Raw genomic sequence first — 92452 nt, 5'->3', positions numbered from 1 at the left:
GTTTCGGTGGTCATAGCGTTAGGGAAACGCCCGGTTACATTCCGAACCCGGAAGCTAAGCCTTTCAGCGCCGATGGTACTGCAGGGGGGACCCTGTGGGAGAGTAGGACACCGCCGAACAATTCTTATGGACCCCCGGTCCCGGCCTGAGCGCTGGGGCCGGGGGTCTTTTTGTTTTCCCGCCGGTGCGCAGTCTTCCCTCGAGTACGAGAAACTGGCACTACAGCAGTACGAACCAAGGAGTCACGTCGATGTCCAACTCGTCCGAGGGCCGCTCGGATCGGCCCGAGCGCAGGGATCGGAACACCGGCGCCGGCGACCGGCGCGGATTCCGCAGCGGTGGACCGCGCCGAAACGACGAGCGCGGTGGTTTCCGCAGGGACGACCGGCCCCGCTACGACCGGCCGCGGGACGACGGGCGTGATGACCGCCGAGGTGACGACGGCCGCCGCGATGGCCGTCGTGATGATCGGTCGCGTGAGGATCGTCCGCGTTACGACGGTCCGCGTCGTGACGATGAGCGTGGTGGGTTCCGTCGTGACGAGCGTCGGGATGAGCGTCCGCGTTACGACCGTCCGCGTCGTGACGATGAGCGTGGTGGGTTCCGTCGTGACGACCGTCGCGACGAGCGCCCGCGTTACGACCGTCCCCGTGATGACCGTCGTGACGAGCGTCGGGATGAGCGTCCGCGTTACGACCGTCCGCGCCGTGACGATGAGCGTGGTGGGTTCCGTCGCGATGACCGTCGCGACGAGCGCCCGCGCGATGACCGCCGGGACGAGCGTTCCCGCGCGCCCCGGCGTGATGACGAGCGCGGCGGGCGCGGCGGCTACGGGCGCGGGGATGACCGGGGGCGTGAGCGGCGGCCCTATTCGCCGGGGCGTGGGCGCTTTGAGGACCGTGGCCGGGACGAGTCGCGCGAGGAGCGCGAGCCCGTCAAACGGCTGCCGATCCCGGACGACGTGACCGGCCAGGAGATCGACAAGAGTATCCGGCAGGAGTTGCAGAGCCTGCCGAAGACGCTCGCCGAGGACGTGGCGCGGAACCTGGTCATGGTTGCCCGGCTGCTCGACAGCGATCCGGAGCAGGCCTACGCCTTCGCGAAGGTCGCGTTCCGTCTCGCGTCGAGGGTGGCGGCTGTCCGTGAGGCCCTTGGTTTCGCGGCGTACTCGACCGCGCGGTACTCCGAGGCGCTTGCCGAGTTCCGGGCCGCACGCCGGATGACCGGTTCTGCGGAGCTGTGGCCGGTCATGGCGGACTGCGAGCGTGGCCTTGGGCGTCCGGAGCGGGCGCTGGCCATGGCCGGTGAGCCGGAGGTACAGAAGCTTGACCGGGCGGGCCAGGTCGAGATGCGACTGGTCGCCGCGGGCGCGCGGCGCGACATGGGGCAGGCGGACGCCGCCGTCGTCACGCTGCAGAGCCCCGAGCTGGCGTCGAACGCGGTGCACCCTTGGACGGCCCGGCTACGCTACGCGTACGCCGACGCCCTGCTCGCCGTCGGCCGTGAGGACGAGGCCCGGGAGTGGTTCGGCAAGGCGCTGGAGGCCGACCAGAGCGGCACCACGGATGCCTCGGACCGGCTCGCGGAGCTGGACGGCGTCGAGTTCGTGGATGCCCTCGACCTGGAGGCCGACGAGGCCGACGAGGCTGACGAGGCCGACGAGGCTGACGAGGTGAACGAGACGGACGCGGCGGACGAGACCGGCGAGCCGCAGGACACCGCTCCCGCTGAGCCCGAAGCCAAGCAGCCCGAAGCCAAGCAGCCCGAAGCCAAGGAGCCCGAAGCCAAGGAGCCCGAAGCCAAGGAGGCCGAGCCGGAGGCGGAATCCGCACCGGAGGCGGAATCCGCACCGGAAGCCAAGTCCGAGGACCCGGCCCCGAAGCCCCAGGCCGAGCCGAAGCCGGAAACCGCCCCTGAGCCGGGCCCGTCGTCCTTCCTGGACGATCCGTTCAAGGAGCCCGGCGAGCAGGCCTGAGCCAGCCGCGTCCGTGCATGTGAAGGGCGCCCCCGCATCGTGCGGGGGCGCCCTTCCCGTATGCCGTCGGTTCAGCCGAGGTCGAGGCTACGCAGCACCAGCCCCGAGGCAGGTTTCGGACCGAACGAGGTCGACTTGTGCGGCATCATGACGCCCTGCCGGGCCAGTTCCAACACGGTCGACTCCGGCACCGGGTGCATCAACACCGCTGTGCCGCCCAACCGTTCGGCCTGCCGGACCGCTGCTGCCGCGTCGTGTACGTAGCCGATGTGCTCGGGGGCGTCGGGTACCCGCCAGAGGCGGTCGACCAGGACGCTGTGCAGCACGGTGGCATCCAGGCGGCGCCACGCCTCGGGACGGTCACGTGGCACCGACTCGTCGATGACCCGCTCGTCGGGCCGGGTGAGCAGGTGGAACGAGCCGTCGCCCGCGAGGAGATAGGTGTTCCCGTCGCTCGCCTTGGTGGCCGCCAGCGCGTCCAGAGCGGCCGGCAGCGGGCCGCCGACCGTCTCGATGTGGAACACGTCCCGTGCCGCCGCCAGGGCCTGCGGGACCGGCATGTGCTGCAGTACCCGGTGGATGGCGCGCACTCGCAGCGGATAGCGCGTGGTGTCCACCAGGAGGACCAGGCCGCGGTCCCACGGCCCGGGTGCGGCGGCCCTTCGCTGTTCGTCGCGGAGTCGTAGATACGTCGCCCAGCGGTGGTGTCCGTCAGCGATCAGCGCCTGCCGGGGTGCGAGATCGGCGTCGATGGCGGCGATCTGGTGGGGATCGGTGATGGCCCACAGCCGGTGCCGGGTGCCGTCCTCCGTCGTCGTGGTCAGCAGCGGTGGCTGCTGCGCCGTGCTCTCCACGATGCGGGCGGTCGTGCTGCCGCCGTGGCTGCCCGATCCGTCGTAGTCGCCGCCGCCATCGCCGCGGTAGGCGAGGAGCAGCGGCTCCAGGTTGGCACCGGTGGCCCGCATCAGCCCGGCTCGGTCGGCCACCGGCTCGGGCATCACGTCCTCGTGCGGCAGGACGACGTGCTCGTCCGGGGTGGTGAGGTGCAGCGCGCCGATCAGGCCGCGTTGCAGGCCGGAGACGTCGCTGTACTGCTCGTAGACGTACAGTGCGGGTTCCGGGTCGGGGGCGAGCACACCCTCTTCCAACCAGTGCCGCAGGGTGCGGGCGGCCTGTGCGTGGCGGTCGGCGGGGTCCCCGGACTGCGGGAGGATCAGCCGGACGATGTTGTGCGGGTCGGCGGTCTCCAGCTGATGCAGTCCGTCCGGCCGGACCACGACGTCGTACGGTGGCGAGGTGACCGCGGACAGACTGCCGACCCGATCGGGGACGTAGCGAAGACCGCGGAACGGCGCGAGCCGTAGACCGCGCGGTGGCGCGGATGGTCCTGGAGTGCTCATTCGAGCATGCTATGTGCCCGATGGCGGTGTGCGATCACCGGTTGGGAAGATGCGTCAGATGCGTGGACGGTAGCGTGCACGCGGCGTGGCGATACGAGGGAGCGACGAGCGATGAACGGGCAGACCCTGCGGACCCGGCCGGACGGCAGCGAGCGGCCGCTGCACACGGCCTACGACACGGCGCTGCTGGATCTCGACGGGGTGGTGTACGCGGGCGGGAGCGCCATCGATCACGCCGTGGAGTCGCTGGGGACCGCGCGTGCGGCCGGTGTGCACCTCGCGTACGTCACCAACAACGCGCTGCGTACGCCTGCCGCGGTCGCCGAGCATCTGACGGAGTTGGGCGTCCCGGCGCAGCCCGAGGACGTGATCACTTCGGCCCAGGCGGTGGCCCGGCTGATCGCCGAAGAGGTACCGCCTGGAGCGAAGGTGCTGGCCGTGGGCGGCGAGGGCCTGCGGGCCGCGCTGCGCGAGCGCGGGCTGGAGCCGGTGGACTCGGCCGACGACGATCCGGCCGCGGTGGTACAGGGGTATGGCGGTCCCGAGCTGACCTGGGGGCGGTTGGCGGAGGCCTCGCTCGCGGTGGGGCGTGGGGTGCCGTGGTACGCGTCCAACACGGATCTGACGATTCCGAGCGCACGCGGCATCCTGCCCGGCAACGGCGCGGCGGTGGCGGTGGTACGCATCGCCACCGGCGGGGAGCCGCGGGTGGCGGGCAAGCCGCAGCCGCCGATGCATCGGGAAACGATTCTGCGAACCGGTGCGAAGCGGCCGCTGGTCGTCGGGGACCGGCTGGACACGGACATCGAGGGCGCGTACGTCGGCGGGGTGGACTCGCTGCTCGTACTGACCGGTGTGACGACCCCCACGCAGCTCGTCGCGGCCGAGCCGAAGCACCGGCCGACGTACCTGGCCGCGGACCTGCGCGGGCTGCTCACAGCGCACCCGGATGTCGAGGCGGAGCAGGGCGGGAACGGCTTCCGGTGCGGTGGTTGGACCGTGTCAGCGGATGCCGAGCGGCTGCGGATCGACGGCGCGGGGGACCCGTACGACGGGTTGCGGGCGCTGTGTGCGACGGCCTGGACGGCGGCGGGCGAGTCGGCCTGCGAGCTGGACGCGGGCAAGGCGCTGGGGCAGTTGGGGCTGTGACGGGGGCTGCGCCGGTGGATTCCGCCGGACGGCTACAGGAGTGTGCGCAGGCGCAGCAGGTCCAGTAGGCCCGCCTCCAGCTTGACGCGGCCGGTCGCCCATGCCTTGGCGAAGTGCAGATCGCCGTTGACCAGCGCCACCAGGTCGTCGCCCGCCATGGTCAGTCGGATCTGGGCGCGTTCGGGCGGCGGGCCGGACAGGGTGACCACATCCCGGATGTGGCCGTCCGCGAGACGTCCCACAAAGGTGATGTCGAGATCGGTGATCCGGCAGCTCAACGACCGGTCGAGGGCGGCGGCGTTGCGTACGTCGCCCTCGGCCTGCGCGAGGTTCTCCGACAACCGGTCGAGTGCGCTGCGGCACTCCTCGATGGTCGCCATCGGTGGGGCTGCTCCTGTTTCGCTGGTGCGGTGTGTCTGTAGGGACGTTGATCGTGTGCGTTGCGGGTGGCGCGGGTGTGTACCGGCGACCGTACACCTGCGCAAGGGGTGATCCGTCGGCGTCTGCGGCTTCTGGGGAGGTTGCACGCGCTTTCCAGGGGGTTTACAGGGGCTTCTGCCCGACGGAGGCAGGGTGGCACGCGGTAGCGTCATGACCATCGGCGTCAATGGTGAGGCGAGGAGTGAGGGCATTGCGTGACGCGCTGCGCACCTGTCTGCAGATCGCGGAAGGGCTGACCGAGGCCACGCGACGGCGGGCGGCGGAAGCGGCTCGGGAACTTCTGGAACAAGCCGGCATAGACGTGGACGCGCTCCAGAAGAACATCGGCGAGAGGATTCCGCCGGAGGTACAGACACTCGCGGACGAACTCATCGCCTCAGGCCGTGCCAATCGCGACATGCTGCTGGGCCTCATCAGGGAAGAGGTCGACAAGACGATGGGGCGGGTCAGCCGCCTCGCCGACGAGGTGACCAAGGTCGGCGTGATCCTGGAGGCGCTGGAGCGCCGGGTACGGAACCTGGAGCGCCCCGAGGAGGCGCCCAAGCAGCCGAGCGGCCCGAGCGAGCCCGGTACGCCGCGTGAGCGGGTCCAGGTGGACGCGGAGGCCGCGGCGCCTCCGGCGACGCGGCCCGCGGGCGCGGGGGCGCCCGCGGCGAAGAAGGCGACGAAGGAGGCCGCGGCCAAGCGTCCGGCGGCCAAGAAGGCCCCTACGGCCAAGAAGGTCCCCGCAGCGGCCAAGAAGGCCACGAGCACGCCGAGCCGCCTCGCGGAGACGACCGCCGCCCCGACGACGGCGAGGAAGACGGCCAAGAAGGCGACGCCGAGCGCCACGAAGAAGACGGCGGCCAAGAAGGCGCCAGCGGAAGCGCCGGCCGCGAAGAAGACCGCCGCGAAGAAGACCGCGGCCAAGAAGACGACAACCGTCGCCAAGACCAAGACAACACCTGTCGCCAAGACAACACCTGTCGCCAAGACGACACCCGCCGCCAAGACGACAGCCGGAGCCAAGAAGACGTCCTCGGCCGCGAAGCGGACAGGCTCCGCCGCGAAGCGGACAGGCTCCGCGGCGAAGAAGGCAGCTCCCGGCAAGGGGTCCGCGCCGTCCGAGGCCCAGCCGCAGGGGAAGCCGGGGCCGGGAGATGACTGAGCAGCCGTCGCTCCCGGAGGCTGCCGAGGCGGAGGCTGTGGCAGCGCACGCCGTCGAGGCGGAGGCGGACGTGCCCGAAGCGGCGGAGTCGGCCGCCGTAGCCGAGGAGGAAGCGCCTGGCGGGCCCGTACCGCTGGGGATCACGCTGCAGCCCACCGGGAACGCGGAGGTGGACGCGTTGCTCGATCGGCTGGGCGATGCCGACGACCTGCCCACCGAGGGGCATATCGAGGTGTTCGAGGATGTTCACCGAGGACTACGGGACACCCTCACCGCACTTGATACCCGGCCGGGCCCGCCCGGTCCGAACCAGAGACACGACGACAGGAGCTGAACCGAGCGTGGCAGGACAGGCAAGACGGCGCCTCGACGCGGAGCTGGTGCGCCGCGGTCTCGCGCGCTCGCGCGAGCACGCCGCCCAGTTGATCGCCGCTGGGAGGGTGACCGTAGGTGGCGGTACCGCCACCAAGTCCGCCACTCAGGTGGAGACCAGCGCCGCGCTGGTCGTCGCCAAGGACGACAGCGACCCTGACTACGTCTCCCGTGGCGGGCACAAACTCGCGGGCGCGCTGGCCGCGTTCACGCCGCAGGGGCTGAGTGTCGAGGGCCGTCGCTGCCTTGACGCGGGCGCGTCGACCGGCGGCTTCACCGATGTGCTGCTGCGCGCCGGTGCGGCGCACGTTGTCGCCGTGGACGTCGGCTACGGTCAACTGGCCTGGTCGTTGCAGAGCGATGACCGTGTCACCGTCAAGGACCGTACGAACGTACGCGAGTTGACGTTGGAGTCGATCGACGGCGAGCCGGTGGATGTGATCGTCGGTGACCTGTCGTTCATCCCGCTCGGGCTCGTGCTGCCCGCGCTGGTGCGCTGTGCCGCGCCCGACGCGGACCTGGTGCTGATGGTCAAGCCGCAGTTCGAGGTGGGCAAGGAGCGGCTGGGCAGCGGTGGCGTGGTACGGAGTCCGCAACTGCGGGCCGAGGCGGTGCGGGGGGTGGCCGCGCAGGCGGCCGGGCTGGGGCTGGGCGTGCTCGGGGTGGCCGCCAGCCCGCTGCCGGGACCGTCCGGCAATGTCGAATATTTTCTGTGGCTGCGCGCCGGGGCGCCAGAAGTCGACCCGGCGGATGTGGATCGAGCCGTAGCGGAGGGGCCTCGTTGAGCGGATCGAATACGTCGGGCGAACGCACCGTCTTCCTGTTGGCGCACACCGGCCGTCCGGCGGCCGTGCGCAGCGCCGAGCGCGTTGTGCAGGGGTTGCTGCGCTGCGGGATAGGCGTACGGATCCTCGCTGAGGAAGCCGTCGATCTACCGCTGCCGCCGTCGGTTGACGTGGTGGAGTCCTGTCAGGACGCCGTGGACGGCTGTGAGCTGCTCGTCGTCCTGGGCGGTGATGGAACGCTGCTGCGCGGTGCGGAGTTCGCGCGGGCGTCCGGTGTGCCGATGCTCGGGGTGAACCTCGGCCGGGTGGGTTTTCTGGCCGAGGCCGAGCGCGATGACCTCGACAAGGTCGTGGACCGGGTGGTCACCCGGGCGTACGAGGTCGAGGAACGGATGACGCTGGACGTTCTGGTCCGGGAGAACGGCAACGTGGTGCACACCGACTGGGCGCTCAACGAGGCGTCGGTCGAGAAGGCGGCACGGGAGCGGATGCTGGAGGTCGTCACGGAGGTGGACGGGCGGCCGGTGACCGGTTTCGGTGGCGACGGCGTGGTGTGTGCGACGCCTACCGGTTCGACCGCTTACGCGTTCTCCGCGGGGGGGCCGGTGGTCTGGCCGGAGGTGGAGGCTCTGCTGATGGTGCCGATCAGCGCGCACGCGTTGTTCGCCAAGCCGTTGGTCACCTCGCCTCGTTCCGTGCTCGCCGTCGAGGTCCAGCCCAAGACGCCGCACGGCGTCTTGTGGTGTGACGGGCGGCGCACCGTGCCGTTGCCCGCCGGGGCGCGGGTTGAGGTGCGGCGTGGTGCCGTGCCTGTGCGGCTTGCGCGGTTGCACCATGCTTCGTTCACTGATCGGTTGGTTGCGAAGTTCGCGCTGCCTGTTGCGGGTTGGCGGGGTGCGCCCCACTAGTACGGGTGCGTTCGTGGTTGCGGTAGGTCTCATGCTCGCCCACCCGCCCGCCCGTTAGCGCGGTCGTCTCGGCACGGCCTTCGCCCAGGGTCCGTTCTGGGGCGGGGGCGCGCCGGGGTGTCCCCGCAGCGACCCCACGAAGCACGGCCACTGTGCGGTCAAGCTGGAGTGAGGAGACACCCCCGACGCACCCCCGACGCACCCCCGACCCCGAACCGACCGTGCGCAACGGCACGCTCGCGGGTTGGGGCAACGGGGGGAGGGTGGGCGTGACCCACACGTGACCGCGCAGAGCGTTATCGTCATGGCGTGCTGGAGGAGATGCGGATACGGTCCCTGGGCGTCATCGATGACGCCGTGGTCGAGTTGTCGCCGGGTTTCACGGCGGTGACCGGCGAGACGGGCGCAGGCAAGACCATGGTCGTCACCAGCCTCGGTCTGCTGCTTGGCGGGCGGGCCGATGCCGCGCTGGTGCGGATCGGTGCGAAGGCGGCCGTCGTCGAGGGCCGGATCACGGTCGGCGCGGACTCACCTGCTGCGGTGCGGGCCGAGGAGGCCGGGGCCGAGCTGGATGACGGCGTGTTGCTGGTGAGCCGGACCATTTCGGCGGAGGGCCGCTCGCGGGCGCATGTCGGCGGCCGTTCGGTGCCCGCCGCGCTGCTCGGCGAGCTGGCCGACGATCTGGTGGCGGTGCACGGCCAGACCGACCAGCAGGGTCTGCTGCGTCCCGCCCGGCAGCGGGCGGCGCTGGACCGGTACGCGGGGCAAGCGGTCGCCGTACCGCTGGCGAAGTACGCGTCCGCCCACCGTCGGCTGCGAGACGTCAGTGCCGAGTTGGACACGCTGACCACCAAGGCGCGGGAGCGGGCGCAGGAGGCGGATCTGCTGCGCTTCGGACTGGACGAGATCGCCGCCGCCGAGCCGCTTCCCGGCGAGGACGTCGAACTGGCCGCGGAGGCCGAACGGTTGGGCCACGCCGAGGCGCTGGCGTCGGCGGCCTCGGCCGCGCACACCGCGCTGGCCGGCAATCCGGAGGACCCCGAGGGCGTGGACGCCGCCACGCTGGTGGCCGGGGCGAGTCGCGCTCTGGAGTCCGTCCGGGCGCATGACCCGGCGCTTGCCGCGCTGGCTGACCGGCTTGGCGAGATCGGGATCCTGCTCTCCGATGTGGCGGGCGAACTCGCAGGATACGCGGACAATCTGGACGCGGATCCGCGTCGGCTGGCGGCGGTTGAGGAACGGCGTTCGACGCTGGCCCACTTGACCCGCAAGTACGGCGAGGACATCGCCTCGGTCCTGGCCTGGGCCGAGCAGGGGTCGACTCGGCTGGCCGAGTTGGACGGCGACGACGACCGGATCGAGACGCTGACCGCGGAACGGGACGCCCTGCGCGCCGAACTCGGTGAGCTGGCACAGGCGTTGACGGACGCGCGGACGACCGCGGCCGAACGGTTCGCCCAGGCGGTGACGGCCGAGCTCGCCGAGCTCGCGATGCCGCATGCCCGTATCACGGTGGAGATCCACCAGGCCGATGACCCCGAGGGCATCGAGGTCGGCGGCCGGACGGTGGCCTTCGGCGCGAGCGGCGCCGACGAGGTGGAGTTGCACCTCGCCCCGCACCCCGGCGCACCGGCGCGGCCGATCGCCAAGGGTGCCTCCGGTGGTGAGCTGTCACGGGTGATGCTCGCCGTCGAGGTGGTGTTCGCGGGTTCCAACCCGGTGCCGACGTATCTGTTCGACGAGGTGGACGCGGGCGTCGGCGGCAAGGCGGCGGTGGAGGTCGGACGGCGGCTGGCCCGGCTGGCGAGGACCGCGCAGGTCATCGTGGTCACGCACCTGCCGCAGGTGGCGGCCTTCGCCGACCGCCAGCTGCTGGTGGAGAAGACCAATGACGGTTCGGTCACGCGTAGCGGAGTCAGGGTGCTGGACGGTGAGGAGCGGGTGCGCGAACTGTCGCGCATGCTGGCCGGGTTGGAGGATTCCGACACCGCCCGCGCCCACGCGGAGGAACTACTGGAGGCGGCGCGTGCCGCGCGCTGACGCTCGACCTGCGTGCGGTGCGTTTCGGCCGGCGGCACCGCGGTATCCGTCAGCGGTCTCCGGCCGCGGGCACCGCAACCCGCCCAGGACCCGCCTGACGGACGCCCCGCGCGCCGGGCGCGGTTCCGGTTCGGGGCGGGGGCCACGTACCACCCGGGGCGTGGCGGTGTGCACCGCCACGCCACTCGTGCCTACGCGAAGCGATCGCGGGTGATGGCCGACAATGGCGGTGGCCCGTCCTTTGCCAGGGCGGGCCGAGACCGCTGGGGGTGGTCGTGAAGCAGTCAGCGGAGGGGGAGGGGCCCATGGCGTTCAGCTCGGGTCGGGTGCCGGGCGCTCTCGTGGCAGCGGGCGCCGCGCGGGCCGGATACGCATTGTTGCGGGCCGAACCACCCGGTGGGGCTGCCCGTTGGGAGCGGAAGAACCACGCGGGCCGCACCGTGGATCTCCATGGCGGGCTGGCGGCCGCCGCCGGTGTGGCGCTGGCCGCCGCGGTGACCCGTGGGCTGCCCGGGCGTACTCGCACCGCCGCGGTGCTCGCCACGGTCGCCGCGACGGCCTGCGGGGCGTACGACGACCAGGCGGGATCGGCCGACGAGCGGGGTCTCGGTGCGCATCTGCGCGCCCTCGCGGACGGCCGGGTCACCTCGGGCGCGGTCAAGCTGCTCGGGATCGGCGCGGCGGGCCTGGCCGCGGGGGCGCTGATCGGCAGACGGCCGGTGGACGCGGTGCTGGCCGGGGTGGTGATCGCGGGCAGCGCGCATCTGGTCAACCTGCTGGATGTGGCGCCGGGCCGGGCCGCCAAGGCCGTACTCGCCGCCGGTGCGCCCGGTCTGCTGCGCGGCGGTCCGGCGGGCGCCCTGGCCGCGGCGCCGGTCGCCGCCGCGGCGGCGGTGCTCGCCGACGACCTCGGTGAACGGACCATGCTCGGCGACGCGGGCGCCCATGCGCTGGGCGCGGCGCTCGGTGTCTCGATCGTGACGGCGAACGGCCGTACCGGCCGGGCACTGCACGCGGCGGTGCTGGTCGCGCTGGCGGCTGTCGGTGACAAGGTGAGTCACAGCGACGCGCTGTGGACTGCCCCCGGAATACGGGCAGTTGACGCCTGGGGGCGTCTTCCGCGCTGAGCGCATCCTTCACCATTTGGACGTCGGCTGGCAGTACACCCACTCGTATGGGTGATCCCGTACCATCGCGTACCCCCACCGGCGGGGGAGTGGCCCTCGCACTGTCGGCCCCTGCTGGCATCCTGGAACCTCAAGACCACGAACCCGAACACCGATCCACCCGTCCGCACAGGAACATCCATATCCGAACGGGTGTGCGCACGCTGTCATTCCGTACGTTCAACCGTCGAAGAACGCCGCCGACCCAGGAGTCGTACCCCGCGTGATCAGCACTCAGACCCCGCCGTACGGGCCGTTGCACGCCGTGCAAGTGCTCGGCACGACGGCCGGTGCGCATGTGAGCTCGCTCTCCGGCGGGCTGGTGGCGCGCGGGGTCGACGTGACGGTGTGCGGGCCCGCCGACGCGGTGGAGGCGTACGGGTTCGCCGGGACCGGTGTCCGGTTCACCCCGGTGGAGATCGGCGGCAAGCCCGGCCCGCGCGCGGACGCATTGGCCGTCGCCGCGCTGCGGGCAGCCTGCGCGCACGCTGATGTCGTCCACGCGCACGGGCTGTACGCCGGACTGCTGGCCTCGCTGGCGGTTCCCGCGCCCCGGCGTCCGGCACTGGTGGTCAGCTGGCATGGCTCCGAGCCCGCGTCGGGGACCCGCGCGGGTCTGCTGCGACTGCTGGAGCGGCGGGTGGCCCGGGCCGCCACCGTGGTGCTCGGCACCTCGTCCGAACTCGTCGACCAGGTACGGAAGTTGGGTGCCCGGGATGCCCGGCTGGCGCCGGTGGCGCTGCCCGGGCCGCGTATCGACCCCGAACGGCCCGGGGCCGACCCGGAGTGCGCCCGGCAGAAGAGGCGGGCCGAACTGGGCGCGCTGGGGCGGCCGTTGCTGCTCGCGGTCGGCCGTCTGGAACCGCGCAAAGGGTACGACCTGCTGCTGGACGCCGCCCGCTACTGGCGGTCCCTGGAACCGCCGCCGCTGGTCGCCATCGCGGGCGAGGGCAGCTGCCGGCCGATGCTGCAGCGCCGGATCGACGCGGAGGACCTGCCGGTCCGGCTGCTGGGGCGGCGTGATGACATCGCCGAACTCCTCGCGGCGGCGGACGTGGTGGTGCTGTCCAGCCGCTGGGAGTCCCGCCCGCTCATCGCCGAGGAGGCGCTGCACGCCGGGGTGCCGTTGGTCGCCACGGCGGTCGGCGGGATCCCCGAACTCGTCGGTGACGCCGCCGCACTCGTGCCGTACGGGGACTCGCGGGCCTTCGCCCAGGTGGTGACGGGTCTGCTGGCCGACCCGGACCGCCGGGCGCGCCTCGCGGCCGAGGGGCGGACCCAGGCGGCGACCTGGCCCAGCGAGGATGACACCGTCGCCCAAGTCCTCAGCGTCTATGACGAGTTGAGGGCGGACTAGCCGGGGTTGTTCGGTCGCCGGGTCGCGGTGGGTTCGGACCGCCGGTCCGCGCCGTGGTGGTTGCTCGCCGTCGCGGCGGCAGAAAAGCTGTCGAAGGCCAGTCCCCGACACCCTGGGGCGTTGGGTGCCCGCCCCTGAGAAGGCCCCGCCGTCGGGGCGGCGGCGGGCGGGCCGTGGCGGCTTTGCCGCCGCGACGGTGGGCGCCGTGGAGATCCTTTGCCGCTGCGATGGCGAGTAGGCCGTGAGAGCTTTGCTTCCGCCGCGGCACAAACGGTCGGGGGCAAGTCCCCCGGGGCGTTGGGTGCCCGCCCCCGATCAGGCCCCGCCCCCGCGACGGTGGGTGGGCTGTGGAGATCCCTTGCCGCTGTGACGGCGGGTAAGCCGTGAAATCTTTTGCCGCAGCGACGGCGAGAACCCCCGTGGTGCGGGCCGGCGGTCCCGAACTCACCGCAACGGACAGATGACAACGAATCGACCGGAATCCGACGGAAGCCATCAGATCGGCACTCCCGGGGGGCTGGGGGCTTGCCCCCGAGAAGACCCGCCGCAGTGGTGAGCAGCCACCACGGCGCGGACCGCCGGTGCCGAGCTGACCGCAACGAGCTGACCGGAACGAACCGACCGCAACGAACCGACCACAAGCCGACGGAAGCCCACCGGACCGGCACCCCCCGCGGGGGCTCAGGCTGAAACGGTCCAGGACCGTTTCAGCCGCCGTATGCGCCGGAGGCGGTAAGCCGCAGTGCCGTGTCGATCAGCGGCACGTGGCTGAACGCCTGCGGGAAGTTCCCCACCTGCCGTTGGAGCCTGGGGTCCCACTCCTCCGCGAGCAGCCCGAGGTCATTGCGGAGCGAGAGCAGCTTCTCGAACAGCTGCCGCGCCTCGTCGACCCGGCCGATCATGGCCAGATCGTCCGCGAGCCAGAAGGAGCAGGCGAGGAACGCACCCTCATCACCGGGCAGACCGTCCACACCCTTGTGCGCACCCTCCGTCGGGTAGCGCAGCACGAAGCCGCCTTCGACGGTCAGCTCCTTCTGGATCGCCTCGATCGTGCCGATGACGCGCTTGTCGTCCGGCGGCAGGAAGCCGACCTGCGGGATCAGCAGCAAGGAGGCGTCCAGCTCCTTGGAGCCGTACGACTGGGTGAAGGTGTTGCGGTCCTTGTCGTACCCCTTCTCGCACACATCGCGGTGGATCTCGTCGCGCAGCTCGCGCCAGCGCTCCAGCGGCCCGTCGACCTCGCCCGACTCGATGAGCTTGACCGTGCGGTCCACCGCGACCCAGGCCATCACCTTGGAGTGCACGAAGTGGCGGCGCGGCCCGCGCACCTCCCAGATGCCCTCGTCCTTCTCCTGCCAGTGGTCCTCCAGGTACCGGATCAGCTTCAGCTGGAGCAGGCTCGCGTAGTCGTTGCGCGCCAGGCCGGTCATCAGGGCCAGGTGCAGGGCCTCGCTGACCTCGCCGTAGACGTCGAGCTGGAGCTGGCGTACCGCGCCGTTGCCGACGCGAACCGGCCGCGAGCCCTCGTAGCCGGGCAGCCAGGTCAGCTCGGTCTCGCCCAACTCCCGCTCGCCCGCGATCCCGTACATGATCTGCAGGTTCTCCGGGTCGCCGGCCACCGCGCGCAGCAGCCACTCGCGCCAGGCGCGGGCTTCCTCCCGGTAGCCGGTGCGCAGCAGCGATGACAGGGTGATCGCCGCGTCCCGTAGCCAGGTGAAGCGGTAGTCCCAGTTCCGGACGCCGCCGATGTCCTCCGGCAGCGAGGTGGTGGGCGCGGCGACGATGCCGCCGGTCGGGCCGTAGGTCAGCGCCTTCAGCGTGATCAGCGAGCGGACGACGGCGTCCCGGTACGGGCCGTGGTACGTGCAGTGGTCGACCCAGTCGCGCCAGAACTGCTCGGTGGCCTCCAGTGAGGCTTCCGGGTCGGGCATCGCGGGCGGCTGGTGGTGCGAGGGCTGCCAGCTGATGGCGAACGCGATCCGCTCGCCGGGGGAGACGGTGAAGTCGCCGAAGGTCGTCAAGTCCTTGCCGTAGGTGGGGCATTCGGTGTCCAGCCAGACCGAGTCGGGACCTGCCACCGCGACGGTGCGGCCCTCGGGGGCCTGCGGGTCGTCGACCCGGTGCACCCACGGCACCACCGCGCCGTAGGAGAAGCGCATCCGCAGCGCCGAGCGCATCGGCACCCGGCCGCTGACGCCTTCGACGATCCGGATCAGCTGTGGGGCGCCGTCACGCGGCGGCATGAAGTCGATGACCCGGACCGTGCCGCGCGAGGTGTCCCACTCCGACTCCAGTACCAGCGAGTCACCGCGGTAGCGGCGGCGCGTCGCGGCGGGCGGCTCGGTGTCCAGCGGGTAGGCCGGGCCGAGCCGCCAGTAGCCGTGCTCATCGGCGCCGAGCAGCCCCGCGAAGACCGCGGGGGAGTCGAAGCGGGGCAGGCACAGCCAGTCGGCCGTACCGTCCCGGCAGACCAGGGCGGCGGTCTGCATGTCGCCGATGAGTGCGTAGTCCTCGATGCGCCCGGCCACGTACATCTCCAGTCGAACAGCTTGAACCGTCCCGAGGGACGTTCGAATTCCAGGGTCTGGCGTATTCGACGAACCTGGCTACGGTGCCCCCTTGCTCCGTGATGTTCCCCTTTGCTGGATATACGCATGGGGCGGCGCCACGGTTCGGGAGCGGGCGGGGATGATGCCGTGCCGGCCGGCTCGCTATGGCCCCTACTGCGCCGAACCCGACGGCAGAAGAGAGTGTCCGAGCAGAATACGACGTGAAAGCGGGGGCGCGGGCGTCTCTCTGCGACAGATTTCGGCCGGTCGGGTGAGCCGTGCGCCCAGCGCGACAGGGCGACTGCTCGCGGTGAACAACACCCCGGGTCCGCGGTGAGCCGGGGGCCCCGCACGGCGGCGCGTGCCGGTGCACCCCCGGTCCCCGGGGGCGGCTCCCGCGCCGTCGAGCACGGTCGGGCCCAGCCGCTGATACGCTGGTAGCCCGTGGGCCGGTGGGCTGAACCACTGAACCGCCCCGACGGTTCCACCCCACACCGAAGCCGTCGGACCCTCACCTCGCGACCACGGGAGCCCCCTCTTGGCACTGCCTCATTCTGGCAAAAACCAGACGACCAAGCACATCTTCGTCACCGGGGGTGTGGCCTCGTCGCTCGGCAAGGGCCTGACGGCCTCCAGCCTCGGCGCGCTGCTCAAGGCCCGCGGTCTGCGGGTCACCATGCAGAAGCTCGACCCGTACCTGAACGTCGATCCCGGAACGATGAACCCGTTCCAGCACGGCGAGGTGTTCGTCACCAACGACGGCGCCGAGACCGACCTCGACATCGGCCACTACGAGCGCTTCCTCGATGTCGACCTCGACGGCTCGGCCAACGTCACCACCGGCCAGGTCTACTCCTCGGTGATCGCCAAGGAGCGGCGCGGCGAGTACCTCGGTGACACGGTGCAGGTGATTCCCCACATCACCAATGAGATCAAGGCCCGGATCCGCCGGATGGCGACCGACGACGTCGACGTCGTGATCACCGAGGTCGGCGGCACGGTCGGCGACATCGAGTCGCTGCCGTTCCTGGAGTCGGTGCGCCAGGTCCGCCACGAGGTCGGCCGGGACAACGTCTTCTTCGTGCACGTCTCCCTGCTGCCGTACATCGGCCCGTCCGGCGAGCTGAAGACCAAGCCGACGCAGCACTCGGTCGCGGCGCTGCGCAATATCGGTATCCAGCCGGACGCGATCGTGCTGCGCGCCGACCGCGAGGTGCCCACCGCCATCAAGCGCAAGATCTCGCTGATGTGCGACGTTGACGAGGACGCGGTGGTCGCCGCGATCGACGCCAAGTCGATCTACGACATCCCCAAGGTGCTGCACGGCGAGGGCCTGGACGCCTATGTGGTGCGCCGCCTGGACCTGCCGTTCCGCGATGTGGACTGGACCCAGTGGGACGACCTGCTGGACCGGGTGCACAACCCGGCCCATGAGGTCACGGTCGCGCTGGTCGGCAAGTACATCGATCTGCCGGACGCCTATCTGTCGGTGACCGAGGCGCTGCGCGCGGGCGGGTTCGCCAACAACACCCGTGTGAAGATCAAGTGGGTCACCTCGGACGACTGCCGTACCGCGGCCGGTGCCGAGCAGCAGCTGGCCGGCGTCGACGCGGTCTGCGTGCCGGGCGGTTTCGGTGACCGCGGTGTCGAGGGCAAGGTCGCGGCCATCGCCTTCGCCCGGGAGAACCGGATCCCGCTGCTGGGGCTGTGCCTTGGTCTGCAGTGCGTGGTCATCGAGGCCGCGCGCAACCTCGCCGGTATCGCGGACGCCAACTCCACCGAGTTCGACGCGGCCACCGCGCACCCGGTGATCTCCACGATGGCCGAGCAGCTGGACATCGTCGAGGGCAAGGGCGACCTGGGCGGCACCATGCGACTGGGCATCTACCCGGCGAAGCTGGCCGAGGGCTCCATCGTGCGCGAGGTGTACGGCGGCGAGCCGTACGTGGAGGAGCGGCACCGCCACCGCTACGAGGTCAACAACTCCTACCGCGCGGAGCTGGAGAAGAAGGCCGGGTTGCTGTTCTCCGGCACCTCCCCGGACAACAAGCTGGTGGAGTACGTCGAGTACCCGCGTGAGGTCCACCCGTACCTGGTCGCCACCCAGGCGCACCCGGAGCTGAAGTCGCGTCCGACCCGCCCGCACCCGCTGTTCGCGGGGCTGGTCGCGGCCGCGGTCCGCCGTCAGCAGGGCGGCGACGCCGTTGCCGAGCCGGTGGAGGAGCAGGCCAAGGCCGAGGCCTGAGCCTGGCCGACACCGCCAGCCATAGTGTGCCGGGGTGATCGCGCGAGCGCGTGATCACCCCGGCACCGCCGTTCCACCCCTCACTGCCGCGGAGGAACCGAAGACCCATGCAGGACCCCGTAATCCACGACATCCCCGAGGAATGGCCGGTTTCGGCCACCGAGACGCCGTTCACCGGCAAGGTGACCGGTGTGCGCAGCGACGTGGTGGTCATGCCGGACGGCACCACCGCTCGCCGCGACTACCAGACGCACCCCGGCTCCGTGGCCGTCGTCGCGCTCGACGACGACGGCAAGGTGCTGGTGCTGCGGCAGTACCGGCATCCGGTGCGGCAGCTGCTGTGGGAGGTCCCGGCCGGGCTGCTGGACGTGCCCGGTGAGCATCCGCTGCACGCCGCGCAGCGCGAGCTGTACGAGGAGGCGCACGTCAAGGCCGCGGACTGGCGGGTGCTGGTCGACATCTACAGCACCCCCGGCGGGTCCAACGAGGCGATCCGGATCTTCCTCGCCCGCGAGTTGGCGGATGCCGAGGGGGAGCGGTTCGCGGTCTCCGCGGAGGAGGCCGAGTTCGAGTACGCGCGGGTGCCGCTGGATGAGCTGGTCCGCGGGGTCATCGCCGGTGAACTGCACAACTCCTGCCTGGCGGTGGGCGTGCTCGCCCTGCGGGCGGTGCTGAACGGCGACGGCGTGGACGCCCTCCGCCCGGCGGACGCCCCGTGGCCCGCCCGGCCGTTCAGCGGGTAACGGCCCGAGGGGCTGCCTCCTCTGCGGCCTGAGGGCCGAGCTCCGCACGACATGATCACCCTTACGTGACACCTCGTGTGAACGCGTCTGATCCGATGGGGTGATCATCAGAGCGGGTTGTGACGCCCGCCCCGCGGCCGGGCTCGTATCCTCCTGTGTACGCGGTGGCGTAGTGCCGCCGCGTACCACGCAGGGACGGGAGTGGGCCCGTGACGGATCGCGCGCTGACCGTACGGACTGCCGCCTGCGCGTTGCCCGCGGCGCCGCCCTACTTCCTCGGGCGCCGCCGTGAACTGCGGGAACTTCGCGCCGACATCGACCGCCCGGGGCTTGCCGCGCTGCGCGGCAAGGACCACGGCGGGTGCCGGGTGCTGCTGGTCGCGGGGCGCCCGGGCTCCGGCCGGACCGCCCTCGCCATCCGGCTCGCCCGTGAGGTGGCGGACCGGTACCCCGGCGGTCAGTACTTCGTACGGCTGACCGGCGTTGACGGCGAGCCGGTGCCGTCCGCGCAGATCGCGCGCGCGGTGCTACGGGCGTTGGGCGAGACCGGTGCCGAGGCGGACGGCGGGGCGGAGGCCGAGGATCCGGTCGCCGCACTGCGTAGCGCGCTCGCGGGGCGGCGGGTTCTGGTCGTACTGGATGACACCGCCACGGCCGACCAGGTGCTGCCGCTGCTGCCGCCGGGACCCGGCGGCCTGGTGATCGCCACCTCTCAGGGGCCGCTCGCCGCGATCCCCGATGTGCGGCCGTGCACATTGGGCGGACTCAACACCGCCGCGTCGGTGGAACTGCTCTCCGCGGTCGTCGGTTCGACGCGGGTCACCTGCGATCCCACGGCGGCCGAAGCGCTGGCCGAGGAGTGCTGGGGCAACCCCACCGCGCTGCGCCTGATGGCCGGATGGCTGGCGGCGCGGCCGGGGATGTCGGTGACCGACACCATCCAGGCACTGCGCGCGATCCCGGTGAGCAGCGCCATGTCCGCACCGGTCGCCCGGGCCTTTCGGCTGGTGCACGACGGGTTGACGCAGCCCGTCGCCCGGCTGCTGCGACTTCTGGCGCTGGCGCCGGACGGTGTGCTGGACGCGCATACCGCCTCCGCGCTGGCGGGCTGCCCGCTGAGCGCCGCCCAGGCGGCGCTGCGGGAACTGCTTGGCTATGGGCTGCTGCACCCGGAAGGCACGGCCGGCCTGGAGGGCGCGGCCGACGCGGATACGGAGTACCGCGTTCCAGGCTGCCTGCACGCGCTGCTGCGTGAACAGCTCGACGTAGCGGAACGCCCCGCACAGGTGCGGCTGGCCACCGCCCGGATGCTGGAGCGCACCGTGCGGCGGCTCCAGTCCTGCCGGGCCGCCGCCGAGCCGGCCGGTTCGGCCGCCCGCCGGAAGATCGAGGAGCTGCCCCGACCGCTGCGGTTCGGTTCGCCCGGACTGGCCGCCGGTTGGCTGCGGGGGCGGCTGCCGGTGCTGCTGGCCGCCGCTCGGGTCGCGGTCGCCGAGGGTGAACTCGACACGCTGGCACAGCGGTTGATCGCCGCGCTGGTGCGGGCGCTGGACGCGCACCGGGGCGACACGGAGGCCCTGCCGGAGCTGTACGAGCTGCACGGCCTGCTGCTCGAAGTCGCCGAGCGGCGTGCGCTGCCGCGGCAGCAGGCGGCCGCGTTGATCAACCTCGCCGATCTGGACACCGCGGCCGGACGGACGAAGGAGGCGCTGGAGCGCTACCGCACCGCGCTCGACGCGGCCCGCTCGGGAGACGACGGCCTCGCGGCGGGTCGCGCGCTGGAGGCATTGGGCGACAGCTATCTGGAACTCGACGATCCGCAGCGCGCGGCGGACTGGTACGGCCGGGCGCTCGCGCTGCGCCAGACCCGGGGTGAGTTCGTCGAGCAGGCCCGGCTGCACGCCCGGCTGGCCGAACTGCACACCCGCACCGGCCAGTACCCGGCCGCGCTGCGCGAGTGGCGGGCGGCCGGGGCCGTGCACCGCAGGCTGCGCGACCTGTCCGGCTACGCCATGGCACTGAGCGAGGCGGCTCGGGTCCACGAGTGCGCCGGGCAGTGCGAGGAGTCGCTCCGTACCTATCGGGACGCCCTGCACTGGGCGCGGCAGGCGGCGGACGTTCCGGTGGAGGGTGCGGTGCTGCTGCGGATGGCCGACACCCTGGAGCGGGCCGGCGATCCGGCGGGGGCGCGGTTGCAGCGGAGTGCCGCGGAGGACCTGCTGCGCCATGGGCTGGGGCGCGGCCCGCGGCATGACGCGGATCTGCCGCTGTGAGGCGCGCATGAGAGTACCCGTCCGTAATCGGACCGCCACACCTACGAATCTGCCAATGCCTTCGGCGAAAATAGTCACTTTGTAAGGCTAGACAGCGCGTCTTCCTTCATTAGACTTTAGCCAGCCGCGGGCAACGCGGTCAGGTCCGGCGTGTGATGTTTTAGCGCACCATGTCCGGACAGGCATCTGCATCTCTTCTGAGCCAAGGACCGTGATCGACGTGAAGGTCGGTATCCCCCGCGAGGTCAAGAACAACGAGTTCCGGGTCGCCATCACCCCGGCCGGCGTGCACGAGCTCGTGCGCAACGGGCACCAGGTCTTCGTGGAGCAGGGCGCCGGCAACGGCTCCTCCATCACGGACGACGAGTACGTCGCGGCCGGTGCGCAGATCCTCGGCACCGCCGACGAGGTCTGGGGCATCGCCGACCTGCTGCTGAAGGTCAAGGAGCCGGTCGCGGAGGAGTACCACCGCCTCCGCAAGGACCAGACCCTCTTCACCTACCTGCACCTGGCCGCCTCCCGCGAGTGCACCGACGCCCTGCTGGAGTCCGGTACGACGGCCATCGCGTACGAGACCGTCGAGCTGGCCAACCGCGCGCTGCCGCTGCTCGCCCCGATGTCCGAGGTCGCGGGCCGGCTCGCCCCGCAGGTCGGCGCGTACCACCTGATGCGCTCGGCGGGCGGCCGCGGTGTGCTGCCCAGCGGTGTGCCCGGTGTGAGCGCGGCCAAGGCCGTGGTCATCGGCGCCGGTGTCTCCGGCTGGAACGCCACCCAGATCGCCGTCGGCATGGGCTTCCACGTGACCCTGCTGGACAAGGACATCAACAAGCTGCGCGAGGCGGACAAGATCTTCGGCACCAAGGTGCAGACGATCGTCTCCAACGCCTTCGAGCTGGAGAAGGCCGTCCTGGAGGCCGACCTGGTCATCGGCGCGGTCCTGATCCCGGGCGCCAAGGCCCCGAAGCTGGTCACCAACGAGCTGGTCTCGCGGATGAAGCCGGGCTCCGTACTTGTCGACATCGCGATCGACCAGGGCGGCTGCTTCGAGGACTCGCGTCCCACCACGCACGCCGAGCCGACCTTCCAGGTGCACGACTCGGTCTTCTACTGCGTGGCCAACATGCCGGGTTCGGTGCCCAACACCTCCACCTACGCGCTGACCAACGCCACGCTGCCGTACATCGTGGAGCTGGCCAACCGCGGCTGGCGTGAGGCGCTGCGCCGTGACGCGGCGCTGGCCAAGGGCCTCAACACCCACGAGGGCCAGGTCGTTTACCCCTCCGTCGCCGAGGCGCACGGACTGGAGTCGGTCGAGCTCAGCACGCTGCTCGGCTGACCGTGTCCTCCGGGGCGCAACCCGGGTTCGCAGTAACGGTCAGTTGGCGCGCAGGTCGCGTCAACTGACATCAAAACCATGTCACCGGCCGGGTCTTGTCCAACAAGACCCGGCCGGTCCGCTTCCCGTGGACTTTGTGGCGATGGTTTCATTGATAGCGTAACTGGCCCGGAACATAACTGTTTTACCGTTTCGCACACCCGTGAATCATCCCGGTTGCGCTCCTTACGCCCTTGACATCGGGGTGTTCGGTTGCCGACACATCGTGCCGTGTCCGGTGGATTGTGTTGCTGCGAACCGCCGACACGCCATAGAGTCGCCAACCGTCGGCATGGTGTCACGCTGACCTATTGAGAAGTTTCCTGGTCACCAAGGAGGTAAGACGACTTGTGAATGAGTCGACATTTGCTCCCGGGGGTGGTCAACCAGGAATGACCGTTCAGGGTCCGAGCCCGGCTGGACTTGGAGCCGTTGGTTCCGTTGCCGTCCGCACCTTCGAGGCACGCCGGACCGATTCGAGCACGGAGACGCAAGCTACACACGCCATGTCGTCATACGAGGAAGACCTGCAGGACGGTCAGTTCTACGACCCGGACGCGGAATACGAGCCGGACCCCGAGTACGCGGCCACGCTCGCCCCGGACGCGGCCCGGCAGCGCCGCGAGCGCGTCGGCCCCACCGGGCGCCCGCTGCCCTACTTCCCCATCCCCGGCCCGCTCACCGAGCACGGACCGGCCCAGATCATCGCGATGTGCAACCAGAAGGGCGGGGTCGGCAAGACCACCTCGACCATCAACCTGGGTGCCGCGCTCGCCGAGTACGGACGCCGGGTCCTGCTCGTCGACTTCGACCCGCAGGGCGCGCTCTCCGTCGGCCTCGGCGTCAACCCCATGGAGCTCGACCTCACGGTCTACAACCTGCTCATGGAACGCGGTATGGCCGCCGACGAGGTGCTGCTGAAGACCGCCGTGCCCGGTATGGACCTGCTGCCCAGCAATATCGATTTGTCAGCCGCTGAAGTGCAGTTGGTGTCAGAGGTCGCCCGTGAGTCGACCCTGCAGCGCGCGCTCAAGCCGCTGATGTCCGACTACGACTACGTCATCATCGACTGCCAGCCGTCCCTCGGACTGCTGACCGTCAACGCGCTCACCGCCGCCCACCGGGTGATCGTTCCGCTGGAGTGCGAGTTCTTCGCACTGCGCGGTGTCGCGCTGCTCACCGAGACCATCGAGAAGGTCCGCGAGCGCCTCAACCCCGAGCTGGACCTCGACGGCATCCTCGCCACGATGTACGACTCGCGCACCGTGCACAGCCGCGAGGTGCTGGCCCGCGTCGTCGAGGCCTTCGACGACCACGTCTTCCACACCGTCATCGGTCGCACCGTCCGCTTCCCGGAGACCACGGTGGCCGGCGAGCCGATCACGACCTACGCCTCCAACTCCGTTGGCGCGGCCGCGTACCGACAGCTCGCCAGGGAGGTGCTCGCCCGGTGCCACGCCGAGTGAGTCTGCCCGGAGCCGACGAACTGTTCCGCACCACCGGGGGGATGGCGCTGCAGTCGTCAACGCCCCGGCAGCACAGCAACGGTGACGCGCCCACACCCCCGCCGGGCGACCGGCTGCGGCCGGTACCGGCAGCCGACGAGGACGGTACCGCTACCGCGCGCCGTGCGGACGGGGACGCGCCGGACGGCGACGACACGGCCGGACTGACGGACCGCGACCGCCGGGAGACCGCCGCGAAGTCCACGGCGGCCGAACACGCCCGCTCCGAACCGGCCGAGGCGCCGAACCAGACCACCCCGGCGCAGCGCCGCCCACCGCAGGAGCACCCGGCGCAGGAACGGCGACAGCGGCGAGGTGCGCCCAACCGCCGTCCCAGTGGCCGGGAACGCCACGACGAGAAGATCACGGTCTATGTCTCCGCCGAGGAGTTGATGGACCTCGAACACGCCCGGCTGGTGCTGCGCGGTGAGCACGGTCTCGCCGTCGACCGCGGCCGCATCGTGCGCGAGGCGGTCGCCGTGGTGCTGGCCGACCTCGAATCGCGTGGCGACGCGAGCATCCTCGTACGCCGCCTGCGAGGACGCTGACCCGGCGGACGGTACCGTCTTCAACATTGCTGCGCCCGGTGAGCGAGCCGAAGGGCGCGCCGATGCCGACAGCGACGAGGCCAAGCGACGAGGCCAAGCGACGAAGGAGCGCCGTGTCGAGGAGTGTCGGCATCGGGTACAAGCGCCCGGAGGCGGGCGAGCCCGAACAACGCGGACCCGCCCGCCGCCCGTTGGGCCGAGGAGCGGCCCACCAGGCCCCGAAGGAGGGCGAGTCCGGTCTGGCGACAGCGCTGGCCGAAGCGGACGGTGCCGAGCCGATCACGCCGGTGGAGACCGGTCGCGGGGCGGACACCGTGCCGCAGCAGACGAGAGCGGCCGATCCGGCACCGGTCGGCAGCACGGAACCGGACACACCTGGCGCACCGGCCTCCCAGGGGGAGGCCGGGCCCATCGCGAACGGTGCGGCGGAGACCGAACCGGCCGTCGGCGACGGCCGGTTCACCGTCCGGCTGGCGAACTTCGAGGGACCCTTCGACCTGCTCCTCCAGCTGATCTCCAAGCACAAGCTGGACGTCACCGAGGTCGCGCTGTCCAAGGTCACCGACGAGTTCATCGCGTATATCCGCGCGATGGGCGCCGACTGGGACCTGGACCAGGCCACCGAGTTCCTGGTGGTCGCGGCCACCTTGCTGGACCTCAAGGCGGCGCGGCTGCTGCCCGCGGCCGAGGTCGAGGACGAAGCGGACCTGGCGCTGCTGGAAGCGCGCGACCTGCTGTTCGCGCGGCTGCTGCAGTACCGCGCGTACAAGCGGATCGCGGAGATCTTCGCCGAACGGCTCGACGCCGAGGCGCTGCGCTACCCCCGTACCGTCGGCCTTGAGCCGCAGCACGCCGAACTGCTCCCCGAAGTGGCCATCAGCATCGGCCCGGAGGGCTTCGCCAAGCTGGCCGTCAAGGCGATGCAGCCCAAGCCGCGGCCGACGGTGTACGTCGAGCACATCCACGCGCCGCTGGTCAGCGTGCGCGAGCAGGCGGACATCGTCATCGCCCGACTGCGCGAGCTGGGCGCCGCGTCCTTCCAGGAGCTGACCGCCGACGCCACCGACACCCTGACCGTCGTCGCCCGCTTCCTCGCGCTGCTGGAGCTCTACCGGGAGAAGGCGGTCGCCCTGGATCAGGAGCAGGCCCTGGGCGCCCTCCAGGTCCGCTGGACCGGCGTCGAGGGGACCGGGCAGCCGCTGGTCACCGACGAGTTCGACCAGGAAGCGGGGGTACGGAAGGATGGTTCGGATGATGGACGCTGACCAGGCCGCCGAGGCCCGCCCGTCGCCCCCCGCCACCCTCAAGGGAGGCGCTGCGCGCCGCAGCGTTCCCGCGGGACCGCCGTCCGTGGCCGACCTCGCCGTGAAGCCCGCGCTCGAGGCGGTGCTGATGGTCGTGGACGAGCCCGCCACCGAGGAGCACCTCGCGAAGGTGCTCGACCGGCCGCGCCGCGAGGTCGCCGACGCGCTGCGGGAGCTGTCCGACGAGTACGCACGCGATCGACGCGGCTTCGAACTGCGGCTGGTCGCGGGCGGTTGGCGGTTCTACACCCGGCCGGAGTTCGCGCCCGCGGTGGAGAAGTTCGTCCTCGACGGCCAGCAGGCCCGGCTCACCCAGGCCGCCCTGGAGACCCTCGCGGTGGTCGCGTACCGCCAGCCGGTCAGCCGTTCACGGGTCTCCGCGGTGCGCGGGGTGAACTGCGACGGCGTGATGCGCACCCTCCTGCAGCGGGGTCTGGTGGAGGAGGCTGGGACGGAACCCGAAACAGGTGCGATCCTGTACAGGACGACGAACTACTTCCTGGAGCGGATGGGCCTTCGCGGCCTGGACGAGCTGCCCGAGCTCGCGCCGTTCCTCCCGGAGGCGGACGCCGTCGAGGCGGAGTCCCAGGAAGGGGTTCCGTCGTTCGACCCGGACGCACCCGACACGACCTCGACTACGGAACATTGATGCGAAGCAGCGGCAGGAACAGCGGAAACCGGAACTACCGCGGGGCGGGCAACGAGCGCGACGACAAGAGCAAGCGCGCCGGACGCCCCCGCCCCGAGGAGCGCCGCTACGACGTGGGCGGATCCGGTTCCGCCGGATCCGGCAAGCAGGGCAAGCCGGGCGCCGGGCGCGGCGCGCAGGGCGGCAAGCCCACCGGCGGCCCGGGCGGCACCCGGGGCCGCAAGTCCGCCCCGGCCCGGCCGCGTGAGTACGACGCCCAGATCGAGGAGCGCAACCGCGCCCGCCACGACAGGCCGCAGCTGAAGCTGCCCAAGACCTTCCCCGGCGCCGAGCAGGAGGGCGAGCGGCTGCAGAAGGTGCTGGCCCGCGCCGGTATGGGCTCGCGCCGGGCCTGCGAGGAGCTGATCGAGCAGCGCCGGGTGGAGGTCAACGGCAAGATCGTGACCGAGCAGGGGCTGCGGGTCGACCCCGACAAGGACGAGGTCAAGGTCGACGGTCTGACCGTCGCCACCCAGGCGTACCTGTTCTTCGCCCTCAACAAGCCCGCCGGTGTGGTCTCCACGATGGAGGACCCGGACGGCCGCCAGTGCCTGGGCGACTACGTCACCAACCGGGAGACCCGGCTGTTCCACGTCGGCCGGCTGGACACCGAGACCGAGGGCATCATCCTGCTCACCAACCACGGTGAGCTGGCCAACCGCCTCACCCACCCGCGCTACGGCGTCACCAAGACCTACCTGGCCGCCATCCAGGGGCCGCTCCCGCGCGACCTGGGCAAGCGGCTGAAGAACGGTATCGAGCTGGAGGACGGCTACGCCCGCGCCGACAGCTTCAAGGTGGTGGAGAACACCGGCAAGAACTACCTGGTCGAGGTCGCCCTGCACGAGGGGCGCAAGCACATCGTGCGCCGGATGCTCGCCGAGGCGGGCTTCCCGGTCGACAAGCTGGTGCGCACCCGCTTCGGCCCGATCGCGCTCGGCGACCAGAAGTCCGGCTGGCTGCGGCGGCTGACCAACACCGAGGTCGGCATGCTGATGAACGAGGTGGGCCTGTAAGGCTCGGCCCGTACCGCGGGGCGGGTCGCGGCGGCGGAAAGAACTCCGCCGCCGCAGCGGGCAACCGCGGCGCGGACCGGCGGTCCTCCGGCGAGCCCGAACGGATGTCCGCCCGAGCCGGTCAGGCTAGGACCACAGCTTGAGGCCCAGCGCCCGGCCCCGCGCGTCCCGTTCGACCTCCAGCATTCCGGCGACGGCCGTGCGGTTGATCCGGCCGTAGACGTGCGGGAAGGGGACCGAGGGCGATGCGCCCGGCGCAGGCGCGGGCTCCGCCGGTTCCCAACGCACCGGGGAGTCCAGCGCGTCCTCGTCGATCAGCAGCACCATCAGCGGGCCGACCGCGTCCCGGTAGAACGCGTCGGCGACCGCGAGTGCCGTGGACTCGTCGGGCGAGCAGTGCACGAAGCCGTCCTCGGCGAGGGTCCGCGGCGCGTACGGCCGCTCCGGGACGCGCAGCCAGTCGTCCAGCGTGACCACATGGAAGATCATGCGCAACGTTCTACCGGACGCGGGGCCCGAAGCCCGAATGCCCCAGCTGATCGCCGACCCAAGCGAGACCCAAGGGTGACAGCCGGGGGACGGCGCAGTGGGACCGCCGCCGTCCCCCGGCACGGCGCAGTGGAAAAATGACGACCATGCGTACCGCCGCCGTCATCGGCACCGGATTGATCGGCACTTCCGCCGCCCTCGCCCTGTCTCAGCGCGGGGTCACCGTCCACCTGAAGGACCACGACCCCGATGCCGCCCGTACCGCCGCCGCGCTCGGCGCCGGCACCACCGACGAGCCGCAGGGGCCGGTCGACCTCGCGATCATCGCCGTACCCCCGGCATACGTCGCCGCGACGCTCGCGGAGGCGCAGCGCGCCGGGGCGGCCCGCGGCTATCTCGACGTGGCCAGCGTCAAGGGTGGCCCGCGCCGCGATCTGGAGGCGCTCGGCTGCGATCTGTCCCAGTACATCGGGACGCATCCGATGGCGGGCCGCGAGCGGTCGGGACCGCTCGCGGCGACCGCGGACCTCTTCGAGGGCCGTCCCTGGGTGCTCACGCCGACCCCGGCCACCGACACCGAGGTGCTCAACCTGGCCCTGGAACTGGTCGCGCTGTGCCGTGCCGTACCGGTCGTGATGGACGCCGACGCGCACGACCGCGCCGTCGCGCTGGTCTCCCACACCCCGCAGCTGCTGTCCAGCATGGTCGCGGCCCGGCTTGAGCACGCCGACGATTCCGCGGTGCGGCTGTGCGGCCAGGGCATCCGCGATGTGACCCGGATCGCCGCGTCCGAGCCCGCGATGTGGATCGACATCCTGTCCGCCAACCCTGGTCCGGTCGCCGACATCCTCGCCGAGGTCGCCACCGACCTCGGCGAGACGGTCGAGGCGCTGCGTTCCCTGCAGTCGGCGGACGAGGCCAAGCGGCGGGACGGCACGGCCGGGATCGAGCGGGTGCTGCGGCGCGGAAACGCCGGACGGGAGCGGGTGCCGGGCAAGCACGGCGCGGCGCCCGCGGTGTACGAGGCCGTGGTGGTGCTCATCGGCGACCAGCCCGGCGAGCTGGCCCGGGTCTTCGCCGACGCGGGCGCCGCCGGGGTCAACATCGAGGACGTGCGGATGGAGCACTCCACCGGTCAGCAGGCGGGCCTGCTGCAGCTGATGGTGGAGCCGAAGGCGGTGCCGGTGCTCACCGCCGCGCTCCGGGAGCGCGGCTGGTCGATCAGGCAGTAGTCCTGCCTCCGTGCTCCGGGGACGGGACCCCTGGCCCGGCCGGTAACCTTGTGTGGGTTACCTGGAGAACCAGGGAACCGCACATCGTTCCAGCCCGTGCCCGAGGAAGGTCCCCCAGCTGTGGAAAATCCGGTGATCGTCGCCATCGACGGCCCTTCCGGCACGGGCAAGTCGAGCACGTCGAAGGCGGTCGCGGCCAAGCTGGGGCTGAGCTACCTGGACACCGGCGCCCAGTACCGGGCGATGACCTGGTGGATGCTGAGCAACGGCATAGACGTGAACGACGCGACCGAGGTCGCCACCGCCGCCGGCAAGCCGGCCATCGTCTCCGGCACCGACCCGTCCGCCCCGACCATCACCGTCGACGGCGCGGACGCCGCGGGGCCGATCCGCAGCCAGGAGGTCACCGCGGCGGTCAGCGCGGTCAGCGCGGTGCCCGAGGTACGCAGCCGCCTGGTGGAGCTGCAGCGCTCGGCCGCCGCCTCGGCCTCGGTGGGCATCGTCGTCGAGGGCCGGGACATCGGCACCACGGTGCTGCCCGACGCGACGTTGAAGATCTTCCTGACCGCGTCCGCCGAGGCGCGGGCGGCCCGCCGCAACGGCGAGCTGACGGGCCCGGCGGCGGCCGACCTCGCCGCCACCCAGGCCGCGCTGGCCAAGCGGGACGCGGCCGACTCCGGCCGCAAGACCTCGCCGCTGGCCAAGGCGGACGACGCGATCGAGGTCGACACCACGGAGCTCACCCTCGACCAGGTCATCGAGTGCATCGTCACCCTGATCGAGGAGAAGCGAGCGGCTCGGTGACGCCCACGCACGGCACGACGCCCGGTCCGTACGGTGCGGCCGTCGGCCGCCGGATCGGCATCGGCCTGATGAACAGCGGCTGGCGGCCCCGGGTGCTCGGCGCCTGGCGGGTGCCCGCCAGCGGCCCGGTCATCCTCGCGGGCAACCACGCCCACAACATCGACGGCCCGATGCTGATCGGAACCGCACCGCGACCGGTGCACTTCCTGGTCAAGCAGGAGGCGTTCATCGGTCCGCTCGACCCGTTCCTGCGGGCCATCGGACAGCTCCCGGTGGACCGCGGTCGCGCCGACCGGGGCGCGATCACGGCAGCCCTCGGGGTGCTGGAGCGCGGCGGTGTGCTCGGGATCTTCCCCGAAGGCACGCGTGGCGCCGGTGACTTCGCGGAACTGCGGTCCGGGCTGGCGTACTTCGCGGTGCGCACCGGGGCGCCGGTGGTGCCGGTGGCGGTGCTCGGCAGCGCCCGCGCCGGACGGCTGATTCCGGCTCTGCCGCCACTGCGCAGCCGGATCGACGTCGTGTTCGGCGACCCGTTCGATCCGACCGACGGCAGCGGGCGCCGTACCCGGAGCGTGCTGGACGCCGCCACCGCCCGCATCCAGAAGCAGCTGACCGCGCATCTGGAATACGCCAGGCGCGCCACCGGGCGCGGCTGAAGAACCACATACTTTTGCTGACGGACGACGAGGAAGACTTCATGGACACTGCACACGAGTACGGCGAGCACGGCGCGCTCGGCGACGCCGAGTACGCCGAGTTCATGGAGCTCGCGGCAGAGGAGGGATTCGACCTCGACGAGGTGGCGGACGACCTCGCCTCGGCGGGGCACGGGCCGCTGCCGGTTCTCGCCGTGGTCGGCCGCCCCAACGTGGGCAAGTCGACGCTGGTCAACCGGATCATCGGCCGCCGTGAAGCGGTGGTGGAGGACCGCCCGGGCGTCACCCGGGACCGGGTCACCTACGAGGCGAACTGGAACGGCCGCCGCTTCAAGATCGTCGACACCGGCGGTTGGGAGCAGGACGTCCTCGGCATCGACGCCTCGGTCGCCGCACAGGCCGAGTTCGCCATCGAGGCCGCCGACGCGGTGGTCTTCGTCGTCGACTCCACGGTGGGCGCGACGGACACCGACGAGGCCGTCGTCAAGCTGCTGCGCCGGGCGGGCAAGCCCGTCGTGCTGTGCGCCAACAAGGTCGATGGCCCCTCGGGAGAGGCGGACGCGGCCATGCTGTGGTCGCTCGGCCTCGGCGAGCCCTTCCCGGTCTCCTCGCTGCACGGCCGCGGCACGGGCGATCTGCTGGACGCGGTGCTGGAGGCGCTGCCGGAGGCACCGGCGCAGACCTTCGGCGAGGGCGTCGGCGGGCCGCGCCGGGTGGCGCTCATCGGTCGGCCCAACGTCGGCAAGTCGTCCCTGCTGAACAAGGTGGCGGGCGAGGAGCGCGTGGTCGTCAACGAGCTCGCGGGCACCACCCGGGACCCGGTCGACGAGCTGATCCAACTCGGCGGAAAGACCTGGAAGTTCGTGGACACCGCGGGCATCCGCCGCCGGGTGCACCTCACCGAGGGCGCCGACTACTACGCGTCGCTGCGCACCGCCGCCGCCCTGGAGAAGGCCGAGGTCGCGGTCATCCTGATCGACGCCAGCGAGACGCTGTCCGTCCAGGACACCCGGATCATCTCGATGGCCGTGGACGCCGGCCGGGCCTGTGTGATCGCGTACAACAAGTGGGACCTGCTCGACGAGGAGCGCCGGTACTACCTGGAGCGGGAGATCGAGCAGGATCTGGTGCAGGTCCAGTGGGCGCCGCGGGTGAACGTTTCGGCGACCAGCGGCCGCCACATGGAGAAGCTGGTCCCGGCGATCGAGACCGCGCTCGCGGGCTGGGAGACCCGGGTCCCCACCGGCCGTCTGAACGCCTTCCTCGGCGAGCTGGTCGCCGCCCATCCGCACCCGATCCGCGGCGGAAAGCAGCCCCGCATCCTGTTCGGGACGCAGGCCGGCACCAGGCCGCCGCGGTTCGTACTGTTCGCCTCCGGCTTCCTGGAGGCGGGCTACCGCCGCTTCATCGAGCGCCGGTTGCGTGAGGAGTTCGGGTTCGAGGGCACACCGGTCCAGGTCTCGGTACGGGTGCGCGAGAAGCGCGGGCGCAAGAAGTAGCCGTTGTCAGGGATGCGCTGGCGCCGTTCAGCGCCCGCGCATCCGGTTGTCGTACGGAGCGATGGCACCGGCCGGATTGGACTGCCCCGGCGGCAGGGCGGCGGGCAGCTGGCCGCGGTAGAGGCCGTACGACTGGGCGACCGCCCGCTGCTCGTGCTGTGGCCAGGGGCGACCGTCGCCGAACTGCAGCTCTTCCTCGCCGGTGCGGTCGCCCGGCAGTGCGCGGAACATACGCCGGTACTCGGAGTACAGCGCGTCGTAGATCGGTGTGCCCGAACTCGTGACGGAATCGTGCGGGGAGCGCATCGGCGGGATCTGGCTCTGATACGGGACCCGGGAGAAGGTGTCATAGGTGTGCACGTATGTACCAACGATTCCCGTACGTCCGAGATGCGGGCTATACGGGGCGAAATGACCCTTCCTTGGGTAAAAGTCGCACGACGAAGGCCGGAGCACCCCGTTCGGGGGCGCTCCGGCCTTCGTCGTGATCGGCTGGTTCAGGTGCCGGCGAGCGGCATCGTGCCGCCGACCAGCTGACCGACCATCGCCGCCCGGTCCAGTGCGTCGCGCAGCAGGTCCTCGCGCGGCTGGCGGCCGATGGTCCCGGCCGGTGCCGCGTAGACGAACACCTTGTTGGTGCGGTTGGCCGCGCTGCGCCATCCCTCGCTGACCGGCAGCGGCTGGTGCGCCTGCCACCAGGCGGAGGCGTTCGCGTTGTTCGAGCTGCCCTGGAGGACGGCGTGCAGCTTGCCCATCGCCATCAGTACCGACCAGCCGCTCAGTTCGGGGGGCGGCATTTCCAGGTTGGTGACCGGATGGAACCCCGCCTCCTGGAGCAGGAGCAGGAACTCGTCCTGGGATGAGCTGCCCGGGCGGCCGACCGGGCTGGTGGGCTCGACCACCAGTGCCGGGTGCAGGTTGTCCTGGCAGAGCACCAGGCCGCAGGTGATGCCCAGTACGGCGGCCTGCTCCTGCGTGGGCGGCTGGACGGCGGCGGTGGGAGGCTGGCCGCCGGGGGAGACGGGTGGCTGCTCACCGGCGGAGCTGTCGCCGGTGATACTGCGCACGGCGACCTGCAGTTGCTCCTCGGAGACCGGGACGACCTGCGACGGAATGCACCTGGCATGCGCGAAGGCGAGCACCGCGGTCTCCTCGCCGACGAACAGCACCGTGCTGGTGCGTTCCTGGGCGGTGTTGCCGGGGGTGCGGCAGGAGGTGCAGTCGTACGGGCCGGGTGCGTTCTCGCCTGACGCCAGGCGGGCGGCCTCCTCATCGCCGATCTCGGCGCGTACCTCGTCGCTGACATCGAGCATGGGCGGCACGGGGTGACTCCTCGGGGGTTCGTTCGGTGCGAGCCCGGAGTTTCCCGGCTCGCAGTGACAACGGGCGACCTGTGGCAGGGGTCACGCGCGGACCGGCGCGGGTTCAACTAGTCGTATGCGTAGGGTGATCTGCTTCCCGGAATCCCTTACTCCGTGTATATCTTGTGACGTTGTACATGCTTGTGAACGCGTGAAGAAGCTCACAGGAAAGCTTGGTTCCGGCGACGCGTATCAGAGTAAACCGGAGTCAAAGGGGCGGAAAATCAAGACACTTACCGCCGGTAACCCGCAACTGGCCTGGGCAGAACGGGCATTGGTTGATATCGGCGGCTTGTGCTCCCTAGATTCGGCGGCCGTGTGCACAGAGCACCGCCCGGGCAGTCCGCACGGAGGATGACGGCGCGTCAGCGCGGTCAGCGGACGGGCGGGACGAGCACGGGGCGCAGATGCGCCCGGTGGACGTCCCGTTGGCACGACAGGGGGAGCCCGGGTCCGTTGAGAAGGGGATTCATGTCCGGACATCCGGAGCGCCGTCAGCACGCAGCAGCGTCCACCACCGCGATGGGAATGCGCCGCAGGGCGCGGGCCGCCGTGTTCGCGGGAGCGGCTGTCGTGGTGCCCCTGACCGCCGTCGCGGTCGGCACGGGGCAGGCGCAAGCCGCCGACGCTGGTGTGTGGGACCGCATCGCGAGCTGCGAGAGCGGTGGAAACTGGCACATCAACACCGGCAACGGGTACTACGGGGGCCTTCAGTTCAGCGCCAGCACATGGGCTGCCTACGGCGGTACGAACTACGCGCCGACCGCCAGCGAAGCCAGCCGTTCCGCGCAGATCGCGGTCGCCAACCGCGTTCAGGCGGCCCAGGGTTGGGGTGCCTGGCCGGTCTGCTCGGGTCAGGCCGGAGCCTCGGGCAGCGCGCCCGCCGAGTCGGCGCCGCAGACCGGCACGAGCCACAAGACGTACAAGGCGGCCCCCACCGAGCGGCGCCACGAAAGCCAGAACACCACCAGGTCGAGCGCCCGCACCGGCGGCTCGGGCCACGGCAACTACACGGTGGCGTCCGGTGACACCCTCAGCGGCATCGCGGCCGCGCACGGCACCACGTGGCAGCGCCTGTACGACGCCAACAAGCAGGTGATCGGTGACAACCCGAACCTGATCCTCCCGGGCGAGCGCCTCAAGGTCTGACCCGCTCGCGGTGCCACGGGGTCTCGTACGACCGGCCGGTCCGCACCATGGTGGTCGCTCGCCCGTCGCGGCGAGTGGTCCCAGGGTGCGGACCGGCCGTAGTCGAAGGAGATCCGCCGTCTGTACAGCGCTGGAGGCAGCGTGGCCCTCCCGCGAAGGTCACCGTTCCACGGTGTAGTTCGTAGACGATGCGTGTCACGGGGAGCAGGTTCGCCGGTAGCCGCTGTCCCGCGCCCGGTTCGTCCAGCAGCAGCACCTGTGGTCCGGCGGCCGGCGCGCGGCCCGATTCGACCCGGCGCAGCATCCCGGTCGGCAGCCGGCGGCGCTGCTCCGCGGGCGGCGGCCGTGGCGGCTGGTCCTCGCAGGGTGCGGATATGCGCCGCGACTGCTTCACCGTTCCGCAACTGCCGTACCGGCCCTGATCACTGGGGCGGTCGAGTCGTCGATCGACTCGGTCAGCGGGAGGGTCGCCTCCACACCGCTGACCGCCTCCGGATGGTGCGGGTCGAAGATTCCACCGAACGGCCACAGCCCCAGGGACCATCGACGCCGACCAGCGTTCCGTACCGGTGCGTCTTCCAGACGTTGTAGCGGAACGGCAGCGTGGAGGCGCCCAGCGGGAACGAGCCATTCGAGGAGATGGTGTTGAGCGTGGTGAACCCGTCGGCGGCCAGGTAGTCGGCGTACCGGCGGGGCATGCATGAACCCCGAGCCGGTGCATCACCAGGAACGTGGTGTGGAAACCGGCGAACAGCGTCCAGAAGTGAATCGTGCCGATGCGCTCAGTCCAGCATCTTGCCGGTGAACTTCGGCCACCAGAAGTAGAAGCCGCCGAACGCCGCGAAAGCCATCGTGCCGAAGACCACGTAGTGGAAGTGTGCCATCACGAAAGAGACCGATCTGCGGTGGCATGATCTCGTCGGCGAAACCCGCGATGGTCGGCGTCGCGAGCAGCAGCAGCATGATCGTGCTATCGCCGACCCTTCGACCGCCGGGTGCGTAGCGGCTCGGAGATCGCCTCGATGGCCTGTGTCCCCATGCGGTCCCGTAGCGGTCAGGTACGCGGGAAACCGGCCATCAGATCTTCCGTCAGCCTGCCGGGCAGGGGCCGGGGCACCGCCTTTGCGCCCCTTCCGATGGCGTGATCCGCACCTGACCGTGGCCGGGGCGGCGGCCCGGCGGTAGCGTGCGGTCCATCCAGGAATGTCGCTCCATCCAGGAATGTCCGGGCCGCCGAGCCGTGCCCCGGAGCGCCCCAAGGAGGAAGTCGCATGACGGTCTATCAGACACCTGGTACCCCCGGCAGTTCGGTCACCTTCCGTTCCCGGTACGAGAACTGGATTGGCGGAGAGTGGACCGCTCCGGTCGACGGCCGCTACTTCGAAAACCCGACTCCGGTCACCGGAGAGGTCTTCACCGAGGTGGCCCGTTCCACGGCTGCGGACATCGAACTCGCCTTGGACGCCGCCCACTCGGCGGCCCCCGCGTGGGCCCGTACCGCACCGGCCGAGCGCGCCGCCGTGCTCAACAGGATCGCCGACCGGATCGAGGAGCACCTGACCCAGCTGGCCGTCGCCGAGGTGTGGGACAACGGCAAGCCGATCCGCGAGGCACTCGCCGCCGATCTACCGCTGGCCGCGGACCACTTCCGGTACTTCGCGAGCGCGATCCGGGCCCAGGAGGGGTCGATCGCACAGCTCGACGACGACACCGTCGCGTACCACTTCCATGAACCGCTGGGCGTGGTCGGCCAGATCATCCCGTGGAACTTCCCGATCCTGATGGCCGTGTGGAAACTGGCGCCGGCGCTCGCGGCGGGCAACACCGTCGTCCTCAAGCCCGCAGAGCAGACCCCGGCCTCGGTGCTGGTCCTGGTCGATCTGATCCAGGACCTGTTGCCGCCGGGCGTGGTCAACATCGTCAACGGCTTCGGTGTGGAGGCGGGCAAGCCGCTGGCGGCCAACTCCCGGGTCGCCAAGGTGGCGTTCACCGGTGAGACCACCACCGGCCGCTTGATCATGCAGTACGCGAGCCAGAACATCATCCCGGTCACGCTGGAACTGGGCGGCAAGAGCCCCAACATCTTCTTCGACGATGTGGCGGCCCAGCCGGATGAGTTCTACGACAAGGCGCTCGAAGGATTCACCATGTTCGCCCTCAACCAGGGCGAGGTGTGCACCTGTCCGTCCCGGGCGCTGATCCAGTCGACCATCTACGACAGCTTCCTCAGCGACTGCCTGGAGCGGACCCGCTCCCTCCGTCAGGGCAACCCGCTGGACACCGACACCATGGTCGGCGCCCAGGCCAGCAACGACCAACTGGAGAAGATCCTCTCCTACATCGACATCGGCACCGCCGAGGGCGCCAAACTCCTCATCGGCGGCGAGCGGGTCGACCTCGGCGGGCCGCTCTCCGGCGGCTACTACATGGCACCCACGATCTTCGAGGGCCAGAACAACATGCGGATCTTCCAGGAGGAGATCTTCGGCCCGGTCGTCTCGGTCACCCCCTTCGAGGGCTTCGACGACGCCATCTCGCTGGCCAACGACACGCTGTACGGCCTCGGCGCGGGCGTGTGGACCCGGGACGGCAACACCGCCTACCGCGCGGGCCGCGCCATCCAGGCCGGCCGGGTGTGGACCAACTGCTACCACGCCTACCCCGCCCATGCGGCGTTCGGCGGCTACAAGAACTCCGGCATCGGCCGAGAGGGCCACAAGATGATGCTCGACCACTACCAGCAGACCAAGAACCTGCTGGTGAGCTACTCACCGCAGGGGCTCGGGCTGTTCTGAGCGCCCGAAAAGGGGCGCCTGGCCTGGCTTTCGTCGGTCAGGCGCCTGTCGCCGACGAGGTGTCCGGACAGTGTGCCGGGGATGTCGTCGTCGTTCGGGTCAGCATCGCTCACCGTCTGTCCAGCACGGCCCTGGCCCTGAGCGGGCCCAGGGCCGTGGCGTGGTGGTCTCAGCGGTGGGCAGTGACGTAGTAGAGCTCCAACTCCTCCCACATCAGGGGGACCGGTTCGCTGGCGACCGTGAGGCCCTTCTCGCGCAACAGAGCCTCGACCTGGGCCAGTGCGCCGTCGGCGTTGTTCACCTCCAGCAGGACGTTCTGCACCTTCGCCCAGTCCGCGTCGTCAATCCCGCGGAGCACTTCCAGCTCCGCGCCCTCGACGTCGATCTTGAGCAGGTCGATGGAGGTGACCCCCGGGTGCTGCTCCGCCAGGAAGCGGGACAGCCGGTCCACCTTGACCGTGATCGTCGTGGCCTGAAACAGGTCGGTGGCCGCCTCCTCGCCCAGGCGTTCGCCCATCAGGCGCTTCTGCAGGGCCTTCTCCTCCGGGTGCAGGGTTGAGTTGCCGGGCATCGCCGGGTAGTAGGTGAAGGTGGCCTCACGGGCCTCGGAGCCGACGGCGTACGGGTACACCGTGACATCGCCGACCTGGTGCAGCTCCAGATTCTGCCGCAGCGCCTGGTAGTTCTCCGGCGCGGGTTCGAAGGCGATGATCCGGGCTGCCGGATACTTCTGCTTCATGTACAGGGAGAACAGCCCGATGTTCGCCCCCACGTCGATGGTGAAGGGCGCTTCGGGGAGCCCGGGCTGATCGTAGTTGTTGTCCTTGAATATCTCCTGGTAGATGAAACGGGCTTCGAACTCCCCGCTGGCGTAGCAGGAGAATCCCTCTTCCATTTCGATGAGGTGCAGGCCCATGAGCACTGGACTCCTTCCGCTGGGTTCGGAGCGTTGGCCGGCCACCGGCCCGCCCCGGCAGCGATATTTCCACGTGAATAGTGGAGCCCCGCTCGTGCCCCGCTTGAATCATGGCTGTGTATTCCTGAAATGAGCGGTCTCCGGTAAATCTTCAGGAGACCGCGTGGGTCTTTCTGTGGCAGCATCCCGAGCCATGAGAATCCTTTTTCCTGCCGCCCCCGGATACGGCTTGCTGCTGCCAGTTATTCCGTTGGCCTGGGCTGCTCGGGCAGCCGGGCACGAGGTCCTGCTCGCTACCACGGCCTATGTGACCAAGGCCGCCGCAGAGTCGGGGCTCCCGACGGTGGATGTCTTTCCGGTCCGCGATGTCGGCGCGGACCTGCTGCTCGGCTCGAAGGGACAGGCCCCAGGGATCGAGGAACCGGGAGACGGACTGCCGCCTGGATACTGGGAGCTGGCTCGCGCGATGCGGCCCTTCGACCTCTTCGCGCTCGCCATGACCGACGGCACTGTCGAGGCAGGCCGCAGCTTCGGCGCGGACCTCGTGGCGTACCCGTCCGACCACGCCGCGGGAATGCTGGCCGCCGCCGCACTGGGCGTGCCCGCCCTTGAGGTCGGCAACCGCATCTCGTGGTCGATGCGGGACGAAGGCGTCAGGGAGAGCGGCGCGCGGAACCACCGCACCGGGGTCATCCCCGACGACTCCCCGATCATCGCCGGGCTGCGGGAGCGGCTGGGTATCGGAGACCGCCGGCCCGATCTGATCGCCAGGATCGACCCGCGTCCGCCGAGCCTCGGCGGCCTGAGGGCAGACGCACCCGACCCCGCGGGCGGCGCTCCCTGGTGGCCGATGCGCTACATCCCGTACAACGGGGGTGCGCTCGTGCCCGACTGGGTGCTGCGCCGTCCGGAGCGGCCGAGGATCTGCCTGACCCTCGGCACCGTCATCCCGCTGATGTCCGACGGCAGCAAGCTCTCGCTGCTTATGCAGGCGCTGGGCGAACTGGATGCCGAGGTGGTCCTTGCGGACCATTCGACGGAAATCTCGGCTTTGGGGGTGTTGCCCGAGAACGTACGACTGGGCGGATACCTTCCGCTGTCGGCCTTCCTGGGCACCTGCTCCCTGATCGTGCACCACGGTGGCTCTGGCACCACGGCGGCCGCGCTGCACTACGGCGTTCCGCAGTTGATCCTGCCCGAGGGCGCCGACAACCCCCTGGTGGCGCAGCGGGTGGTCGACCGCAAAGCCGGTCTTTCGCTGCCTTTCGCCGACATCGACCTGACCACGGTGCGAGAGCTGGTTCACCGCCTGCTCGGCGAGCCCGCGTACGCGGAGGCGGCACGGGCGGTCAGCGCGGAGATGGAGACCCAGCCCACCCCGGCGTCCGTCATCGACCGGCTCACGCGACAACTGTCCCTTCGCTAGGCGTCGTCAAGCTCGGATCAGCACTTGGGAGCTCCACTTGTTCTCCACAACGGCAGACTTCAGCAGTTGGTTCGCCGATCGCTGTCGGGCGCACGACTACCGCGTGTCCCGTGTCGCGCTCGACCGCCTCGACGGTTGGCGGTTCGAGCGGGGGACCGGGAACCTGGTCCACCGCAGCGGTCGCTTCTTCTCCGTCGAAGGTCTGGACGTCCGGGACGCGGGCCGTGAGGTCGACGCCTGGCAGCAGCCGATCATCGTCCAGCCCGAATACGGGATCCTCGGGATCCTGGTAAAGAGGTTCCACGGCGTCCCGCACTTCCTGCTCCAGGCCAAGATGGAACCGGGCAACGTCAACCTGGTGCAGCTCTCGCCCACAGTGCAGGCAACGAAGAGCAACTACACCCGAGTGCACGGGGGCAAGCCGGTTCCCTACCTGGAGCACTTCATCGCCCCGCACCGCGGGCGTGTGCTGCACGACGCGCTCCAGTCTGAGCAGGCCTCCTGGTTCCTGGGCAAGCGCAACCGCAATATGGTCATCGAGGTCGACCAGGACGTCGAACTGCTCGACGACTTCTGCTGGTTGAGCGTCTCCCAGATCAGTGAGCTGCTCGCGGTCGACAACCTGGTCAACATGGACACCCGAACCGTGCTCTCCGGTGCGACCCCGTTCCGGCTGACCGGCTCCGCACACGGGGGTGCCACTTTCCGCGACGCGCTCAACCGTTCGTGGCGGCCCGGTGCGGCCGCTCACCGCGACACGGCTGAGCTGCTGAGCTGGTTCACGGACGCGAAGTGCCGGTCCTCGCTGACGCGGCAGCGCATACCCCTGGCCCAGGTGCGCGGCTGGTCGCGAGCCGACGAGGTCATCGCCCATGACGAGGGCAAACACTTCACCGTGGTGGGCGTCGACGTCAGCGCCAGCAGCCGCGAAGTGGCCAGTTGGTCGCAGGTGATGCTCCAGCCCCGCAGCGAGGGCGTCATCGCCTTCCTGGCCAAGGCCATTGGGGGCGTGATGCACCTGCTGGTGCAGGCCAGGACCGAGACCGGGGCCCGAGACGTGATCGAGCTGGCGCCGACGATCCACTGCCAGCCGGGCAACTATCCGCTCAACGGCGCCCGTCCGAGGTACCTGGATGAGGTGATCGCGGCGCCGAGGGAACGGATCCGCTTCGAGTCGGTTCACTCCGAGGAGGGCGGCCGCTTCTACCACGCGCAGAACCGGTACATGCTGGTCGAAGCCGACGACGACTTCCCGACCGACATCCCGGAGAGCTACGCATGGATGACGTTTCGTCAGTTGACCGAGTTCGTGCGCTACGGCAACTACATCAATGTGGAGGCCAGAAGCCTGTTGACCTTCCTCAACTTTGCTGACCTGGGTGCTCCGGTGTTGCAGGGCGCGGCTTAGCGATATGGCGCGAGGGGGCGTGCCCGAATGGCAGGCCCCGTTCGCGTTGGCGGCCGCACACGAAGCGCCCGCCTGGGGTCTCCAGCCGGGCGCTCCGTGTGCGGCCGATCAGACCCGGGCCTTCAGCGGCTCCCACCAGGCGCGGTGGTCGCGGTACCAGCGCACCGTGGCGGCCAGGCCCTCCTCGAAGGGCACGCGCGGGATGTAGCCGAGCTCTTCGTGGATCTTGGTCCAGTCGACCGAGTACCGGCGGTCGTGTCCCTTGCGGTCCTCGACGTAGACGACGCTGCTTTCCCAGTCGACAGCGAGAGCCTCCAGCAGCAGGCGGGTGATCTCGTTGTTGGAGAGTTCCGCACCGCCGCCGATGTTGTACACCTCGCCGGCACGCCCGCGGGTGCGCACGAGTTCGATGCCTTGGACGTGGTCGTCGATGTGCAGCCAGTCGCGGACGTTGCCGCCGTCGCCGTACAGCGGCACCCTTCTGCCTTCCAGCAGGTGCGTGGTGAAGAGCGGGATGAGCTTCTCGGGGAACTGGTGGTGACCGTAATTGTTGGAGCAGCGGGTCACCCGGACGTCCAGGCCGTGGGTGCGGTGGTAGGCGAGCGCGACCAGGTCGCTGGACGCCTTCGACGAGGAGTACGGGGAGTTGGGCCGCAGGGGATCAGTCTCGGGCCAGGAGCCCACCTCGATCGAGCCGTAGACCTCGTCGGTCGAGATGTGCACGAACCGCTCGATGTTCGCCCGGTTCGCGGCATCGACCAGGGTGTGCGTGCCCAGCACGTTGGTCCGCACGAACTCCGTACCGCCGTCGATCGAACGGTCCACGTGGGACTCGGCCGCGAAGTGGACCACCTGGTCGTGTACAGCCATCAGCCGTGCGACCGTCTGAGCGTCGCAGACGTCGCCCTGGACGAACGAGAAGTGGGGATGCGAACGCACCTCGTCCAGGTTGGCGAGGTTGCCCGCGTAGGTCAGCTTGTCCAGCACCGTGACGGAAACATCACCCGGCCCCTCGGGGCCCAGCAGCGTCCGGACATAGTGGGAGCCGATGAAGCCGGCGCCGCCGGTCACCAGGAGGCGGGTCGTCATGACGAGATCTGCACCTTGCTGTGGTCACCGAGCACGAGCCGGTGGGCGGACGGGTTACGTGGGGCCGGCGTCACATGCACGTCGCGGCCGATGAGCGAGGCCTCGACGCGGCGCACGCCGGTAAGCGTCGAGTCCCGAAGGACGATGGAGTACTCGACCTCGCTGTCCTCGATGCGGCAACCCTCGGAGATCGAGGTGAAGGGCCCGACGTACGAGCCGCTGATCATGGCACCGGCTCCGATGACCGCGGGTCCGACGATGCGGCTGCCGCTGACCCGCGCGCCCTCCTCGATCCGGACCCGGCCGATGATCTCGCTGCTGCCGTCGACCGTCCCGGCCGTGCTCGGCTCGATTGTCTCCAAGACCGAGCGGTTGACCTCCAGCATGTCGGTGACGTTGCCAGTGTCCTTCCAGTAGCCCGAGACCGTGGTTGAGCGGACGTCCCGCCCCTGGTCGATGAGCCACTGGATGGCGTGGGTGATCTCCAACTCGCCGCGTCCGGAGGGCCGGATGGCACGCACGGCCTCGTGGATGGCCGGGGCGAAGAGGTAGACGCCCACCAGGGCGAGGTCGCTCTTGGGATGTTCCGGCTTCTCCACCAGTGAGGCCACCCGGCCGTCCGCATCGAGCTCCGCCACGCCGAACGCCCGGGGGTCGAGCACCTGGGTCAGCAGGATACGGGCGTGCGGCCGCTCCTCGCGGAACTCGTTCACCAGGCCGGTGATGCCGCCGACGATGAAGTTGTCACCGAGGTACATCACGAAGTCGTCGTCGCCGAGGAACTCCCGTGCGATGAGGACCGCGTGCGCCAGACCCAGCGGCGCTTCCTGCTGTATGTAGGTCACGTTGAGGCCGAAGCGGGAGCCGTCTTGGACCGCCTCGCGGATCTCGTCGGCTGTGTCTCCCACGACGACGCCGACCTCGGTGATGCCGGCTTCGGCGATCGCCTCCAAGCCGTAGAAAAGAACGGGTTTGTTGGCCACCGGCACCAGCTGTTTGGCCGATGTGTGGGTGATGGGACGCAGACGGGTCCCGGACCCGCCAGACAGTACGAGTGCCTTCATGTATGAGCCTCCAGAGCAGACGACACCGGTCTTCCCTCCGCCCTGCAGCGTGGTGGCCGCCGCTGCAGGGGGAGTCGAGCCGTGGCGGAGGGGCACCGGAACCCTGGGGACAAGGACCTGCCGGGGCGCGTGTTCAAGCCGGGTTCAAGGCGGTCAACCCAGACTCGCTGATCCGGGACCGGGCCGCCCGTTGGCCCCTTCACCCCGAGATCAGCGGAGGCCTTACCCACATGCACGTCACGGCGACATTCACGGACATCTACGTGGCCGTCTCACAGTTCTACGGCAGGCAGGTCCAGCTGCTCGACAGCAGCCGATTCGAAGAGTACGCCCAAACCTTTACCGCCGACGGGGAGTTCCAGCACACCCCCGGGATTCCGCCAGCACGCACCCATGCCGGGATCGTTGAGGAACTGCGCCGGTTCAACACCCGGTTCGACAACGATCCGGTGCAGCGGCGGCACATTTTCAGCATGCTCAATCTGAGCGCGTGGAAGGACGGCGCCATCGACGCCACCTTCTATGCGCTGGTCCTTACCACCCGTCCAGGCGTGAAGCAGCCTGTTGTCGGCCCGAGTTGTCTGGTGCGCGACGTTCTCGTGATCGAGGACGGCGAAGTGAAGAACCGCTCCCGCCAGGTGGAGCACGACCACATGTTCAGTCTCGTCTGATATCGACGCGGAACCGCTGTCTCACCTGGAAAGGAATCGCATGACTGGCAAACCGGTCGCTCTTATCACCGGATCGTCGTCCGGAATCGGCGCCGCCATCGCCCGCCGCATGTCCGACGAGGGCATGGCGGTCGTGGTCAACTCGGTGCGCAGTGTCGAGGCGGGAGAGGCGCTCGCCGCGTCGCTGCCGGACGCCAGGTTCGTCCGCGCGGACGTCTCCGACGAGGCTCAAGCCCACCAGCTCGTGGAGAAGGCCGTCGCGGCGTACGGACGGCTGGACCTGCTGGTCAACAACGTCGGCGTCACCCGACCGATACCACACGCGGACCTCACCGCCGCGTCGGGCGACGTCTGGCGGGAGATCCTCGGCCTCAACGTCATCGGCACCTGGCAGACGACGGTCGCGGCTGTGCCGTGGCTGCGCAAGTCGCCCGGCGGCGGCCACGTCGTCAACGTCTCTTCGATCGCCGGCACCCGTCCGGCCGGCAGCTCCATTCCGTACGCGGTGAGCAAGGCCGCGGTGGACCACATGACTCGGCTGCTCGCCGGGGCGCTTGGCCCGGACATCCGGGTCAACGCGGTCGCGCCCGGTCTGATCGACACTCCGTGGACCAAGGGTTTCACCGAGATCCGAGCCCGGGTCGAGGCCACCACCCCGCTGCGTCGGGTCGGCACGCCCGAGGACGTGGCCGAGGCCGTGGCCGGGCTGCAGCGCGCCGGCTACACCACCGGCGAGGTCGTTCTCGTCGACGGTGGCGCCCACTTGCTGATCTGAGCTGGAAGGGATTACCTCGATGAAGCTTGGCGTGAACCTGACCTATCAGGGTGCGTCAGAACTGGCCGTCGCCGCGGAGCGATTCGGCTACGACGTCGCCTTCGCCCCGGAGGGCTACCGGTCGGATGCGGCCAGCGTGCTCGGCATGGTCGCCGGACGGACCGACCGGATCGGGTTGGCCTCGGGCGTGATGCAGATCCCCGCCCGCCCACCAGGGTTGGCGGCGCTGACCGCGGCGACGCTCAACTCGCTCTCCGCCGGCCGGTTCCGGCTGGGCCTCGGGGTATCCAACCCGGACGTCTCCGACGGCTGGTACGGGGTTCCCTTCGACCGGCCGCTGGAGCGCACCCGCGAGTACGTCGAGATCGTGCGGATGGCGCTTTCCGGAGAGCCGGTGGTCTATGCGGGCGAGCACTACCAGCTGCCGTCCTCCGGCTCGGCAGGAGGCGCCCCGCTCCACGTCATCACCGAGCCGGCGGGCGCCCTCGTGCCCGTCTACCTGGGTGCGGTGGGGCCGCGCAACCTCCAGTTGGCGGGTGAGATAGCCGACGGCTGGATCGGCGTCTTCGCCGCGCCCGAGCAGGTCGCCGAGTCGGTCGAGCGGATCGCCGCCGGGCGTGCCCTGCGCGGCTCCACCATGGCCGGTTTCGAGGTGATCCCGTGCCTGGCCACCTCGGTGGGCGAGAGCGTCGAAGGCTGTGTCGACCTGTTGCGTGCCCACTACGCCCATCTGATGGGCATCGGTGACCCGGCGCGGAACTTCTACTGCAAGCTGGCCGCCCGACTCGGCTGGCCGCAGGACGCGCAAGAGGTGAGCCTGCGGGTCCGGGCCGGTGACCGGGCGGGGGCGGCCGCGGCGGTCCCCACGGACTTCGTCGACCAGACGTCGCTGGTCGGCCCGGTTGACCGGATCGCCGAGCGTATGGCGGCCTATGCCGAGGCCGGTGTGACCACACTGAGCATCATGATCTCGGCGGTGGCCACCGACCTGACGGGCCGGCTGGCCATCCTGGAGCAGGCCATGGCGGCGTTGGAGAAGTCCGGAGCCGGCAGCTGACCACACAACCAGCGAACGGCGTGCCGAGGACATCGTCCTCGGCACGCCGTTTCGCGTTCCGGCCGGTCGGCGTTACCAGGCCACCGGGAGGCGACGTGGGCCGCGGATCAGCGCCGTCTCCTCGCGCCATACGATGTCGGCTTGCCGCACACCGAGGTGCAGCTCGGGGAACTCGCGCAGGAGCGTCCCGAGAGCGGTCCGGATCTCCGTCCTGGCCAGCTGGGCACCGAGGCAGAAGTGCGGGCCGTACCCGAAGGCCAGGTGCGGATTGTGGCTCCGGTCGAGGTCGAGCAGCTGCGGATTGGTGAACACCGCACCGTCGAAGTTGGCCGAGACCATCGCCGGGAATACCGCCTCCCCCTTGCGCACGGTGGTATCGCCCAGCTCCACGTCCTCAGTGGCGATCCTTGGCAGTGACTCGCTGCCGCCCAGCGGCACGTGCCGCAGCAGCTCCTCCACAGCGGTGTCAAGCCGCTCCGGACGCTCCACCAGTCCAGACCAGATTCCTTCGGTGAGCAGCGTGTAGACGAAGTTGGCGATGGCATTGGCCGTGGTCTCGTGACCGGCGGCCAGGATGGTGACGCCGAGGCTGACCAGTTCCTCCTCGGTCAGACGTCCCTCGTCCTCGTCACGGGCTGCGATGAGTTGGGAGAGCAGGTCGTCCTGCGGCTTGGCGCGGTGGCGGGCAACGTGCTCGGTGAGGTAGGCGGTGAGCGAGACCGCGGCCTGCCGGACCTCCTCGGCCGCCACGCCCGTGCCGCTGAAGAGCAGCTCCGAGAAGCGCTCGAAGAGGTGTCGGTCGGCAGCCGGTACGCCGAGCATCTCGCAGATCACCGTGATCGGCAGCGGCATCGAGAACGACTCGACCAGGTCAACGTGCGGGCCGGCCGCGCGCATGCCCGCGACCAGTTCACCGGCCAACTCCTCGATGCGGGGCCGCCACAGCTCCACGTTGCGGCGGGAGAACGCCCCCGAGACCAGTCGCCGCAGCCGGGAGTGTTCCGGCGGGTCGAGGGAAAGGATGTCTCCGCCTGGGTTGAGCCACTCCTTGGTCCGCGGGATATCGGCCTGTACCGTGGCGGCCCGGGAGAACCGGGGGTCTCCGAGCACGGTCCTGACCTCGGTCTGCCTGGTCACCAGCCAGCCCTCACCGCCGTACGGCAGTGCCACCCGTTGCACCGGGCACTTGGCTCGCAGCTCCGCGAACTCCGTTGGAACCTCCAGCTGGCGGCCGTCCGGGAACGGGTAGGTCATCGCCTGGTCTGGCTTCGTCACGAGTACTCCTCCCTACTGTTGTGGCCTCGGCCGTGGTGGACGGTCAGGCGGCTGCCGGAGCGACGGCCCGCTGCTTCTTACGCGGGGCGGAGAAGCGGCGCATCAGCGGCCGTTCGACCCCGAGGAACAAGAGCACGCCCAGCAGCTGGGTGACCGCGAACAGCACCACCACGATGAGCACACCCGTGCCCACCCCGAACTGCTTCCCCTCGCCGACCATGTGCCGGGCCAGCGCCAGCAGTGGGAAGTGCACCAGATAGGCGGCGTAGGAGGAATTGCCCAGCAGCACGACGAACCTGTTGCTCAGCCAACTCGGCTTGTCCGCCAGGTCGCGGGCCGCGATGCCGGCGACGATCAGGCAGAGGCCGATCGTGAGCAGGCCGCTGATCCGGAAGGTCTCGGGGAGCTGGAACATCAGCGCGGTCAGTCCGGCGGAGAGCGCCACCCCCCACCACACCATGAACCGCGGCAGGCGCCCGGTCTGCAGGATTCGGGCGAGGAAGACGCCGAGGAGGAACTCGGGCATCCGGGCGAGCGGGAAGAAGTCGGTGAAGTAGTCCTGGTTCCAGGACATGTTCTGACCCGGCGCCAGCGGACCGGTGAGGAAGTAGTGCGTGGCGGTGGGAATCGCGACGATCACCACGGCGCATCCCGCGAACCAGGCCCAGAGCCGGTTGTCGGCGATGCGCAGGATCGGGCGGATGAGCAGGGGCAGCGCCAGGTAGAACACGACCTCGACGGAGACGGACCAGTTCACGCCGTACACGCTGAAGACGTAGGGCATCTTGGGCGTCCAGTCCTGCACCAAGAAGAGGTTGGCGATCGCCGGGCCCGGCCTGGTCTGGTCCAGCGAACCGAGAAGCGACATCGGCCCCACGAACAGCAGCATCAGCAGGGTGCTGCCCCAGACGATCACGTGTCCGGGGTAGATCTTGACGACGCGTCGCCGCCAGAACCGGAGCACCGTGCTCTGCCACGGCTCACCCCAGGTGAGCACGAATCCGCTGAGCACGAAGAAGGTGGACAGCGCCGCTGTGCCGTAGGGGAGGTACGTGCCCGCCTGGTTGATCGAGTTGGTCGCGAAGAAATAGCCAGCGCCGAGGGCGTGGGTGACGAATACGGCAACGAACAGGATGGCGCGATAGCCGGTCAGCGACGGAAGCTGACGGATCGGTGGAGAAGTGTTGGCCATGTTCCGGCTCCTCGGACAGTGCGGGAGTGGGCCTCCCGACGCGGGACGGGGCCGAAAGTAAGAGCGCGCACTAGGGCCTGACTTGAGTTCCGCAGCCATAGATCCCCGGACTCCGGCTGCCGATCTTGCCCTGCGCTGACGGTCCGCGTTACAGTTTCAGTGAGCCCCGTATGGGCCTACGTATGGAGGTAGCGGCTACTCAGCCACCACGGAGATCGGCACGTCCGTCTCTCGCAGCTTTGTCAGCCCCTGAAGCGGGGGTTACTGCGCCCACTCCACCGCGTAGGCATGCGGGTATTTTTGTGCCGATTTCCTGTGCCGCCGCCCTCCTTTCCGGAAGCGAATCCGAAAGGAAGTGCATGAGCAAGGAGCAAGCCGAGAACTGGTCCGGCTTCGACGTCAACGCTTTCCAGCGCCGGGTCATCGCCGAGTTCCGCGCGAACAACGGCAAGATGACGGGGATGTTCGAGGGCTGGTCGTTGGCCGTGCTGACGACCATCGGTGCCAAGACCGGGCTGCCCCGGGAGAACCCCCTCGGATACCTGGAGTTCGACGGGAAGGGCGTCGTCGTCGCCTCCGCGAACGGCTCCGACCGCCATCCCGCCTGGTACCACAACATCCGTAAGAACCCCATCGTGACGGTCGAGACCGGCGAGGACACCTACCGGGCCATCGCCGCCATCCCACAAGGCGCCGAGCGTGACAGGCTCTTCGAGCGGGTGGTGGCCGAGGCGCCCGGATACGGCGACTACCAGGCCAAGACCACCCGTGAGATCCCGGTCGTCGTGCTGCACCGGATCGACGCCAAGCCCGGTCAGGAGCGGGTGAAGGGCATGGGTGACTGGATCGTCGAGGTGCACGACTGGCTGCGCAAGGAGCTCGATGCGCTACGTGCCCAGATGGACAAGGTGATCGACGGCACCGCGGAGACCATTGAGCGGACGCCGCCGGACCTCGCCCAGCAGATGCGCACCCACTGCCTCACCTTCTGCGGAGCGCTACGTCGGCACCACACCGGTGAGGACATGGCCGTCTTCCCGTCGCTGGCCGAGCAGTTCCCCGCACTCGCTCCGGCGCTCGCTCAACTCGGCGAGCAGCACAAGGTGGTGGCGCAGCTTCAGGACTCGATCCAGGCGCTCGTCGAGGGCTTCGTCCCAGGGGAGTCCGACCCGGTGCGGCTGCGCGCCGAGCTCGAGCAACTGGCCGGCCAGCTGGAGTCCCACTTCGAGTTCGAAGAGCAAACCGTGGTGACGGCACTGAACGCCACGGCCGAGGCGCCGCCGTTCGCCTGATCCCGCACGGTGGAGGGTGCCGGTCACGGTTGGCGGCCGACCGCCCTCCACCGTCCCCCGTTCGTGAGCGCTTGAGCTGTCCTCTAGTGCCCGCTGCCAGCCTCCCCACCGGGAAGCCGCAGCAGATCGGCGCGGCCATCAACTGCGGCCGTGCGTTCGATCGCCGCGCCCCGGAGGAGAGGAAAACGATGAGCAGCATCCCCGGCGGTGGCCAGCACCGCACGCCGACCGCGAGGGGCGGGCAGCCGGAACTGCGGCGCACCGAGCACCTCAGGTACTCGATGGCGTCGGCCCAGACCCTCTACGAGCTGGCTGCCGACGTCACGCGCTGGCCCGCCATCTTCGGGCCGAGCGTCTACGCCCAGCACCTGGGACGCGGCCAGAGCACCGAGCGGTTCCGGCTGTGGGCCCAGGTGAACGGCGAGGTGAAGTCCTGGGTCTCCCGGCGCGAACTCGACCCTGACGCGCTGTGGATCCGCTTCGACCAGGAGGAGAGTGCCTCTCCCATCGCGAGCATGGGCGGCGAGTGGCACTTCCGGCCGTTGCCCGACGGCGGGACCGAGATCGTGCTGCTCCACGAGTTCACCGCCGTCGACGACGCCCCGGAGACGATCAGCTGGATCACCTCGGCACTTGACCGCAACAGCGCGGTGGAGCTTGAGGCACTCACGCGCATCGCCGAACTGGGACACCCGATCGACGAGTTGGTTTTCTCCTTCACGGACACGGTGGCCCTGAAGAGGTCGGCCGCCGAGGTCTACGACTTCCTCCACCGCTCGGACCTGTGGCCGCAGCGGCTGCCGCACGTGCAGCGCGTGGTGCTGAAGGAGGACGAGCCCAACATCCAGGACATGGTGATGGAGACGGTCACTGCGGACGGCTCCACGCACAGCACCCACTCGGTGCGGGTGTGCGTGCCCGGGCAGCTGATCGTCTACAAGCAGCTGATGCCGCCGAGGCTGCTCTTCGGCCACAGCGGACGATGGGAGCTGGCTGGGGCGGGCGACGAGGTGCTCGTGACTGCGGAGCACACCGTCGCGATCAATCCGGTGGCCGTTGCTGAGGTGTTGGGAGCCGGGAAGACGCTCGCCGACGCACGGGAGTACATCCGCACCGCGTTGGGCCGCAACAGCCGCAGCACGCTCGCCCACGCCGGGAAGCCGGCTCATGAGTGAGAGCAGCGCGGTCCCGCGGGGCGGCTCCTGGGACAGCGCCTTCGCTGAGGTGGCGCGGGTCTTCCATGGCCACTTCGCCGCCGGTGAGGAGATAGGCGCCGCCGTGTGCGTCTACCACCGCGGCAGGCCTGTGGTGGACCTCTGGGGCGGCTTCGCCGATCCCGATCGGACCGACCCGTGGCGGCCGTCGTCCCTGGGAGTGCTTGCCTCGCCGACCAAGGCCTTGGTCTCCAGTGCGGCGCTGCTCCTGGTGGACCGCGGCGTACTGGAGCTGGACCGGCCGATCGCCGACCACTGGCCGGAGTTCGCCGCGCACGGCAAGGAGAAGATCACGCTGCGGATGGTGATGAGCCACCGCTCCGGCGTGGTCTGCCTGGACCACGACCCGATCACCGCGGACTACATGCACCGGCACACTCCGATCGCCGAGGCCCTCGCCGTGGCGCGGCCGGAGTGGGAGCCGGACACCGCGCACGGCTACCACGCCGTGACCTACGGGTACCTGGTCAGTGAACTGGTCCGCAGGCGAACCGGCCGTACGGTCGGCGCGTTCTTCGCCGACGAGATCGCCACGCCGCTGGGCCTCGACTGCTACATCGGCCTTCCTGACCTGGGCGCGGTACACCTGGCCACCATGATCCAGTCCAAGGCCGAGGACGTGATGTCGGGGGGTGACCCCGGCGATGCCATCGCGATGCTGGTCGAGCTCGGCAACCCCGGCTCGCTCACTCACCGCTCGACGGTCGCCAGCATGGCCCTCTACCCGGAACCGGACCTGGTGGCGGAGGACCCCTCCTACGGAGGCTGGGCCAGTGCCCAGTCCCTGGCCCGGCTGTATGCCGCGCTTCTCGGTGAGGTAGACGGCTTCCGGCTGGTCAGCCCGGAGACCTCCGCGCAGATCGGCCGGGTGCACGCGCAGGGCCCGTGCCGCATCACCATGATGTCCACCGCCTGGGGGCTGGGGTTCATGCTGCCCGACAGTCCGACCTTCCCGGCCTCAGCCGGGCTGACCACCGCGTTCGGCTTCGACGGCGCCAACGGCACGTTCACCTTCGCCGATCCGCGGTACGACCTCGCCTTCGCCTACGTCCAGAACTCCGGCTCCCGGGAACTGGGCAGCATCGACGACCGCGCCTACCGGCTGGTCCAAGCCGTCTACTCGAGCGTCGAGCGGCGCTCACCTAAGGAGCAATCATGACCGCGACCCCACCGGTGGCCCTGGTGACCGGCGCCACCAGCGGAATCGGACTGGAGATCACCCGGCGCCTGGCCCGGGACGGTGCTCGGGTCTACCTGTGCGCCCGACGTGAGGAGGTCCTGGCACAGACCGTCAAGTCCCTTCAGGACGAGGGTCTCGACGTCGACGGGCAGGCCTGCGACGTGACCTCGCGCGAGGACGTCCGCTCGTACGTCCGGGCCGCCATGGAGCGGTTCGGGCCGGTGGACATCCTGGTGAACAACGCGGGCCGTTCCGGCGGCGGGATCACCAAGGAGATCCCTGACGAGCTGTGGCTGGACGTGATCAACACCAATCTGAACAGCGTCTTCCTGGTGACCAAGGAGGTTCTCAACAACGGCGGCATACTGGACCGCGGTTGGGGACGGATCATCAACATCGCCTCCACGGGCGGCAAGCAGGGGGTCGTTAACGGTGCCCCGTACTCGGCCGCCAAGCACGGCGTGGTGGGGTTCAGCAAAGCACTCGGCCTGGAGCTGGCAAAGACAGGTGTGACAGTGAACGCGGTGTGCCCGGGCTTCGTCGAGACGCCGATGGCCGAGCGAGTGCGAGAGGTCTACTCCGGACTGTGGAAGGTCTCGGCCGACGAGGTGCACGAGCGGGTGAGCGCCCGGGTGCCGATCGGCCGCTACGTCGTGCCCGAGGAGGTGGCCGCAATGGTGGCCTATCTGGTTGGCCCTGGCAGTGACGCGGTGACCGCCCAAGCGCTGAACGTCTGCGGCGGCTTGGGCAACTACTGACCGGCCGTTAGCGAAGGGGCGTTCCACCGGTTCTGGTCCGGGGAACGCCCCTTCGCCGTGGGGGCAGCGGGTCAACGACCCCGGTCGGCCAGGGAGGCCAGGGTGAGATCCAGCTGTTCCTCGTTGTCGGTCCGGTGGGTGGCCACCCCTGGAGTGATCCGGCGGCAGAGGCCACCGAGGACCTTGCCAGGACCCACCTCCACCAGGCGACCCGCGCCTTCGGCCGCCAACCGCAGCGCCGTGCCGGTCCAGTTGACCCGCCCGGTGAGCTGACGGCGCAGGCAGGCGCGAGCCTCGGCTCCGTCGGTCACCGGCGCCGCGCTGAAGCTGGAGACCACCGGGATCACCGGATCGCGGAACTCCACCTCCTCCAAGGCCGCGGCGAACTCGTCCTCGATGCCGCCGAGGAGCGTGCAGTGCGCAGCGCCGCCGATCTCCAACACCACGACGCGGTCGGCGCCCGCCTGCCAGACCAGTTCGGCGAGCGCGTCCACCCCAGCCGTCTGGCCGGAGATCACCACCTGGGTGAAGTCGTTGTGGTTGGCCACCTCCACGACCTCCCCGGAAGCGGCGGCGGCCTTGGCGCACATCTCCTCCACGGTCGCCAGGTCGAGGCCGACCACCGCCGCCATCTTGCCCGGCACCCGCTCGTTGGCCGACATCATCAGCTCACCGCGTAGCCTGACGAGCCGGAGGGCGTCGGTCCAGTCGAGGACGTCAGCGCAGACCAGGGCGCTGAACTCGCCGAGGCTGTGCCCGGCCGCGAGGTCCGGGACTATGCCGTGCGCGCGCAGCACCTCCAGCGCCACCACGCTGGTCAACACCACGGCGGGCTGGGTGACCGGCATCTGCCGCAGCTCCTGGGCCGGGCCCTGCCAGCAGAGTCGGGACAACTCGAACCCGAGCAACTCGTCGGCGCGGTGGTAGTACGCCTGGGTCAGTTTCGGCCAACGCCGTATCAGATCGAGCCCCATGCCGACTCGTTGCGAGCCTTGACCGGGGAAGAGGAAGGCGGTCCTGTCCATTGCAGACACTCACTCTCGGCTGGTGGCAAGGATTCACAGTTTCCCGAGGCGGGCTACACCACGGCTTGAACCCCGCTTCAGCCCGCGACAGGGCCGCTCAAGCCGTTCTCCGGCCCGGTCTGCGACCGTGCGGCCACCGCCCTGTGGCGGTCGATTCGGAGGAGGAGAAGCGGCATGCAGAAGAAGGCGCTGACCCGTCGGGGTTTCCTCGGCCTAGGGGCAGCTGTGGGCGGCGCGGCGGTGGTCGGTGCCGCGGCGACCCCGACATGGGCGGCAGAACACCACCGGCAGACGCAGTGGCCGACCACCCTGAATCTGCCCGACGGCCTCCACCCGGACGCCTTGGCGATCGGCAGGCTCCCCTTCGCCTTTTTCGGTTCGCTGCTCACCGCCGCGATCTACCGGGCCAACCTCGCCACCGGCCAGGGGGAGTTCATCTTCCAGGGCCTCGGCTCGGGCCACAACGCGATCGGGCTCGGTCTGGACCGCTTCGGGCGGCTGTTCATCGGAGGCGGCTGGGGACGGACCATCACCGTCATGGACGGCCTGACCGGGGCCGTTCTCAAGACGTACGAGGGGCTGGGGACCGCCAGCACCTGCGTCAACCTCGCAACCGTCACGCCGGAGGCGGCGTGGTTCACCGACGGTTTCAACGGGGTGCTGTTCGGCGTGCCGTTCGGCCCGGGTGGCACACTGCCCGAGCAGGACGGGATCGTCACGCTGCCGTTGACCGGCGAGTGGCAGCAGAGCCAGAACCACTGGCAGATCACTGGGGCCGGGATCGCGGCGAGCCCCGACGGCCGGGCCCTGCTGGTCATCAACCAGTACGTCGACGGCGGCACCCTGTTCCGGGTCGACCCCCGGACCGGCGACGCCCGCCGGGTCCCCGTCGGCGGTGCGAAGTTCCCCACCACCAATGGGATCGCCGTCAGCGACCGCACGATGTACGCGCCGTCCCAGACGGACCTCGCGGTTGTCCGGCTCTCTCCGGACGGCGCCAGCGGCGACCTTGTCCGCCGTATCACCGACCCGCGTTTCGACACGCCGAGCGCAGTCGCGCCCTACCGCGACCGGCTGTACCTGACCAACTCGCGGTTCCCGCTTCCGCCGACGCCGACCACGGCGTACAACGCGGTCGCCGTCCCCCGGCCCGAGTAGCCCAGGAGGGAGCCCGGCCCCGGCCGGGCTCCTCGTCTCTCCCGGAAAGCACCGCCCCGAGAAAGGGATCGCATGGCCGACGACGGCATCCAACTGATCAATCTGGCTGAGGGGTTCTGGTGCTACACCGACGACGAGGCCACCGCACGCTTCGGCTACCGGGAGATCTTCGAGGACGACAGCTACTGCTTCGACCTCTCGCAAGCGCCCGTCGTGGTCGACGTCGGAGCGGGCATCGGACTGTTCAGCCTCTTCGTCAAGCGCAGGTATCCGCAGGCGCGGGTGATCGCCTTCGAGCCGGTGCCGGGCAACGTCCGGCTGCTGCGGCGCAACCTGGCGCTGCACGGCTTCGCGGACGACGTCGTGGTCCGCCAGTCCTGCATGGGTGCGCAGCCGGCCGCTGCTGCGGGCTTCACGCACGTCCCGAGGCTCGCTGGGAACTCCACCCTCCATCCCGAGGAACTGGTCGCGCAGCAGCGGCTGATGGCGCGCCACGTGGGTGAGGAAAAGGCGGCAGCGCTCTTCGCGACCGCGCGCATCACCGTCGAGGTGGAACCATTCTCGCAGGCCCTCGGCCGGATCGCCCCGACCGGCCGGATCGACCTGGTGAAGGTCGACGTCGAGGGGGCCGAGCTGGATGTCCTCCACGGCATCGCCGAGGACGACTGGCCCAGGATCGGCGCACTGCTGATCGAGGTGGGCGGCGAACGGGACGCCGTGGAACGGCTCCTGCGGGAGCGCGGACTGAGCGTCCGCAGCGCCCGCGCTCCCTACATGTGGCCGGAACTCGGTATCTACAACGTCAGCGCGCGACGCTGATCACGGTGCTGGGCGGTGAGCGCCTCCAGCCTCCGGACCACCTCGTCCGGGCTCGGCATGGAACGCATCTGTGCGTGCAACTGCTCCGCGCCGGCCCGGAACGCGGGCTCTGAAACCAGCCGCTCCACTCCCTGCCGTAGTGACTCGACGGTGAGCTCCTTCGGTTCGAGCATGAGCCCGGCGCCGCTGTCCGCGACGTACTGCGCGGTGCTCACCTCGCCCCACATCGCCAACGGCGTGACCAGCTGCGGCACCCGGTGCGCTACGGCCGCGGCGAAGGTCCCGCCTCCGCCGTGGTGAATCAGGGCCGAGCAGTTGGGCAACAGGTAGTTCAGCGGCACGTACTCCACGAGCCGTACGTTCTCCGGTACCTCGCGCACGGTGGCCAACTGCTCTGCGTGAAGCGTCGCCACCAGCTCGATGTCCAGCCCGGACAGAGCGGCGACGATGTCCGCGAAGGAGACCCCGGCCTCGCGGAAGAGCTGTCGGCCACGGCCCCCCATGCCCAGTGACAGGCACACCCGGGGGCGCTCCGGTCGCTTGTGCGCCCAGGCGGGGGGAGTCCGATTGCCGTTGTAGGGGACCCGCCGGATCGGCTCGTACGAGAGGTCAATCGGCAGCCGAAGCGGCGCTGGTGCGGTGTCGATGGACCACTGGCCGAGCACCAGCTCCTCGCGGTAGGCGAGACCGTACGGCTCCAGCATCGGCCGCATCAAGGCGGTCACCGGGTCCTCCTCCAGCCCGGCGTTCTGCTGCGCCAGCCGCTCGCGCGACCGCGCGTGCAGCCAGCCGATGTTGTCCTGGCCCCACAGAAACCGCGCCTGCGCGGCTCCGGTGACCGTGGCGGCCACGGCGGCCGGCACGCAGAAGGGATCCCACAGCACCAGATCCGGCAGCCAGGTCTGACAGAAGTCCACGAGATCTTCCAGCATCGGCGAGAACCCGGCCAGCATCCGGGTCATGCCGGCCCACTTGTGGACCCAGCCGTCGTCGTGCGCGGCATCCACCGACAGGAAGTCGGTGAGTGTGTCCAGCTTCTCGAAGTTGTCGTTCCACTCAATGACCTCGGTGAGTGCCGCGCCGACCGGGACCGGGGCAAGCCCGGCCTCGGTCACCAGATGCGCCGCACCGGGATGGATGGCGACGCGCACCTCGTGTCCGGCGTTCTGCAACGCCCAGGCCAACGGGACTATGGGATGCACATGCGCCGTCGCAGGGAAAGCGCAGAATAGGACACGCATCGAATAAGTTTCCTCTCGCCGGCACAGTTCCGGAGACAAACCGTGCCTGAGCTGGTTGGAAAAATACTCGAAAGGCGAACAGGAACCACTCGACCGTCAACTGCGAATCACTTGAGAGGGAATGACTCGCTATCATTTCCCGTACCGCACGCGGTGATTCTCTGGCAGCATCGGTACGAAGTCTCTCACCAGCCATCGGCCAACAGTCAAGGAATGCGTCATGCATGTGCGCGAGCTCGCCGTACCGGGAAGTTACGAATTCACCCCGGAGCTCTTTCCCGACAGGCGTGGGGTGTTCGTGTCACCGATGCAGGGCTCCCTCTTCCGGTCCCGCATCGGCCACGAATTCCACGTGGCCCAGACCAACCTCAGCCATTCGTCCCGCGGGGTGCTGCGTGGCATTCACTTCACCACGGCACCGCCCGGACAGGCCAAGTACGTCTACTGCGCCCATGGGCGGGCGCTCGACTTCGTCGTGGACATACGCGTCGGCTCGCCCACGTTCGGTAAGTGGGACTGCGTCGAGCTCGACGCCCAATCGTTCCGCGCCGTCTACCTGCCGATCGGGGTCGGTCACACCTTCCTGGCGCTGGAGGACGACACCATGATGTCCTACCTGATGTCGACCAGCTACGTACCGGAGCTGGAGCAGGCGATCGACCCGTTCGACCCCACGCTCGCCCTGCCCTGGCCAAAGGAGATCGAGTTCATCGTCTCCGACCGGGACCGCGTCGCGATGAGCCTGAACGAGGCTCTGGAAAAGGGACTGCTCCCGAAATACGAGGAGTGCGTTGACCAGCAGGTGGGGGCATGACGCCGCCCCGGCCCAGGCGAGTGGCGGTGCTGGGCGGCACCGGCTCGGTGGGCAGGCACGTCTGCGCCACCTTCGCTGCGCAGGGCCACGAGGTGATCGTTGTCGCCCGCAAGCCGGCGCCGCACGCGGCGCCGTACCGCTTCGTGCCGCTCGACCTGGTCGCGACCGGCGGCGCCGAGCTGGCAGCGTTCCTCACCCGCCAGGGCATCGACACGGTTGTCGACGCCTTCACCGGTTGGGGCCCGACCGACGCGGAGATGCGACTGCTGAACGTCCGGCCCGTCGAACACGTCGTCGACGCACTGCGCCGGCTGCCGAACCGTCCGCGTCTGGTGCACGTCGGCACGCTGCACGAGTACGGTCCGGTGCCCGAGGGGAGTGCGATCCACGAGGAGTTGCCGCCCGCGCCGGACAGCCTTTACGCGCGCGTGAAGCTCGCCGCCTCCGAGACGGTGCTCGATGCCGCAGGGCCGGACGGGGTCGATGGTGTGGTCGTCCGGCTGGCCAACACCCTTGGCCCGTACCCCGCCGCGGAGACGTTTCTGGGCTCGCTGGCCCGGCGCCTGCACGACACCGACCTGTCCGCCGGGATCGAGCTGACCATCTCCGACGCGCGACGGGACTACGTCGACGTCCGGGACGCGGCAGAGGCGATCGTGCGCGCGGCGCTGCTCCCCGAGGCGCCGCACCTGCTGAACATCGGCAGTGGCACCGCCGTCGGTGTCCGAACCCTGGTAGGGGAGTTGCTGCGGGCGGCTGGCCTCCCCGCTGACACCGTCAGGGAGACCGGCGGTGTGGTGCACAGCCACGGCGGTGACTGGACCAGAGCCGACATATCCCTGGCCACCTCGGTGCTGGGCTGGCGGCCACGGTTCACCGTGGCCGAGTCCATGACGGCGATGTGGGACAGCCTCGGTGCGTGACGCGCTCGACCGACAGGGACAGGGCCCTCGCTGGTGAGCGAGGGCCCTGTCCCTGTCGCGGACAGCTCAGGCGCAGCAGGTCAGCGATCCGCCGTGGTAGTCCATCATCTCGCCGAAGATGACGCCCATCTCCTTGAGCAGGACACCGAAGTCGAATTCGGCCTCCGGGGCGCGTCGCTCGGCGTAGGCGCGATGCAGGTTGGCCACCAGCCGCTCCGGCTCACCGAGCTCCGCGAACTGGCCGAGCCCGGCCTCGCGTGCCACCGCAAGCGGTGCCAGGCCCGCGGCGATCCCTTCTGCGGCCAGCTGCTGCACCCACCGCAGGTACGCTTCCGCCACATCGAAGACCTCGGGCCCCGCCACCGGGCCGTGCCCGGTCACCACGGTCGTGGCACCGAGGCCGCGCAGCTGCTGGATCGCGTTCAGCGAACCGGAGATCGAGCCGAGCGGTACGAACGGAGTGAACCCGGACATCACGATGTCGCCGGTAAACAGCACTTTCCGCTCCGGAATCCAGACAACGGTGTCGTTGGCGGTGTGCGCCAGCCCGAAGTGCAGGAGTTCAGCGGTCAACTCACCGACATGCAGCGTCAACCGGTCCTGGTAGGTGACCGTGGGCAACCTCACCTCGACGTCGCCCCACGCCACATCCGGCCAGAGCTCGGTCAGGTGCAGCCCGGCCCGGGCCATCTCGTGACGGGCGTTGACGTGGGCGATCACGGTGGCCTCGGGGAAGAGGAAGTTCCCGAAGGTGTGGTCACCGTGGGAGTGCGTGTTGACCAGGGCGAACGGAGCCGGACGGCCGCCGGCGAGCACCTGCTGGCGAAGACGGCGGGTACGCGCCTCCGTCGCGGCGGTGTCGATCACTGCGACCGATGCGCCGGATGCGACGAGACCGGCGTTGTTGACACACCAACCGCCTTCCGGCTGGAGGTAGGCGAAGACATCGGCGGCCACCTCCTGCAGAACTGGCTCTTTGGTTGCTGAGGACACGAAAGCCTCCTTGACGTAACGGGGGGGACCGGCACTAACGGCCACGCGGTTCAGGCCAGGTCGTAGGCGGCGAGCGGCAGATCCGGGACGTTCGACAGCACCGCCTGGTGGAGTCGTTGCAACCGACTGGAGGGTTCGACGCCGAGCTCGCCGATCAAGATCTGCCGGAGGTTGCGGAAGACCTGCAGCGCCCGCCAAGGCGCGCCCGAGCGCTGCAGCGCGATCATCAACATGGCGCAGAAGTTCTCGTGCATCGGGCACTGGGCGACGAGCATCCGCAGCTCGGGGATCAGCATGGCGTGCCTGCCCAACTGCAAGTCGGCGATGATCCGCAGCTCCTGGGCCCGCATCCGGGCCTCCTCCATGCCCATCGCCTCCATCTCCAGGACCTGTCCGGCAGGCACGTCCATCAGAGCCGACCCGCTCCACAACTCCAGTGCGCGGCCCAGCTGGCGGGAGGCGGTCTCCGCGTCCCCGGCTGCAAGGGCGGCGTCGCCCTCGACCGTCAGCCGCTCGAACTCACGCAGGTCGTACGCGCTCGGTGTGATGGCCAGTTGGTAGCCGTTGAAGTGGGTGACCAGTAGATCCTTCGCGCTCAGCTGGCATCCAGCCGGGAGGGACCTGGCGATGAGCTTGCGCAGTTGCAGGATGTAGGTCTGGAGCGTCGTGGTACCGCTGCGCGGCACCTTGTCGCCCCAGATCTCCTCCATAAGCGTCGACACCGGCACGACTCGCCCGCAGCGCAGGGCCAACAGGGTGAGGACCTGCTTCGGCTTACCCGCGGTGGGGACGATGGACTGGTCGCCGATCCGGACTCTGACCGGCCCCAACACGTGGATTTCCATCGTCTGCTCGTCCGGCGCACTGACAGGCTGCGGCGCCACTGCGTTCTGAATAATTTCAATTCCCCCTAGGAAGCCGCTGCAGGGTGCACACAGCGGATCGATTCCATTGCTATTCAGATGTGATGTCTGGAGCTGTCCAAGCGGCCGTATGGTCCCCTTCCCCGCGCGCACCGTTCTCGGCGGGACCATGTCCTCGACTGGCTGGCGCCACCAACGCTCAGACTGTGAGGGGCACCTTGAGGCTCACTTGAATGCTTTCCTAGCGCGCCCCAGGCGCCACCAGCTCAAGCGGAGTTCTAGCTCGCTGCGAACAGCCGGGCGCACCATCGGCGTTGAAGCCGAGCCCAGGAGGCCAGAGATGCCCGAACTTACTTCGCCCGAATCAGGGATAGCGCGGGCCGCGCACGACGTCGCGACGCTCGCGGCCCATCACGCCGAACGCGCTGAGGAGGAACGGCAGCTGAGCCCTGAAGTGCTGGATGCGATCATGGCCGCGGGCTTTGGACGCCACTTCGTGGGAAGCCAGTACGGCGGAGCGGACGGCACCTTCGCGGCGTTGAGCGCCGCCGTCGCCGTGATCGGTGCGAAGTGTCCGGCGGCGGCGTGGTGTGCGTCACTCGCGGCGAGCATGGCCAGGATGGTCGGCTACTTGCCGGAGGAGGGCCGCAAGCAGGTTTGGCAGGACGGGCCCGACGTCCTGGTCGTCGGAGGGGTGTCCCCGATCGGCCGGGCCCATGCCGAGCGGGACGGTTGGCTGCTGTCCGGGACGTGGCCGTACATCTCTGCCGTCGCCCACTCCGACTGGGCGCTGGTATGCGGTGTGGCGAAGTCCGGGACGGGGTACGAGCCGCGTCTCTTCGCCATCCCCCGCGCCGACTACCGGGTGAAGCGGACCTGGTCGGATGTGGGGATGCGGGCCACCGGAAGCGACACCCTCATCGCCGAGGACGTCTACGTGCCCGCCAGCCTGAGCTTCCCGCTCGCGGAGCTACTCGAAGGCACCGCCTCCTCCTCCGCGCCGCGCTGCCACAGCGTTCCCCTGACGACGGTGAACGGCCTCTTCTTCACCCTGCCCATCCTCGGCGCCGCCGAGGGCACGCTCGACCTGTGGTCGTCCTACGCCGAGCAGAAGATCCGCACTTGGTCGGCCAAGCAGCCCGGTCCTGCCCGCGGCTTCTACGAGGAGACCCTCGCCCGCACCTCCGGCACCGTCGACGCGGCTCGGCTGCTCCTGGAGCGGGCCGCCCGCGTCGCTGACCGGGGAACTGAAGCGACGCCCTTGGAGAGAGCCCGCAACCAGCGCGACTGCATCCTTGCGGCGGACCTCCTGGTGACCGCGGTCAACCAGCTGTTCCGGGCTTCGGGTACCACCGGACACAGCGTGTACCACCCCCTGCAGCGGCTGTGGCGCGACGCCAACTCCGCTGCGGGCCACGTGGTGCTGCAACCGGGGCCCGGCGCGGCCGCCTACACCACCAGCGCGCTGGGTCTCGACGGCTGACGGCCCATCGAACGACCTCACGCCGGGCCTGATCCCCACCGCCCCCGGGCGGTGGGGATCAGGCCCGGCGGCCTTCTCACCGTTGAGCGGTTACCGAAGCGTCCCGGTACAGCGGTAGACCGCTTCGATGAGCCGACGGGGTCGGTTGTCCAACGTACCCATCACCGGGGAGCCGGCGTTCTGCATGTAGCCGAAGGCCAGATCGTGCTCGGGGTCGGCGAAGATGTAGGAACCGTTGGCGGCGCTGAGGCCGAAGGCGGTGGTCAGCCCGGCCGAGGCCGGGAAGACCGGATGGTCGGGAAGCTGCACGCCCAGGCCCCAGTTGCACGGCGTCTGCGTCACCAGGCAGTGGCCCTTGGAGTGCATCCGGGTCATCTCCGTGACGATGGCCGGGCTCAGCAGCCGTGCTCCGTCGACCTCGCCGATCAACGCTGCCATGAAGCGGGCGAGAGACCGGGCGCTGGCACGCCCGCCGTAGGAGGGGTCCTCCCATGCCGGTTCGAGTGCCGCCACGTCCAGCTCCAGGCTGCCCATCATCGCCCGGTAGGTCAGTGTGCTCCGGTCGAGAAAGGCGGCCAACTCGCGGTCGTCGCCCGCGAAGAGCGCCTCGGCCTTGGACTGGAACATCGTCGCCAGGTGCGCGCGGTCCGGGTCGGGTACACCGATATAGCACTCCAGCCCCAGCGGCTCGGCGATCTCCGTGGCGAAGTACCTGCCGACGGTGAGGCCGGTGCGTCGCCGCAGCAGCTCGCTGACCAGGTAGCCGAAGGTGATCCCGTGGTATCCGTGCGCGGTGTCCGGCTCCCACTCCGGCCGTGCCTCGGCCAGTGCCTCGGCGATCGGCAGGTGGGTGCGCATGGCCTCGTTGGTGATCGGGGCATGGTCCAGGCACACCACACCGGAGCGGTGGCTGAGTACCATCCGCAGGGTGATCCCCGCCTTGCCGTGTGCCGCGAACTCCGGCCAGTGGTCGGCCACCGGAGCATCGAGGTCGAGCAGCCCCTGGTCCACCAACCGCAGCGCCGAAACCGCGACCAGCGCCTTGGTCGGCGAGGCGAGCACCCCCAGGGTGTCGGAACGCCACGCATCCGCACCTCCCTCGTCCGCGAATCCACCCCACAGGTCGACCACCGGCTCGCCGCGGTGATAGACGCACACCGCGGCGCCCACCTCGGCGCCTGCGGCGAAGTTCGCCTCGAACGCCTCGGCGACCCCGGTGAAGGCGTCTGCCGTCCATCCGCCCCGCGGAGAATCACTCATCGTGTCCCACCTCCGTATCCACGCCTGATCGCCTACGACAGTTGCTCTTCGCGCTCGTGGTTCACTCGACTCCCGGCAACGCGGCGCTCGGGCGTGGTCGGCTTCCGCCGTCCTTCGAGCAGGCGTCGAGTCCCCGCCGCGATGGTTGAGTGGTCATGCCTGTCCCCTCAACCACGGAGTGCCCCAGGTGCTGAGAGTCGGAGTCATGGGCTGCGCGGAGATCGCCCGGCGCCGCATGCTGCCCGCTATGAAGGCGCATCCCCTCATCGAGGTCACGGCCGTTGCCAGCCGGGACGCAGCCAAGGCGGCCGAGACGGCCCGGCTGTTCGACTGCCGTCCGGTCGTCGGGTACGACGCGCTGCTGGCGGACGACAGCGTGCAGGCCGTCTACGTTCCGCTGCCCGCGGCCCTGCACGCGCCGTGGGTCAAGGCGGCGCTGGCGGCCGGCAAACACGTGCTCGCCGAGAAACCGCTCACCACGGAACCGGCCCGCACCCGCGAGCTCATCGGCCAGGCCCGCGCCCGCGAACTAGTGCTCATGGAGAATGTCATGTTCGTCCACCATGCCCAGCATGCGGTGGTCCGCCGACTGGTGGCGCAGGGCGAGATCGGCGAACTCCTTTCCCTGGACGCGACCTTCACCATCCCAGCACTGCCCGACGACGACATCCGCCACCAGCCCGAACTCGGCGGCGGAAGCCTCTACGACGTCGGGGTGTACCCGGTGCGCGCGGCCGTGCACTTCCTGCAGGGGGAGCTGGAGGTCAGGGGAGCGGTCCTCGAACGCCCATCCGGCCGCCGGGTAGACACCGCCGGGGCCGTGCTGCTGCGGGGCCCCGGCGGTGTCACGGCACACCTGACCTTCGGTATGGAGCATGCCTACCGTTCCCGTTACGAGCTGTCCGGCAGCACCGGCCGCATTCTCGTCGACCGCGCCTTCACCCCGCCTGCGGACCATGTACCGCAGATCCTCATCGAGTCCCGAGCGGGCACCCGGTCGTGCCCGCTGCCGCCGGACGACCAGGTCGCCAACGCGCTGTCCGCCTTCGTCTCGGCGGTGCGAACCGGGACTCCCTCATCGGCTGAGTGTCTGGCCCAGGCCGACCTGTTGGCCGACATCCGTCGGGCGGCCGGCCTGGACGGCTGAAGGGGCTCAGGCCGCCGTCAACTGCTCCACCAAGGCGAGGACTTCGGTCGGCTTGGGAAGCGCGGCGATGTCGGCGGCCAACTCCTGAGACCGCTCGGTGTAGGACGGCGTCGACAGCAGCTGACTGCAGGCGGCGGCGATGGCTTCGGGGGTGTCCTGCCCGGGAAGCAGCGTGATGGCCGCGCCGAACTCGGAGAGCCGACGCGAATGCGACACCAGCTTGGGCATGTTCGGCACCACCAGCTGCGGGACGCCCGCCTGCATCGCGGAGAGCGCGGTCTGGCCGCCACCCGAGTGCACCAGCACGTCGCAGGTGCGCAGCACGGTGCCCAGGGGCAGCCAGCCAGCTCGCACCTGGGGCCGTGACGCGGCCAGAGCCGCTGCGACCTCGTCCGGTGCGGCGATGACCAGTTCCACGTCGAGCTCCCCGACCTCGCCCACCAGCCCTTCCAGGAAGTCGAGATCCTGCTCGGGGCTGACCCGGCTGCCTGCCGTGACGCAGATTCGCGGCTTGACGGCAGCGGTGTACATCCACGGCTCCAACTGCCGCTGTTGGCCGGTGGGCACGAAGCGCATCATCGCACCGGGCGCCGCGTCCGGGGCGAGCATGCGCGGCGGGCAGATGTGGATCCATAGCTCCGGCTCGGGGAGCCGGTCCAAGCCGAGCCAGGCCAGCTCCGGCGAGAGTTCCGCTTCCGCCCCGCGGTCCATCTCGACCGGCTCGCCCATGTCCCATGCGTGCCGTACGTATGGCACTCCCAACTCGGCGGCGAGCAGACCGGCGGCGAAGGAAAGCGTGCCGCCGACGACGACATCCGGACGCCAGCTCCGGCTCAGCGCGCGCAGGGACGTCAGACTGTCGGCCGCCAGCCGCCCGAAGCCGCGGCCGCCGAAGTACAGCCGCGTCGTGGTGTCCGTGGGCAGGTCGAGCGGGACACCGTCGCGGGTTGCGAACATGTAGTCGCGCATCCGCCCGGGGGCGGCGGCCACCCCGGGCAGTCCCGCCCCGACGACGACCGGCATCATGTCCTCGGTGGCCGCCACGAAGACCTCATGGCCGGCGTTGCGCGCCGCCGTCGCGAGTGGGGCGAGAGCGAAGACTGTGGCCGGGCTTCCCGCAGCTACGAAGAGCGTCCTCAGAGTACATGCCATGACCGGGTGGCTCCCCTCATCCGTGTCTGTGCGGTCCGGCACAGCCTCCGCGAGGGCGCTGGAACAGCGGTATATCCACGATCGAGCGTGCCCGGATCTTCGGCGGTGGACATGCCGTCTGCGCGTGCATATGATCAAAAACAACGGACAGATACGTACGCCCTACAGACAGCAATGCGCGCACGATCTGGAAAGTTAACGGGGAATGAGAACAATTAGCCAGAACTATGTAGCACTCGCAAAATCTGTGGCACTCACATCCACCAGACCGCGGTGCATCGAAGAGTTGGAAATCGGTCTGCTCGGGCCGATGACGGTGAGTGTCAATGGAAAGTCCATCGTACCCACTGCGAGAAAGCCGAGGCAGCTTCTCGCTCTGCTCGCTCTTCGCTGCGGCCGGGTCATCCCGGTATCGACCTTGGTCGACGAGGTCTGGGGAAACGATATCCCGCGCAGCAGCGCCTGCACGCTGCAGACCTACATCCTGCAGCTGCGACGGCTGATCACATTGTCCCTGCACGCGGCTTCCGGCTGGGACGCCAAGGACTTAATCGTCACCCACTTCAACGGGTACCAGCTGATGGCAGATCCGAGCTCCACGGATCTGCGTGAGTTCGAGCGACTGTCGACCGAGGGTGACGCCGCGCTGGCGGCGGGCGATGCCGCCACAGCCTCGCTCCTGCTCACCCGGGCGTTGGCCCTGTGGCGCGGTCCGGCGCTGGTGGACGTACCGATCGGACGGATACTCCACATGGAGTCCATCGGCCTGGAGGAGAGCCGGATGCGGGTGCACGAACGACGCATCGTCGCTGACCTACTCCTCGGCAAGCACTCCATTCTCATTCCCGAACTGCAGATGCTGGTCGCCCAGAACCCGATCCACGAGAACTTCTGCGCCATGCTCATGATCGCCCTGCAGCGCTCGGGCGCGGTTTGGAGGGCACTGACCGTCTTCCGGGACCTCCGCGCCAGTCTGATCCGGGAGTTGGGCGTCGAGCCCTCGCGCCGTCTGCAGAAACTGCACCAGGAGCTGCTGGAGAACGCCGCCGACCTCTCATCAGGCAGCCTCGACTTCCTGCTGAGCGCCCCGCACACCTCCGGGGGATGGTGACCCGTGGGCTGACCGCTGGTACGGCCGAGGCCGACGGACGCCCCGTGACGCGGAAAGGTGTCTGTCGGCTTCGGCCGCGCGTGCGGTGGAACACTCAACCCGCGTTGGCAACAGCGCGGTTGGCCCGGTCGAGCAGTGCCCGCGGAGTGTCGGTGTTGAAGAGCTCGTCATCTGGGATCACGACGCCGAACTCCCGCTGGAGCACGGCGGCCGTCTCCATCAGGGCCAGCGAGTCGTAGCCGAGGGCCTCGAAGGTCTGGTCGAGGATCTCCCCCTCCAGCTCACCGTCCTCCTCGATTCCCACGCACCTGGCGAGGATGTGGCGGAGGTCGTCGGTCGTGATTGCCTTGCGCATCAGTGATTCCTCAATCCCGAGTCGTAGTTGTGACACGTCGTTCAGTCGCCCAGGGCGCTGATGACGATCGCCGCGTTGAATCCCCACTTGCCCCGGGCCAGCACGAGGGCGTGCGACACGGTCTGGTAGCGCGGCTCACCGCGGACCAGGTCGATCCGGTAGTCGGCGGGGACCTCGTCGACGTTGGCTGTGGCGGGGATCACGCTGTCTCGGATGGACAGCAGAGCGGCGACCACGTCCAGTGGCCCGCCGCCGGAGTAGAGGCGGCCCGTGAGCGCCTTGGGCGCGGTCACCGGGACGCCGGACGGTCCGAAGACGGCCGAGAGCGCCTCGGCCTCCTGCAGGTCGAGCGCGCTGTCACCGGCCGCGTCGGCGAAGACCACGTCCACCTGCGTGGGGGTCAATCCGGCATCTGCCAGCGCCAGTTCGATGGCCCGGCGCAGCGCCGGCGGGCGCGAGGAACCAGGGGCCGGGTCGAAGGTGGAGGCATACCCGGTGATCGCGCCGTAAACCTGTCCGGTTCCGCGGCGGCGAGCCGCCGCCAACTCCTCGACGACGAGGATCGCGCCGCCCTCGCCTGGGATGTAGCCGCTGGCGTTCACATCGAACGGCTGGTAGGCGGTCGCACTTACCCGGCCGCCGGAAAGCTGGGCGGCCCAACCCCACGGGTCGAGGGCGGAGTCCACGCCGCCGGTGACGACCAGACCGACGCCTTGACGGATGGTGCGCCGGGCGTGGCCGATCGCGTCCAGGCCGCCCGCCTGTTCGGCTACAAGCGCCTTGCTGGGCCCGCGCATTCCATGCCGGATGGAGATCTGCCCGGTGTTGACCGCGTAGAACCAGGCGAACGACTCGTAGACACTCACGTGCTCCGGCCCCTTGGACCACAGTTTCCTGAGCTCCCGGTGGGTGAACTCGAAGCCGCCGAAGGCGTTTGAGGTCACCACTGACATGTCGTAGTCGATGTGCGCCGACGGCTTCACCTCGGCGTCCACGAGCGCCCAGTCGGCGGCGGCCAGGGCAAACCGGGTGGAGATGTCGGTCTGCGGAAGCAACCGCACGGAGATGTGCTCACTGGAGTCGAAGTCCAGCACCTCTCCGGCTCGCTTGGCGGCATACGGAGCGGGGTCAAACCGGGTGATCTGTCCGATTCCGTCGCGCCCGTCCAAGGTGGCTTTCCAGAAATCCTCGGTGCCCAGCCCGTTGGGGGCCACCACACCGAGCCCTGTCACCACAGCGGTTGTCATCGTGTTCCTCCTGGCCGGTTCAGCACGATTGCGCTTTGGAATCCACCGAAGCCGCTGCCCACACTCAGCACGGTGTCCACCCGGCGTTCACGGGCCGTGACCGGTACGTAGTCGAGGTCGCACTCGGGGTCGGCCTCGTGCAGGTTGGCAGTCGGGGGTACGACGTTGTTCTCGATCGCCAGCAGGCTGGCGGCGATTTCAACGGAGCCGATGGCGCCCAGCGAGTGACCGACCATCGACTTGATCGAGCTGACCGGCGTTTCGTAGGCGTGGAGTCCGAGGCTGCGCTTCAGGGCGGCCGTCTCGTGCCAGTCGTTCTGCTTGGTGCCCGAGCCGTGGGCGTTGATGTAGTCGAGATCCTCCGGGTTCTTCCTCGCCTCGGCCAGTGCGGCGCCTATCGCCTCGGCCATCTCGCGGCCGTCCTTCTTCAGGCCGGTCATGTGGTACGCGTTGCTACGGGTGGCATAGCCGCTCACCTCGGCGTAGATGTGCGCGCCCCGGTTGGTGGCGTGCTCAAGCGTCTCCAGCACGAACATGGCCGAGCCCTCGGCCAGTACGAACCCGTTGCGGGACGCGTCGAAGGGACGCGACGCGTGCTCAGGGTCGTTGTTGTACGTGGTGGTGGCCTTGATTGCGTCGAAGCAGGCGACGACGATCGGGGTGATCGGGGTGTCGGTTGCTCCGGCCAGCATGATGTCGGCCGCACCATCGCGGATCACCTGCACGGCGTTGCCGACCGCGTCGAGCCCGGAGGTGCAGCCGTTGGAGACCATCGTCACGGGGCCTTCGGCTCCGATCCGCCAGGCCAACTCGGCGGGCATCACACCTGGCGTGAGGTAGTCGAACATGTGCGGTGACAGGTATTCAGGGCTCACCGTCCAGCGCCGCCCCGCGTCGGACAGGATCTGGTACTCGACATCCAGGCTGGTGGAGGCGGCCACCGCACTTCCCAGGCTCACGCCGACCCGATGCGGGTCGAGGCGGTTCACCTCCAGACCGCTGTCCACGATCGCGTCGTCGGCGCACGCGACGGCGAACTGCGTGGCCCGGTCCATGCGCCGGATCTCCCTCGCACTCAGCCCTTCGGACTCGGGATCGAAGTCGCATTCCCCGGCCACCTGAGAGCGGTAGGGCGAGGGATCGAAGAAACTGATACGGCGGGTCGCGGTGCGGCCCGAACTCAGCAGGTCCCAGAACTCTTTGGTTCCGGATGCCCCCGGTGCGCGCACCCCGATTCCAGTGATCACGATGCGACTGGACATATGACAATTCCTTCCTCGAAGCTGGGAGGAATGCTCCCGGCTGCCGCTTGAGGACAACTCGACGCTGCTCCTCGGATTGAAATCCCGTAGCTCACACTGAACTTTCTTCGGGAGGCAGGGAGCGAAAGAGGCGACCGCAGTAGACCAGCGGCTCGCCGGGGAACACTTCGGAGCGTCGGACCAGTCCCACCAGGATCACGTGGTCGCCGCCGTCGAACCGGTTGACCAACTCGCATTCGAGGCGCGCGAGTACGTCGTCCAAGAGCGGCACGCGGCTCAGCCCAGGAGTGGACGACAAGTCCTCGTACTTGTCCGCGGCCTTGGTAGCGAATCGCGTCGCCAGCTGTGCCTGGTCGTCCCGGAGCAAGTGAACTGCCATCGCCTCGGCGCCGTCGAAGGCGGGGTGGCAGTCAGCGCTCCGGTCGAGGCAGACCAGCACCAGGGGCGGTCTCGCCGAAAGGGACGAGAAGGCCGTCGCAGTGAATCCCCGTCTGGCTCCGTCCTGGTCCACGGTGGTCACTACGGCGACGCCACTGGGCCAGCGCGCCAGACAGTCGCGCAGGGTTGCCGATTCGCCCCCGACGGGCTTGGTGATCGTCATCGAATTCTGGTTCACCTCCCCACAGAAAAAGCCTTCGCCGATACCGTTTCAACGGCGTCTCACGCATTACTTGAATCCCGCTCGAATCTGCGTTCCCGGCCCCGCGTCCGGCGGGGGTCGAGCTGGGCTCAAGCCGGGCACCGCAGGGTTGGCCCATGAGCGACACACGCTGGCTGGTAACGGGCGCGGGCGGGATGCTCGGCCAGGACCTGTGCTCGGTCCTGGCCCACTGTGGCGAGAAGGTCACGGCACTCACCCGGGCCGATCTCGACATCGTCGACCCGGACGCCGTCCTCAAGTCGGTCCGTGGTCACGACGTGGTCGTCAACTGCGCGGCCTGGACCGACGTGGACGGCGCCGAGGCGGCCGAGGAAGCAGCCACCGCCGTCAACGGCACCGGCGTCCGCCACCTCGCCGCCGCCTGTGCGGGGGTTGGCTCCCGTCTGCTGCACGTCTCCACCGACTACGTACTCCCCGGAGACGCCACCGAGCCGTACGCCGAGTCCGCGCCCACCGGCCCGGTCAACGCGTACGGGCGTTCCAAGCTGATCGGCGAGCGGGCCGTCGCCGAACTGCTCCCCAAGAACGGCTACACCATCCGCACCGCCTGGCTGTACGGCGAGCACGGGCCGAACTTCGTTGCCACCATGCTCAAGCTCGCTGCCCGTCGCGACACCCTGGATGTGGTCGACGACCAGCACGGCCAACCCACTTGGTCGTACGCCCTGGCTCAGAAACTGGCGGAGCTCGGACAGGCCGCCCTCGCCGGGCGTGCCCCGGCCGGCGTCTACCACGGCACCGCGAGCGGAAGCACCACCTGGCTCGGCCTGGCTCGGGCGGTTTACAGACTGAGCGGCTTTGACCCGGACCGCATCAGGCCGACGAACTCCTCAGCCTTTCCCCGTACTGCTCGGCGCCCCGCCTACAGCGTGCTCGGCCACGACCGATGGGGTGCCGCCGGGCTCGACCCCCTCGGCGACTGGCGCCACGCGCTTGCCCAGGCCCTTCGCCTCCCGACCTTCGCGGCCCTCACCCCGCGGCGCCAGTGAGCTTGGGCGAACCACGGAGCAGAGGCGCGCAACCAAGGTCATCTACAACATCGCCGCCGTCGTGGAGCCACCGCACCGGCGGCCCGCCGGCCGTTACCAGATTGTCCGGCAAGCAGGTCCGCAGGATCGCCACACCCCGCATGACGCGCCATCGGGACGACATCTGCTGAAGCTGACCTGTTCGGTGCCCCGTATGCCTGGGCAAGGGCTGGCACCCCAGGCCGCCAACCCGTAACACTGTTGCGCCGGCCGACTTGCTGGCAACGGGGCCTGTGTCAGCTGACCGACTGGCCCACCGCTTCTCCACGACCAAGATCCGGGCAAGGCACGGACCAACTCGCTATCGCAACGATCGATTCCACCCGTCGCCGCTGGTCAGAAGGGGATGACTTCATGTACCACCATGAGACCAAGACCCCGCTGGTGAGCTACGCCCCGCAGGGGCTCGGGCTGTTCTGAGCGCCTGAAAAGGGCGCCTGACCTGGGCTTTCGCCCGTCAGGCGCCTTTGGGGGCTACTGGCCGGTGGCCCGCCGGGCAGGTGCAGGTGGCTGTCTCAGCAGGAAGGTGAGCCCTTCGGCTGACGTGGGGTGGGCGTATATCGCGCGGTGTAGTTCCGTGTAGGGGAGGCGGCTGATCATCACTCGGCACTGGCGGCACGGACGAGCGCGGCGGTGGCGCTCGACCGGGACGTTTGCGGCCACGCGATCACCAATATCGCGGGCGGTGCGTCCACGACATCGCGGAAGACGACACCAGGGCGCGGGTACCGGTTGACGACGGATTCCGGTAGGAGGGTGATCAGCTCGCCGAGTTCGACGAGCTTGAGCAGTTGGAGCAGGTCGCTTGCCCGGTGCTGGCCGGCTGCGCCGACGAACCGGTGGTATGTGCCACGCTGTCCTGGCGAATTCCGGTGATCGTCCGTTGCGGACGGTCGCCACCCGCGACATTGCCGCGGCGGCGGCCACGCTGCTGCCCGACGCGTCCTGGAGCGGGCAGGACAGTACGCCGGTGATCGGCCCCGATGATCTTTCCCCCGACGACATGGCACAGGTCATGTCCGATGTGCTGGCCCGGCCGGTCCGCTTCCGGCAGATCAGCGTCGCGGACTGCAAGGCGATGGCGCTGGCGCGCGGAGCGACCGAAGGATCTGCGCAGGGCCTTGTCGATATGACGACGGCACAGAACGACGGCATCTACGACGGCGGTTCGCCCGTTGCCGAGCGCACCGCGACCAGCTTCCGCCAGTGGTGTGTGGACGTGCTCCGCCCAGCCGTCCTGTCGACCAGTGGGACCGTCACCGCCCACGCGGTGCCCGGCGTTCTGCTGTCGGGCTGACGCGCCGAGTCCGCCTCGAACGGGCCGTCAGCGGTGCAGCCCCGTCGAGACCGACCACTGGGAGCTGACCACGGCCGCACCCACCTCGTCTCACGGCGTCCGCGAGGGCCTCGGTCAGGTGCCGACGTAGGCCGCGAGGTGCTCGCCGGTGAGGGTGGAGCGGGCGGCGACGAGGTCGGCGGGTGTGCCCTCGAAGACGATCCGGCCGCCGTCGTGGCCGGCGCCTGGGCCGAGGTCGATGATCCAGTCGGCGTGCGCCATGACCGCCGGATGGTGCTCGACGACGATGACCGACTTGCCGGAGTCGACGAGTCGGTCGAGCAGGCCGAGCAGCTGCTCGACGTCGGCGAGGTGGAGGCCGGTGGTCGGCTCGTCGAGGATGTAGACGCCACCTTTCTCAGCCATGTGGGTGGCCAGCTTGAGCCGCTGCCGCTCACCGCCGGACAGCGTGGTGAGCGGCTGGCCGAGGCTGAGGTAGCCGAGCCCGACGTCGGCGAGCCGGTCGAGGATGCGGTGCGCGGCCGGAGTGTGCGCCTCGCCGGCGCCGAAGAACTCCTCGGCCTCGGCCACCGACATCGCGAGCACCTCGCTGATGTCGCGGCCGCCGAGGTGGTGGTCCAGCACCGCTGCCTGGAACCGCTTCCCCTCGCACTCCTCACAGGTGGTGGCGACGCCGGCCATCATCGCCAGGTCGGTGTAGATGACGCCCGCGCCGTTGCAGTTGGGGCAGGCGCCCTCGGAATTGGCGCTGAACAGCGCCGGCTTCACGCCGTTGGCCTTCGAGAACGCCTTGCGGATCGGGTCGAGCAGTCCGGTGTAGGTCGCCGGGTTGCTCCGCCGCGAGCCGCGGATCGCGGCCTGGTCGATCGAGACCACACCCGCGTCGCCGGCCCCTGAACCATTGACCAGCGACCCGTGCACGAGCGAGCTCTTGCCGGAGCCGGCGACGCCGGTGACGACGACAAGCGCCCCAAGCGGGATGTCGACGTCGACGTCGCGCAGGTTGTGCGCCGTCGCGCCGCGGATCTCCAGAGCGCCGGTGGGCTTCCGCACCGTCTGCTTGAGGGCGGCCCGGTCGTCGAAATGGCGGCCGGTGATGGTGCCGCTGGCCCGCAGCCCCTCGACGGTTCCCTCGAAGCAGACGGTGCCGCCCGCCGTACCGGCGCCGGGGCCGAGGTCGACGACGTGGTCGGCGATCGCTATCGTCTGCGGCTTGTGCTCCACGACGAGCACCGTGTTGCCCTTGTCCCGGAGCCGCAGCAGCAGGTTGTTCATCCGCTGGATGTCATGGGGGTGCAGGCCCGTGGTGGGCTCGTCGAAGACGTAGGTGACGTCGGTGAGCGAGGAGCCGAGGTGGCCGATCATCTTGACGCGCTGCGCCTCGCCGCCCGACAGCGTGCCCGACGGGCGCTCGAGCGAGAGGTAGCCAAGACCGATCTCCACGAATGAGTCGAGGGTGTGCCGCAGCGTGCCGAGCAGCGGCGCCACCGACGGCTCGTCGAGGCCGCGGACCCATTCGGCCAGGTCGCTGATCTGCATCGCGCACGCGTCGGCGATGTTGATCTCACCGATCCGCGACGACCGGGCCGCCTCGCTGAGCCGGGTGCCGTCGCACTCGGGGCAGGTGGTGAAGGTGACCGCGCGGTCCACGAACTCCCGGATGTGCGGCTGCATCGCCTCCTTGTCCTTGGCGAGGAACGACTTCTGGATCCGCGGGATCAGCCCCTCGTAGGTCATGTTGATGCCCGCGATCTTCATCCTGGTCGGCTCGCGGTGGAGGAAGTCGTGCAGTTCCTTCTTGGTGTACTTGCGGATCGGCTTGTCCGGGCTGTAGAAGCCCGATTCGCTGTAGAGCCGGTAGTTCCAGCCGCCCGCCTTGTAACCGGGGATGGTGAGCGCGCCCTCGGCGAGCGACTTGGAGTCGTCATAGAGCTGGGTGAGGTCGATGTCGGAGACCGCGCCCCGGCCTTCGCAGCGCGGACACATGCCACCGGTGATGCTGAATTCGCGACGCTCCTTCACGGTCCGCCCGCCGCGCTCCAGGGTGACCGCCCCCGCTCCGCTGATCGAGGCGACGTTGAAGGAGAACGCCTTCGGCGAGCCGATGTGCGGCTTCCCGAGTCGGCTGAAGAGGATGCGCAGCATCGCGTTGGCGTCGGTGGCGGTGCCGACCGTGGAGCGGGGGTCGGCCCCCATCCGCTGCTGGTCGACGATGATCGCGGTCGTCAGCCCTTCGAGTATGTCGACCTCGGGCCGCGCCAGCGTCGGCATGAAGCCCTGCACGAAGGCGCTGTAGGTCTCGTTGATCAGCCGCTGCGACTCCGCGGCGATCGTGTCGAACACCAGCGAGCTCTTGCCCGAGCCGGAGACGCCGGTGAACACCGTCAGCCGGCGCTTCGGGATCTCGATGCTGACGTCCTTGAGGTTGTTCTCGCGCGCGCCGTGCACGCGGATCAATTCGTGGCTGTCGGCAACATGCACCGCAGGCGACTGCGTGTCCGTCCTCGTGGCCATGCTCATCGTGTCTCCAATCTGTTGGGCGGGGCGGCTTTCGCGGTCTCTGTCGGCGTCGCCTGGCTCGATCTGACCGGCTTCGAGCGTAACGGCTGGTTGTCGTTCGTCGGCGCGGTCGCGACAACGGTCGCTGTCTCCCTGCTCGACGGTGTCGGTCTGGGCGGCTGGAGCCTCCGGCACCCGGCCACTCGGCGCGACCGGCCGAGGCGTCAGGCCGACCAGCGGCCGTCGCGGATCAGCTCGCGGTCGGGCATCTCGTTCACCTCGCGCCAAGCCTGGATGCGGCGCGGGGAGATGCGGAACCAGCGGTGCGGTGCCGTCCGCCGAGGCCTGACGGTGGCCACCCGGCGGTCGCCACCGGCGTCGTGGGCCGGCTCCTTCACGGTCCGTCCGTGCAGGTCATGGCTGCGATGGCCGGACGGCTCAGCGGAGCTCGTTGATGCGGATCAGGTTGCCCGAGGGATCGCGGAAGGCGCAGTCGCGAACCCCGTACGGCTGCTCGGTCGGCTCCTGGACGACCTCGGTGCCGCTGGCCTGCAGCCGCGCGAAGGTGCCGTCGAGGTCGGTGGTGGCCAGGATGATGCGGGCATAGGTGCCCTTGGCCATCATCTCGGCGATGGTGCGGCGCTCGTCGTCGGTGATGCCGGGGCCGGCGGTCGGCGGCTCCAGGACGATGGACGTGCCGGGCTGGTCGGCGGGGCCGACCGTGATCCAGCGCATCCCGCCGTTTCCGACGTCGTTGCGGACCTCGAAGCCGAGGGTGTCGCGATAGAAGGACAGGGATGCGTCCGGGTCGTTGTGCGGCAGGAAGGTCGCGTGAATGGTGATGTCCATGGCGGTCACGCTAGCTGCGGCTCCGTGACCGGTGCTTCTCGATTCCTGATCGGTCTGGTCACCTGTTTCGCGACGCATGACGGCATCTCCGCCGTCGCGCGCGCCGCGTGGCGCCGGTAGGTGCTGGAGGGCACACCGACCAGTTCGGTGAAGCGAGTGCTGAAGGTGCCCAGCGACGAGCAGCCGACCGCGAAACAGACCTCGGTGACACTGAGGTCGCCACGACGCAGCAGCGCCATCGCGCGCTCGACGCGCCGCGTCATGAGGTGGCCGTATGGCGCTCACCGTAGGCGAGCAGCCGTACGGCGCTCACCGTAGGCGAGCCGGAACTGGCGGCTGAGGTGCCCGGCCGACATGTTCCCACCCCGGGCGAGCGCCTCGACGTCCAGCGGTTGCGCATACTCCCGGTCGATCCGGTCGCGGACGCGGCGCAGCCGCGCGAGGTCGCGCAGATGCCGCGCCGCGGCGGCGGGTCTGCTGGTCACCTGCGAGATCGTGCCGTATCGCAAGGATCAGCGGTCGAGCGCTGACGCGGAGCGCCGGCCCGGAACCACGCGACCGCAACACACGTTTCAACGCAGCTACGCGCCCCTGGACACTCCTGGACCTGTTCGCGGGACCGGGCGGCTGGAGCCACGCCCTGACTCTTCTCGGGGTATGGGACGTCGGGTTGGAAAGTGGGCCTGCAAAACCCGCGCCGCGGCAGGCCGGTTGAGTTCGCGGGAGTGTCGCTCAGTCGGGAGACGCGGCGATGTGTACGCGGTGGCTGTCGTTGTCGGAGAGGAACGACGCCAGCGCCCGCCCCTGCTCGGCGACGGTGCTGCGGTCGGCTCGGGAGAAGCGGCGCAGCGGGGTGACCATCACGGTGTCGGCCTCGACGACCCAGGTCGCGGCGACGCGGCCGTCGACCAGGACGACGCGAGCGCCGGCAACCGACAGGCCGCGGTGGGCGTCGTCGATGATCCGGCTGCGGTCGTGGTAGCCGAGGATCGCGTTGTCGAACGCCGGCAGGAACCGCACCGGGGCCGGTGTGTCGGGGTCGGGGCGCGGCGCGTCGGGAAGGTCCAGCAGTTCCCGGCCGCGCTCGTCGCGGAAGGTGACCAACTCCTCTCGTATCGCCGCGACCGCCGCCGGCAAACCGGCCAGGCCGCACCAGGCGCGCAGGTCGGCCGAGGCGGCGGGACCGAACGCGGCCAGATAGCGCCGTACCAGCGCTTCGCCGACCGGATCGGAGCCGTCCGGGGCCGGCGGGTCGATCTCGCGCCTCAGCCAGGAGCGGAGCAGGACGTTGCGTACTCCCGCCTTCGTGCGCCACAGCCCGCGCGGCGGCAGCTGTGCCATCGGGATGAGGGCGGCGATCAGCATTTCGCCCAGTGCCCGCGGCCCCGGCGCCGGCCAGCGGTCGGCGAGCACACGCGTGAGTTCGGTCATCGAGCGGGGCTCGTCGTCGGCCATGACCGCCCTGCCCGCCGCGGCGAGTTCGTCGAGATCCACCCCGTCGAGTTCGCGGCGGTAGGTCCCGAGCACCCGTTGCCGCAGCATGGTGTCGTGGCGGGCCCGCCAGGCCAGCGTGTCCTCGGCGGTGAGCAGATGAACAGTGCGGCGCATGAGGTGGGTCCGCACCACGCGCCGCCGGATCAGCAGGTCCGAGAGCACCGTCGGGTCGAACGCGCGTAGCCGCGACCAGAGTCCGACGAACGGTTCCTGCGGTTCCTGTGCTTGCAGGCCGCCGAGGTGCGCGACGGCGTCGAGGACCGGTAGGTCGGTGTGGTCGAGCAGCAACTGCCGGGCGAGCGTCGCGCGGTTGAGCGCCCGGGCGTCGAGAACGGTCGTCGGGGTCATGCCGCGACGCGCCCGTCGGCCGATCGCCGCCGTAGCGCCGCTCGTGTGAGGACCGGCGGGGTGCAGGACACGTCGAGCGGTCCGACGTCGGTTCCGGGCGCCACGATCTGGTCGATCCGGTCGAGGACCCCGTCGTCGAGAGGGGTCGCGGCGCCGGCCAGGAGGTCCTCCAGGTGCACCATGGTGCGGGGCCCGATGATGGCCGAGGGGACGCCGGGGTGGGTGATGGCGAAGGCCATCGCGAGGCCCAGCGCGCGCGTCTTCACTGCTACGTCCCTGCCTTCGAGTTGCGTCTTGGTCTGGTAGGAGCTGGCAGCGCCGTGGCGGAACGCGGGCTGCCGGCTCCGCCGGGCTCGCTCCTGGCCGGATGGACCAACTCCCGCGTGCCGGCCGCCGGCTGGCGGACCGCCACCGTTGCTGAACGCCGTCGTCGGAGCGTCGGCCGGGTGGCGGATGCCCGCCACCCGGGCTTTGGCGGTCAGGACGCGTTGTATTCGCTGACGACGTCCACGACCCAGGTGACGCCGAACCGGTCCTTCAGCATTCCGTAGAGGGGCGCCCACTGCGCGGGTCCCAGCGGCTGCAGGACGGTCGCACCGTCGGAGAGCCCCTCCCAGTACGCGGTGACCTCCTCGGTCGTTTCGCCGCGGAGCGAAACGAAGAACGCGTTCTCACCCTGGTTCCACGGCATGTGCGAGGGCACGTCGTAGGCCATCACGCGAAAACCGCTGCCAGCGGCCACCTGACCCCACATCACCTGGTCCGCCGCGGACGGGTCCTGGACGTTTCCGGCGTCCTTGTACGTGACCATGGCAACGTCCCCGCCGAAGACGGACTGGTAGAACGTGAGTGCCGTGCGGGCGTCGCCTCGGAAGTTCAGGTGGGTCACAGCGTTGACGGACATGGTTGGCTCCTTGCCTCTCGATTCATCTTGTCCGGGCGGTCTTACGCATCTCGGTCCGACGGCCCACGAAGCGTGTCGACCGCAGGGCCGGTCCGCCGTGACAGCGGAGGCTTGCTACGCCCGCAGCCGATGACGATCACGAAGGTCGGCTTGCTTGGCCCTGCTCAGTGACCACAGTCGCAGGAGAAGCGGCCAGGTTGTGGCCGCTTCTTGGGGCAATATCGGGGTCATGCAGAAGACTTCAGGGCGACTGCTGTCGTTGCTCTCGCTGCTCCAGGCGCGCCGGGACTGGCCGGGGGCGCTGCTGGCCGAGCGGCTGGACATCAGCCCGCGCACCGTGCGCCGCGATGTCGACCGCCTGCGCGAACTCGGCTACCCCATCGTGGCGACCAAGGGCCCCGACGGCGGGTATCGGCTCGACGCCGGCACGGAACTGCCCCCGCTGCTCTTCGACGACGAGCAGGCCGTCGCCCTCGCCGTCGCACTCCAGATCGCCGTCACCACCGGCGCCGGCATCGAGGAAGCCGCGGCGCGCGCGCTGAACACCGTCCGGCAGGTCATGCCCGCACGACTGCGCCGCCGCATCGACACCCTCCAGGTCACCGCCGTCGAGCGGCCCGCGATCCGGCCGGACCCGCGGGTCGACAGCAGCGTGCTCATGGCACTAAGCGCCGCCGTCCACGCCCGCGAAGTGCTGCGCTTCGACTACACCCCCGCATCCCCACCGGGAGCCGATCAGGACAGCACCGAAACTCCGCCGCGCCGGGTGCAGCCCCACCACCTCGTCACCTGGGGCGGACGCTGGTACCTCGTCGCCTGGGACCTCGACCGCGAGGACTGGCGCACTTTCCGCGCGGACCGGATCGCCCCGCGTACCCCCACGGGGCCCCGCTTCACCCCGCGCGAACTGCCCGGACGTGAGGTGGCCGCCTTCGTCGCCAGCAGGTTCCAGGGCTCCGACGGCTCGGGCGGCTGGCCCTGCCGCGGTGAGGTGATCCTCGCCTTGCCCGCCGCCGTCGTGTCCCAATACACCCGCGACGGAGTCGTCGAGGAACTCGGCCCGGACCGCTGCCGGCTCGTCCTGGGTTCCTGGTCATGGCCCGGCCTGGCCGCCACCATCGGCAGGTTCGACGCCGACATCGAGGTCGTCGGGCCGACCGAGCTCAAGGACGCCTTCGCGCGCCTGGCCCACCGCTACGCCAACGCCGCGACCGACGCACCCGCCACGCCGCCCCCGATCCAATGAGCCAAGCACACGTCGGCCACGATTCGGGGCGGTTGGTCAGCGCGAAGATCTGAGGCGGTGCGGCCGGAGTGCACCAGCAAGGGGCAAAGACGACCAGTAGCCGCTGGCAGTCGTGGAGCTGGCTCAGGCGGCGGGGGCCGGGAACTGTAGCGCGGGCCTCGGGCGCTGTAGTGGGCCGAGTAGTGCGTCCGCCCGTTCACTTCCAGCTTTGGCGGCGGAGGGTCGGGTACGGCGACACAGGGCTGCAAACGGCGATCCGGCCGAGCCGGTTCCTGCGGGGAGTCCAGTTTTCGGGTGCTCGGACTGGCCGTGTTGCCGTAGGGCCGCGTCCGCCGGGTTGCCGGCTAGCCCTTGCAGCGGCGGACGCTGCCGGGCGGAGCGCAGTTTTCCGGGCGGTTGTCGCGCACCTTGGAGTGATCCAGCCTCACCTTGCCGCTGTTGAAGATGCCACCGCCGGAGCCGGGGCCGCCGTCCGCGGTGTTGTGCGCGACTTTGGAGGAGCGACGGAGCGTCAAAGTGCCGCCGTTGGAGATGCCTCCGCCCTGGTTCGTCGCCCGGTTGTGGCGTACCCGGGACCGGTCCAGTTCCGCCGTACCGTCGTTGACGATGCCGCCACCATTCGGTGCGGTGTTCTCACTCACTGTGGAGCGGATCAGCGTCGCCGTGCCCTTGTCGTTGACGATGCCGCCGCCACCCGCGCCCGCGGTGTTGTGACTCACCTTGGAGTTCTTCACCGTGAGGGTGGCGCTGTTGAAGATGCCACCGCCGACGCCGCCGGGGGCACTGTTGCCCTTCACCGTGGAGTCGTTCAGCCTCAGAAAGCCCTCGTTGCGGATGCCGCCGCCGATGCCACCGCTGGCGGTGGTGCCGTGGGTGATCATCAGGTTGGTCAGCCGAACCCGGGGCACTGGGGAGCCTGGAGTAGCTCGGATGACCGTGACGGTGCTGCCGGTGTGGTTGCCGTCGAGGACGGCGCGCTCTCGGCCGATGAGAGTCAGGTCTTTGGTGATTCTGAAGGGCCCGACGCAAGTCCCCTTCACCAGCAGTCTCGCCCCCTTCGGAGCGCTGGCGATCGCGATCCGCAGGTCACCCGGGTCGCGGTCGCAATCCACCTTGGCCTTGACACGGTGAGTATCGTGCCCGCCGGACACCGCCGGGGTCACCCCGACCAGGCCGACCGCCCCCGCCGCCGTCGCCGCCACGATGACCGCGGGCGTCCACCGGCGCCGCTCCGCCTGGGCTGTGCGTACGGGCATTTCGCCTCTCCTTCGCCGTGCGCAGGGGCAGGCCCTACGACCGCTTCCGCTGTCGTTCTTCTGCAAGGGGACTGAGCGCTCCTGCCCGGGAGAAGCGATGCCCCGGGTGGACAGCCAACGCGCCGGAGATGGCCGGTATGTCCCTCGAACGGCCGGGAATCGTTGACCGGTACGGCCCATGGGCGATGGGGCGATGGGGCGATGGGGAGATGGGGCGACGGGGCGACGGCGGGCGGGCCGGAGCGGAGCGAAGAAAAGAGCGTCGGCCCGGGTGGCAGCCGGACAGCGCGCACGGCGAGCCGCGGCGGGCCGTGCGGCCGCCCCTGACGAGTGCCGAGTTCACGTAGCCAACGGAACGCCAACGTGCGGTGGAAGGTTGGCTACCAGCAGAGCCGCTGCTTCCTCTGGGGTGCCGGCCTCGCCGAGGAGTCGGCCGTAGGCCGCGCGGTCGGCCGCGACGTCCGGCGGGAGTGAGGTTCACATGAGAGAGGTACGCCCGTGGTCTGGCGGGAGCCGGTGCTTGGGGAGCAGCCTTGCTTGGTGCGGCGGGAGGACGGTGCTGGCGTGTCGTGATGACCGGTCGCTTGAGCATGATCCGGGCCGGGCGCGGGCCCGCGCCGTGGTGGGGAAGCGCCGGTGTGTGCCTACTGCGCGAGTCAAGGGAGGGATCGCACGTGGATCGACAAAGGGCCATGAACCCACTGGTGAGCTGCGCCCCGCAGGGCCTCGGGCCGTTCTGATGGGTGCGGTGCGTGCGTGCCGGGTCGCGTGCACCGAGGAGGCGGCGCAGTTGCTGTGCCGTCTCGCGGAGTCGCATGGCCCGTTGATGTTCCACCAGTCGGGCGGCTGCTGCGACGGCAGTTCGCCGATGTGCTACCCGGCGGGGGAGTTCCTCGTCGGGGACGCCGATGTGCGCCTCGGGGATCTCGAGGTGCCCGGGATGGATCCGGTGCCGGTCTGGATGGCGCGGGACCAGTTCGCGTACTGGAGCCATACGCATCTGACGATCGACGTGGTGCCGGGGCGTGGCAGCGGGTTCTCGTTGGAGGCACCCACCGGCCGCCGCTTCCTGATCCGGTCGCGGCTGCTCACCGACGAGGAGCTCGCCGCGCTTGGCGTGGAGGCCCGCCCTGGGCTCTCCGACGGGCGGTCCGCATTGTGAACACGTGAACAGCGAGGGGGTGATGTGGAGGAATTGTGGGTTCCGTTCCGGGGGTTCCGCTTGTCGTTATGAATTAACCCCGCCGGCAGTCCGTGAATAGCGGATCCGGGTGTTGGGGCGGCCTTCCGGATAATCACGCTGGCGGGTGCACCGGATGATTCTCGGAAGGCGCGGCGGCGGTTTCTCCCGAGGGGAATTGCGCGGTGCGCGAGTGACACGCCGACGGCAAACACCGCGGCGCGCACTGTGACAGAAGCGTGACGATGCACCGGGAACCGTCCCTCGGACGCGGTCGGGCGGGATGTCGTACGGTGGCGGACATGGCCCCCCTGCCGACACCCGATCGGGTCCCTGATGACAACCTCGATCAGTACGTTGGCATGACCGCCGAGGAGGCCGGGCGGACCGCCGCCGAGCGTGGCTGGACGACGGTGCGGCCGCTGCCGCCGGACGCGGTGATCACCATGGAGTACCTCGCCGGGCGGCTGAACTTCACCGTCCAGGACGGCGTCGTCACCCGCTGCTGGGCGGGCTGAGCCGGGGAACGACCCACGGGCCCGCGAGGCTGAGCCGGGAACGGCCGACGGCCCGCGGGGGAGTTGTGCGTACCGCTCCCGCGGGCCGTCGACGGCTCTGGCGTGCTGTTGTCGTGCTGGGTCAGCCCTGGGCGCCCCGGCCGCGGTGCGCGGTCTGTACGGGCGGTACCGGGCGGGTGGACCGCTCACCGTGCGGCAGGCGGCGGTTGCCGGGCGGCGGGACCGTCGGGCGTTCATGGCGTGCGGTGTGGCCGCGCAGGCCGTGATGCGCCCCGCGGGAAGCCACCGCGGCGGACGCCGGTCGGGCCGGGGCGCCCGCGCCGACCGGCTGCAGCACCGGGGCGTCGTCCGCGGCGCCGCGCGGCGGGATGAGGCCGGAGCCGGCCGCGATGGGCGAGACCGTGACGGGCGTGAGCGCCCAACGGGAGCGCAGCTGGGCCCACTTCACCAGCAGCCACTCCTCGGCGCGGCTGATCATCGGCTCGCACCAGGGCAGCGCGAACAGCACCAGCAGTCCCGCGCACCAGCCGCTGAGCACATCGGTCACCCAGTGCGTACCGAGGTAGATCGTGGTCATGCCCACAGCCAGCGAGAGCACCGCGCTGACCACCGAGAGCACTCGCCGGGCCCGCGGAGTGGTGGCCAGGTACGCGAGGATTCCCCAGGTCACCACCGCGTTGGCGGTGTGGCCAGAGGGGAATATATCGCCGCCCTGGAAGAGTTCCGCGGAGCCGATGGTGGTGGCGTAGTGCGGCCCGAGCCGCCCCAGGCCGTACTTGACCGCGCCCACCGTGATGTTGAGCAGCAGCAGCGCGGTGCCGAGCACCAGCAGCGGACGCAGCGTGCGGTGCTTCCAGGTGCGCCAGGCCAGCCAGGCCGCGACCATCACCGCCGTCGGGCCGCGCTGTCCGAGGACCACGAAGTAGTCGAGGAACGCGTGGAATTGGGGCCACTGCTTGTACGGCCGGAACAGCATCACCTGCCAGTCCAGCCGCACCAGCCAGGATGATCCGAGTACGGCTGCGACTATGGCCGCGTAGGCCACCGTGGTGGTGCCGAACAGCACGCGGCGTGTTCGGCTCATCCCCGGGACCTCGCGGTCGCTCGGTCGCTCCTGCTCTAGCTGTTGCGCCGAGTGGGCGACGATTCGGTCGGTACGCACACAATCGACGTTACAGCGTGTGACGGGTATGGCTGGCCGAACGGGCCTTTTTGTGATGACGATGTGATGTGGCAACAGTCACGCGATGTCATGCAGCTCACATTTTCCACTTGCTCTGGGTGCTGCCGTGGCGCTGCGCCCGGAGCGGTGTTCTCCATTTCTGTTCGGTATTTCTTCGGGGGAATCACGGAATTGGTGTGGGTGTTTTTCCGGGGGCCGACGGCATCTGACGGCCTTTCAGGTTTAACCGGGGCGTGTCCTCCGTTTCATGATCGAGAACTCGGGCAGGCCAACGCCAGGTCAACGTGGGGGGACCGCCGTGCGACTCACGGGTGTGACCGCGGCCACTTGCCGCGAGCGCGTCTGGCCTGGCGGGAACCCGAGGGTCGGATGGGGAAAGCGGGGCCGGACCGCATGGCGGGCCGCCGGACTCGCGTAACCTGGCGGCTCACCCGCCCCATTTCGCCGGGTACCCGGAGCCGCTGCCCACCGCCGGGGCCGCGGGCGCCGCCCGGCGCCGCCCGCGGGGCGCGAGCGAACACCAGTGGAGGTGCATGGATGACGGGGACGACCACGGCCGGCACCCCGACGCCGACGGCCGCCGTCCCGCAGGCCAGAAGTCCGCAACCCGGTACCGGAGGGGACCTCGGTCCCGCCAACCGCTGGACGATCCTGGCCGTGCTCTGCGTCAGCCTGCTGCTCGTCGCGCTCGACGCGACCGTGCTGCATGTCGCGATCCCCTCACTCACCGCGGATCTGCGTCCCGGCGCGATAGAGCTGCTGTGGATCGTCGACGCCTATCCGCTCGCCGCCGCCTCCCTCCTCATCCTGTTCGGCACGCTCGGCGACCGCGTGGGACGCCGACGCGTCCTGCTGCTGGGGTACGGACTGTTCGCCGCCGCCTCCGCGGTCGCGGCACTGGCCACCACCCCGGCCGTCCTGATCATGGCCCGTGCGCTGCTGGGCGTTGGCGGGGCCATGATCATGCCGGCCACGCTGTCGATCCTGCGGCAGGTCTTCCCCGACCGTAAGGAGCGCGCGCTCGCCATCGGGCTGTGGAGCGCGCTCGCCGCGGTGGGCGCGGCGGTGGGGCCGGTGCTCGGCGGCTTCCTGGTGGAACGCTTCTGGTGGGGCTCGGTCTTCCTGATCAACATTCCACTGATGGCGGTGATCTGGCCGATCGCACGCCGTCTGCTGCCGGAGTCCACCGGCGAGCGCGACGGGCCGTGGGATGTGCTCGGCGCCGGGATGGCCGCGCTGGGCATCCTCGGGGTCATCCTCGGCGTCAAGCGGCTCGGCGGCGGCGCGGTGCCGTACCAACCCGTGGTGGTCGTTCCGCTGGCGGTGGGCGCGGTTCTGCTCTGGCTGTTCGTGCGCCGTCAACGCAGGATGCGGCATCCACTGGTCGACATGGGGATGTTCGCCCGGCCCGCGTTCAGCACATCGGTCGGCTGCATCGTGCTGGCGATGCTGGCGCTCGTCGGACTCGAACTGATCGCCGTCCAGTACCTGCAGCTCGTGCTCGGCCTGGAGCCCATGGAGACCGGGCTGCGGCTGCTTCCGCTCACCTTCGCCGCCATGGCGGCCGGACTGGCCGGATCGCGCATACTGCACCGTCTGGGCCCGCGGATGATGGTCTGCCTCGGCTTCGCCCTCACCGCCTTCGCCGTGCTGGCACTGACCGCCATGGGACAGCACGACCGCCCCTGGCTGCTCACCGCCGGATTCGTCACGCTCGGCTTCGGGCTGGAGACCACGCTGTTCGGTGCGTACGAATCCATGCTCAGCGAAGCCCCGGCCGCCCAGGCGGGCGGGGCCGCGGCGATCGGCGAGACCTCCTACCAACTCGGCGCCGGGATGGGCATCGCGCTGCTCGGCAGCGTGATGAACGCCGGATACGCCCCCGGCGTCAGCGGCATCCCGGGCGTCCCGGCCGCCGCGGGAGCCGAGGCGGGGCACTCGCTCGGCGAGGCCTACGAGGTGGCCGACCGGATCGGCGGCGCCACCGGCGAGGCCCTGCGCACCGCCGCCCGCGGCTCCTTCGTCCACGGGCTGCACCTCACCCTGGTCACCAGCGCCGCACTGCTGCTGCTCGGCGCGATCGCCGCGCTCCGGCTCCCGCGCACCGTCGAGGCGCCGGCCCGCGCGCAGTCCGAGGGCGCCGACCTTGAGGGTCTTTACGGCGAGCGGACGCGGCCGTAGCGTCAGCGGCGACCAGGAAAGATCGATCAGCGACGATCGACCGCCCCAAGGAGCCGTCCATGAGTGGCAGCGCGCTGCCGTCATTCGACCCGTCCGATCCGCTCGGTCTCGACGAGCTGCTGAGCGACGAGGACCTCGCGGTACGGGACACGGTGCGCCGATGGGCCGCAGACCGGGTGCTGCCGCGGATCGCCGAGTGGTACGAGCGCGGCGAACTGCCCGGCATCCGCGAGCTCGCCCGGGAACTCGGTGCGCTCGGTGCGCTCGGCATGTCCCTGACGGGTTATGGGTGCGCCGGCGCCTCCGCCGTCCAGTACGGCCTCGCCTGCCTGGAGTTGGAGGCGGCCGACTCCGGGATCCGCTCGCTGGTCTCCGTCCAGGGGTCGCTGGCGATGTACGCGATCCACCGCTTCGGTTCCGAGGAACAGAAGCAGGAGTGGCTGCCGCGGATGGCGGCAGGCGAGGTGATCGGCTGCTTCGGTCTGACCGAGCCCGACCACGGCTCCGACCCGGCGGGCATGACCACCTACGCCAAACGCGACGGCACCGACTGGGTGCTGACCGGTCGCAAGATGTGGATCACCAACGGCTCGGTGGCCGGCGTCGCGGTGGTCTGGGCCCGTACCGACGACGGTATCCGGGGCTTCGTCGTCCCCACCGACGCCCCCGGCTTCTCGGCGCCGGAGATCAGGCACAAGTGGAGCCTGCGCGCCTCGGTCACCAGCGAACTGGTCATGGACGACGTACGGTTGCCCGCCGACGCCGTGCTACCCGAGGTGACCGGGCTGCGCGGTCCGCTGAGCTGTCTGAGCCACGCCCGCTACGGCATCGTCTGGGGCTCGATGGGCGCGGCCCGCAGTTGCTTCGAGGCGGCGCTCGACTACGCCAAGTCCCGTGAGCAGTTCGGCCGTCCGATCGGCGCCTTCCAGCTCACCCAGGCCAAGCTCGCCGACATGGCCGTCGAACTGCACAAGGGCATCCTGCTCGCCCACCACCTCGGGCGGCGGATGGACGCCGGGCGGCTGCGCCCGGAACAGGTCAGCTTCGGCAAGCTCAACAACGTGCGGGAAGCGATCGAGATCTGCCGCACGGCACGCACGATCCTGGGCGCCAACGGCATCTCGCTGGAGTACCCGGTGATGCGCCACGCCACGAACCTGGAGAGCGTCCTGACCTACGAGGGCACGGTGGAGATGCACCAACTGGTCCTGGGCAAGGCCCTCACGTCCCTCGACGCGTTCCGCTAGGCCCGCGGGGGCTTCCTCGTCCGGGGGCAGTCGCCCGGAACCCTTCGGGGTGGGGGCGACAGTCTGTCGCCGCCGCGACGCCGAGTAGTACGGGCGGCCTGGACCGGCGGCGCCGAACCGGCCGCGACCCGACGAGGCCCCGTGGACAGGGCCGCGGTACGGGAGCGCCCGCCGCCTCCCGTCGGGCGGGGCGGTGCGGGGCTCCGGGACAGACCCCGTGCCGGCAACCGGGGGCAGGCCCGCTGGCCTGCCCCCTCAGCTCTGGTTGAAGAAGCTGTCCGAGCCACGGCCGCCCGCGGCGCCGTTGACCACCGTGTAGTCCGCGGGGGTCAACAGGAACACCCGGGTTGCCACCCGTTCGATGGAACCGCGCAGCCCGAAGGTCAGTCCGGCCGCGAAGTCCACCACGCGCTTTGCGTCGGCCGATTCCATGGCGGTGAGGTTGACGATGACCGGCACGCCCTCCCGGAACAGCTCGCCGATCCCGCGCGCGTCCCGGAAGCCGTCCGGGGTGACCGTGGCGATCCGCTGGCCGTGGTCCTCGGCGCTCTCCGCGGCAACCCGCACCCGTGGGTCGGTGACCCACTCGCTGGACTGGGGACCCTCCGCGTAGTCCGTGTACTCCTCGTCGTAGTAGCGCTCGTCGTCGCTTTCGTCGACGAGTCCAAGCCATGCGCTGGCCTTTCGTACCGAACCCATGGACGCCTCCTCTCGCGTGCGGTCCGTAACGTCCGCCCTCCTATGGTCGTCCATGATGCGGATGATGCGCCAAGTGGAAAGCCGCCGTACTGGGGATTCGTGACGGTTCTGGTGCAACAGCAGCACATGGCGATGCGTCAGGTAGTCATGGAAATGCGGAAGGTGACGGTGTGCGAGAAAAAGTCCCGCTGAGCTTCACGGGAGGGTGACGGCGCGCGTCCGTACGGCTCACGAGCCGCCGTTCATCCGTAACAGCTTGGCGGTTCACTTCCCCCGTCGAACCCGGTTCACTCCCGTGTGCGCCGACGTTCCGGGTGGCCGGTAGCATGACGGGCCGATCACGACCGGCGACGACCGATCGTGACTGTTCACGATCAAAAATGCGCGCTTGTTGGGCATCGCTCGTTGGGCGCTGCCTGTTCCGCGCCGCTTGTCTGAACGATGGGGGAGAGTTGTTCGGGATCATCCGACCGTGCCGACACCGGCTGTCCGAAGGCCTTGCCACCTCATGGATGGCCCACCTGTGCGGCCTGTGCCTCGCACTGCGCGACGATCACGGCCAGTTGGCCCGGGTCGCCACCAACTACGACGGGCTGATCATCTCCGTCCTGGTCGAGGCGCAGTCGCAGCACTCGGGTGACTGGCGGCGTACGGCCGGACCCTGCCCGCTCCGCGGTATGCGCACCGCGCCGGTGGCCAAGGGCGAGGGCGCGCGACTCGCCGCCGCGGTCTCCCTCGTGCTGGCCTCGGCGAAGGTACGGGACCACATCGCCGACCGCGACGGAATGCTGGGCCGTCGTCCGGTGGCCGCCGCGGCGCGCCGGGTGGCGGGTAGCTGGGACCGCAAGGGCGCGTCCGTCGGCGCCGGAATCGGCTTCGACACCGCGGTGCTGGTCGACGCGGTGGACCGGCAGACCGGGATCGAGGCGCTGGCCGGCCCCGGCACCTCGCTGCTCACGGTCACCGAGCCGACCGAGACGGCGACGGCCGCCGCCTTCGAACACACCGCGGTGCTCGCCGGACGGCCGGGGAACCGCGCACCGCTCGCCGAGGCGGGCCGGCTCTTCGGCAGGCTCGCGCATCTGCTGGACGCCGTCGAGGACTTGACAGCAGATCAGAAATCCGGCGCCTGGAATCCGCTGACCGCCACCGGGACCAGCCTCGCCGAAGCGCGCCGACTGTGCGATGACGCGGTGCACGGGGTGCGACTCGCGCTGCGCGAGGTGGAGTTCACCGACGCCAAGCTCGCGCATGTGCTGCTCGTCCACGAGTTGCCCAGGTCGGTGGACCGGGCGTTCGGGACGCAGGGGCACATCTGCGAGACCCGCCCGGTCGAGGGCTCCTACCCGCCGCCAGGCAACCCGTACAACTCGCCGCACCAGAACCCGTACGGCAACCCGCACGGCAACCCGTACCAGAATCCCTACGCGCCGGGCGGGCCCGGTGGTGGGTTTCCGCCGCCCGAGCCGCCGCGCCGCCACAACTGGTTCGTCGGCTGCGCGATATGGACCGGGCTGTGCTGCACGTGCCAGTTGTGTTGCCGAGACCCCTACCACGACCCGTGGACCGGGCAGCCGCGGCACGGTTGGTGCCGCAACTGTGATTGCGACTGCTGCGATGCTTGTGAGCGCTGCGAGTGTTGCGAATGCCTGGAGTGCTGCCAGTGTCTTGAGTGCTGCAGCGGGTGTAGCTGACAGCGAGTGTGAAGGCGTGCGAGGCGTCCGGTGGCAGCCGACGGCGGACCTGTGGGATGCCCGGAACATGGGCGGACCAAGGGGGATCGGGCCGTCTGCGCGGGCGGCTACCAGGTCAGCGGCAAGACGAGGCGCGAGGGGCGCGCCGCCTGGAACGTGGTGACCTCCTCCGATGCGTTCACCGGTGAGTACTTCCGGCGCGGCGGATATCTCAACCGTGCGGACCGCCGCACGGCACGCTGGAGGCGGGCCGCGCCGACTACTGCGACGTCAAGCGGCGCCTGGCGCGGTACGGGCGGCGGCCGGACGACCTGAAGATCATGCCCGGAGTGACCTTCGCGTTCGGCGGCACCGACGCGGAGGCGGCGCAGAAGGCGGCGCAGAAGGCGGCCGAGATCCGGCGTCAACAGGATCTGCCCGTTCCCGCCGCCCGGCAGCACCTTGCCGTTCGTGGTCGAGGGGGGAGAAGGCGGTCATCCGCCGCTGAGCCGACCGCTGATTTTGCGTCATATAGGGCGGCTCTGGGTGAAGTTGGGCCTCGGGCGGTGCCCATTTCGGGCGGGCGGACATGAGGTGACGTGTCCGAAAAGGCTCCCTTGTGTGGGAGTTGGGCCGCCCGGATACTCCGCGACAGCGCTCTCCACCGCACAGGAGGCATGAGTGAGGATCAAGCGCAGCGTCCAAGACCGCCGCACCGTCCACCACCGCCCCCGACTCGAAAGACGCGTCCTCGTCACGGCCGTCACCTGCGGACTCCTGGCCGCCGGAGTGATCGCCCTACCCACCGCGAACACCGCCGACACCACCCCCGAGGCCTCGGCCATACCGGCCTCCGTGGCCGCCCTCGCCAACACGCTCGGCAGCGCCGCGACCGCCGGCTCGTACTACGACACCGCTGACAAAGCCACCGTCGTCAACGTCACCTCCGACGCCGCCGCTCGTTCGGTACGAGCCACCGGCGCCCTGCCCCGGCTGGTCAGACACAGCGCCGCACAACTGGACGCGGTGGGGTCGCACATGCGGTCCCTCGACATCCCGGGCACCGCCTGGGCCCAGGATCCGGTGCGCGACCAACTCGTGGTCAGCGCCGACCGTACGGTGAACCCCGCGCAGCTCGCCGCGCTGCGTGCCACCGCCACCCGGTACGGCGACGCGGTCCGGGTGGAGCGGGTCGACGGGCGTTTCGACCGGCTGCTCTCCGGCGGCGACGCCATCTACGGCGGCGGCTACCGCTGCTCTGTGGGCTTCAACGTCCACAAGGGCGGCACGCGCTACTTCCTCACCGCGGGCCACTGCGGCCAGGTCGCCGCCAACTGGTACGCCGACCCCGGGCAGGCCAAGTCGGTCGGCTCCACCGTGGACTACACCTTCCCGGGCCGGGACTACGCCCTGGTGCGATACGCCAACTCCATGCTGTCCCACCGGAGTTCGGCCGAAGGCCAGACCGTCACCAGGTCCGCCGACGCGTACGTCGGTGAACCGGTCACGCGACGGGGCAGTACCAGTGGCGTCCACAGCGGTCGGGTCACCGGGCTGAACGCCACCGTCGACTACGGCAACGGCGATGTCGTCTCCGGGCTCATCCAGACCAACGTCTGCGCCGAGCCCGGCGACAGCGGCGGCGCCCTCTACTCCGGTGACACCGCGGTGGGGCTGACGTCCGGTGGCAGCGGCAACTGCCTGCTGGGCGGTACGACCTTCTACCAACCGGTCACCGAAGCGCTCTACCACTACGGGGTGAGCATCGGCTGACCGCCGCCGGTCCCTCCGCATGGGCCCATGCGGAGGGACCTCGCGGTCGGCGGGCCGGTCGTCGCGGCGGTGGAGTCCGCTCGCCGCCGCGATGGCGGGTGACCAAGGCGGCGCGGACCAGCGGTCGTCCGACTGGCGCGCGCCTGTGGTGAGGAACGCGCGCCTGTGGTGAGGAAGAGGTCCAGGACCTTGGGGGCGGTGCCGGCGGAACGCCGGATGACAGCATGGGGCCCATGCTGGAGACCTCGGCCCGACTGTTGCGACTGCTGTCCCTGCTGCAGACCCGGCGTGACTGGACGGGGCCGGAGCTCGCGGAGCGGCTGGGCGTGACCGCGCGGACGGTGCGCAGGGACGTGGAACGGCTGCGCGGACTCGGATACCCGGTGCACGCCACCTCGGGCACGGCGGGCGGTTACCGGCTCGGTGCCGGAGCGGAGCTTCCCCCGCTGCTGCTCGACGACGAGGAGGCGGTGGCGGTGGCGCTCTGCCTGCGGCTGGGCGCGGGTGGCACGGTGGCCGGGATCGAGGAGACCTCGCTGCGGGCGCTGGCCAAGCTGGAGCAGGTGCTGCCGTCCCGGCTACGGCACCGAGTGCAGGCGACCCGGGCGGTCGCGGTCTCGCCGGACCTCTCCGGGCCGAGCGTCGACCAGGAGGTGCTGACCGCCATCGGCGTCGCCTGCCGCGATCACGAGCGGCTCCGCTTCGACTACCGAAGCCACCAGGGCGCCGCCAGCCGCCGGGTGGTCGAGCCGTACCGCCTGGTCCAGCACGCCCGGCGCTGGTATCTGCTCGGCTGGGACGTCGACCGCGCCGACTGGCGGACCTTCCGCGCCGACCGCATCGAGCCCAAGGCGCCGACCGGCCCGCGATTCACACCGCGCAAGCCCCCTGTGGACGCGGCGGCGTACGTGGCGCGCGGGGTGACCTCGGCCGCGTACCGCTACCAGGCGGTGGTGACGCTGCGCGCCCCGGTGCAGACCGTCGCCCGTTACACCTCCTCGGGCTTCGCCACCGTCGAGGCGGTCGACGAGCAGACATGCGTGCTGCGTACCGGATTCGACTCGCTGGACGCGCTCGCCGTCTACATCGGGCTGTTCGGCGTGGACTTCGAGGTCCATCAGCCACCGGAGCTCGCGGCCCGACTACGGGAGGTAGCCGACCGGTTGCGCCGTGCGTCCCGCTGACGGCTGTGGCCGCGAGGCGTACCGTGAGGTAAGAGGACATCTCACGATGCCCGCGGTGTGCTGATGGCGACGGCAGGGGGCCGTGATGGTC

Annotated in this window: 82 protein-coding genes, 1 rRNA gene and 6 pseudogenes (1 of these 89 cut by a window edge); 56 read left to right on the top strand and 33 right to left on the bottom strand. The window is 70.0% G+C overall.

Features of this window, described 5'->3' with window-relative positions; all coding sequences use genetic code 11:
• The first annotated feature begins 2 nt into the window (after positions 1–2).
• The 3 genes from rrf to P2L57_RS12700 all read left to right on the top strand — a co-directional run bounded on the left by rrf (position 3) and on the right by P2L57_RS12700 (position 1975).
• Positions 3–119, top strand: a 5S ribosomal RNA gene (gene rrf / locus P2L57_RS12710).
• A 303-nt stretch (positions 120–422) separates the two neighbouring features.
• Positions 423–965 (top strand): hypothetical protein, encoded by a 543-nt coding sequence (locus P2L57_RS12705; protein ID WP_275812891.1) that lies wholly within the window; start codon positions 423–425, stop codon positions 963–965.
• Positions 966–988: 23 nt separating this feature from the next.
• A complete protein-coding gene (locus P2L57_RS12700; RefSeq protein WP_308292462.1) occupies positions 989–1975 on the top strand; it encodes a tetratricopeptide repeat protein in 987 nt (328 codons plus the stop codon).
• Between the two features lie 71 nt (positions 1976–2046).
• On the opposite strand, the gene P2L57_RS12695 is transcribed toward P2L57_RS12700, so the two are convergent.
• Positions 2047–3375 carry a DUF1015 family protein gene (locus P2L57_RS12695; protein WP_275812889.1) on the bottom strand — a complete coding sequence of 443 codons (1329 nt, stop codon included), beginning with the start codon at positions 3373–3375 and terminating at the stop codon, positions 2047–2049.
• A 111-nt stretch (positions 3376–3486) separates the two neighbouring features.
• On the opposite strand from P2L57_RS12695, the gene P2L57_RS12690 reads away from it, so the two are divergent.
• Positions 3487–4524, top strand: coding sequence for an HAD-IIA family hydrolase (locus P2L57_RS12690; protein ID WP_275812886.1), 1038 nt, complete (start codon positions 3487–3489; stop codon positions 4522–4524).
• Between the two features lie 32 nt (positions 4525–4556).
• Here P2L57_RS12690 and P2L57_RS12685 read toward each other — a convergent pair whose 3' ends face one another.
• On the bottom strand, positions 4557–4904 hold the full coding sequence (locus P2L57_RS12685; protein ID WP_275812883.1) for a sterol-binding protein: 348 nt from the start codon (positions 4902–4904) through the stop codon (positions 4557–4559).
• A 251-nt stretch (positions 4905–5155) separates the two neighbouring features.
• Here P2L57_RS12685 and P2L57_RS12680 point away from each other — a divergent pair, with 251 nt between their 5' ends.
• The 7 genes from P2L57_RS12680 (at position 5156) to P2L57_RS12650 (ending at position 12740) form a co-directional block, all read left to right on the top strand.
• Positions 5156–6112: a histone gene (locus P2L57_RS12680; protein ID WP_275812880.1), complete on the top strand. Its 957-nt coding sequence runs from the start codon at positions 5156–5158 to the stop codon at positions 6110–6112.
• Entirely contained in the window at positions 6105–6446 is a 342-nt protein-coding gene (locus P2L57_RS12675; protein ID WP_275812877.1) for a hypothetical protein, read from the top strand. The genes P2L57_RS12680 and P2L57_RS12675 overlap by 8 nt, the downstream gene beginning before the upstream one ends.
• 7 nt (positions 6447–6453) lie before the next feature.
• Entirely contained in the window at positions 6454–7269 is an 816-nt protein-coding gene (locus tag P2L57_RS12670; protein WP_275812875.1) for a TlyA family RNA methyltransferase, read from the top strand.
• Positions 7266–8177 (top strand): NAD kinase, encoded by a 912-nt coding sequence (locus tag P2L57_RS12665; RefSeq protein WP_275812872.1) that lies wholly within the window; start codon positions 7266–7268, stop codon positions 8175–8177. Before P2L57_RS12670 ends, P2L57_RS12665 begins: the two co-directional genes overlap by 4 nt.
• A gap of 321 nt (positions 8178–8498) precedes the next feature.
• Entirely contained in the window at positions 8499–10217 is a 1719-nt protein-coding gene (recN, locus tag P2L57_RS12660; protein WP_275812962.1) for a DNA repair protein RecN, read from the top strand.
• Positions 10218–10522: 305 nt separating this feature from the next.
• A complete protein-coding gene (locus tag P2L57_RS12655; RefSeq protein ID WP_275812869.1) occupies positions 10523–11344 on the top strand; it encodes a hypothetical protein in 822 nt (273 codons plus the stop codon).
• 262 nt (positions 11345–11606) lie between these two features.
• Positions 11607–12740: a glycosyltransferase family 4 protein gene (locus P2L57_RS12650; RefSeq protein ID WP_275812866.1), complete on the top strand. Its 1134-nt coding sequence runs from the start codon at positions 11607–11609 to the stop codon at positions 12738–12740.
• Positions 12741–13447: 707 nt separating this feature from the next.
• Here the strand turns inward: P2L57_RS12650 and P2L57_RS12645 are convergent.
• Positions 13448–15268 carry a glycoside hydrolase family 15 protein gene (locus P2L57_RS12645; protein WP_275812863.1) on the bottom strand — a complete coding sequence of 607 codons (1821 nt, stop codon included), beginning with the start codon at positions 15266–15268 and terminating at the stop codon, positions 13448–13450.
• A 565-nt stretch (positions 15269–15833) separates the two neighbouring features.
• On the opposite strand from P2L57_RS12645, the gene pyrG reads away from it, so the two are divergent.
• The 9 genes from pyrG (at position 15834) to P2L57_RS12600 (ending at position 26986) form a co-directional block, all read left to right on the top strand.
• Positions 15834–17534 (top strand): CTP synthase, encoded by a 1701-nt coding sequence (pyrG, locus tag P2L57_RS12640; protein ID WP_486387823.1) that lies wholly within the window; start codon positions 15834–15836, stop codon positions 17532–17534.
• 107 nt (positions 17535–17641) lie between these two features.
• A complete protein-coding gene (locus P2L57_RS12635) occupies positions 17642–18277 on the top strand; it encodes an NUDIX domain-containing protein (protein WP_275812856.1) in 636 nt (211 codons plus the stop codon).
• Between the two features lie 209 nt (positions 18278–18486).
• Complete coding sequence (locus P2L57_RS12630) at positions 18487–20550, top strand: tetratricopeptide repeat protein (protein ID WP_275812853.1); 2064 nt, start codon at positions 18487–18489, stop codon at positions 20548–20550.
• Positions 20551–20770: 220 nt separating this feature from the next.
• A complete protein-coding gene (gene ald / locus P2L57_RS12625) occupies positions 20771–21886 on the top strand; it encodes an alanine dehydrogenase (protein ID WP_275812959.1) in 1116 nt (371 codons plus the stop codon).
• Between the two features lie 431 nt (positions 21887–22317).
• Complete coding sequence (locus tag P2L57_RS12620; protein WP_275812850.1) at positions 22318–23391, top strand: ParA family protein; 1074 nt, start codon at positions 22318–22320, stop codon at positions 23389–23391.
• Positions 23376–23978, top strand: a complete 603-nt coding sequence (locus tag P2L57_RS12615; RefSeq protein ID WP_275812848.1) for a hypothetical protein — start codon at positions 23376–23378, stop codon at positions 23976–23978. The genes P2L57_RS12620 and P2L57_RS12615 overlap by 16 nt, the downstream gene beginning before the upstream one ends.
• A gap of 113 nt (positions 23979–24091) precedes the next feature.
• Positions 24092–25243, top strand: coding sequence for a segregation and condensation protein A (locus P2L57_RS12610; protein ID WP_275812845.1), 1152 nt, complete (start codon positions 24092–24094; stop codon positions 25241–25243).
• A complete protein-coding gene (gene scpB / locus P2L57_RS12605; RefSeq protein WP_275812841.1) occupies positions 25230–25931 on the top strand; it encodes an SMC-Scp complex subunit ScpB in 702 nt (233 codons plus the stop codon). Before P2L57_RS12610 ends, scpB begins: the two co-directional genes overlap by 14 nt.
• Positions 25931–26986, top strand: coding sequence for a pseudouridine synthase (locus P2L57_RS12600; protein ID WP_275812838.1), 1056 nt, complete (start codon positions 25931–25933; stop codon positions 26984–26986). Before scpB ends, P2L57_RS12600 begins: the two co-directional genes overlap by 1 nt.
• A 126-nt stretch (positions 26987–27112) precedes the next feature.
• On the opposite strand, the gene P2L57_RS12595 is transcribed toward P2L57_RS12600, so the two are convergent.
• Entirely contained in the window at positions 27113–27475 is a 363-nt protein-coding gene (locus tag P2L57_RS12595) for a DUF952 domain-containing protein (protein ID WP_275812835.1), read from the bottom strand.
• Between the two features lie 146 nt (positions 27476–27621).
• Between P2L57_RS12595 and P2L57_RS12590 the strand changes: the two genes are divergently transcribed.
• The 4 genes from P2L57_RS12590 to der all read left to right on the top strand — a co-directional run bounded on the left by P2L57_RS12590 (position 27622) and on the right by der (position 31666).
• Positions 27622–28707, top strand: coding sequence for a prephenate dehydrogenase (locus P2L57_RS12590; RefSeq protein WP_275812956.1), 1086 nt, complete (start codon positions 27622–27624; stop codon positions 28705–28707).
• A gap of 132 nt (positions 28708–28839) precedes the next feature.
• Positions 28840–29511 (top strand): (d)CMP kinase, encoded by a 672-nt coding sequence (gene cmk, locus P2L57_RS12585; protein ID WP_372515689.1) that lies wholly within the window; start codon positions 28840–28842, stop codon positions 29509–29511.
• Between the two features lie 68 nt (positions 29512–29579).
• On the top strand, positions 29580–30167 hold the full coding sequence (locus tag P2L57_RS12580) for a lysophospholipid acyltransferase family protein (RefSeq protein ID WP_275812953.1): 588 nt from the start codon (positions 29580–29582) through the stop codon (positions 30165–30167).
• 41 nt (positions 30168–30208) lie between these two features.
• Positions 30209–31666 (top strand): ribosome biogenesis GTPase Der, encoded by a 1458-nt coding sequence (der, locus tag P2L57_RS12575; protein ID WP_275812829.1) that lies wholly within the window; start codon positions 30209–30211, stop codon positions 31664–31666.
• A 27-nt stretch (positions 31667–31693) separates the two neighbouring features.
• Here the strand turns inward: der and P2L57_RS12570 are convergent, their stop codons facing one another.
• Positions 31694–32026 carry a hypothetical protein gene (locus P2L57_RS12570; protein ID WP_275812826.1) on the bottom strand — a complete coding sequence of 111 codons (333 nt, stop codon included), beginning with the start codon at positions 32024–32026 and terminating at the stop codon, positions 31694–31696.
• Between the two features lie 137 nt (positions 32027–32163).
• On the bottom strand, positions 32164–32988 hold the full coding sequence (locus P2L57_RS12565) for a DUF8842 C-terminal domain-containing protein (protein ID WP_275812823.1): 825 nt from the start codon (positions 32986–32988) through the stop codon (positions 32164–32166).
• Positions 32989–33498: 510 nt separating this feature from the next.
• Between P2L57_RS12565 and P2L57_RS12560 the strand changes: the two genes are divergently transcribed.
• Positions 33499–34176, top strand: coding sequence for a transglycosylase family protein (locus P2L57_RS12560; protein WP_372515688.1), 678 nt, complete (start codon positions 33499–33501; stop codon positions 34174–34176).
• A gap of 503 nt (positions 34177–34679) precedes the next feature.
• Here P2L57_RS12560 and P2L57_RS12555 read toward each other — a convergent pair.
• Positions 34680–35066 (bottom strand): annotated as a pseudogene (locus tag P2L57_RS12555) (cbb3-type cytochrome c oxidase subunit I); the annotation flags it as partial.
• Between the two features lie 381 nt (positions 35067–35447).
• Here P2L57_RS12555 and exaC point away from each other — a divergent pair.
• Positions 35448–36971 carry an acetaldehyde dehydrogenase ExaC gene (gene exaC / locus P2L57_RS12550; RefSeq protein WP_275812821.1) on the top strand — a complete coding sequence of 508 codons (1524 nt, stop codon included), beginning with the start codon at positions 35448–35450 and terminating at the stop codon, positions 36969–36971.
• Between the two features lie 169 nt (positions 36972–37140).
• Here exaC and P2L57_RS12545 read toward each other — a convergent pair whose 3' ends face one another.
• Positions 37141–37887: an FkbM family methyltransferase gene (locus P2L57_RS12545; protein WP_275812818.1), complete on the bottom strand. Its 747-nt coding sequence runs from the start codon at positions 37885–37887 to the stop codon at positions 37141–37143.
• 193 nt (positions 37888–38080) lie between these two features.
• Here P2L57_RS12545 and P2L57_RS12540 point away from each other — a divergent pair, with 193 nt between their 5' ends.
• Complete coding sequence (locus tag P2L57_RS12540; RefSeq protein ID WP_275812815.1) at positions 38081–39313, top strand: nucleotide disphospho-sugar-binding domain-containing protein; 1233 nt, start codon at positions 38081–38083, stop codon at positions 39311–39313.
• A gap of 37 nt (positions 39314–39350) precedes the next feature.
• Positions 39351–40721, top strand: a complete 1371-nt coding sequence (locus tag P2L57_RS12535; RefSeq protein WP_275812811.1) for an NDP-hexose 2,3-dehydratase family protein — start codon at positions 39351–39353, stop codon at positions 40719–40721.
• 108 nt (positions 40722–40829) lie between these two features.
• On the opposite strand, the gene rfbB is transcribed toward P2L57_RS12535, so the two are convergent.
• Together rfbB and P2L57_RS12525 are read right to left on the bottom strand one after the other, a co-directional pair.
• Complete coding sequence (gene rfbB / locus P2L57_RS12530) at positions 40830–41810, bottom strand: dTDP-glucose 4,6-dehydratase (protein WP_275812808.1); 981 nt, start codon at positions 41808–41810, stop codon at positions 40830–40832.
• Positions 41807–42874 carry a glucose-1-phosphate thymidylyltransferase gene (locus tag P2L57_RS12525; protein ID WP_275812804.1) on the bottom strand — a complete coding sequence of 356 codons (1068 nt, stop codon included), beginning with the start codon at positions 42872–42874 and terminating at the stop codon, positions 41807–41809. Before P2L57_RS12525 ends, rfbB begins: the two co-directional genes overlap by 4 nt.
• Before the next feature lie 230 nt (positions 42875–43104).
• Here P2L57_RS12525 and P2L57_RS12520 point away from each other — a divergent pair, with 230 nt between their 5' ends.
• Genes P2L57_RS12520 through P2L57_RS12510 form a run of 3 tightly spaced genes read left to right on the top strand, consistent with a single transcriptional unit; the run spans position 43105 to position 45377 of the window.
• Entirely contained in the window at positions 43105–43545 is a 441-nt protein-coding gene (locus tag P2L57_RS12520) for a nuclear transport factor 2 family protein (protein ID WP_275812801.1), read from the top strand.
• 40 nt (positions 43546–43585) lie between these two features.
• Positions 43586–44320: an SDR family NAD(P)-dependent oxidoreductase gene (locus P2L57_RS12515; protein ID WP_275812798.1), complete on the top strand. Its 735-nt coding sequence runs from the start codon at positions 43586–43588 to the stop codon at positions 44318–44320.
• 31 nt (positions 44321–44351) lie between these two features.
• Positions 44352–45377, top strand: coding sequence for an LLM class flavin-dependent oxidoreductase (locus P2L57_RS12510; protein ID WP_308292458.1), 1026 nt, complete (start codon positions 44352–44354; stop codon positions 45375–45377).
• A gap of 72 nt (positions 45378–45449) precedes the next feature.
• Here the strand turns inward: P2L57_RS12510 and P2L57_RS12505 are convergent, their stop codons facing one another.
• Both P2L57_RS12505 and P2L57_RS12500 read right to left on the bottom strand, forming a co-directional pair.
• A complete protein-coding gene (locus P2L57_RS12505) occupies positions 45450–46652 on the bottom strand; it encodes a cytochrome P450 (RefSeq protein WP_275812794.1) in 1203 nt (400 codons plus the stop codon).
• Positions 46653–46695: 43 nt separating this feature from the next.
• A complete protein-coding gene (locus P2L57_RS12500; RefSeq protein WP_275812791.1) occupies positions 46696–47844 on the bottom strand; it encodes an acyltransferase family protein in 1149 nt (382 codons plus the stop codon).
• Positions 47845–48203: 359 nt separating this feature from the next.
• On the opposite strand from P2L57_RS12500, the gene P2L57_RS12495 reads away from it, so the two are divergent.
• The 4 genes from P2L57_RS12495 (at position 48204) to P2L57_RS12480 (ending at position 52288) form a co-directional block, all read left to right on the top strand.
• On the top strand, positions 48204–49136 hold the full coding sequence (locus P2L57_RS12495) for a nitroreductase/quinone reductase family protein (protein ID WP_275812788.1): 933 nt from the start codon (positions 48204–48206) through the stop codon (positions 49134–49136).
• Positions 49137–49324: 188 nt separating this feature from the next.
• Positions 49325–50311 carry an aromatase/cyclase gene (locus P2L57_RS12490; protein ID WP_275812785.1) on the top strand — a complete coding sequence of 329 codons (987 nt, stop codon included), beginning with the start codon at positions 49325–49327 and terminating at the stop codon, positions 50309–50311.
• On the top strand, positions 50304–51509 hold the full coding sequence (locus P2L57_RS12485) for a serine hydrolase domain-containing protein (RefSeq protein WP_275812782.1): 1206 nt from the start codon (positions 50304–50306) through the stop codon (positions 51507–51509). The genes P2L57_RS12490 and P2L57_RS12485 overlap by 8 nt, the downstream gene beginning before the upstream one ends.
• Positions 51503–52288, top strand: coding sequence for an SDR family NAD(P)-dependent oxidoreductase (locus P2L57_RS12480; RefSeq protein ID WP_372515692.1), 786 nt, complete (start codon positions 51503–51505; stop codon positions 52286–52288). Before P2L57_RS12485 ends, P2L57_RS12480 begins: the two co-directional genes overlap by 7 nt.
• Before the next feature lie 71 nt (positions 52289–52359).
• Here the strand turns inward: P2L57_RS12480 and fabD are convergent, their stop codons facing one another.
• Positions 52360–53313 (bottom strand): ACP S-malonyltransferase, encoded by a 954-nt coding sequence (gene fabD, locus P2L57_RS12475; RefSeq protein WP_275812776.1) that lies wholly within the window; start codon positions 53311–53313, stop codon positions 52360–52362.
• 174 nt (positions 53314–53487) lie between these two features.
• Here fabD and P2L57_RS12470 point away from each other — a divergent pair, with 174 nt between their 5' ends.
• Together P2L57_RS12470 and P2L57_RS12465 are read left to right on the top strand one after the other, a co-directional pair.
• The gene (locus tag P2L57_RS12470; protein WP_275812773.1) at positions 53488–54471 is read left to right on the top strand and encodes a twin-arginine translocation signal domain-containing protein; all 984 of its coding nucleotides are present in this window, start codon (positions 53488–53490) and stop codon (positions 54469–54471) included.
• A gap of 72 nt (positions 54472–54543) precedes the next feature.
• Positions 54544–55290, top strand: coding sequence for an FkbM family methyltransferase (locus P2L57_RS12465; RefSeq protein ID WP_275812770.1), 747 nt, complete (start codon positions 54544–54546; stop codon positions 55288–55290).
• Here the strand turns inward: P2L57_RS12465 and P2L57_RS12460 are convergent.
• Positions 55266–56531, bottom strand: a complete 1266-nt coding sequence (locus tag P2L57_RS12460) for a nucleotide disphospho-sugar-binding domain-containing protein (RefSeq protein ID WP_275812767.1) — start codon at positions 56529–56531, stop codon at positions 55266–55268. The two genes, P2L57_RS12465 and P2L57_RS12460, sit on opposite strands and share 25 nt — an antisense overlap.
• 220 nt (positions 56532–56751) lie before the next feature.
• On the opposite strand from P2L57_RS12460, the gene P2L57_RS12455 reads away from it, so the two are divergent.
• Together P2L57_RS12455 and P2L57_RS12450 are read left to right on the top strand one after the other, a co-directional pair.
• Positions 56752–57345, top strand: a complete 594-nt coding sequence (locus P2L57_RS12455; RefSeq protein WP_275812763.1) for a dTDP-4-dehydrorhamnose 3,5-epimerase family protein — start codon at positions 56752–56754, stop codon at positions 57343–57345.
• On the top strand, positions 57342–58268 hold the full coding sequence (locus P2L57_RS12450; RefSeq protein ID WP_275812760.1) for an NAD-dependent epimerase/dehydratase family protein: 927 nt from the start codon (positions 57342–57344) through the stop codon (positions 58266–58268). The genes P2L57_RS12455 and P2L57_RS12450 overlap by 4 nt, the downstream gene beginning before the upstream one ends.
• Before the next feature lie 66 nt (positions 58269–58334).
• Here P2L57_RS12450 and P2L57_RS12445 read toward each other — a convergent pair whose 3' ends face one another.
• Both P2L57_RS12445 and P2L57_RS12440 read right to left on the bottom strand, forming a co-directional pair.
• Positions 58335–59261, bottom strand: a complete 927-nt coding sequence (locus tag P2L57_RS12445; RefSeq protein WP_275812757.1) for an MBL fold metallo-hydrolase — start codon at positions 59259–59261, stop codon at positions 58335–58337.
• 50 nt (positions 59262–59311) lie between these two features.
• The gene (locus P2L57_RS12440) at positions 59312–60145 is read right to left on the bottom strand and encodes an AfsR/SARP family transcriptional regulator (RefSeq protein WP_308292457.1); all 834 of its coding nucleotides are present in this window, start codon (positions 60143–60145) and stop codon (positions 59312–59314) included.
• Positions 60146–60464: 319 nt separating this feature from the next.
• Between P2L57_RS12440 and P2L57_RS12435 the strand changes: the two genes are divergently transcribed.
• A complete protein-coding gene (locus P2L57_RS12435; protein WP_275812753.1) occupies positions 60465–61607 on the top strand; it encodes an acyl-CoA dehydrogenase family protein in 1143 nt (380 codons plus the stop codon).
• A 90-nt stretch (positions 61608–61697) separates the two neighbouring features.
• Here P2L57_RS12435 and P2L57_RS12430 read toward each other — a convergent pair whose 3' ends face one another.
• Positions 61698–62867: a serine hydrolase domain-containing protein gene (locus P2L57_RS12430; RefSeq protein ID WP_275812750.1), complete on the bottom strand. Its 1170-nt coding sequence runs from the start codon at positions 62865–62867 to the stop codon at positions 61698–61700.
• 190 nt (positions 62868–63057) lie between these two features.
• On the opposite strand from P2L57_RS12430, the gene P2L57_RS12425 reads away from it, so the two are divergent.
• Positions 63058–64014, top strand: a complete 957-nt coding sequence (locus P2L57_RS12425; RefSeq protein ID WP_275812946.1) for a Gfo/Idh/MocA family protein — start codon at positions 63058–63060, stop codon at positions 64012–64014.
• Between the two features lie 6 nt (positions 64015–64020).
• Here the strand turns inward: P2L57_RS12425 and P2L57_RS12420 are convergent, their stop codons facing one another.
• Positions 64021–65166 (bottom strand): glycosyltransferase, encoded by a 1146-nt coding sequence (locus P2L57_RS12420; RefSeq protein WP_275812748.1) that lies wholly within the window; start codon positions 65164–65166, stop codon positions 64021–64023.
• A 310-nt stretch (positions 65167–65476) separates the two neighbouring features.
• Here P2L57_RS12420 and P2L57_RS12415 point away from each other — a divergent pair, with 310 nt between their 5' ends.
• Entirely contained in the window at positions 65477–66277 is an 801-nt protein-coding gene (locus P2L57_RS12415) for an AfsR/SARP family transcriptional regulator (RefSeq protein ID WP_308292456.1), read from the top strand.
• A 94-nt stretch (positions 66278–66371) separates the two neighbouring features.
• On the opposite strand, the gene P2L57_RS12410 is transcribed toward P2L57_RS12415, so the two are convergent.
• From P2L57_RS12410 to P2L57_RS12395, 4 genes are all read right to left on the bottom strand, one after another.
• Positions 66372–66632, bottom strand: coding sequence for an acyl carrier protein (locus tag P2L57_RS12410; protein WP_275812745.1), 261 nt, complete (start codon positions 66630–66632; stop codon positions 66372–66374).
• 41 nt (positions 66633–66673) lie between these two features.
• Entirely contained in the window at positions 66674–67879 is a 1206-nt protein-coding gene (locus tag P2L57_RS12405) for a ketosynthase chain-length factor (protein WP_275812742.1), read from the bottom strand.
• Positions 67876–69141: a beta-ketoacyl-[acyl-carrier-protein] synthase family protein gene (locus P2L57_RS12400; RefSeq protein ID WP_275812739.1), complete on the bottom strand. Its 1266-nt coding sequence runs from the start codon at positions 69139–69141 to the stop codon at positions 67876–67878. Before P2L57_RS12400 ends, P2L57_RS12405 begins: the two co-directional genes overlap by 4 nt.
• A 91-nt stretch (positions 69142–69232) precedes the next feature.
• Positions 69233–69742 (bottom strand): flavin reductase family protein, encoded by a 510-nt coding sequence (locus tag P2L57_RS12395; protein ID WP_275812736.1) that lies wholly within the window; start codon positions 69740–69742, stop codon positions 69233–69235.
• A gap of 155 nt (positions 69743–69897) precedes the next feature.
• On the opposite strand from P2L57_RS12395, the gene rfbD reads away from it, so the two are divergent.
• A complete protein-coding gene (gene rfbD / locus P2L57_RS12390) occupies positions 69898–70791 on the top strand; it encodes a dTDP-4-dehydrorhamnose reductase (protein ID WP_275812733.1) in 894 nt (297 codons plus the stop codon).
• Between the two features lie 638 nt (positions 70792–71429).
• Here the strand turns inward: rfbD and P2L57_RS40715 are convergent.
• Positions 71430–71642: pseudogene (locus P2L57_RS40715) on the bottom strand (LysR substrate-binding domain-containing protein); the annotation flags it as partial.
• 32 nt (positions 71643–71674) lie between these two features.
• On the opposite strand from P2L57_RS40715, the gene P2L57_RS40710 reads away from it, so the two are divergent.
• Positions 71675–72127 carry a Rossmann-fold NAD(P)-binding domain-containing protein gene (locus tag P2L57_RS40710; RefSeq protein WP_303656229.1) on the top strand — a complete coding sequence of 151 codons (453 nt, stop codon included), beginning with the start codon at positions 71675–71677 and terminating at the stop codon, positions 72125–72127.
• A gap of 114 nt (positions 72128–72241) precedes the next feature.
• Here P2L57_RS40710 and P2L57_RS12375 read toward each other — a convergent pair whose 3' ends face one another.
• The 4 genes and pseudogenes from P2L57_RS12375 to P2L57_RS12360 form a co-directional block, all read right to left on the bottom strand.
• Positions 72242–74647, bottom strand: a complete 2406-nt coding sequence (locus P2L57_RS12375) for an ATP-binding cassette domain-containing protein (RefSeq protein WP_275812725.1) — start codon at positions 74645–74647, stop codon at positions 72242–72244.
• 203 nt (positions 74648–74850) lie between these two features.
• Positions 74851–74997, bottom strand: a pseudogene (locus P2L57_RS12370) (pyridoxamine 5'-phosphate oxidase family protein); the annotation flags it as partial.
• Between the two features lie 67 nt (positions 74998–75064).
• Positions 75065–75475, bottom strand: a complete 411-nt coding sequence (locus P2L57_RS12365; RefSeq protein WP_275812722.1) for a VOC family protein — start codon at positions 75473–75475, stop codon at positions 75065–75067.
• Positions 75476–75480: 5 nt separating this feature from the next.
• Positions 75481–75960 (bottom strand): annotated as a pseudogene (locus tag P2L57_RS12360) (helix-turn-helix transcriptional regulator).
• 116 nt (positions 75961–76076) lie between these two features.
• Here P2L57_RS12360 and P2L57_RS12355 point away from each other — a divergent pair.
• Positions 76077–76198: pseudogene (locus tag P2L57_RS12355) on the top strand (DNA cytosine methyltransferase); the annotation flags it as partial.
• A gap of 9 nt (positions 76199–76207) precedes the next feature.
• Here the strand turns inward: P2L57_RS12355 and P2L57_RS12350 are convergent.
• From P2L57_RS12350 to P2L57_RS12340, 3 genes are all read right to left on the bottom strand, one after another.
• Positions 76208–77317, bottom strand: coding sequence for a winged helix DNA-binding domain-containing protein (locus P2L57_RS12350; protein ID WP_275812718.1), 1110 nt, complete (start codon positions 77315–77317; stop codon positions 76208–76210).
• Positions 77314–77583 (bottom strand): hypothetical protein, encoded by a 270-nt coding sequence (locus P2L57_RS12345; RefSeq protein WP_372515687.1) that lies wholly within the window; start codon positions 77581–77583, stop codon positions 77314–77316. Before P2L57_RS12345 ends, P2L57_RS12350 begins: the two co-directional genes overlap by 4 nt.
• A 212-nt stretch (positions 77584–77795) precedes the next feature.
• Positions 77796–78221, bottom strand: a complete 426-nt coding sequence (locus P2L57_RS12340) for a VOC family protein (protein ID WP_275812716.1) — start codon at positions 78219–78221, stop codon at positions 77796–77798.
• Positions 78222–78450: 229 nt separating this feature from the next.
• Between P2L57_RS12340 and P2L57_RS12335 the strand changes: the two genes are divergently transcribed.
• The gene (locus P2L57_RS12335) at positions 78451–79467 is read left to right on the top strand and encodes a helix-turn-helix transcriptional regulator (RefSeq protein WP_275812713.1); all 1017 of its coding nucleotides are present in this window, start codon (positions 78451–78453) and stop codon (positions 79465–79467) included.
• Between the two features lie 344 nt (positions 79468–79811).
• Here P2L57_RS12335 and P2L57_RS12330 read toward each other — a convergent pair whose 3' ends face one another.
• The gene (locus tag P2L57_RS12330) at positions 79812–80723 is read right to left on the bottom strand and encodes a right-handed parallel beta-helix repeat-containing protein (RefSeq protein WP_275812710.1); all 912 of its coding nucleotides are present in this window, start codon (positions 80721–80723) and stop codon (positions 79812–79814) included.
• Between the two features lie 739 nt (positions 80724–81462).
• Here P2L57_RS12330 and P2L57_RS12325 point away from each other — a divergent pair.
• Complete coding sequence (locus tag P2L57_RS12325) at positions 81463–81885, top strand: DUF779 domain-containing protein (protein WP_275812707.1); 423 nt, start codon at positions 81463–81465, stop codon at positions 81883–81885.
• Positions 81886–82205: 320 nt separating this feature from the next.
• Positions 82206–82421: a proteinase inhibitor I78 gene (locus P2L57_RS12320; RefSeq protein ID WP_275812704.1), complete on the top strand. Its 216-nt coding sequence runs from the start codon at positions 82206–82208 to the stop codon at positions 82419–82421.
• 121 nt (positions 82422–82542) lie between these two features.
• Here P2L57_RS12320 and P2L57_RS12315 read toward each other — a convergent pair whose 3' ends face one another.
• Positions 82543–83583: a phosphatase PAP2 family protein gene (locus P2L57_RS12315; protein WP_275812701.1), complete on the bottom strand. Its 1041-nt coding sequence runs from the start codon at positions 83581–83583 to the stop codon at positions 82543–82545.
• Between the two features lie 558 nt (positions 83584–84141).
• On the opposite strand from P2L57_RS12315, the gene P2L57_RS12310 reads away from it, so the two are divergent.
• The gene (locus P2L57_RS12310; RefSeq protein WP_275812699.1) at positions 84142–85785 is read left to right on the top strand and encodes an MFS transporter; all 1644 of its coding nucleotides are present in this window, start codon (positions 84142–84144) and stop codon (positions 85783–85785) included.
• A gap of 59 nt (positions 85786–85844) precedes the next feature.
• Positions 85845–87032, top strand: a complete 1188-nt coding sequence (locus tag P2L57_RS12305) for an acyl-CoA dehydrogenase family protein (RefSeq protein WP_275812696.1) — start codon at positions 85845–85847, stop codon at positions 87030–87032.
• A gap of 255 nt (positions 87033–87287) precedes the next feature.
• On the opposite strand, the gene P2L57_RS12300 is transcribed toward P2L57_RS12305, so the two are convergent.
• Positions 87288–87731: a cell division protein SepF gene (locus tag P2L57_RS12300; RefSeq protein WP_275812693.1), complete on the bottom strand. Its 444-nt coding sequence runs from the start codon at positions 87729–87731 to the stop codon at positions 87288–87290.
• 42 nt (positions 87732–87773) lie between these two features.
• Here P2L57_RS12300 and P2L57_RS12295 point away from each other — a divergent pair, with 42 nt between their 5' ends.
• The 6 genes and pseudogenes from P2L57_RS12295 to P2L57_RS12270 form a co-directional block, all read left to right on the top strand.
• The gene (locus P2L57_RS12295; RefSeq protein WP_275812690.1) at positions 87774–87923 is read left to right on the top strand and encodes a hypothetical protein; all 150 of its coding nucleotides are present in this window, start codon (positions 87774–87776) and stop codon (positions 87921–87923) included.
• Between the two features lie 260 nt (positions 87924–88183).
• Positions 88184–89425 (top strand): DUF5685 family protein, encoded by a 1242-nt coding sequence (locus P2L57_RS12290; protein WP_275812688.1) that lies wholly within the window; start codon positions 88184–88186, stop codon positions 89423–89425.
• A 138-nt stretch (positions 89426–89563) separates the two neighbouring features.
• Positions 89564–89844 (top strand): annotated as a pseudogene (locus P2L57_RS12285) (hypothetical protein); the annotation flags it as partial.
• Between the two features lie 241 nt (positions 89845–90085).
• Positions 90086–91177 (top strand): S1 family peptidase, encoded by a 1092-nt coding sequence (locus P2L57_RS12280; RefSeq protein WP_275812685.1) that lies wholly within the window; start codon positions 90086–90088, stop codon positions 91175–91177.
• Between the two features lie 233 nt (positions 91178–91410).
• Positions 91411–92361, top strand: coding sequence for a helix-turn-helix transcriptional regulator (locus P2L57_RS12275; RefSeq protein WP_275812682.1), 951 nt, complete (start codon positions 91411–91413; stop codon positions 92359–92361).
• A gap of 85 nt (positions 92362–92446) precedes the next feature.
• Positions 92447–92452 carry the start of a slipin family protein gene (locus P2L57_RS12270; RefSeq protein WP_275812680.1) on the top strand. Its footprint extends 1014 nt past the window's final position, so the window shows 6 of its 1020 coding nt (coding positions 1–6); its start codon is at positions 92447–92449; its stop codon lies off the right edge, out of view.

It is taken from the genome of Streptantibioticus ferralitis (assembly GCF_029223525.1).
Classification (GTDB): Bacteria; Actinomycetota; Actinomycetes; order Streptomycetales; family Streptomycetaceae; genus Streptantibioticus_A; species Streptantibioticus_A ferralitis.
This window is presented reverse-complemented; position numbering and strand designations above follow the sequence as displayed.

Excerpts from the sequence above, each read along its gene's own strand:
- P2L57_RS40710 (WP_303656229.1), top strand. The coding sequence starts at position 71,675 with ATGTGCCACGCTGTCCTGGCGAATTCCGGTGATCGTCCGTTGCGGACG.
- P2L57_RS12540 (WP_275812815.1), top strand. The coding sequence starts at position 38,081 with ATGAGAATCCTTTTTCCTGCCGCCCCCGGATACGGCTTGCTGCTGCCA.
- P2L57_RS12335 (WP_275812713.1), top strand. The coding sequence starts at position 78,451 with ATGCAGAAGACTTCAGGGCGACTGCTGTCGTTGCTCTCGCTGCTCCAG.
- P2L57_RS12350 (WP_275812718.1), bottom strand. The coding sequence starts at position 77,317 with ATGACCCCGACGACCGTTCTCGACGCCCGGGCGCTCAACCGCGCGACG.
- P2L57_RS12620 (WP_275812850.1), top strand. The coding sequence starts at position 22,318 with ATGACCGTTCAGGGTCCGAGCCCGGCTGGACTTGGAGCCGTTGGTTCC.
- P2L57_RS12580 (WP_275812953.1), top strand. The coding sequence starts at position 29,580 with ATGAACAGCGGCTGGCGGCCCCGGGTGCTCGGCGCCTGGCGGGTGCCC.
- P2L57_RS12490 (WP_275812785.1), top strand. The coding sequence starts at position 49,325 with ATGAGCAGCATCCCCGGCGGTGGCCAGCACCGCACGCCGACCGCGAGG.
- recN (WP_275812962.1), top strand. The coding sequence starts at position 8,499 with ATGCGGATACGGTCCCTGGGCGTCATCGATGACGCCGTGGTCGAGTTG.
- P2L57_RS12525 (WP_275812804.1), bottom strand. The coding sequence starts at position 42,874 with ATGAAGGCACTCGTACTGTCTGGCGGGTCCGGGACCCGTCTGCGTCCC.
- der (WP_275812829.1), top strand. The coding sequence starts at position 30,209 with ATGGACACTGCACACGAGTACGGCGAGCACGGCGCGCTCGGCGACGCC.
- P2L57_RS12590 (WP_275812956.1), top strand. The coding sequence starts at position 27,622 with ATGCGTACCGCCGCCGTCATCGGCACCGGATTGATCGGCACTTCCGCC.
- P2L57_RS12655 (WP_275812869.1), top strand. The coding sequence starts at position 10,523 with ATGGCGTTCAGCTCGGGTCGGGTGCCGGGCGCTCTCGTGGCAGCGGGC.
- P2L57_RS12340 (WP_275812716.1), bottom strand. The coding sequence starts at position 78,221 with ATGTCCGTCAACGCTGTGACCCACCTGAACTTCCGAGGCGACGCCCGC.
- P2L57_RS12460 (WP_275812767.1), bottom strand. The coding sequence starts at position 56,531 with ATGCGTGTCCTATTCTGCGCTTTCCCTGCGACGGCGCATGTGCATCCC.
- P2L57_RS12410 (WP_275812745.1), bottom strand. The coding sequence starts at position 66,632 with ATGCGCAAGGCAATCACGACCGACGACCTCCGCCACATCCTCGCCAGG.
- scpB (WP_275812841.1), top strand. The coding sequence starts at position 25,230 with ATGATGGACGCTGACCAGGCCGCCGAGGCCCGCCCGTCGCCCCCCGCC.
- P2L57_RS12365 (WP_275812722.1), bottom strand. The coding sequence starts at position 75,475 with ATGGACATCACCATTCACGCGACCTTCCTGCCGCACAACGACCCGGAC.
- P2L57_RS12560 (WP_372515688.1), top strand. The coding sequence starts at position 33,499 with ATGTCCGGACATCCGGAGCGCCGTCAGCACGCAGCAGCGTCCACCACC.
- P2L57_RS12520 (WP_275812801.1), top strand. The coding sequence starts at position 43,105 with ATGCACGTCACGGCGACATTCACGGACATCTACGTGGCCGTCTCACAG.
- P2L57_RS12500 (WP_275812791.1), bottom strand. The coding sequence starts at position 47,844 with ATGGCCAACACTTCTCCACCGATCCGTCAGCTTCCGTCGCTGACCGGC.
- P2L57_RS12295 (WP_275812690.1), top strand. The coding sequence starts at position 87,774 with ATGGTCGTCCATGATGCGGATGATGCGCCAAGTGGAAAGCCGCCGTAC.
- P2L57_RS12435 (WP_275812753.1), top strand. The coding sequence starts at position 60,465 with ATGCCCGAACTTACTTCGCCCGAATCAGGGATAGCGCGGGCCGCGCAC.
- P2L57_RS12675 (WP_275812877.1), top strand. The coding sequence starts at position 6,105 with ATGACTGAGCAGCCGTCGCTCCCGGAGGCTGCCGAGGCGGAGGCTGTG.
- P2L57_RS12450 (WP_275812760.1), top strand. The coding sequence starts at position 57,342 with ATGACGCCGCCCCGGCCCAGGCGAGTGGCGGTGCTGGGCGGCACCGGC.
- P2L57_RS12465 (WP_275812770.1), top strand. The coding sequence starts at position 54,544 with ATGGCCGACGACGGCATCCAACTGATCAATCTGGCTGAGGGGTTCTGG.
- exaC (WP_275812821.1), top strand. The coding sequence starts at position 35,448 with ATGACGGTCTATCAGACACCTGGTACCCCCGGCAGTTCGGTCACCTTC.
- P2L57_RS12415 (WP_308292456.1), top strand. The coding sequence starts at position 65,477 with ATGACGGTGAGTGTCAATGGAAAGTCCATCGTACCCACTGCGAGAAAG.
- P2L57_RS12470 (WP_275812773.1), top strand. The coding sequence starts at position 53,488 with ATGCAGAAGAAGGCGCTGACCCGTCGGGGTTTCCTCGGCCTAGGGGCA.
- P2L57_RS12485 (WP_275812782.1), top strand. The coding sequence starts at position 50,304 with ATGAGTGAGAGCAGCGCGGTCCCGCGGGGCGGCTCCTGGGACAGCGCC.
- P2L57_RS12310 (WP_275812699.1), top strand. The coding sequence starts at position 84,142 with ATGACGGGGACGACCACGGCCGGCACCCCGACGCCGACGGCCGCCGTC.
- P2L57_RS12515 (WP_275812798.1), top strand. The coding sequence starts at position 43,586 with ATGACTGGCAAACCGGTCGCTCTTATCACCGGATCGTCGTCCGGAATC.
- P2L57_RS12705 (WP_275812891.1), top strand. The coding sequence starts at position 423 with ATGACCGCCGAGGTGACGACGGCCGCCGCGATGGCCGTCGTGATGATC.
- fabD (WP_275812776.1), bottom strand. The coding sequence starts at position 53,313 with ATGGACAGGACCGCCTTCCTCTTCCCCGGTCAAGGCTCGCAACGAGTC.
- P2L57_RS12330 (WP_275812710.1), bottom strand. The coding sequence starts at position 80,723 with ATGCCCGTACGCACAGCCCAGGCGGAGCGGCGCCGGTGGACGCCCGCG.
- P2L57_RS12600 (WP_275812838.1), top strand. The coding sequence starts at position 25,931 with ATGCGAAGCAGCGGCAGGAACAGCGGAAACCGGAACTACCGCGGGGCG.
- P2L57_RS12430 (WP_275812750.1), bottom strand. The coding sequence starts at position 62,867 with ATGAGTGATTCTCCGCGGGGCGGATGGACGGCAGACGCCTTCACCGGG.
- P2L57_RS12320 (WP_275812704.1), top strand. The coding sequence starts at position 82,206 with ATGGCCCCCCTGCCGACACCCGATCGGGTCCCTGATGACAACCTCGAT.
- P2L57_RS12685 (WP_275812883.1), bottom strand. The coding sequence starts at position 4,904 with ATGGCGACCATCGAGGAGTGCCGCAGCGCACTCGACCGGTTGTCGGAG.
- P2L57_RS12595 (WP_275812835.1), bottom strand. The coding sequence starts at position 27,475 with ATGATCTTCCATGTGGTCACGCTGGACGACTGGCTGCGCGTCCCGGAG.
- P2L57_RS12635 (WP_275812856.1), top strand. The coding sequence starts at position 17,642 with ATGCAGGACCCCGTAATCCACGACATCCCCGAGGAATGGCCGGTTTCG.
- P2L57_RS12395 (WP_275812736.1), bottom strand. The coding sequence starts at position 69,742 with ATGACGATCACCAAGCCCGTCGGGGGCGAATCGGCAACCCTGCGCGAC.
- P2L57_RS12325 (WP_275812707.1), top strand. The coding sequence starts at position 81,463 with ATGGGTGCGGTGCGTGCGTGCCGGGTCGCGTGCACCGAGGAGGCGGCG.
- P2L57_RS12420 (WP_275812748.1), bottom strand. The coding sequence starts at position 65,166 with ATGGCATGTACTCTGAGGACGCTCTTCGTAGCTGCGGGAAGCCCGGCC.
- P2L57_RS12400 (WP_275812739.1), bottom strand. The coding sequence starts at position 69,141 with ATGTCCAGTCGCATCGTGATCACTGGAATCGGGGTGCGCGCACCGGGG.
- rfbD (WP_275812733.1), top strand. The coding sequence starts at position 69,898 with ATGAGCGACACACGCTGGCTGGTAACGGGCGCGGGCGGGATGCTCGGC.
- P2L57_RS12495 (WP_275812788.1), top strand. The coding sequence starts at position 48,204 with ATGAGCAAGGAGCAAGCCGAGAACTGGTCCGGCTTCGACGTCAACGCT.
- P2L57_RS12300 (WP_275812693.1), bottom strand. The coding sequence starts at position 87,731 with ATGGGTTCGGTACGAAAGGCCAGCGCATGGCTTGGACTCGTCGACGAA.
- P2L57_RS12405 (WP_275812742.1), bottom strand. The coding sequence starts at position 67,879 with ATGACAACCGCTGTGGTGACAGGGCTCGGTGTGGTGGCCCCCAACGGG.
- P2L57_RS12690 (WP_275812886.1), top strand. The coding sequence starts at position 3,487 with ATGAACGGGCAGACCCTGCGGACCCGGCCGGACGGCAGCGAGCGGCCG.
- P2L57_RS12275 (WP_275812682.1), top strand. The coding sequence starts at position 91,411 with ATGCTGGAGACCTCGGCCCGACTGTTGCGACTGCTGTCCCTGCTGCAG.
- P2L57_RS12695 (WP_275812889.1), bottom strand. The coding sequence starts at position 3,375 with ATGAGCACTCCAGGACCATCCGCGCCACCGCGCGGTCTACGGCTCGCG.
- rfbB (WP_275812808.1), bottom strand. The coding sequence starts at position 41,810 with ATGACGACCCGCCTCCTGGTGACCGGCGGCGCCGGCTTCATCGGCTCC.
- P2L57_RS12455 (WP_275812763.1), top strand. The coding sequence starts at position 56,752 with ATGCATGTGCGCGAGCTCGCCGTACCGGGAAGTTACGAATTCACCCCG.
- P2L57_RS12545 (WP_275812818.1), bottom strand. The coding sequence starts at position 37,887 with ATGGGCCTGCACCTCATCGAAATGGAAGAGGGATTCTCCTGCTACGCC.
- P2L57_RS12375 (WP_275812725.1), bottom strand. The coding sequence starts at position 74,647 with ATGAGCATGGCCACGAGGACGGACACGCAGTCGCCTGCGGTGCATGTT.
- P2L57_RS12305 (WP_275812696.1), top strand. The coding sequence starts at position 85,845 with ATGAGTGGCAGCGCGCTGCCGTCATTCGACCCGTCCGATCCGCTCGGT.